Here is a 115,343-nt window from a genome sequence, read left to right on the forward strand (position 1 = left end):
GCGATTACGCTGGATACGCCCAAGAGTTTTTGGAACGCGATCATCCCGGCGTTACCGCAATGTTCATGATGGGTTGTGGAGGCGATCAGAATCCATACCCACGTCGCGAATTAAAGTACGTCGAACTTCACGGTCAATCACTGGCGACGGCCGTCGAGGCAGCCTTAGAAAGCGATCAAAAAACGCCACGGCACCAACGTCCCATTCACGGAAACTTGAGCGTAGTCAATGAGACCGTCGACCTAGAGTACACCACCGCCGGACGCGAGGACTTCGCTTATCCAATCCAGGTGATCCGCTTTGGCGATGATCTGATGTTGATTGCGTTGGGATCCGAAGTCGTTGTCGACTACGCCCTGCGATTGAAAAGCGAATTAGCCAAACCTGATGGACCGGCTATCTGGGTTGCAGGATACTCGAACGCTTACAACGGGTACATTCCCAGTAAACGAGTCTTGAAAGAAGGCGGGTATGAAGCACTCAGCCGCCCCTGGAAACTAACTTTAGAGGAACGGATCGTCGACAAAGTTCATGAATTGGTCGGACAATTGCCACCCCCCGAAACGAACGATGCAAGCCGTTAGGTCCACAGCGTTCGTTTGTCAGATGCCATCGATCCTCCTCGCTGCGGTCTATTCGCTTGGACTCTCTTGATGCAGCTTGTTAAACATTTCTAGCAACCTGGCGACGATCTTTGTGGTCGATTCCTTTTCCACATAGTTGCTGCCAAGCCAGGTTTCGTAGCCGCCCAAACGATGTTGTTCGGGGGTCGGCAGATAACCGTATGAACCGTTGGCAAGTTCAATCGTAAAAGTACTGTCAAACGGGCTTAGGTCTTTAATTTCCAAGCCCGTTTCGGTGAACACTTCAAACGGAATCGCTGCGATTCCCAAGTCACCGATACGGAACGATTGCAGTTGAATCTGAACCTGTTTAGGAGACTTCTGAATCTTTGCAATTCGGTCCGCATAGATTTCTTCGCGGCTGCGACGACGTGTCGGATCGCTGTCATCACTAACAGGTACCTTGGCGAAATGAGCGAGCATTTCCGGTGTGGGCTGCCGGGTCTTTAGCGTCAGATTGGATTGTTCGGCTGCCAATGGAACCCAATCATGAAACTCGATGGTCTGATGAGCCTCAAACACGCGACTGGCCACCTTTTCCGCCACTTCCTGCATTTTTTCATACGGCTGGTATTTTTTCGTCGTCTTTGCAGGGAAGTTGATGTTGTTCACATCTCCACTGGTCCCATTGGAGAGAATGCCGACAAACGGCGGCGATTGGTCGCTGGCGCCAAACTTTTCTCCGATGAATTTTGCGAAGTATCCAAAGTAGTCGGCTGAAACGTCTCCAGATCGAACACCACCCACGTAGTGCAACGAATAATTAGCCAACAAGGCAATCGGTCGCCCTTCCATGCTTTGCAAGGAAATGAAACTAATCTCGGGATCGGTCGGACCTGCGGGACGGTCTAGTTGGGCACTCCCGCGAGGCGGATTCATCCTGACTCGATCGATGCCGCCAAAAGGATTTTTCAGCAAACTGGCATCGTTAACAAACCAACGACGATTAAATAGTTCCGAGGGTTCTTCGATCGATCCCCAACCGATCCGTGCCGGTTCCAATTGAGCCTGGGCTCTACGGATGCCGTCAGAGATCCGATGGGCAACGAACTTTTGGTATTCGGTCAGCTCCGTTTCCGGCAGTGTTTTAAGAGGACCTCGAGCTGTGGTCGCTGAATGGGTGTGGGTGGCTGCCGTCAACACATGGGACGCGGGGATGCCCGTCGCTTCGTAGACTTGGCGTTTGGCAAGATCGTAAACTTCAACGGGGATGCCAACGTTGTCACACAACACGATGGCCAGTTGATTTTTGCCGTCGTCCAGCACCAGACAGCGTGCATGGAGCTCGTCGTGAACGTTTGTGGCTGGAATTGGGCGCCAACCACCGACGATCAACTCCCCCAGCGGTGGCGTGATATTGCTTGTCGCGGCTCCCGCTCGGAAAACCGGTTTGGACTCCTCCGCAGAAACTTGACTTGGACCGCCAAGCACGCATACCAAACTGATCATCAGCAACCTAGCGCTGATCCGTCGATAGAGTCCAGAAATTCGCATTATTAGAGGCTCGTCATTTTAGGTGTAGGTTTGTGGAAGCACTTGTTTTAACGCAACAAATTCGGCCGTCTGAAAAAATCCTTACTTCGCCTTGGCCGCCAAAGCATAACTCAGTGCATGTTGCTCGCCCTGCTGCGGATGCGAGTCGTCAAGGGTGCGAAGTTCCAACGCCAATTGTTCTGAATCCAGTTTGACTTTCACCCAACCATGGGGGTGTGCAGGATTAAAGACATACGAGCATGGCGGAAGATTCACCAAATGAAGGTGCTCCTCCGTTTCGCTGACTTTCCAGTGATGGGAATGCCCAAAAACGAAGGCCTGCACGTGCGGGCGAGCGTTAAACAGGTCGACTAGTTGCTGAGAATCCTTTAACCCGCTAATCGCTCCCTGTGCCCCCTTAGGTGGAAACTGCAGATAGTGGTGCCCGATCACAATCGCCGGTTTATCCGCGTGGGCGTCGAGCGATTTGGCAAGCCAATCCAACTGCATTTGACCGATCTCGCCGGTTACTTTGTTTACTTCCAAAAGTGAATCGATCAAAAACAGATTCGTCGTCGGCGTCGCAAGGATGCTGACATGCTTTCCGTCCACCAATGGATTATCAATCTGCTGTTCTGCAAACGCTTCATAGAATGGTTGACGATCATCATGGTTCCCCATCGTCATATGGATCGGCACGTCGGCGTCGACCAGACGTTGCAGCGCACTGCTTAAGGTCTTGTAGTCCCCCACAAGACCTCGAGAAAAGGCACAGTCGCCGTTAATAATGACACCCGCCGGAAGTGTTGGCTGAGCCAACACCTCATCAATAATCTGGTTCAGGCAATCCAACATCACGATACCGCGGGCGCCCCGTTTCGGATCCGCGTCAATATGAGGATCCGACAGAAACGCCCACCACTCGTCATTGTCTTTAGAATCCGCAGCAAGGGCGGACTGCGTCGCAAACAACGCTGCCCCCCCAACGAGTGCCGTTTGCAGGAACCGTCGACGTGTAGGAGGAATCATGTGCAGTGGCATCACAATCTCGCTAATCAGGCTTAAGGCAGGCTACGCGTTGTTACACTAGGTTATTGATAGTGTTAAAACATTCGGCAAGTGAAGTAACAGCCGATGCGTTCGACGTGGGGCAGGGGGGGCGGCCAGCAGGCAATTAGGTAGTAAACACAAAGCAGTAAACACAGCCGGCCGAGGCACACCACCTTATCAACGAAAATATGCCCCGTCAAATATTCACGATGGCTCTCCCTCACCTGCATTCCCTTGAAAACGCATGGCAACTGACGGCCCACTTGATCACTCCCTCCGCGACGCTTCTGTCCATTAAGCTGTCCCAAACGATCTTCTTGGCAGATGTTTCGGAACATTTCCCGAGACGGCACCGATAGCCAATCCCCCGCTTCCTCACCGACCGATGACTTCAAAACGCAATCGATATCGAACCATGCAGCCGAAAGCTCTCGCAACACGATGCTCCCGCTACCTTGCGTGCATTGCAGCCTGCCTTGCCACATCACTTACGAATCGACCGGACACACTGGAGGCAGCAGAGGAACGCCTCCCAGAAATCCAAATCTTACAACCGGGCGTTCGCATGACGATGGTTGCAGAGCATCCGGACATCGCGACACCAACCGGAGTCGATGTCGATCAAAAGGGTCGGGTCTGGGCGGTTGCATGCCACACCCACATGCCGCCAGAGGACTACCAGGGACCTAAGTTTGATGAAATCCTTGTCTTCGATCCAGATGGCGAACGACATGTTTTTTACAATAAAACCGAACAGACCATGGACCTGGAACTTGGAAACGACGGTTGGGTCTATCTGTCCGAACGCGATCGTATTTTGCGGGTGAAAGACACCGACGGCGACGGTGTTGGTGACACCGAACAGACCCTGGTGGAACTGGACTCCGAGGCGGTCTATCCACACAACGCATTATCGGGGCTTGCTTGGGATCCTAATGGCGACTTGGTTTTTGGCCTGGGTGAGAATTTTGCCAAACCGTGGACCATGACCGCACGGGACGGTTCGGCGATCCAAGGGATCGACCGTGGCGGCGTTTTTCGCGTCTCCGCCGACGGAGGAGGACTTCATAAAATCGCTGAAGGACTGTGGAATCCCTTTGGCGTAACGGTCCGCAGCGACGGCGAAATTTTTGTAGCGGAGAACGATCCCGGCGAGCACCCACCCTGCAAAGTCCTGCATATCGTTCAGGACGGCGATTATGGTTACCGCCGAAAATACGGCGGGGCGACGCCGCATCCGTTTGTCTGCTGGAACGGCGAAATGCGAGGCACTTTGCCGATGATCCATCCTTCCGGGGAAGCCCCCTGTGGCGTTGTGCCACTGGGACGGGGATTGTTGATGCCTTCCTGGGGCGATCACCGCATCGACTTTTTCCCTCTTCAGCAACAAGGGGCTAGCTTCACCGCTAAGCAGGTGACTCTCGTACACGGATCTCGTTACTTTCGCCCAACGTGCATCGCTCAAGATCGGCACAGGAAAGATGACGGCGTGTTGGTTTTCTACCTCACCGACTGGGTCGATGGGCGGTACCCGGTACACGGTTTTGGTCGGCTTTGGAAAATGGAGATCGATGTAGCGAAAGCCGGATGGATCGGACCACTTGATATACCGCCGCCGACCGCCGCAGCGACGTTGGCTGCGAACTTGCGGACAGGTAAGACCGACCACAAACAATCCGAGCGGTTCGAGTTAAGCCGCAGCGATGATCCGTTCGTTGCCAGTGCAGCGCTCTCTTCATTGCGTCCGCTTGCCGAAAACTGGGAACCTGCCGAATTCGCCAAATGGCCGGCGACCGACAGGGTGCAGGCGGTTCAAGCACTCCGTCTAGCAAAAGTGAATCCCAAGCCATGGATTGACGCGTTATTGCGGGACGACAACCCAGGCGTCCAATTCGAAACGCTCCGCTGGCTTGCCGACGAGGATTTACGGGATTTCCTCCCCGCAGTCGAATCGCTATTAACTGAAAGCAATCTTAGCTACGAAGTCTTCGAGGCCGCGATCGCTGCCCAAACCGCATTGAGCGGAACCCCAGAGATCGGGCTTCGCAATCCTGAATTGCTACTCGCAAAGATCAACGACGAGTCAAGTTCACCAGAGATCCAAGCCTACGCCCTGCGTCTACTGCCAGTCCGTTCGACGACTCCCGCCAAGGACAAGACTTCGCCAAACGCAAGTCTTCCCAAGGGACTGACCGTCGATCGACTGCAACAACTAATGACATTGAAGGCCCCCGACGTTTCACTGGAGGTTGTACGAATCTACGGTGTCAATCCTGCAGCATTTAGTAGCCAGCTTGCCGAAATTGCTGCGGATGATTCCGCAGCGACGGCGCTTCGATCCGAAGCCGTATTAGGCCTTGCCGCCATCGCGGAATCCCACCTACCGCTGCTACTGGCATTAGCGCAGAACAAAGAAAATAGCCTTCGCGAAGAGGCCCTGCGAGCGCTCCGTGGGGTCGACTTGACCGCATCCGAAAAATTGACGTTACAATCCGTTGGCGACAGCTTTCCTGAATCGGCGCCCCTTGCCACAGCCGTTCTCGATCCGACATCGTTGACCGAAGGCCGGCATCCGCTGGAGGATACCAAAGCGTGGTCAAAACGGTTAGCAGCGATCGAAACGCCCGTCGACATTGCTGCGGGGGAGCGGATTTTTCACCACCCTAAAATCGCGCAGTGTGCCAACTGCCATCGTGCAAACGGTAGAGGCAATGTCGGTGGCCCCAACCTCAGCCACGTCGGCGGCCGCAACGAGGCGGATTGGCTACTGGGCGCGATCCTACAACCCAATCGAGACATCGCACCGCAGTTCATGCCACGCGTGATCCTTCTCAAAGATGGCACCGTGCATGTCGGTATCCGCCTGCGTTCTTACACCTTCGAACAGATTCGTGACGCTCAGGGAAGAAACCATACTTTCAATCGTGACGACGTCGAATCGATCGAAGACCTAACGACATCGTTCATGCCCACGGGCCTGCCACTGACCATGACCGACCGCGAAATGCGAGATCTGATGGCTTTCCTTGAAAACAACAAGTGAAGGGTTAGCAGTCGTTGACGAGTCTCCCTGGGGCCGAGGGAACACGTAGCCCGGAGCGCGGCAGATACTTACCGGCAGCGTAACGGCTTCTTGATTTGATCGAAAGCGGAGAAAGATTGCAGCCTTTCGCTCGACCCAAACGAATGCAATCATTTTTTGAATCGCATCCTTCTTTCGCGTATTTTGCGTTTTTCGCGGTTGAATTATTTCCCAGTTTTGGTTCTGGCTGGGAGCCGCGCCTGCTGATTTTGACAACCGCGAAATACACGAAATACGCGAAAGAGAGTTTCCTGAAAGGAATGCAGTCTTTTTAGAAGCGCATCCTTCTTTCGCGTATTTTGCGTTTTTCGCGGTTGAATTATTTCCCAGTTTTCGTTCTGGCTGGGAGCCGCGTCTGCTTATTTTGACAACCGCGAAATACACGAAATACGCGAAAGAAAGTCTCTCTCAATGGAATGCAATCTTTTTAGAAACGCATCCTTCTTTCGCGTATTTTGCGTTTTTCGCGGTTGATAAATTTCCCAGTTTTGGTTCTGGCTAGGAGCCGCGCCTGCTGATTTTGACAACCGCGAAAGACACGAAATACGCGAAAGAGAGTTTCCTGAGGGACGGGTTTCCGTTGGCTTACGCCAACGGAAAGTATCTGCCGCCCGCTGAGCTAGAAGCACTTCACGCAGACTCGGATGGGCAGGGTTGAAATCGTCACCTATAAGTTTTACGTCCCGAGCGAAAGGCTCCAACTAGGAATCGCTTCACCGGTGGACAACGTTTCGACGCGATTCTTTACGGTTTAGGAATAACCGGCAACACGATTCGGCTGGGCCGAGTCGCATCATGATAAATGGTCTGGTCCGCGACTTTGAACATTCGCTGACGGTTTAGTGGTTCCCCTGTGTTTGGATTGACATCAAACCGTGGGAAGTTGGAACTGGAAATGTCGACTCGAATTCGATGACCTTTCTTAAACACGTTCGAGGTCGGATAGAGTTTGATCGTGAATTCATACGTTTCACCCGGAGTCATCAGAACCTCTTCTTTAAGCGATTCACGGAATCGGCCACGAACGATTCCGTCTCCGATATTCAGATCAAATCCACCCGGCCAGTCTGCGGACGGTGGATAGACGTCAATCAGCTTCGCGGTGAAGTCGGTGTCCACTGCGGAACTTGACGCGAACAATCGCACCTCGATTTCACCGGTTACTTCCAGATCCTCTTCTAACGGTTCGGACTGAAACACCAATACGTCGCTACGTGCCGAAAGCGGTATTGGCTTTAGGAAATTCCAAATATGCGGACCACCTTTCTGATTCCAGCCACCCTGAAGCAGGATATTATCCCCCGAGGAGATATTGCCCCCGATGGTTGGGACAGGGTCCGAGGGATCAAATTGGTACTGAGTGATCGATTCCTCTGCTTTCGGCTTCTCTTTCGACAGCTGACCATCGGCTCCCAGATAGAAATCGGTGTACTCGGTTCTCGCCAGCGGCCACTCGTTTTCGTTTCGCCAATATCCGCCATGTTGCAACCGCCCTTTACCATCTTTGCCTCCATCCCCGGTTCCCATCACAAAGATGCGCACAGGCGTCTTGAACGGATCCGCTTTGCCAACGGAATTGTCCGTCCCTTTTAGCCAATGGTCGTACCATTCTTTTCGCCAAGCCAATTGGTCCGCGATCGCAGCTTCTTTGCCGAAAGTAACTTGACCATGAGAGTAAGCGGCTTGCTGCCCATGGATCCATGGTCCCATGATCATATAGACCGGCCCCTTGAGCGAACGATTCAACGCCATGAAGTTTGCGGTGTTGTTCCCACCCCAAGAGTCGTACCAACCGGAGACTAAGTAGACGGGAATGTCTTTATAGTTCTCCGCGTCTTCGACGACATTGACTGCCGACCAAAACTCATCATCGGGACCATGTTCCATCGCGGAAACCAGCCAATCTTCATACTCTGGTGACAGCCGAAGAGGCGTCATTCCTCGCCGCGTCGGCAGGTGGTCCAAATACGAAAATCGCTGATCGGACATTTCCGAAAGCACCTCGGCCGTTCCCGCATCCTTCGATGCGCGACTGCCTCGTCCCGCATTAATGAAAATCCAGTTCCAAAATCGCAGCTCAAAAGCCCCTGCATTGCGAAGACTCTGGCTGCCCATGTTCGACATTGCATCCACAGGAATCACGGTCGCCAGTTCAGGTGCCCCCGCCAAGGCCATCGAATGCTGAGTGCCCCCATAATACGACGTGCCGATCATCCCAATCTTGCCATCGGACCATGGCTGTTTGCCAATCCAAGCGGCACAATCCACTCCGTCGGGACCGTCATCGCTAAGCATGTGCCAAACGCCTTCGGATTTATATCGACCGCGAGTGTCTTGGGCGACGAACACATAGCCGTGCGTGGCGTAATATTTGGCTGATTTTGCCTGTCCGTCTTTGTTGTAAGGCAAACGTGACAAAATGACCGGCAACGCTTCTTCGCTCGCCACACCATCTTTGGCCGGGCGATAGATGTCGGTCGCCAAACGGACCCCATCGCGCATCGGCACCATCACATTTTTCTCAACGACAAAATCGTCGGCGAAAGTCAAACTGCCGCTCGCCACAAACAGCATTAAAACCGTTGTGGCAAATAGCCATCGCCTGACTACGGACATTTCTCTGCCTACTTGTTGCATGATCACTCGTTGTCTTTCCTGGTCTTTACTTGATGCGATAAAGAAATCCCGCCTTGATAGAGGCAGGACATGAATACATCGCCAATGATGGCCATGATCGATCCTCAAACGTGTCTGCCCGAATTCTACGCGACAGAATCACCGGGCACACGCGTCAAGCATAACCGCTTGAATGAGGCAATTCAAAGCAAGAGACCGCGTTACTCGCTTCCACCACGCACTCTTCTTCAGCGACGACAAGCCAGCGTCCACGATGAAACGCGATATTTTGAATTTTGGCAGACTGCTAAATCGCTTTAAAAGACTTGGAACGGTACCCGAAGTTTTCGCACCTGCCAGTTTCGACAACCAGCGAAAATGAGCATGCCAATTGGTCGGACTGGACAATGCGACACATGCAGCCAAGACTTCAAGGTCGATCTCTGTTTGCCGAATCGCGTCGGCGCGCTCATCAAAACCAATCGGATCGCCGGAACCCGACCGAACCTCCCCGTCAAAAATTTCAGAGTGGAGCTCTGCATAAACAGACTCCGCAATCGCGCGCCGCCTGCCCCTCAACCTTCGCGAAGAAATCTTGGCCTGGTTGGCCATTGCGAGTCCCCTGCCTCCATCGATTTCTGCCTCCCCCCATACAAAGCGAGCGTCAATGTAACACTAGCATTTGGCGGAAGCGACAGACATCACACACACGCTGGAACTGAATGACTAAACGGCGAACTCTAAACAAGTGATCGCTCCACTACTTTCGGTACCCGGTTCGTCACCATTCCAATACATACGAGCGATTGCAGGCAGCATTCGAAATGCGAAACAGGACAATTCATAAGTTAGCCGTGGTAGAATAACGGCCCACAGCGGACGCGGGTGGAGCACAACTTTTCTACAACCAGTTCGGATCTCCTTTATCACGGAACGCGGAATTGTGATTCCTCAAACACCAGTGGCCCTCGCAGTTCTCATCGCAGCGGTGGCGGTGCCTCATCTGAAATCAACCGTTCGAGCCCAGGAGGACTGGCCCGAACATCGTGGGCCTGGCGGCGACTACCACCTGACTACGTCAACGGACTATCCAACAGCCTGGAGCGTTTCGTCCGAGCAAAATATTCGCTGGAGAGCTCCATTGCCCGAAACCGGGCAGAGTGGAATTGCGATCTCGGGGGACAAATTATTTCTGACCTGTTTCAGAAAACTGACCACAGAGGACATCAGCTCAAAAGGAACATGGGTTTCAGAGACCCGTGGCTATTGCCTTGCGGCGGATAGCGGCAAGATTCTTTGGAGCTGCGATCTGCCGGGGCAGCGGCCGAACCAAGTGAACGGTACTTTTACCGATTCGACGACGCCAACCCCCGTGACCGATGGCAAGCATGTCTGGTTCGTCAACGCAGGTGGTTTTATTGCCTGTCATACCATGGATGGGCGGCGAGTCTGGGCGAAGGAATTTCAAGTCCGCACCAAACACTCGGCCAAACAGTTTCAGCCATTCTTGCATGGTGGCAACCTTTATTACGCGATGATGCGAGACCCAGAGGATCCGCAACGCCGAACTCAAACCGCCACCGACTACGACAAGAACAGCAAGGTCGGCTGGCCATGGATGTACGTCCGCTATTTCGACTCATTAACCGGCGAAGCGACTGGACTCATGCCGGAAGGGATCAGCGTCCACAGCAAAGGGGCTATTGGATCGCTGAATGGAGACAAAGTGTTATTGCATGCCAAAGGTGGCAGCCATAGTCCTCCCGAAAAGCCATACGGCATTGGTCTGTCTCGGCTGGGCGAGGGACATGAGTGCATCTGGGAACGGCCAGGGCTATCCTTTGAAGGGACGCACTTCATTGACTCAAAACATGCCTATTGCTTTGACCGAAAGGATTTCTTTGTACTCGACCTGGCCACCGGCAAAACGATTAAGAAAATTAACGTCAAAGGAGCCGGAACGATCATCGCGTTTGACCAGGCTAAGCGTCGCTACCAACAACCAGCATCTGCAGCGAAACTTCCCTCGCGGCACCTCTTGACTCATCGCACAAATATCGGTGTGGGCAGGTACCACTTCTTCATGGGCGGGATCGCAGGAATCTTAGGCCGAATCGATTTGGAAACCGCTGAAATCAACTACCTGCAGGTACCGATTCAAGTTGTTGTAGAAAACGGCACAAAGAAACTTTTGTGGAACGAATTTGAGGCAGGCGACGATACAGGATCTGGATTTACCGTCGAAGGAGATAAGCGTCGCCTAAGCCATGGGTTCGGACATATCTCTGCAGCCACGCCAATTGTCGTCAATAACCGGATCTACTTTTCAACCGTGCTGGGCACCGTCTACGTCATCGACGCAACCGCGCAGCACTTCGACGAGCATTCGATAATCGCCGTGAACGACCTTGGCCTACCCGGAAAGACATGGTCATTAAGTCCCTTCACCGCTGCCAATGGGAATCTGTACCAACGCACAAGTCGTGAAATTATCTGCATCGGAAACGGCAATTAGGCCGCATGCCACCTGCACCCCACCAGCGGGAAGCATCGCAATGAACGAGCACACAGCCTGAAGGAAGTCGGATGTGATTCCAGCCGGTCACAGCAAATTCATGAAAATACGGACAGCAAAGGTAGGCACTTGCCTTGGTGGCAGTCCGCAAGATTACCAGTGTTTCGCTCGTTACTGCTCAGCACTTACGCGGGCTCGCCCCCAATGCCATCTACTTTGCCATCTGCGGGCGGTATTCCTAGCGGATCGTCGCAAGCCGACCGGCAAATTCATTGTGTTTTCAATACCAATGCCGGACGGTTCGCGCCGTTCCGTTAAGAAAGTAGATGTCAAAGAGCTCGACCCGCCAATCCAGCGAAGGGCAGCCCCAAATCCGCACAGCCTTCCTCCAGGGCTACGACCACAGGGAAGGGCGACTTTTGCAAAATTTAGCTAAACCTACCCCAAAAGGACTCATTGACACCTCGCGATATTCCGATATATTTAAAACAACAACCTTATGGAGTACCTTGCGATGGCCACCAAACCCAAGACCACCAAAAAACCGGACAAGCCTGCGGGCACTGTCGGGGACTTTGCGGAAGCCGCTGAGTGCCTGAAAGTGCTTGCTCACCCGGTTCGTTTGCGGGTCGTTCAACTGCTGCTGCACGGGCGGTACACGGTTGGCGAATTGGCGGCGGACTGCGGCATTCCGGACAATGTTGGCTCGGAACACCTACGACTGCTGCAACGGTGCGGCTTTTTGGTCAGCGAGAAGGAAGGACGCAAGGTTTACTACGAAGTGGCGGAACCCCACCTGGAACAATTGATGGCCTGCATTCAAGGGCGATTCCTGCTTCCCGGTCCGTAACAAGAGCAGACGCCCTGCGGTCCTTTCAATTTTTATTTAAACAAACGCATCGTCGCGTTGCGACATAACGAGTTATCGACTTTACGACGCTTACCTCAACCATAACGGAGTGATCCAATGCAAGAGATTGATGTGAAACAACTGGCCGGCAAGCAAAAAGGCGGCGATGTCGATTTGATCGACGTGCGGATGCCCACCGAATATCGCGAAGTTCATGCCGACGGGGCGAAAAATTTCCCGCTGGACGCACTTGATCCAAAAGCGATCGCGGGTTCACGAAATGGTCGTTCAGATCAACCGCTTTACCTGATTTGCAAAAGTGGGAACCGCTCCAGCAAAGCCGTTCAGAAGTTTTTGGACGCAGGTTTCGAAAACGTCGTCAACGTCCAAGGCGGAACGTCCGCCTGGGTCGAAGCCGGTCTGCCTGTCGTACGCGGCAAGAAATCGGTTTCATTGGAACGCCAAGTTCGAATCGCGGCTGGATTCTTGGCGTTGCTGGGCGCAGTCCTTGGCTTCTTTGTTCACCCCTACTTCGTCGGAATCTCGGCATTCGTCGGGGCAGGGCTGATGTTTGCCGGAATCACTGATACCTGCGCCATGGGAATGATGCTCGCCAAAATGCCTTGGAACAAGTGTTCGGACGGCGGGTCATGCTCGGTCTAGCGATCCTCTTCGGCTGCATCGTTGGCTTCGCACTGGGACTGACCGGTGGAGGTGGCGGCGTCTTCGCGGTGCCTCTACTGGTCTACGGACTGGCGATTGCCCCGCGTGAAGCGATCGGAATCTCGCTGGCATCGGTTGGCGGGACCGCACTCTTCGGGGCGATCCCACGATTGATTCGTGGCGAAGTGGAACTGCGGACCGGTCTGCTATTCGCCGTCGCCGGAATGGTGGGAGCCCCCGCGGGGGCTTACCTGTCGAAGTTAATCCCCGATCGAATCCTGTTGTCGCTGTTCGCGATGTTAATGTTGCTGGTCGCCTATCGCATGTGGTCAAAAACAAAAAACCCGGAAGTAGCGAGCGGTCTTTGTTTAACCGAAAACGCTCCGGGGGAGGATCGAAGCGCATGCCAACGAGACGCCGACGGAAAACTGCGTTTGACGTCCAAGTGTGCTCGCTTGCTGGTAGTCGTTGGGCTGATGACCGGCGTGTTATCGGGGATGTTCGGCGTTGGAGGCGGGTTTGTGATCGTTCCCGCGTTGGTGCTGTTCAGCGGAATGGCGATCCACCAAGCCGTAGGGACATCTCTGTTTGTAATCGTATTGGTCAGTATCAGTGGCGTCGCCTCTCACGTCGCCGCAGGCAATCCGCTTTCGTGGGAAATTACTGGTCAATTCATGATTGGTGGGTTTGCCGGAATGTGGCTTGGCGGTGTGGTCGCCAAGAAACTGAAAGGTCCAACTCTCCAGAGAACATTTTCCATCGCTGTCGTTTTAGTTGCGATGTTCGTTATCGCTAAATCCGTCATTCTGTAATCCAAATTTCATTTCAATTTCAAGAAGGAAACACACCATGTTGCTCAAATATTTTTACGATCAGAAACTCGCCCACGCTTCGTACATGGTCGGATGCCAGCGAGCCAAAGTCGCGGTTGTGGTCGATCCAGGCCGCGACGTCGAGCAATACTTACAGATGGCCGAACGGGAAGGTTTACAACTGGTCGCAGTCGCTGAAACGCATATCCATGCGGACTACGTTTCCGGAGCTCGAGAACTTGCCGACCGAGTCGGCGCAAAACTGTACGTCTCCGATGAAGGCCCCGCCGAGTGGAAGTACCTCTACTTGGACGACTACGACAGTCATCCAATGCACGACGGTGACCACTTCATGATCGGAAACATCCGCTTCGACGTGATGCATACGCCTGGTCATACGCCCGAAAGCATCTCCTTTGTCCTGACCGATGAAGGGGGCGGGGCTAACGAACCGATGGGAATTTTCACAGGCGACTTCGTCTTCGTCGGATCGATCGGACGCCCTGATTTGCTTGAGGAGGCTGCTGGGCTGCAGGGAACGGCGGAACCCGGAGCTCGCGATTTGTTTAAATCCGCCGAACGTTTCAAAACGTTGCCAGACTATCTGCAGGTCTGGCCAGCTCATGGGGCCGGCAGCGCTTGCGGAAAGGGATTGGGCGCAATTCCTTCATCGACCGTCGGTTACGAAAAACGCTTCAACCCCGCGCTGCAGTTCAGCGATGAAGATGCATTTGTTCGTTACATTTTGGCCGATCAACCCGAAGCCCCAAAGTACTTCGCGGTCATGAAACGAGTCAACAAAGAAGGCCCCGCGATCCTCGGAGCCGGTCATCATCACAAGATGCTAGAAGCTGGAGCAATCACCGAGGCGATAAAATCTGGCACGGTCGTCGATCTGACGCCTTCGCCCGAATTCGCCAAGGGACACGTCCCTGGCACCATCAATATTCCCCTGGGCATGCTTGCTGGATGGGCCGGATGGTTGGTTGATTACGATCGCCCAACCTACCTGATCTGCCAGCCCGAACAGTTAGAGGAAGCTGCCCGAGTCCTGCACAAGATCGGCGTTGAAGAAATCAAAGGCGGTTTTGACACAGACGAAATCCGAAAATCGGGTTTGGCAACCGAGGTATACGCAACGGGAACTCCGGCCGATCTCGCTCCGTCCATCAAAGCCGGCGATGTCAAGTTGCTCGACGTGCGGAGCAATGACGAATGGAATGAAGGTCACATTGAACAGGCCGAACACCGTTTCCTGGGACGCTTGCCTACCGTTCTTGATCAAATTCCCAGCGACGAAAAACTGGTCGTGCATTGCCGCAGTGGGGCAAGATCGGCGATCGGCGCCAGCGTCCTTCAAGCGGCCGGGTTCAAGAACGTCGTCAACCTAACGGGCGGCTACATGGCTTGGAAAGCGGAAGGACTTGAGAGCGTGAAATAAGAGGGAATCGCGTGAGCAAAGGATCACAGATTTCTCTTGCTCACGTCCCCTCACCCCGTGACGGTTGCCAAAGTCGTCACTCTTTGATTGCACGTCCCGCTGCTCGCAGCGGCTAGGCATTTTTTCCGTTTCGTCCGCATCCCCCTCACGACAAGCGAGCCTTCCCATGGAAACCACGTCCCAACGACCGCCGTTGGCTGATCGTCTAAGCGATCCGGCGACGGTCGAAGTCTTGCATCGCCTACTCGATCATGCCGAGTCGTTCGATCGCATGCTGTTGGTCGCGAAAGACCTTCCTAACTTGGTCGCGATTGCGGTCGATTTCTTCGACGCGATCAGTCGCAAGGCTTCCGAGGAAGGCATCGACATCGAGGAGCGGGCGACCGCCTTGGTACGCATCCTTGGTCAGATCACCCAGCCGGAAAACATGCGTGCGATGGAAGGCTTAGTTTCCCGTCTGCCACGAATGGAAGAGGGGAGTGCGATGCTGGACGAATTGCCGAATCTTTTCGCGACCGCGGTCGACGTGTTTGACGAATGGGCTGGCAAGCTAAAAGCGGAAGGCATTGAACTGGAACAGAGCGTGCGACAAGGTTTACACGCAGCTTTGTACTTGGGCAGCCAAGTCCGTAAAGAGGAACTCGACCGCATCGGTTTCTTGCTGAAATCCGACATCCTTGACGAGCACTCCGTGCAAACAGTCGGCATGGCCGGTTCGGCCCTCTCCAGTTGCAGGCGTGACACCTGCGAGCACGGTCCGGCGAAACGAGTTGGATTGTTTGGATTGCTAGGAGCGATTCGCGATCCAAACACACAGCGAGCGTTGTCATTTGGCCTTCAGTTCGCCAAATGTTTTGGAGGGGTGCTTGATGACAAGCAATCCCCATCTTCATCGAAACCATCTTCCTCTCAAAATGGGTGATCAAAATGGCTCATCATCAAATTGTTATTGTCGGCGGTGGGACGGCTGGTATTACCGTCGCGGCACGCCTACGGAACGCCGCTCCATCACTCGATGTGGCCATCATCGAACCATCCGAAAAACATTACTACCAGCCGCTTTGGACTTTGGTAGGAGGTGGTCTGTTTAAACCGGAAGAATCGGGCCGGGACGAAGCGGATGTCGTACCGTATGGCGTTAAATGGCTGAAGGATCGCGTGGAAACCTTCGACCCCAACAGCAACACCGTCACAACCGCCAGCGGTGAGAAGGTGACCTACGACTATCTGATCGTGGCACCCGGCATCCAAATCAACTGGGACAAAGTAAAAGGTCTGAAGGAATCCGTTGGCAAAGAAGGCGTGTGCAGCAACTACTCCATCAATACCGTCGCCAGCACATGGGAATTCATTCGCAACCTGAAGGAAGGGGTTGCGTTATTTACTCAACCTGCCGGTGCAGTGAAGTGCGGAGGAGCTCCTCAAAAGATTTGCTATTTGGCAGAGGATCACTTTCGACGCAGTGGAGTTCGAGACAAAATCGAAGTCATCTTCACCCTCGCTGGGCCACGTCTATTCGCGGTTGACAAATATCGCGAAGTGCTAGAAAAAGTCGCCCAACGGAAAGGCGTCGAACCTCGGTTTCGTCACAACTTGGTCGAAATCCGCTCAGCAAGCAAAGAAGCTATCTATCGTCACATGGATACCGACGAAGAAATCGTGATCAAATACGACATGATTCACGTCACTCCGCCGATGGGCGCCCCGGACTTTGTTTCAAGTAGTGAACTGGCGGGTGAAGGTGGTTGGGTGGATGTCGACAAACACACGTTGCAGCACACCCGATTCGCAAACGTCTACGCACTTGGCGACGCCTCCAGTTTACCCACCAGTAAAACGGGCGCCGCAATCCGCAAACAAGCTCCTGTGCTGGTCAGTAACCTATTGTCAAACATGAACCAAGAACCACAAGTCGCCAGCTACGACGGGTACACGTCATGCCCAGTGGTAACAGGTTACGACAGTCTGGTCTTGGCAGAATTCGACTACAGCGGTCAGCCAGCAGAAACATTCCCGTTCGACCAAGCCAAAGAACGGTTTAGTATGTTCCTATTGAAGAAATTCGGCCTTCCAGCAATGTACTGGCATGGAATGCTGCATGGTCGCGTCTAGACCCACTTTCTGTTAACCAACATGCCCCCCCTCCAACCAACACCTGAGAACGAAACCTAAGATCCATCATGAACTGCATTCCATTCGTAAAAGGCTGTTTCGCCGCTTTCCTGATCATCGGACCGACGCACCTGCTTGGTGATGACTGGGAACCGCTTCCCAAGAACGCGGCAATTCAAGGAGACAGCCCCGACAAGATTGAACTAGGAAAGAAACTTTTCTTCGATCCTAGACTCTCCGCTACCGGTACGGTCTCTTGCAATACGTGCCACAATTTAATGGAAGGTGGTGACGACGGTCGGCCGACGTCCATGGGTGTCGACGGATTGACCGGTCCCCGCAATGCACCGACGGTTTGGAATTCCGTATTTCAATCGTCCCAATTCTGGGATGGTCGAGCCGACACGCTGGAGGAACAAGCCAAGGGTCCGATGATCGCCGACGTAGAAATGGGAATGGGCGCCCATACTCAAGTGCTCACTCGCATCAAACAGATTCCGGCCTATGTCTTGGAATTCCAACAGGCGTTTGGAGAATCGGATTCGGTCACCATCGAAAATACCGTATCCGCAATTGCTGCGTTTGAACGAACTCTCATTACGCCCAACTCCAATTTCGACAAATTCCTGTCCGGCGATTCGAAAGCAATCAGCCCGATGGCAATCCAAGGTATGGAGCTATTCGATTCTCTTGGCTGTACGGAGTGCCATTCCGGACCAGCACTCAACGGCTGGACACCCGAAACCCGTACGGCCGAGTTCGCTGAATTCCCTCGCAACATGGAATCGCAATACCTGATTCGATACGATCTGTCGCGCGACAAGGGACGTTACGAAGCGACGGAAAAGGAAGAGGACGCGCAGCAGTTCAAGACACCGACGCTCCGAAACATTACGCTGACCGCTCCCTACATGCACAACGGCAACGTTCCTTCGCTGGAAGAAGCCTGCCGAGTAATGGCCGACACGCAGTTGGACATGGAATTGGACGATGAAGAGGTTGCGCAGTTGACTGCATTCTTCAAAGAACTGGAAGGCGAATTTCCAGAAATCGTGTTACCTCGGATTCCGTCACGTTCTGGCCGCTCAGTGATTAAACCTCACACAGACACTACAAAACAATCACTATAATTCACCTCTTCGATTTATCATTTCCCCCTTTCAAGAAAAGAGACACCGACGATGGCACATACAACGACAGTCCAGAACCTTCAGCGTGCGCTGTCGATGGAACTGACTGCTACGCACCAATATCAACTACATGCCTGCGTGCTGGACGAATGGGGTCTTGAAATCCTCGCTTCCAAGATGCGTGAGGAAATGCAAGAGGAACTGGGGCACAGCGAACGGTTCATGGTTCGCTGCCTGTTTCTAAATGCCGATCCCAAGGTAGCACTGGAAAAGCAACCGGTTCGTGCAACATCGCTCAAGCATATGTTCGAAATTGATCTGGCCGACGAAAAGGAAGCGATCGAGTTCTACACATCGGCGTCGTTCCAAGCGAATGAAGATCGAGACATCGGTTCACGGCAGCTATTTGAGCAAATCGCGTTGGATGAAGAAGAGCACATGAGCTGGTTAGAACTGCAACTGGATCTACTTGATCGGATGGGCGAGCCTGCCTTTATCGCGAAATACGTGACGGTTTCCTAAACCGCGCAGCGCGAACAGCGAAAAGCTAGACACTAAGTGTCTGGCTGTTCGCTGAGTTCAGCCGGTCATTCTGACGTTTCGTCCCATCAATATTTATTTTTTTGCTTCAACTGGTTTTCAAAATGCTGCCGCTGACGCCTCGCTTTGATGATTCAAATGGATTTACTCACAAAGGGAAACAGAGATGAAAATTGTAATCATCGGCGGCGTTGCCGGCGGCGCATCGGCAGCAGCAAGGGCAAGACGCCTAAACGAAAAAGCGGAAATCATCGTTTTCGAACGAGGCCTCCATCCGTCGTTTGCTAATTGTGGTTTACCCTATTACGTCGGCGGGAAAATCGAAGCTCGAGCAAAACTATTGGTCGCGCCGATTGAAATGCTTCGCGAACGACATCGACTGGATGTGCGTATCCGCAGTAACGTAACGTCCATCGACCGAGAAAATCAGTCGGTAACCGTTCAAAACCTAGACAGCGGGGAAAGCTACTCCGAATCCTATGACAAACTGGTCATCGCGACCGGAGCCTCCCCGTTTCGGCCGCCGATTCCAGGCATCGATGGTTCACGTCTCCTTGCGCTTCGTGATCTTCACGATGCGGATCGTTTGCATGATCTTGCCACTTCCAGCGCGACGCGGGCGGTTGTCGTCGGTGCGGGATTTGTCGGAATTGAAATAGCCGAAAACCTACAGCGTCGGGGTCTTCACGTTACCGTCGTGGAATTATGCGACCAGATCTTACCTCCCTGGGATCAAGAAATGATCCTGCCAGTCGACGCCCATCTGCGTAAACAGGGCGTCGATGTGCGTCTAGAGGAATCGGCCACCAGCTTCAGCGAAGATGAATCGGGCTTAACGGTGCAACTTCACTCAGGGAAATCGATTGAAGCGGACTTTGCGGTTGTCTGCATTGGAGTTCGACCTGAAAGCGCTCTGGCAAGCGAAGCTGGAATCGAGTGCGGGCCTCGCGGCGGGATTATCACCAACGAACACATGCAAACGAATGACTCCAACATTTACGCGGTTGGTGACGTCGCACAGGTTCGTTGTTTCATTTCCAACAATCCAACCCAAATCCCACTTGCTGGACCTGCCAACCGGCAAGGCCGCATCGCCGCAGACCATATGTCAGGTCGATCCTCGACATACCGTGGAACGCAGGGTAGCGCTATCGTTGGGATTTTTGACATGACCGCGGCGATGACCGGTCTGAGCGAAAAACAATTGCAACGAAGTGGTACCTCGTACGAAAAAATCTACATCCATCCGTCGGACCATGCTGGATACTATCCAGGCGCAGCGGGGATGACTCTGAAGTTAATCTTTGCCCCCGAATCCGGCATGATCTTGGGTGCCCAAGCGGTCGGTACCACGGGAGTTGATAAACGAATCGACGTCATTGCGATGGCCATTCAGGCAGGCATGACGGTCTACGATTTAGAAGAAGCCGAACTGTGCTATGCACCTCAATATGGGCATGCAAAAGACCCGGTTAATATGGCCGGTTTTGTGGCATCCGACGTCCTTCGTGGTGACCAACCGATTGTCCATATCGCGGACCTGCAATCGCGGCACAATGCGGGCGACCAATTAATCGATGTACGGACACCCCCTGAGTTTGCGGCCGGTCATATCCCCGGTTCGATTAGCATCCCGCTGGAATCCCTTCGAGGTCGACTGGATGAACTATCAACAAACCGTCCCATTACGACCTACTGCAAGGTTGGCCAGCGCGGTTACTTAGCCGCCAAACTGCTAAATCAATATGGATACCACGCATCGAATCTTTCGGGTGGTTACAAATTATGGTCGAACGTTTCGATCCGTCCTGACATATCTTCTTAAAAGGCAATACGATGAATCGTTCACGTTTTCCAGCGTTTGTCCTGATGCTAGTAATCTCGCTCCCAATGACGCTCAGTGCGCAGCAAGGGAATGGGCCGGGCTTCCACGGTGGTCGTGGTCCTGGTGGCGGACAAGGCCAAGGTAGAGGCCAAGGGGGCAGGGGAGCCCAACAAAATGCGCAGCATCAAGGGCAAGCGCATGGGCATGGGCATGACGATCGGCATGCCAAAGATCGCGAACTGTTTCAGTTCCTTTTGCAGAATCACGACAAGATCAAACGAAACGTCAAACAACTTCCCAACGGAGTGGAAACACTGACGGAATCGGACGTCCCCGAAATCGCTGCAAAAATCCAGGAACATGTCGAGTGGATGACACATCGCATTGAAAACGCGAATCCGATTCGGATGCGTGATCCGCTGTTCGCGGAAATATTCAAAAACACCAAAAAGATCCGAATGGTTCACGAGGACACCGAAAAAGGTGTTCGCGTCACCGAAACCTCAGACGATCCGTATGTCGCCAAACTGATTCAGGCTCACGCCAAAGTGGTCTCTGAGTTTGTCAAAAATGGATTCGCCGAAGCGATGAAGAATCACCCGGTCCCCAAGGACCAGCCAACCAAACCGCACCAGACCGCGCACCCTGTCATCCAAGGGCACGGCCCCGTCGTTCATCTTCCCGGCGCAGCACAGCAACCGAAAACGGGCACCAAAATCTTGGTCGACCTAACCCGCGGAAGCAATCCCAAACAACTGAATGCTGGTTTGGAGAAAGTTGCCAAGTATGTCAACATCTACGCCGGAGCAGGCGCGGATCCCGCCGACGTGAAGATTGCAGTCGTTTTCCATGGGGATGCGACGTTGGCGGTATTGAACCCCGACGCTTATTCCGAGGAATTCAACACAACTGAAAATCCTAATCTCGCGTTACTGCATGAACTACATGAATCGAACGTGGAACTGTACGTCTGCGGACAGTCGTTGATTTCCAAGGGCGCCGACCCAAAAGATGTCGCGGTGTTTGTTAAAACAGCAGTCTCCGCATTGACAACCGTGGTCAATCACCAAGCGGATGGGTATGCCTATGTGCCCCTTGGGAAATAGGGCACAGCAGGTTCGCTAAAGCTTGATCGAATGCTCGTCCGATTGAGCAGTCTCTTAATAATCTGCGGGGCAGAGGCGCCTTGGCAGATTGTCTCACCCAGTTGCTCTCGATCAAGAGGACATGCAACAATTGGGCACGCATGTAATCCTGCTTCAGGAGAGGGCCAAATTTGATGGACGTTGAAATACTCAGTCGGATACAGTTTGCGGGAACGATTATGTTCCACTACCTGTTTCCGCCACTCTCAATTGGACTAGGACTGCAACTATTCCTTTGCGAACTCGCGTTCTTTAGGACTCGCAATCCGGCCTGGGAGGCCGCAGCTCGATTTTGGACTCGAGTGTTTGCGGTCAACTTTGCGATGGGCGTATCCACCGGCATCGTGATGGAGTTCGAATTCGGCACGAACTGGGCGGTCTACTCGCGATTTGTTGGCGATGTATTTGGTTCAGCATTAGCGGCCGAGGGGATTTTTGCCTTCTTTTTAGAAAGCGGCTTTCTGGCGGTGCTGGTCTTCGGCTGGGATCGCGTTGGGCCCGGGATGCATCTATTTAGTACGCTGATGGTTTTTCTGGGGTCGATGTTTAGCGCGGTCTGGATTGTGGTCGCTAACAGTTGGCAGCAGACCCCCGCCGGCTACCACATTGTCTGGCACGACGTGCAAGGCGAAATGATGCCGCGAGCGGAGGTGACCGATTTCTGGGCGATGGTGTTCAACCCTTCCTCAGTCGATCGACTAACCCACACGCTGATCGGAGCCTTGGTTCTTGGTGCCTTTTTCGTGGCGTCGGTTTGCTCGTATTATCTACTCAAGAATCGGCATGAAGAGGTTGCTCGGCGATGTCTCTCGATTGCCCTGCCAACGGCCCTGCTATTCACGATCGCCGCGGCAATGACGGGGCACCACTCCGCTCAGCAGCTTGTGGATACCCAACCGGCTAAACTTGCCGCGATGGAGGCACACTTCAAGACCACCGAAGATCCAACCGGACTGTATCTGTTCGGATGGCCGGACACGAAAAACGAAAAAGTTCACTTCGGAGTCAAACTGCCCTACCTGCTTAGCTTGATGGTCTACAACGATCCGATGAAACCAGTCCCCGGGATGGACAAAATCCCCGATGACGAACGTCCTCCGATTTGGCTTCCTTTCCAAACTTTTCACCTAATGGTTGGTTTGGGAACGCTGATGATTGGCGTTTCCGGATTCGCTTGCCTTTCTTGGTACCGAAACACTTTCGGCAAACAACGTTGGCTTCTCTGGGCCATCGTATGCATGCCAGTCGCTGCGATGACGGCCAATCAAGCTGGATGGATTACCGCAGAAGTCGGCAGGCAACCCTGGATCGTTTATCCCTCGGTTCAAGACGGAGTCCAGATGATGGGATTGCGAACCGCCGACGGATTAAGCGAATCGGTGACCGCCGAACAAGTCCTTAGCAGCATCATCTTGTTCGGGATCATCTACTCGCTGTTATTCGCCGTCTGGGTGTTTGTGCTGAACAATAAGATCCAACATGGCCCGGAGAGCAGTGAAGAATTGACCGAGTACAAACGCAAGCGACATGCCCAAACGATGGCCGATAAATTCAGACAAAGCAGCGGCTCACATGGCGGCGATATGATGGAGGACGAAAACGTATGAGTTACGACCTACTTACCTTTATTTGGTTTGTGCTCCTGGGCGTGCTGCTTTGTGGTTACACGATCCTAGACGGTTTCGATCTGGGCGTCGGCATCCTTCATCCCTTCCTCGCCAAAGACGACCGCGAACGCCGCCTGGTGATGAATTCGATCGGTCCGTTGTGGGACGGAAACGAAGTATGGTTGGTTACATTTGGAGGTGCACTTTTTGCGGCTTTCCCGGTCGCCTATGCGACGGTTTTCAGCAGTTTTTACACGGCGTTTTATCTTCTGTTGACCTGTTTGATCGGTCGCGCCGTCAGTTTGGAATTCCGCTCCAAGGTGCATTCCAAACCCTGGCGAAAATTTTGGGATGTCGGTTTCTTCCTCTCCTCTTTCACCGCTGCATTCCTGCTGGGCGTCGCCGGGGGCAACACCATGGCTGGCATGGAACTGGGGCCGAAGTATCTCTACGAAGGGAATCTGCTAAGTCAAATCTATTGGTATCCATTGCTGGTCGGCTGCCTAACGGTCTCACTCTTTGCGTTGCACGGAGCCATCTACCTCTACTTGAAAACCGAAGACGAACTGCAAGCTCGCGTACGCCGAGCGATCACTCCACTTCTTTATGCGTTTGCAACGCTCTATATCATCGTAACGATTGCAACCTGGGCACATGTTCCGCACGCCACCGAGAATATCGCAGCCTATCCAATCCTCTGGATTGTCCCCGCGCTGAACGTGCTTGCGATTATGAACATTCCAAGGGCGATGCACTTGGGCAAACCAGCTTACGCGTTTTTTACATCTTCGATGGTGATCCTGGCATTGGCTTCCCTGTTCAGCGTCGCGGTTTTTCCTAATTTCATGCGGTCCACGATCGACCCCGCGTACAACGTCACACTAGAAAACGCAAGAAGTAGTGCCGGCACTTTAAAGACGATGCTGGTCATCGCCCTGATCGGAATGCCGTGTGTGATTAGTTACACCGTAATCATCTACTGGATCTTTCGCGGCAAGGTGAAACTAGATTCGAACAGTTATTGATCGAAACCAGAAACACCGTCCGGCAAATCCTGGTTGTCGCACGGATTCGCCGCCACAGAAGCAGGGTGGTGGCTACTCGCTGGCTGATCCGAAGCAGGGTGGTTTCTACTCGTCAACCAGCCTGTCGATTGATCGACAGCAGGCGACGTCGGTAAACTAAAACGATCTAGCTTCCCGAACACGAAGAGCCGCCGCATGTTTCTATGGTTACTGGTTGGGGCACAATTTGCATTGGCGGCCCTGCTTGTACTGACCACTTCCTGGATCCCTATACCTTGGGTTGCGATTCTGGTCGCCGCTCCGGGCATCTTATTGGCGGTAAGCGCTTCGTCGAAAATTGGGTTGCGGCGAGTCCGCATCCATCCGGCTGCAACCGAGTCGACGCAGCTGGTCACCAGTGGCCCCTACGGAGTCGTTCGCCACCCGATGTACACAGGGTTGTTGTGGTTCACGGCTGCTTTGTTATTAAGCGGATTCGCTTGGTGCAGACTTCTCAGCTGGCTTGGGTTGCTGTTGGTGCTTCGTATCAAAGCAGGCCACGAAGAGCATTTTCTAGAAGATTGTTTTCCCCGATACATCGATTATCGAAAAAACGTCGGCCAGCTCGTCCCCAAGCTTCACCGCCTTTTCCGCTCACAGGCCACAAAGTAGGCAACCTTTCCAGAATGCAAACATCCACTTGCTCCACGGCAACCGCTCACACGATACTAGAGACTCATAAGCATTCGGTTCGAACTCCAAACCTCAGATATCCTCCATGACTTGGCGAGACTGGTACGACGCGCTCCACAAACCAACATGGACCCCCGAACCATCGACGATCAGCCTAATCTGGCAGCTTATTTATCCGATCATTTTGGTCACGTTCGTGTTCGTTTTTTACAAAGCCGCACGCAAACAAATTCCCAGACCAATCGCGATTCCGTTCATCCTCAACTTGATCGCCAACATCGCCTTTACCCCGATCCTTTTCGGACTGCAGAATCTTCCCTTAGCCGCCCTCGACATCGCCATCGTCTGGCTAACCATTCTTTGGGCAATGAAAGCAATCTGGCCGCACTACCGCTGGGTCGCTCTAGCACAGATCCCCTACCTAATCTGGGTCACCATAGCAACCTTCCTCCAGTTCACCATCACCGCCACCAACTGGTAACACCGCATCTCCTTGTCTCCTTGTCTCCTTGTCTCCTTGTCTCCTTGTCTCCTTGTCTCCTTGTCTCCTTGTCTCCTTGTCTCCTTGTCTCCTTGTCTCCTTGTCTCCCAACTCCCAACTCCCAACTCCCAACTCCCAACTCCCAACTCCGTCTCGCCAACGCTTCAATGTATCTAACCGAAAAAGAAATCCTCGCCAGCCTCGACTATCCCAGCCTCTATGTTCGCGAAACGCTTCGCGAGTATTTCAATGGAAGGCTGACTCCGCCAATCGAATTAACCCATAAGTTAATCGCGTTGATCGACGACGAGGGCTGGAACGGAGTGTTTGGCTATCCCCAACAGATTATTTATTGCCAGCAAGACAAAACGTCTTTGGAGTGGTGTTTTGAGCAGATTGACCAGTGCATGCGTGTTCCCACGGACCCGAAAAAGGGAGTCAACGCGTTGCTATTTGCCTTGGTCGAATGGACCATCCGTGCTCCGCTCCAGCTGTTGGTTCCTTATGAAGATCGCATCGAATCCCACCACGCCTTTCAACAGATCTATTTCTCAGAAACCAATCCAACAGACACCTTAAAACGCCGCATCAAGCTTGAGTCGCTTACGGCGGAACAGGCATGGCCCCGAGTAGAGAAACTGTGCGACTTACTCGCCAATTCACCTTACTATCCTGAAAATTGCGATACGGACATAAATTTCTTGCTCGAATCACTCGCCGCCGATGGCGATAATTCTCGGGACAAACTGATAAACATCTTGCGAGACCCCAACGGCGACCACGATGGGGCTCATGGCTGGATGGTCAGTACGATGATGGCCTTAGCAGGAAGGATGCGATTCAATGATGCGGTCCCGCATATTCTGGACAGAATGCGACGTGACAAAGAATCGTATCGGCAACGGGGCGGTACCGCGATCACCAATATTGGAACACCTGATGCCCATCAAAAGGTCATCGAATTTTACTTAGGCCAACCCAGGAACGTTCGCATTTACCTGGAAAGCTCGCTTGAACACATTCACTATCCAGCAGCGGCAAAAAACTTGCTTCCTCTGTTAAAGTCCGTGAAAGACTCTGAATCAAAAGTTCAACTGGCCATTACGATGGTATCCCAGTTCGACGATATTGCGATCGAACCAGCGATCAAAGTTTACGCCGAAAATCCGCAAGATGGCGATCGACATGTAATCATCGACAAACTGAACGCGTTTGCCTATGTCGCAGAACTTGAATTTCCAGATCTGGTAACGGAACGACGCAATGCCGAATCGGTATGGATGATCCAACTAGCCAACATGCGTGACTTGAATGCAAAAAGATGTGCAGAGGGCATTCAACCTGACCAGATCGAAATTCACCACGTCGGTCCGGAAGGGGATCTACTCACGCAAGATTTTACTACCTCCGACACACCACGAATAACGAAGAGCGACCGTGTCGGCAGAAACGATCCCTGTCCATGTGGCAGCGGCCTGAAATACAAAAAATGCTGCATCAACAAGGCCATGTGATCCGAGATCCAAGCGGTCTCTTCCCCAGCAAATCGCCAGACGATTATCTAATTGTCGCCTTTCGCGCAGCAAAAGTAGGCCGGACCAAAGAGCGACAGCGATGCCGTTCCGGCAAACGCTCCCAACGTGGAGAACTCAGCAAGCACGAGTCTCGGGGGACGTGTGATTTATAAATGACGAAAGTCTGGCTCCCCTCGCCCCCAAGCGAGCTCTTTGTTGCGGAAGAAATCTCTGCTAGCTCATTGCGTGATCCCTGCCTCTTTGTTTGATTTAGCGGAGCTTGCTTGGGGGAGAAGGGGAAATTTCCAGCCGGCGATTTTTCCAGCGAAGACGCGCTTAATGCCTCGAATTGCAAGCGGTTATGCCACGCCTTTCCCAACGCTGTCGGCCCCTCTCCCCCAGCCCCTCTCCCCAAAAAGGCCTTTGAATCGTACTTAATTGAATTAGCTGACGAACCGTTGATCCAGTATCAAACCTGTTTTAAGCGAGCTTGTTTTGAGGGCGAGGGGAGCCGGAGTTTCTTCACTTATTCTTTTCACGCTCCCTCGAAAAGCGACATTTCCTTCCAACGACCGATTGTTGTGCCTGCGGAAATCACTGCCCGCGTTTTCGGCTATGATGAATACCGACATGAGTGGTGGATGCATGGACCTTGCTTGGCTTTGAGTTCGCGAAATTTTATGAATTGGGGATTCCGGTTTGACGAAAATTCGATTCAGGACAATGGGCAAACTTGATCGACTTGCCAGGCGATGCGTCGTCATTTGCCTGTTCGGTTTCAGTGTTTGTCTGTTGATTGGCTCCTTCTCGATCCCCGCGCATGCCGACGAACCTTCCGCGATCACTGATGAGAGCGAGATTCTTTTCGTACGCCGAATCGCACCTCTGTTTCGTGAAAAATGTTTGGGATGCCATGGTCAAGATCCCGAATTGATTGAAGGCAACCTTGATTTTCGCTCGATCCATCCATTGACCGCTGGCGGCGAAAGTGGCGAAGCGGGGATTGTTGTCGGCAATCCTGAGGAGAGCTCGATCTACTTGGCTTCGCTCCGCGGCGAAGAAGATTTCTCTGCGATGCCGCCCAAGGAAAGTGAAGCTCTCAGCGATCAGCAGCTCTCCTGGTTGAAACGGTGGATCGAAACGGGTGCCAAGTGGCCTACGGAGGAAACCGTAAAAGCGATCGAACAACAGTATGCTGAGGCTTGGTCCGCTGAAGATGGCGTGATCGTTGCAACGTCTGGCGGACTGGACGCGAACTGGACCAATCGCCGCTATGACCCGGCCGGCCTCTGGGCGTACCAACCGCTAAAGCATGCGGAGATTCCTCCAGGGCAGAAATCACCCATCGATCATTTTATCCTTGATACGATGCCCGACGGCCTTGCGGTCGCCCCCCGGGCCGACCGGAGGACTCTGATTCGCCGGGCCGCATTCGATTTGACCGGTTTGCCTCCAACACCTGAGCAGGTCGCAAATTTCTTAGACGATCCAGCCGACGATCAAGTGGCGTTTGCTGCTTTGGTTGACCGCTTACTCGATTCGCCTCATTACGGCGAACGTATGGCGCAGCACTGGCTTGATGTGACTCGCTACGCTGACTCTTCGGGCTTTGCCAACGACTATGAACGAGGCAACGCGTGGCGGTACCGCGATTATGTGATTCGTTCCTTCAACGATGACAAACCGTACAACGATTTCATCCGTGAACAGATTGCCGGCGATGAAATCACCCCCGATGATCCAGAAGGGATTATTGCCGCCGGATTCCTTCGCATGGGACCTTGGGAATTGACCGGGATGGAAGTCGCAAAAGTTGCACGCATGCGATTCCTGGACGACGTAACGAATAGCGTCGGTGAAACCTTTCTCGGTCAATCGCTGCAGTGCTGCCGTTGTCACGATCACAAATTCGATCCGATCCCCACACGTGACTACTACAGCGTCCAAGCAATCTTTGCGACCACTCAGTTGGCAGACCGACAAGCCAAGTTTACCAGCGACGAAAACATCGCGGGATTCGAGGAAAGAACCTACCTGGAAGCTCGCAGCAAAGGATACGAAAACGTACGCGAGCAAATGGACAAGGCGCTGCTAGAGAATGCTGAACAATGGTACGCAGCAGAGAATCGTGACATGGAACAATGGAAGGAGGCTGTCGCGAAAGCGAAACAAGGCAAAACGGCTCGTGGCGTTTTTGTTGCCGCTCGCAAATCACTGATGGCATCGGGCATCAAACAACAAGATCTACCGCCGATCAAAGTTGGATTCACTCCCCAGCAATTTGGACTGGAACGAGTCGCTAGAAAAGGGCTGGAGCGTCTGAAGTGGGAGTTCGACCGTTATCAACCGTTCGCACATTCCGTCTACAACGGTCACACCCCGTCCCTGAAGTCGGTGCCCAACCCTCTGCGACTGCCCAAAGACCGAACAAAAGGAGAACTAGAAACGCCGGTCATTCACACCGGCGGGGATCCGTTTGCTGAAGGAGAACCGGTTCAGCCAGGAGTACTAAGTGTCATCACAAACCAAGTTTCGACCGAAGTGCCCAAAACCATCTCAGGTCGTCGAACGGCGCTCGCCAACTGGATTGCCGACTCCGCCAATCCGCTTACAACGCGGGTGATCGTCAATCGAATCTGGCAATGGCACTTTGGGCAGGCGATTGCCGGCAACCCCAACAACTTTGGTTCGACCGGCAAGCGTCCGACGCATCCACTTTTGCTTGATTTCTTAGCCCAGCAGTTGATTGCTGGCGACTGGTCGATCAAATCCCTGCATCGTCAGATCATGAACTCGGACGCATACTGTCGCAGTTCACATCATCCTGACCGAAAGCAACTATCAAATCTGGATCCACAAAACGAATCCTACGCGGCTTTTATGCCTCGACGTCTAAGCGCCGAAGAACTCCGCGATGCGATGCTAAGCGTCAGTGTGCAACTGAATGACGCGATTGGTGGCATCCCTTGTCGTCCGATCATTAACGCCGAAGTCGCGTTGCAGCCACGTCAAGTCATGGGCACGTTTGCGGCTGCCTGGACACCAAACCCCAAGCCCGCCCAGCGCAACCGTCGTTCGATCTACGTATTAAAACTCCGCGGATTGGTCGATCCCAGCCTGGAAGTCTTTAACGCTCCCTCGCCTGATTTCTCCTGCGAACGCCGAGACACCTCCACGGTCACTCCGCAGGTCTTCACAATGTTTAACAGTCACAGCACGCATACGAGAGCCTTGGCGTTGGCAAAGGATGTCATGACCGACAACGCAGATCCATCCGAAGTGATTCGCCGTGTCTACTCGCGACTATTCAGTCGCGACGCGACCGACAGGGAGATCACGCGTTGCCTTGCCCACTGGAATCAAATTGAAACGATGCTGCCATCCGAAGCCCCAAATCGCGAACCGCCTCCCCGGCAGATCGTGCGTGAAGCGGTCGAAGAGAACACGGGCGAACGATTCACTTTCATCGAACGTTTACATGCTGTCGATGATTTCGAACCGGATGTCCAGCCAAGCGACGTCTCCCGTCGTACACGTGCTTTAGCGGATCTCTGTTTAGTGCTGCTTAATAGCAATGAGTTTGTTTATGTCTACTAATCGCCGAAATTTCCTGTACTCGATGGGGACATCTCTGGGCAGCGTCGCCCTGTCCGCAATGCTGGCGGACGAAGCGGCCGCGACATCGCCGTCCAACGCAGCGAAACCGACTGGTCCGATGGCACCCAAACAAGGTCATTTTCCAGCCAAGGCAAAGAACTGCATCTTTCTGATGATGGAAGGGGGGCCATCGCATATCGATACGTTCGATCCCAAACCATCGCTTGGCAAAATGCACCTGAAGGAGTTCACCCGCAAAGGCGAACAAAAATCGGCGATGGAAAGCGGCAAACGCTACTACGTGGAAAGTCCCTTCGGATTTACCAAACATGGCGAAAGTGGTGCCGACATGGCGGACAACTGGACGCACCTGGCATCGGTCGCCGATGACCTGTGCTTCTATCGCGGATGTCAAGTCGATAGCGTCAATCACCCGACAGCGATGTATCAGATGAACTGCGGTAATCGTTTTGGCGGCGATCCGGGATTGGGCGCATGGATCACCTACGGACTGGGAAGCGAGAATCAAAACCTGCCAGGATTTTTGGTGCTGCCTGAAGTGTCGTACCCGCAGGGGGGGGCCGCGAACTGGAGCAATGGTTACTTGCCAGCCTTCTACCAAGGAACGCCGCTACGCCCCAAAGGCTCCCCTATTCTGGACCTGCGGCCGCCGGCTGGTGTGACTTCAGAGAGGCAACGGGCGAACCTGGACTTTTTGAGTCAAATCAACGCCACCCACGCTGCGGAACACCCGGGACATGACGATCTGAACGCCCGGATCGAAAGTTATGAACTCGCTTTTCGTATGCAGACGGAAGTTCCCAATGCAATCGACCTGTCCGGTGAAGATTCACGCACGCTGGACATGTACGGTATCGATGGGAAGGCGACCGATTCTTTCGGTCGCAAATGTTTACTGGCTCGAAAGATGGTCGAAAAAGGCGTTCGCTTTATCCAGCTGTACAACGGGTCCTGGGACAGCCATGACTATATCGAAAGGGCACATGGCAATCTGGTTCGAGGCGTCGACCAACCGATCGCGGCGTTGATCAAAGATCTGAAACAACGAGGGCTTCTTGAAAGCACGCTCGTCGTCTGGTGCGGCGAGTTCGGTCGGACGCCAGACAACGGGGTACGAGGCGGAGTCGCCTATGGACGCGACCATAACCCCAATGCGATGACGATCTGGATGGCAGGCGGAGGTTGCAAAGCAGGCCACACGATCGGGGCAACGGATGAATTAGGCATGTCGGCTGTCGAAAACGTCCATCACGTCCGCGATTTCCATTGCACGCTGCTGCGGTTGTTAGGACTGGACGACAACAAACTGACCTATTACCACGCCGGCCGCTTTAAACAGCTCAGCCAGTTCGGCGGCAAAGTCATCGGAGAACTGATCGCCGGGTAGCACAAGTGCCTGCACTACGGGGATGGATCACATTGCAGGCTGGATAAAAATACAGGCTGGCAGCCTGCACTACGGGAGGTTTTGGCGAAGCGATCGTGGCTTGCCGTGTGCACCGGTTGCTGCGAAATTGAGGGGATGCCCCAGCCTATCCAACTACAAATCGACCAGATTTTCCGCGATGCGTCGCGGCAGGTTTTTGCCTCGTTGGCTCGTGGGTTTTGCGATCTTGACTTGGCTGAAGACGCTATGCAGGAGGCGTTCGCTACAGCGACCATTCAATGGCCCCACTCAGGCGTCCCCGATAATCCAATCGCTTGGCTGATAACCACCGGTCGTTTCAAAGCGGTAGATGTGATCCGTCGCCGCGAAAAACTAAAAGAAATCAGTGCCGAAGTTGCCAACCGGTTAAAGCAGGTCGCTCAGGTTAATGCGTCTCGCTCCGGCGCCCAGATTGAAGATGACCGATTGCGGTTGATCTTTACTTGTTGCCACCCGGCGATCGACTTAAAAATCCAAGTCCCTCTCACGCTGCGTGAAGTCTGTGGTCTGACTACCGATGAGATCGCTCGAGCGTTCCTGACAACCCCAGCGACGATGGCTCAGCGTATCGTTCGAGGCAAAGCAAAAATCCGCGATGCCGCGATTCCATTTGCCATTCCTGAGCTGGCAGACCTCCCCGATAGACTTGATTCAGTGCTATCGGTGATCTATTTGATCTTCAACGAAGGCTATTCCGCATCAAGCGGTGATTCGCTCACGCGAGCCGACCTGTCCAGCGAAGCCATCAGGCTCTGCCGGCTGTTACTCGAATTACTAGAAGACGCCGAAGTGATGGGCCTGCTCGCGCTGATGCTGCTTCATGAATCGCGCCGAGAGACTCGTCAGACCAGCGACGGCGACATCGTCCTCCTTGAAGATCAAGACCGTAGCCGCTGGGACCAAGACTTGATTACCGAAGGGCAACGTTTGATTGAACGTTCGCTCGCGTCTCGGCGATTCGGGTTTTACACGATCCAAGCGGCGATCTCCGCCGTCCATGCCGGTGCCGCGTCCCCTAACGAAACGGATTGGAATCAGATCGTCGCGTTATACAACGTGCTGCTACGGATCGAGCCATCCCCAGTAATCGAACTCAACCGAGCCGTCGCCGTCGCGATGCATGATGGACCCGAATCGGGGCTAAAGCTCATTGAAGCAATTCTCGACCGCGGTGAACTGCTTAACTATTCGCTTGCCCACGCCGCTCGTGGCGAACTGCTTCGGCGGATCGGTCGAACAACGGACGCAAGCGAAGCTCTCGAAACAGCGTTGACGATGACCCAGCAGGCATCCGAGAAACGTTTTCTCACGAAAAAGCTAGCGAAATTGCGATCTCTATAAGCCCCAAGCTCTTCGTCGCACAAGAATATTAAAAAAATCTCAAATCGCTGTCGATTTGATTCGTCGCCATTCGACTAGATAGCAGAACCTCAAAAAACACTGCAATCTCCGGAGATCAACATGAAGTTCATTTGCTTAGGCTATTCAGACCATGCCAAATTCGCAGAGATGTCCGAGGCCGAGATAGGAGCATTGATGGACGAGTGTTTTGCCTACGACGACGTGCTGCGGAGGGGCGGTCATTTCATTGGCGGAGAAGCTTTGCAGGCCGCCGAACAAGCGGTCACTCTGCGATATCGAAACGGAACCGCCGAGGCGACAGACGGCCCCTACGCGGAAACCAAAGAGCAGCTTGGGGGCCTCTTGATTCTCGAAGCCGACAACATGACACACGCCGTCGAACTGATGTCCAAGCATCCAGGCGTCAAAGCAGGTCCGTTCGAAATTCGCCCTGCAGACGAAACCATCAACGCGATGATCGAAGCACGCAATCAACAATCCAACAGTCAAAACCAACAATAGGAAAAGACGACAATGAGAGTCATGGTTATCGTGAAAGCAACGAAAGCTTCTGAAGCGGGCGAACTGCCAAGTACCGAATTGCTGGAAGCAATGGGCAAATTTAACGAAGAATTGGTCAACGCAGGAATCATGAAATCGGGCGACGGTCTAAAGCCCAGCTCGACCGGGATGCGAGTCCGTTTCCGCGGTAACGAGCGAATCGTCACCGACGGCCCGTTCATCGAAACAGCTGAATTAATCGCTGGCTATTGGCAGTGGGAAGTCGACTCGATGGACGAAGCGCTCGAGTGGGTAAAGCGGTGCCCTAACCCGATGACGGAGGAATCCGACATCGAAATCCGACAGTTCTACGAAATGGCGGATTTTGCTGAAAACGATCCTGATGGCAACATCGCTGAACAGGAATCCCAATTGCAGACCGCAACCGCAATGCAGGAAAGCACGCTCACCCCGTACCTCTTCTTCGGTGGTCGATGTGATGAGGCCCTCGCGTTTTACAAACAATCTCTCGGCGCGAACGTCGTAATGCTGATGCGATTTAGCGAAAGCCCCGATCCCGTCCCCGAAGGAATGCTACAGGATGGATTCGAAAACAAAGTCATGCACGCGACCGTCCGAATTGGCCAACAGAACATAATGTGCTCAGATGGATGCGGTGACGCAACAAGTTTCAACGGCTTTCGTTTAACTCTATCGCAGCCGTCAACCGACGAGTGCAAGCGAGCCTTCGAAGCCCTAGCAGAGGGCGGAAACATCGATATGCCGCTGTCCAAAACGTTTTGGGCTACGCTTTATGGAATGGTAACGGATAAGTTTGGGGTCGGATGGATGGTGATGGTCCCGGAACCACAAAACTAGCTCGCTGCTTTTTGCTCGCGTCTTAATCCTAATCCTAATCCTGCCAGCACCTTACTCCGGTGCGTAATACTGTTTCTGCGAGTTCTGAATTGATGGGAGAGGGACAGGAAGGAGGTAGCGTCGCATTTGATGGAGTGGGCGAAGAGGGATTAAGATTATGATTAGGATTACGATTAAGACGGGGATTGGGATTGAGAATTTTCATCCGAGTCAATTTGAAGCGGGGATGCAGGGCAACTCTCTATTTACTGCGGGGCTTTGGGGTGATGCGGGAATTTGACCATGAGAGACTGAATGTTTACCAGCGTTCGATTTGCTTTGTTGCTTGGACATCCGAACTTCTTGATTCGATCCCAAAATCACAATCGGTTCACAACCAATTAGATCGTGCCTCGACCTCCGTCCCTCTGAACATTGCGGAAGGAAATGGAAAATACAAAGAGGCGGACCGTTGCAAATACTTCAATACCGCAAGAGGTTCTGCGCTGGAATGTGCGGCCTGCTTGGACGTTATGGTCGCGAAAGGTTTACTCGACCGTGAACTTGCAAAAACGGGGAAACAGACGCTGATCCAAATTGTCTCGATGCTGGTTGGCTTAATCCGGTCGAATTCGGCGGGGCGTACTCACTGAGTTCCCGACATCGATGCAAAGTTCTCTCAATAATTCTCAAATGAAAGAAAACGGACAATGAACAAAAAAGGGCTAGAAATGAATCCGGTTTGCTGGTTCGAGATTTACGTGCAAGACATGCCGCGTGCAACGGCTTTCTACGAAACCGTTTTGGGCGTCAGCCTAGAGCACCTTCCCGCGCCCAGCGGAGAGATCGAATTGATGGCATTCCCTATGGCGATGGACCGTCCTGGAGCGGCTGGTGCCTTAACGAAAATGGACGGAGTTAAATCGGGCGGAAACAGCACGCTCGTCTACTTTTCCTGCGAAGACTGTGCTATGGAAGCGTCCCTTGTCCAGGCCGCAGGCGGCAGCATCCAAAAACCCAAGACCGCGCTCGGTCAATACGGCTTCATGGTGTTGGCCATGGATACCGAAGGAAACCTGTTCGGACTTCACTCACAGAAATGATCTAAAAAATGCGAAATGTTATTACTCCTTGCTTGTGGTTTGTCGACAACGCTGCGGAAGCGGCAGAGTTCTACACCTCAGTCTTTCCCGATTCAAAAATCGTCCATCAAATGCTCAGCCAAGATGACTGGCCGGGCGGAAAAGCAGGGGACGTTCTGCTGGTTGAATTTGAATTGCAAGGCCAAGCATACCAAGCTCTCAACGGTGGTCCAAACGACCCATTCAACGAACGCGTGTCGCTCTCCGTCCTCTGCAAAGATCAAACGGAAGTCGACCGCTACTGGGAAGAACTCATCGCCGACGGTGGTGAGCCGATCATGTGCGGGTGGCTGAAGGACAAATACGGCGTGCGATGGCAAATTGTGCCCGAAGCGTTTTTCCGGATGGTCAAAGATACCGATCTCGAAAAGTCTCGGCGCGTGATGCAGGCGATGACTCAGTTGGTCAAGCTGGATGTCGCGAAACTCACCCAAGCCTATCAAGGAAAACAATGAACGGATCAAAGAAAGCTCGGATCACCGGTTGGGTTCTAAGCATTCTCATTTCACTATTCTTAATCGTTGCAAGCGCGTCGGGAAAGTTTACCGAATGGGAAGGAAAAGCTGAAATGTTCGAGAAAATGGGATGGAGCGAAGATGTAATGTTTAAAATCGGCATCGTCGAAGTTGCGATCGCGGTCCTCTTTTTGATACCCCGCACCGCGTTCGTCGCGGCAATCCTGCTGGCCGCATACCTAGGGGGTGCAACGGCAACCCACGTCCGTGCTGAAGAAGCGTTCTTCATCCCGATCGTTTTCGGAGTCATCGCGTGGATCGCGCTTGGATTACGTCAACCGGAAGTATTTCGACTTGCCTTTGGCAAACCCAACGCACTAACAGAGAGGAACCTTTAACATGAAATACATGTTGCTAATCTACGGATCGGAGGACTGCTGGACCGAGGACGAACGCAGGGAGTGCATGATCGAATCGATGGCGATCAGCAAGGAACTGGAGTCGCAAGGCAAACTAATCGCTTCCGCTCCACTGCACTCTGTCCAGACTGCAACCAGCGTCCGAGTCCGCAGCGACCGACAGGAAATCACCGACGGCCCTTTCGCAGAAACGACCGAGCAACTGGGCGGCTACTACATCATCGATGTCGATAATTTAGACGAAGCGATCGCCATATCAGCCAGACTTCCGCCGGCAAAAAAAGGAACCGTGGAAATCCGACCGATCTTTCCGCTACCCGAATAGGGTTGAACATTGGACCGACTTTGTGCGGCTAAAATAATCAAACGACCCTCGACGATTGCCGCACGCAAAGGGTAAACAAGTCAGGCCGACGGTAACCCGGCCTCACGTGTTCTCTTCCTGTCCGCGTGTTAAACGTTTGACCAATATGGCAACCACCACGCTTAAAACAATCGCGACCAGACCGCAAACGATCGCGGTTTGGTAATGTCCGAAAATAAGATTGCCGACTCCGGGCAAGACGGCGTAGACGATCCCTGTTGCACAAATCGCTGCAAAGATCGACAGCCCCAAGTCTCGGTCGACGATCACCGTGGGATTACGATCGGCGACCGGTTTCCAAAAGGGTCCGTCCGGCCTTACCTTCTGATAAAAACGATCAAGCGTTTCGGCATCAACGGGAGGCGTCAGCCAGGTCACGATCAACCACAACACAATCGTCATCACGGCGACTGCAAACATCTTCACCTCAGGCCCCAGGACGGGTCCATCACCGTCGGGCGTGACCATCCCCGTCACCACCGCAAGCGGCTCGACCGTGAAGAAAAAGACCAGCGAACCGAACATGGACACGATTTCCGTCCAAGCATTGATCCGCCACCAGAACCAACGCAACATGAACACCGCCCCCGTCCCTGCACCAAGTGCCAACAACAATCGCCAAGCCGCATCCACCGACTGACCAAACATCAACACCGAAGCGATTCCACCAGCAACCAATACGATCACCGACGCGTAACGTGAGGCACGGTTCAATTGCCGGTCGCTGGCATCAGGGGAAATGAAACGCTGGTAGACATCGCGCACCAAATAAGATGCCCCCCAGTTCATTTGAGTACTTAGCGTCGACATAAACGCCGCGAAGAAAGTGACCGTCAACAAACCTCGCAGCCCGGGTGGACTAAGGTCACGCATCACTCTCGGGAATCCGACGCCCGAATTAAACGCGGGGTCGGCAAGTTCCCCCTGACGTAGATCGGGATACATCGCCAGCGCGGCCAGCGCCACAATCAGCCATGGCCATGGGCGGACACAATAGTGAGCGATCTGAAACCAGAGAGTTGCCAGCAGTGAATGTCGTTCATCCTTGCAAGCGGCCATCCGCTGGACAACAAATCCACCTCCGCCCGGTTCTGCGCCGGGATACCAAGTCGCCCACCACTGCACCAACATCAGAAGCAAAAAAACATGCAACGGCAGCCATGCGTTGTCCCCTGAAAAATCAGGAATTAGATCAAACGCGGCGGATCCCCCTTCGCCAAAATTCTCGATCACTTTCGCTTCTAGTTGCGAAGCTCCACCAAAGTGCGAAATTGCCAGCCATGCAAGCGCAATGCAGCCGAACATGCCTAAACAAAACTGAAACGCATCGGCGACCGCAACGCCCCACATTCCCGACATCGTGCCGTACAACCCCACCATCGCCAGCGTCCCGAAAATGATCAGCCATGGACGGACGGAGAGCGCATGTGCGCCAAACACGGTCTGCTCCAGCGCCGAAGCCGGGACCTCATAAAAAATGGTCTCGTCCAACACCATGAACATCGCCGACGTCACCCAACCGATGATGATTGGATTGACGATCAAGGCAATGTAGATCGCACGTGAACCTCGCAGCAGGGCGGCCGGTTTTCCAGAGTAACGCAGCTCCACTAGTTCGACATCGGTCATCACGCCGCTTCGCCGCCACAGTTTGGCATAGACGAAAACCGTAATCATGCCCCCCAGTGCAAACGACCACCAAACCCAGTTCCCGGCAAGACCGTGCTGTATCGTCAAACCGGTCACCGCCAACGGCGTGTCGGCAGCAAATGTCGTAGCAACCATCGACGTCCCGGCAATCCACCACGGCAACGACCGCCCCGAAATGAAATACTCCGTGATGTCCTTACTGGCTCGGTTCCGGAACCAGAGTCCGATCCCAAGGGTGATTGCGAAATAGGCCGCGATCACCAAATAGTCAACAGCGGTCAGTATCATGGTCAGCGTGGTCGTGCAGTGGAATCGAAGTCGGACAGAAGCCGTCCATCGTAGCGAAACTGGTCCGTCGTTTTTCCATCGGAGTACTTTTTTCTAGAATATCGCTGCTGCTGTTCGATTCTTTGCGAAGGCATCCGCAACGACCGTATTAGCGGAGTACAATCTTGCCTAACAGCGATCAACAAATACCGTTCTCGATCACTACCGTTCCGTCAGAGCAACCATGAAAAAAGTCACCGCAAACTCCAACACCGACCAAAGTACTTCCCTGACACGGCGGCAGCTGCTTAAAAGCACCACTGCCGCTACGGTAGGAGTCATCGCCTGCCCTGCGTTTGTACGCAGCGCGTCCCTGGGCTCCCAGTTGCAAGTCGCATGTATTGGCGTTGGCGCAATGGGCGCCCGAACGATGAATAGTGTCGCGTCCCATCCCAAGGTTCAGATCACGGCGTTATGCGACGTCGATTCGAATAACCTGGGCGCCGCTGCGAAAAAATATCCAGAAGCCACGCAACATCGCGATTGGCGGGAAATGCTTGCCAAGCGTGCCGACAAATTTGATGCGGTCACCATCGGCACCCCCGACCACATGCATGCCGCACCAGCGGTCACCGCCATCCGAGAGAAAAAGCATGTGTACCTGCAAAAACCGATGGCAACGACACTGCACGAATGCCGCGTGATCACAACCGAAGCTGCCAAGGCTGGCGTCGTCACCCAGCTCGGTAATCAAGGCCGCTCCAGCATCCAAAGTCGCCAAACGGTCGAACTGATCCGCAACGGCGCAATCGGTAAGATCAAAGAAGTGATTCTGTGGGAAAATAAGAAACTCGGCTGGTGGCCCAAGAACACCGACATCCGTGGCGCTGGTGATCCCGTACCCAAAACATTGGACTGGGATCTTTGGTTGGGCGTGCAAACGCCACGGCCCTACTTCGCCAACACTTACCATCCACAAACTTGGCGAGCTTGGTACGGATTCGGCGTCGGTGAGATGGGCGACATGGGATGCCACCATTTCGACACCAGCTTTGACGCGTTGAAGCTAACCGCGCCGCTCCGCGTAAGACAAGTCACGCCCATCACCACCGGCCCGCTGTGGGGCAAGCGGCGAAAAGTCGAACTGGTCTTTCCGGGTAGCGACATGACCGCCGATGACACGGTTAAATTGACTTGGCATGACGGCGACCTGCGTCCCGACGCAAGCCGAATCCCATTGCCGGCGGGAGTCGACACGCTACCCGAATCAGGCACCTGCTGGATTGGTGAAACCGGCACCATTTTCAAGAACTATCGTGGTGGATCGCCTGTGGTCTTATCCGATTCCCAATCCCCTCAAAACGCAGACCTTAGCCCCATCGCGAAACAGGATCACTACCACGACTGGGTCGACGCAATCATTGAAGGGCGTGAAGCCTGCGGCGGTTTCAGCCATGGCGGCCCGCTGACCGAAGCGATTTTGGTCGGAGCAATGGCCGACCGGGTAGGAACGGACTGGCTTGACTGGGACCGTGAAAACCTCACGTTCACCAACAGCCCCGAAGCCAATGCACTTGTTTCGCGAACCTATCGTGATGGCTGGCACGTCCCTGGACTAGGCTAAGCCCGAATGTCCTATGTCTAGGCGGTCGCTTCCTCTCGGTAATGGAGCGGACGCCTTACAGACTGAGCGGCAGCGAACCACTATTGATCACAACTTACGGATACGGTTCATGAATCCCAGTTTACGAACGTTTTTATTCGTCACGTCGATTTGTTGCTTTTCACCGAACCTCTGTTTCGGTGAAGACGTTGTCGCGCCGCTGCGCGTCGGAATCATCGGCCTGGATACGTCACACTGTGTTGCGTTCACGCGTGCCTTGAATGCCCCAGACGTAAAGAGTGAATTGGCAGGTTGTCCGGTTGTGGCCGCCTATCCCAAGGGGAGTCCGGATATCGAATCGAGCGTCAGTCGGGTCCCCAAATATACCGCCGAGTTGAAAGAACTTGGAGTCGAGATTGTCGATTCGATCGATGCCCTGCTTGAGCGAGTGGACGTGGTCTTGCTGGAGACCAATGACGGGCGCCCCCATTTGCAACAAGTCTTGCCGGTATTGAAAGCCGGAAAACCGGTCTTTATCGACAAACCGGTCGCTGGATCATTGCGTGATGCCGTCGCAATCTATAACCACGCGAATCGATTAGCCGTACCCGTTTTTTCATCGTCATCGTTGCGATTTAGCAAAGAAGTGAAAGAGGTTGCCAACGGTTCCATCGGCAAGATCATTGGTTGCGATGCCTACAGCCCCTGTCCGTTAGAAGAAACGCATCCCGATTTATTTTGGTACGGTATCCATGGTGTGGAAACGCTGCTAACGGTAATGGGTCCAGGCTGTCGATCCGTAACGCGAACCAAAACAGAAGGTACCGAATTAGTAGTCGGTATTTGGGATGACGGAAGGGTCGGAACCTTCCGTGGAATCCGGGACGGTAGACGTGGCAATGGAGGAACCGCCTTCGGTGAAAAACGCATTCAAACATTCGGCCGACCCGATAAGTACGAACCACTGCTAACAGAAATCGTCCACTTCTTCCGCACAGGCAAGCCACCGGTCTCGGCAGCGGAAACGCTGGAAGTCTACGCGTTCATGGAAGCGGCCGACGAGAGTCATCGACGTGGTGGCACGGCAGTGACTCTGGATGAAGTACTGTCCATCGCAACGCCGTCTCGCTAACGCCCCACCAATTGCCTAAGCTGACATCCGTTGTTGCAGCTTCAGTCATTCGACAGTTCGTCACACGTTTTGATTTTTACGTTCGCGGGACATGTGCTGAGGGACTCCGCTATCCCTGCACGGTTCGTCGACAACATTTTTCTCAACATCCAATATCCCTAGAGAGAGAGCTCATGCGTTTCCCATTTCGTTTGAAAAGGAATACTGGAACCGACACCGGCAATACAAAAATTCACCCACGATTCGGACTTCCCAAAGCGAGATCCGCAAGCCGAAAACTTGCAGCGTTGATTGTGCCTGCAATCGTTGCGATCATGACGCTTGCTTCGTCACTGACATTCGCCGAAGACGCGCCGCAAGACGATGGCAAACTACGAATCATTGTCTTTGGTGCCCACCCAGACGATGCGGAATATCGCGCTGGCGGCTGTGGCGTAAAATGGTCACGTCTAGGACACCACGTCAAATTGGTCTCCGTCACGAACGGCGACATCGGACATTGGGAGATGTCAGGAGGTGCCCTCGCAAAACGACGCACGGAGGAAGTTCGCAAAGCCGCAGAGATCTTGGGCACGACAGCCGAGGTATTGGACATTCACGATGGCGAGTTAATGCCGACGTTAGAAAACCGTCGAACGATCACGCGTCTGGTCCGTGAATGGAAAGCCGACATCGTGATCGCCCACCGTCCATGGGACTATCACCCGGATCATCGCTATGTTGGAGTCCTTGTACAGGACGCCTCGTTTATGGTCGCGGTTCCGTTTTTCTGCCCCGATGTCCCAGCCCTGGAAAAGAACCCGGTCTTCCTGTACACCAGCGACCGGTTCCAAAAACCGTATCCGTTCATGCCCGATATCGCGGTCTCGATCGATGACGCGTTTGAAACGAAAGTCAAAGCGATTGCCGAACTGGAATCTCAGGTGTTCGACGGCGGCGCACTTGGAAACGCCAAAATTGCCGCAGAGTCCCCCCCCGCTCGCATGAAAGACCTGCGTTTAGAAAAGGTTCGCAAGGTATGGAACAATCGAGCTGGCGGCGAAGCAAACAAATATCGCGATACGCTAGTCCGTTGGTACGGGGAGGAGCAGGGCAAAGACGTGAAGTACGCCGAGGCCTTTGAAATCTGCGAATACGGCCACCAACCAACCGATGAAGAAATCAAAAGACTCTTTCCGTTCTTTGACGCCCCCACTGACGCCGAAAAGAACGACTGAGCTGGCGAATCCACGAACCGCCTTTCCAACGTCGAACCCAAAATCGACCGCTAATGATTTACTCGTTAGCGGAACAACCGACATCTAACCGGTACCGGGGTCGGAAAGGGCGAACTGAAATTGCATTGTTGGCGACACGGACGTTGCCCCGATTCGCATGCGTGTCAGATCGCGTACCGGTTGAAAACCAAAGGATTCGGCTAAGCGAACAGCCTCGGAATTGCCCGGTGGAATATCCCAAAACGTTTGACCAGATCGTTGGCTGAGCAGTTCAGCAACGATCTGCTTAGCTTCCTGTTTGTTATCTGCAATGACGGGGCCGAGATAGTTTGCAAGAAAGCCGCGACGTGCCATTCCAAAACAGTTGTTGCGCGACACCACATGGGAATCTGCGGCAAGTCGGTTCAGCCATCCACGACGGTCTGTGGAAAAAGCCGATCGATCAAGCTGCAAATTCAACGGACTCAATCGATTGGCCGGCCGTTCAGGATTCCATTGCGGCAAAATATCGCCGTCACGGGACCAGCGATGAAACGAACCGTCCGGCTGAAAACCAAGCCGTTCGTAAACCGGCTGCCCCAGCGGCGTCGCATCCAGTTTGATGCACGCCACGTCGCAGTCCCGCAGATAGCTGAGGCTGGCATTCATCAAAGCGGTCGCAATGCCACGCCTGCGAAAGCGATCATCGACCAGCATCATTCCGATCCATGCCAAGTCGGTTCCGTATCGAGTCGTCGTGACGGTCCCTACAATCTGTCCGTCGATATCCGCAACGAAACAACCGTCCGGTTCATACGCAAGAAGTCGCGACCAGTCTGTTTGCAGTTGATTCCATCCCGCATTACGGCAAAGTGCCAGCGCAGAAGGAATGTCGTTATCGGTCAGCGTTCTTATCATCGACACAGCCAGAATTACTTTGACGAACCGACAGGGACAGGCGTCGCGGCACCCGGCGAAGTTGTCTCGGCCAGCGATTCACGGTACTGCTGCACCTTCTTCGGGAGCGTGAAAAATGCGGTATTGCCGGCCATTGCCAAAAGAATAACAAGCCCGAATCCCGCAAACGCTTTCGTAACCGGACCGTTTACGTGTTTCCCCATCACATCTTTACTGCTGGCCAGCCATAGCAAAACGCCCGCCACCAATGGGGCTCCCACCACCGTGACCGCTTGGGCCGCGATGATCGTGGGAGTGCGATCGAAATCCAGCACAAGGGCCGCAAGAGCCACGAACATTCCTGTCAGCAGTCCTAACGTCGTCATGATTCGCGGCCAACGGTCTCGTGTACCACAGCCCAGCCCCAGTCCATCGGAGACGATAAAGCCGCCCGTCATCGAATTGATCAGGAACGACGAATAGGCCGCACAGAATATCCCTACACAAAAAATCACTTTTCCACTTTTACCGAACGTCGGTTCCAACGCCTCGGCAACCGCAACCGGATCGGCCAACGTGACGGGCGAACCGGTGTAGAGCCCAGCAGCGGCGGTCGACATTAGCATGATCGTGATCAGCGTCATGATGACGGCTCCCACGCGTGCGTCCACGATCCCGTTCTTTACCTGCCGCTCGTCCCAACCTTTTTGCTGAACGAGATACGCTTGATAAAAGGCACCGGAAATCACAAACGTTGTTCCAATCAACCCGAGCAGTGCGATGTCAATCGTTCCCGCCGCAGGCACAAATCCTCTCGCCATCGCCACCGGATCGGGTTGCAACGTAAACAAGTTGACGGCAAAGCTGATAAGCATCATGGCAACGAAGAACATCATCAATCGTTCCATCACGCGGTACAGATTTTTGAACAAAAACAGAAACATGATGGCGATCGCGTTAAAAGCGACAACCAATGCGGCGACCAATGGCTTGGAGTCAACAAAGGCTTCAAACGCGGCAGCGACACCAATGTTGTTACCCGACTGAAAAGCCGCAGCAATGATGAACACCATGCACCCCACCAGAATCGCCAGCGGTCGCCCCGCTTTGCGGCGAATCAAGTCTCCGGGCGAGACGTTGGATACCGCTCCCAGTTTGGCCGACATCGTCATGTAAACAAGCATGAACATGACAGACACCACGACGACCCATAGCATCGCGTAACCCTTATTCGCACCGACGGTGGAACTGGTCATGATGCTGCCCGGGCCGATCACTACGCACGCCGTGATCAGTCCCGGACCGATCCTCCGGTACCAGGCGACCGATGGGACATTGGAATGATTCGAATCTGTAGGCATTCGGGTTCTTTTTATTAGACGTCGTTCAAAGGCCGCCGCCAAGATCCACGGCAGAGAACGACCGTGTGGCGTTGATAGATTACAGAAAGAAACGGGCGACCACAAACAGGTCACTGACAAAGGCTGACCCGTTCGGGACCCGGCGTCGCGAATCGCTCGTCCGTCGAACTCACTCCGCTCATGACCGCAGGATTCCCCCTCGCGGCCAGCCAAAATGGAACCGCCTGCGGTACGACGTGCCTCCCATCGGTTCAACAGCCTTTGCCACAATCACAAATGGCGACACCATGCGTTTCAGACTGCCACCGTCCAACGCAGACCGGTGCAAGTTTTACCGTCTCGGGTTGGCGAGCCGGTCACTAACGGTTGCGTTGCCGGTCCTTCCCGCCGCAGCAGGCATGGTTGCAGCGCGGTACATTAGCGGGGCAACGGTCCACATTCCCTCGACCAACCGGTCCAGGCAATTCAACCCCTTTAGCCTAGTGACTAGTCGCGACCAGCCGTTGGCTGCTAAATTGGTAGCCGACGGTAAATGAGATCCGGACGCCAACGCGCATTCGGCAGATCAGCCCTTACCGCTTCAAAGAGCCAGCGGCGCATCGCAAAGTCGACAACCGCCTCTTGACGCCCTCCTTGCCAATCCGAGGCACTTGGAGGCCGGAAGCACCGTCCCCTACCACTACCACCACTTCTAAGAGAGACAACGATGAGAACCTTTTTTGCAGCGTTTATGCTGGTCGGACTTTTGGTCCCCAGCGGGCTGACCGCAACCGCCGCGGACGTCGAGGAGGGCTACACCTCGCTCTTCAACGGCACCGACATGACCGGCTGGGTCAAACGTGGAGGCTCCGCAGAGTACAAAGTCCAAGACGGCACGATCGTCGGGAAGTGTGTACCGAACACCCCGGGAAATACGTTCCTGTGTACCGAAAAAGACTTTGGTAACTTCATCCTTAAATTGCAGTACAAATTCATTGAAGGTGGGAATTCCGGAATCCAATTCCGCTCCGCCGCACGGCCCGAAGGAGATAAGGAGAGAGTCTTCGGTTATCAGTACGAAATCCGTCCCGGTGGCGACGCGACCGGCCGCATCTACGACGAAGGACGTCGCGGCCACAAGTTCGGTACCATTTGGTTGGATGCCTACACCCCCCAGGATCGTATCGATGCGGCTCAGGCTAGCTGCCATGAGGGTGATTGGAACGAAGTCGAAATTCAGTGCGTCGGACCATCCATCAAAACTTGGCTGAACGGCAAACTAGTCGTCGACATGTTCGACAGCTTCTCGATGAAAGGTTTCATCGGATTGCAGATTCACTCCGGCAAATCGGGCTCCGTTGCCTGGAAGAATATTCGCATCAAGGATCTGGGCGAGAGCCAGTGGGAACCATTCTTCGTCAAAGGCGATGATGGCGCGTACCAACTTGCGGACGCCAAGTTCGTGCTCCCAGAAGAATGGTCGTTCACCAAGGATGGCGTTCTGCACGGCGTCCATTCCAAGAGCCAAGGCAAAGACGGACTTGTCATTTCCAACAAGAATTATGACAACTTCATCGCTCGCGTCACGTACCGGATGCACGGTGGCAACAGCGCCTTGTATTTCCGTGCCGAAGAAACAAGCGCCCCATGGGTCCTTCGCGGATTCCAAAATGAAATCGCCAACAACGGCAAAGATTCCGCTCTCTGGCACACAGCCGGCATTATCGACGGCAAAACGATTCCTGGTCGTGGCTGGGTCGCTACGAACGATGAATTCATCGAAAAGGTCCGCAATAAAGACGACCAGTGGAACACGACCTGCACCGCCGCGTTCGGCGACCGTTTGGTCCAGACGCTGAACGGATTCTGCACTTCGGATTTCATCGACGAAGCGTCTGAAAAGACGGGCAAGCTAGGCCTGCAAATGCACGGTGGTACCGACTGCGAAATGTACTTCAAAGACTTCGAAGTCATGCCCATCACCGAAGACATGAAGAAGTTGATCGAACGGAAATAATCCGTCTCGTTTCCTTCGCAAACATGTTTTTGAAGTTTAGCGATAGCGGCTTGGAGCGAGAGAACTCCCATCCCTCCAAGCCGAGTCTGAGTGCAGTGCTTTTAGCCCAGCGGGCGGCAGATACGGGCGACAGACAAGATTAGGTCTGTCGCCCGCTGGGCTTTCCTTTTCGCGATCTCTACTCCGGCGACTTGCGCCGACGGCAAGTATCTGCCCCCCTCCGGGCTTAGTGTTCACTCGGCCCCATGTAGATTCGTCAGCTGCTGCAAACCCTTCACCTATAAATTTCACGTTCCGAGCGATAGGCGACACTGCTGCCACGTGCTCCCCCCCCCGGAAGAACGTTCGCGACTTTGCTTGTGACACCTTTTCGCAAGCCGCAACGATGGCAGATCGGCGACACCTGCTTTTTCCGATTTTTCGGATTTTCCGGATTATCCGGCGGCACCATGGCGGACGAGGACGGCGGACGCTCATTGAAACCGTCATACGTGAATACGAAGGATTGTCCTCAGTCACGTCCCCCCATTTCTCTGCGTGGAACCCCCTTAATGTTTTTGAACATTCACTCACACCGTTTCCTGTCACGCTCTCTTGCCATGGCGTTCACCGTCGCCTGTGGTCTTTCCCTGTCATCGGTCGCTCAGGCACAAATGGCTGTCGGTAGCACCTGTACCAATTGCGTTGGCGGCAGTGCTCAGACGGTGACTTACAGTTCGCCCGCAACGGCCCAGTACAGTCACCCGGTAACGCAGCACAGTTATCCCGCCGGTACCACTGTCAGTCACTCCTATCCGCACAGCGTCTCCTCCGGCTGCTCGAGCAATCGACGTTGCCACTCGGCATCCCGCCGATCGGTGACTCGCTATCGCCAACCAAGCAGCACCTGCGGAACCACTTATTCCAGCACACCTGTCTATTCCGCTAGCAGCTGTAGCAACGGCTCTTGCAACACGGTTAATAGCTACCCAACCAGCGGAGTGACCCATGTTTCCACTCCCGTAATGCGAACCGGTGCTAGCTGCGCAAGTGGCAATTGCCGCTAAATAGCGATCTAGAAATGCTGCGTTAATCCATTTCGCAGCGATCCAGTTGATACATCGGGGCGTGAGCATGGCTTACGCTCCGATTTTTTTTCTTAGGATGATCGAATTCTTTGCTGCTATCTCGGAAGAGCTACATCAGTAGAGCAAGAAAAAGCAAATAGCAAAAAGCACCGGTAGTAGCAGACCTTTATGTAGTCGCTTGCGTCCAGCGACAACGCGAACCGGACGATTCCGTTTTCGCTTGACTGGAAGGCAATGGAGCCATGATGGACCGACTCAATCCGAGTAATAAATACTCGCCTGCGATTCGCGCTAGCAAATAGCAAGGCGGCACTCGATTGTGTACCGGTTCTAAATCAAACCTTCGATATCGATCAAATGCAACTGGCGTCCTTGATCTTTGTAAGGCGAATCGATGCAAACCATTTTCCCATCGTTCGATAGACGTGGGTGCGTGTCGACACGCCATTCACCGGTGTATTTTGGCGGAAGGTGAAAGTGCCCGAGATCGATGCGACGTCCCGAAGAAATTTCGTAAAGATGCGGAGTCTGCATCCGCTCTTTGCCTTTCGGATAAGTGTCATTAAGGATCCACTTATTGCCAGGCAGATAGCTGAGGTGTCCGCCGCTGTCGAGCACGCCTCGACCGATTTGGCGAACATCCCCCCCTCCATCGACATCTTCAAAGAGGAAATTCCCCCAGCCATCGTAACCATCAAACTTACGAGACTGAGACAACAGGTGGTCGTTGTCGCGCCAGATGAAATGCGATGCGTAACCGTTGTCGCAAACGATACGCACATCGTCACCGTCCGGGGTTGCGGTAACGATTCGCGTCAACCGGGATCCACTGGGGTAACGCCAGCGGTGCAGGACAACAAACCGCGAGCCATCGGGGTTGTAGAGAAGGTGATTGAAATAGTGTTTGATGCCAAATTGTTCGTTCGGAATGGCCCCAGTACGGGCCACGTCCGCAATCGAAAGAATGGTTTTCACGTCGCCGGTGGTTAGGTCGATACGGACGATTCCGGAATCGATCGGAGCCAAGTCATCGGCATTGGGGTCGGGAAGACCGACATAGCCGTAGCCAGGTCGTACGTCGTTGATACGGGCAAAATCGGCGCCAAGAGCTTCCTTTCCATTGGGGCTGACGGTGTAAATCGCGTGCGGAATGATCCGTGTTTTCCGCGTGTGAACATCCATAACCCGGGCCACATACCGGTCTTCGACCCGGTCATTCCAAATGATTTCGGAATCGGAACCGGGCAACCACTGCAACATGCAGCCTTGCTGCCAACCCCAAGCCTTACTTTCCCCTAGTTCGATCCAACGGTCATCATCTTGAAGATCGACCATCCCAATCTTGATCGTGTCGTCGGCGGTCGGCGAACGATGCTCAAAATCGACCTGCATCCCCAACACGTAGCGATTGGTCGGGTCAAATTGAAGTTTGTCGTAATAGCCAAACCAATGGTGCTTCGGTCCCCGCGTAATCGTGCGAACGGGAATCGAAGGTGCGGCGGCGTCCGCAGCCCAAGAGGAGCTTCCATAGGCCGCGAGGGCAAGGGCCGATTGGCTGGCGATGAATTGACGGCGATTGATGGAGGGTTTGTTCATATCAAGGTGGGGAGCGAAGATCGGAAGAAATCAGAAGCCTTAAACATTAAGCCAACATACCACCCCTTTCAAGCGAACATCGAGGGTCCAACAGTTGCTTGCGGGTGCTACATCTTAGCAGCTCTTACTGCACTGCGTTTTCGATTTCGGTTTCGGTTTTGTTTCCCAAAGCCCTCGTTCCAAGGAACAGTAACGATGATTCAAACTTCTGAACACGACCGGCGATGGAGACCGGTCCCACGTGCACGGTTCAGACCATCATTCCCCGGATGCTGTCACTGAAATTTCAGTCACGCAACCGCCAGTGTATTAGCGGGAACAACGCGATTGTGTCGCTACAAGCATTGGCCTGTTTTACTCAAAGCGTCCGGTATTGGACGGCTCTCTGAGTTCGCAGATGCCAGATAGCTGGCGACAGAATTAGAAACCTTCGGAAAAACAGATCACGGCTAATTTTGCCTTAGCAGCCGTAGTGCGATGTCGTTGGAGAACTTCGGCGATTTGAATTCTCTGTCACCACCTTTGTGCTGAAACGATTCCTGGTTCGCGACCTTTCCAGATTTTGTGTCCAGCCATTCTGCCTGCCATTTTCCCGCAGGCAGGTTAATCGTCGCTACGGCTTCGATGTCGTCCGCAAGAAGCGATGGGAGATCCTTGGATTTTCTGGGAAGCGGGACGTGAAAATACATAGCGTACGCTTTGCCCGTTTCCGCAAGCGTGTAGGTCGTGAGCTTCGGCTGAAGAGCGCGCACGACCGATTGATCCGGCTTCATGCGGGTGAAATCAAAGCCATCAAGAAAACGTTTGAGAATTCCCAGCTGTTGCCGCAGCTCAACGCTGCCGCCGCCGGGCGACTTGTAGTCTCGAAGAGTGCCAGCGGGATGTTTCGCGGTAAAGGAGTAATCAAGGTTGTTGTACAACGCTCCACCAGCCAGGAGAAAATCCCACGCTTCCGTGCGATACAACACGTCAGCGGAACCTCGGAAACCGGTTTCGTTTTCACCGATCACTTTGTTCAGACCATAGTTCATCGCGACCGTATCGGGTGGTACGCAGTAGTGAAAATTGAAGATCGAAACGGCCGGATGAGGCTGTTCAATTTTCTTGCGACCGTTGGCGATGTTCAGGGAAATCAAATGACGGTGCGAGAATTTTTTCTCCGCTTCAACAATTTCGTCAACGATGCGATGCTGCCATTCCATTCCGAAGCCACCGATATACGGTTCGTTGCAGACTTCGTAGTACAGATTGTCGAACTCTTTCAGTTCCTGCACAATTTTTCGGGTGGTCGCGATCTGAATGTCCAGCAGGTCACGGTGTTTCAGCGTGTAGACTTCTTCTCTTGCCACCGCTCCGATGCCGTTAACGTTGTTGGCGGCATTCATCGGGCAAATCTCCCACAGCTTATCGTTGTACATCGGGCAAAACAGAGTCAGTTCCACCACGATGCCGCGATCACTCGCCTGCTGCAACAAATCCTTCGCTCGTTCAAACCAGGCCGAATCCCATTTGGTCAAATCGAACTTAGGACCACCCCCAGCGTAACCCGGTTCACCGCTTCGCGCCCACGGACTGAGATAACGTCCCGGCTTCGGAGCGAGAGGGTTATCGGTAATCCCAAACGCATAAGCGTTCTCACGATAGGTGCCCGCGAAAACTCGCGTATGGTTCAGACCATGCGCCTTCAGTTCATCAAAGTACTTCACGTAGTCAAAGTCTTGATTCAGCAAAGCTCCATAGTGTTCCCCCGACGTCACCAGAATGGTCGGCTTTCCACGCCACTGGAAGTAATGCGGGTTGTCGGGATGCAATGAAATCGGAGCTTTGCCAGACTCCGCAGAAACCGCGCTCGACGCCAGACAAAATGTCAGACTCGACAAGAGAATAATTCGCAACATCATGTTCAGCCTTAAAACTCTGAATGAAGTTAAATCGATGACGGCATTCTACAAGAATTAGAAGTCGCTTCGCCAGCGTCGGTCCGGAGCCGTGGAGTTGGCATCTTCTGGGCGGGGGTTTGTTAGCGGATCGGCACGAGCCGACCGGCAATACTTGGGGTGTCTGTGGCCGCGACCGGACGGCTTGCGCCGTTCCGCTAAGAATGTTTAGCGCGCCCTAAATTTTGTACTGCGGTATCTTCAACGTCTCGCCATCTTTCAACGCCGACTGATGCGCTACGATTCCGGCGACCGTTAGATTCAGCGACTGAGCGATATCGACCACTGGCTTGCGGTCTTCGAGGATCGCGTTGACGAACTCGTGCGTTAATTGTCCGTGGGAACCGTCGTGGCCTCCGGGTCGAACGCCGGGTGGCAGAATAGGCCGAGTCACAGCGGGCAGATTTTTTTCATGCCCGTTGTATTCGCCGTAGTAAGTCCCCTTCGTCCCTCGAATACGGCCCTTGACACCGCTTACGCCGGGCGTGTCCCAGCTGACCGCCATCCGCGCCATGCCTCCTTCGCTGGTGCGGAACAACGCGATCTCGGTGCCGAACGGATTCTTGTATGCATTGTTGGCCGGTTGCAGCAATTCTTTCGCGCTGGGCGTCCCCAGGCAGGTGACCTCCGTGAAACTGCCACCGGTAACGCCCGTGTGATACGCGTTTGAATGCGTCCCATACCACTGCGGCGGCATCCCGATTCGCCAGCCCTTGTACGAATCGATCAGCTCGACCGAGTCGTGATAATATTCTCCCTCGGAGTAGAGCAGCTTGCCCAATCCGCCTGCCTGATAGATCGCACGCATCGCGTACAGATCTTCGTGAAAATACGAAGTTTCGAACATCATGTATTTGCGGTCCGAGGATTTTACAACTTCAAATAATTCCTCGGCGTCTTCCAGCGATCCATACACGGCCGGCACCGCGGTCGCCACGTGCTTACCATGTCGCAATACCTCCATGCAATGCCGGGCGTGACTAGGCGCGTCGGTGGCAACGAAGATCGCTTCGATGCTGTCGTCCTTCACCATTTCTTCTAACGACGGATATGTCTTCTCGCAGCGACATATCTTGGCCAACTGAGCACAGCGCGCAGGAAACAGATCGCTGACTGCCACGACTTCAACATTCGGGTGATCCTGAAAGCTGAACGACGCACCGAAGCGACAGACGCCATACCCAACGATGCCGACACGAATCTTGCGGTCCGAAACGGGCTGCCAAGCTTTCGAAGCGTTCGGGTCAATCGGCGCTTCCTCGAAGCCCTCGATCGTCTTTCCTTTTTCCTGGGCGTACGCCGCACCCTGTGCACCGACCGCAGCCGCACCAAGACTTACCGCCTGTAAAAAAGAACGTCGCGAGGTGGAATGGTTCATCAAGAAGACTCCATAGCTGAGAATTTTAGTAATAGGTGCCCTATTTCCAATTTGCTGGCGACCGCAGAAATGGATTGTAGCGAAAACATCCGGCCCCGCCTGGAAAAGATTGCATTGCAGGTTGAGCCAACGTAGGCTGAAACGCGATTCGTCGGTTGCCCGAAAGAAACAAGCGGAAAGAACCGCAGCGTGGCTCCGGCACCGGTTTCCGCAAACGGCATTCAATGGTCGGGAATATACAACCATGAAATATTTCATCGCGTTATTTGTCCTTCTGAGCGTCACCATGACGACTTCCGCCGAGGACGTCCGCCACCAGCCGTTAAAGGATCTGGATGGCTATTTCCCATTTAGTCCCCCTGCCACGATCGACCAATGGGAACCACGCAAGGAATACGTGCGGCGGCAGATCCTCGTAGCGACCGGTCTTTGGCCGATGCCGACCAAAACACCACTGAATGCGGTGCTCCACGGCAAGATCGAAGGAGACGGATACTCCGTCGAAAAGGTCTATTTCGAAAGCGCCCCCGGTTTCTTCGTCACGGGCAATTTGTACCGTCCAACCAATATCAAGGGCAGGGTGCCCGGCGTCATGCTCGCCCATGGCCATCGCAAGGATGCACGTTTGCAACAAACACCCGAGCCCAAGCTGCGAGGCCAGATCGCCGACGGTGCCGAGCGATTTGAAGACGCAGGACGCAGCACGTACCAGTCGCTATGTCGCCAACTGGCCAAGATGGGCTGCGTGGTTTGGCAGTGGGACATGCTGGGCGATTCCGATTCCATTCAACTGTCACGTGAGCTTGTCCATGGCTTTGCAAAGCAGCGACCGGAGATGAACACGACGAAGGATTGGGGGCTGTTCAGTCCGCAGGCCGAATCGCATTGCCAAAGTGTGATGGGGCTGCAAACGCTGAACGCCGTACGCGGGCTGGACTTTTTGCTCAGTCTGCCGGAGGTCGATCCGCAGCGTGTCGCCGTCACCGGTGCAAGTGGCGGCGGAACTCAAACGATGATTTTGGCGGCGATCGACGACCGCATCAAACTTTCATTTCCCGTCGTCATGGTCAGCACCGCGATGCAGGGTGGTTGCACATGCGAGAACGCAAGCCTGCTACGCGTCAATACGGGCAATGTCGAATTCGCTGCCCTGGCGGCCCCCATGCCGCAAGGGATGAACACCGCAAACGACTGGACTAAGGAGATGGCTACGAAAGGCTTCCCCGATCTACAGCAGTTGTACGCCACCTACGGAAAGCCGGATAACGTTTTTCTCGAACGAGGCGAACACTTTCCACACAATTACAATGCGGTGACTCGCTCGGCGTTCTACACGTTCCTCAACAAACATTTCAAGCTGGGTGCCAAGGCCCCCGTGATCGAGACCGATTTCGATCCCCTTCCCGCCGAACAGTTGACCGTCTGGAACGCTAAGCATCCCGCCCCCAAAGCCGCCGACCCCGATTTCGAACGCAAATTGCTGAACGGGATTACCGAAGATGCTCAGCAACAACTCACCGCTGCCGCAGCGACGCCCGAAGGGCTGCGAGACGTGATCCGTCCGGCGTTGGAAGTGCTGATCGGTCGCACGTACGCAAATGCAGGGGACGTGAAATGGGTCCTCACTGAACAGCAGGAACGCGATGACCATGTCAAACAATTCGGAACGCTGGTCAACAACACCTATGGCGAAAGAGTGAACGTCGTCTGGATTACGCCGAAGCAGTGGAACGGCCGCGTCGTCATCTGGCTGGATGAGGCGGGTAGTGGCGCCGTATGTCGAGAAGACGGCACCCTAAATGGCGCGGTACAGAAACTGGTTCAAGCGGGCGTCGCCGTGCTGGGAGCCGATCTGTTCCAACAGGGGGACCAAGTCGTCAAACAGACTCGCGTCGTGGCGAATCCTCGCGAATTTGCCGGTTACACGTTTGGCTATAACCATGCGTTGTTTGCTCAACGCACTCACGATGTGTTAAGCATCGTCCGTTTCCTGCGTCACACGGAATCAGGACCTTGCCCAAGTTCCGAACTGAAAAGTGTGGCGGTTGCCGGTTGGCATCAGACCGGCCCCATCGTTGCGGCGGCAGGCGGACTGGCGGGCGACGCGATTGACCGGAGCGCGATCGATACTCAAGGCTTTCGCTTTGGCAAAGTACTGGACTACCGCGATCCGATGTTCTTGCCGGGCGGCGCAAAATACCTGGACCTGCCCGGCATGCTCGCCCTGAACGCTCCACGCCCGCTCTGGCTTGCCGGCGAAGGTTCACATCCTGCAGCTGTATCCACCGCGTATAAGCTGGCTCCCCAAGCCGATGGTCTGGTAACTTTCACCGGCGATGCCGAAGAACAGACAGCTTCCGCTAGCGAGTGGTTACAAAAATAGCTGACGGCATCAAGCAGAAAACGGCTTTGCCGTCTTCGTAAACTTTACGGACGACCGCCCTCCAGCGAATCACACCATGCGAAACCTGCTAACCATCGAACGGATTTTTAGCGTCGCCTTTCGCTCCAGGAACAAATCTAAAAACGCAATTTTCACGGAGCGACAGGTGCCACCAACTTTCGTCTCGATGCTGCGATTCACTGTGGTCCTGTTCGTGATCGGTGCGTCGCCAATCATCGGCAGTACGGTCGACGCAGCACAGCCAATTCCAAACGTTCTGCTAATCGTTTCCGATGACCAGCGACCGGACACGATCGCGGCCCTTGGGAATGATGTAATCCAAACTCCGAATCTGGATTCCTTGGTTCGGCGGAGCAGTCTGTTCACGCGAGCCGTTTGCGCAAACCCGATCTGTACGCCTAGCCGTGGTGAAATCCTCAGCGGATGCAGTGGGTTCCGCACCGGTGTGCTGGATTTTGGCGGCAAACAACCACCCGGTTTTGTCTCTTTTGCGGAAACGATGCAACGTGGAGGCTATCAAACGTCGTACGTCGGCAAGTGGCACAACAAAGGCCGACCAAGCGATTACGGCTACCAAACGACCGTCGGTCTATTTTCGGGCGGTGGTGCGAAATGGATGAAACCGAACCAAGTCGATGCGCACGGTCGTCCGATGACGGGCTACACCGGCTGGATTTTTCAGTCCAGCGATGGCAAGGAAAAGTATCCAGATCGTGGAGTTGGTTTGACAAGCGACATCAGCAAAAAGTTTGCAGACGCTTCTATCAAACAAATCAAGACACCACACCAAAAGCCGTTTTTCATGCATGTGAACTTTACGGCGCCACATGATCCGCTGCTGCTGCCGCCCGGCTTCGAAAATACTTATGACCCATCGTCGATGCCATTGCCGACAAATTTTCGGACAAGCCACCCGTTTGATCACGGCAATCGTGACTCACGCGACGAATTGCTGCTGCCTTCGCCTCGAACCGAAAAAGACGTCCGCGAAGACCTGGCAGTTTATTACGCCGTCATTTCGCACCTCGATCAACAAATCGGTCGCATCTTGAAAGCACTAGACGACAGCGGCGAACGCGATAACACAATCGTGATTTTCACCAGCGATCACGGACTAGCGATGGGAAGCCACGGGCTGCGTGGTAAGCAGAACATGTACGAACACACGATGAACGTTCCGATGTTGATCAGCGGCCCTGGCATTCCCGCAAATCAACGCTTCAATGCCCAGATGTACTTACGCGACGTCTATCCCACGGTCTGCGACCTGGTGGGCATCCCGGTGCCGGACGCTCCTGCCAGTGCGGGAAAGCCGCTGCCGATTGACGGACGTAGCATGGTCCCCGTTATGAGAGGCGAACAGGACCAGATTCACGAATACGTCTTTGGATACTTCCGCAATTTCCAACGCATGATTCGTGGTGATCGTTGGAAGTTAATTCATTATCCGCAGATCGATAAGTGGCAGCTGTTTGACTTACAAAACGATCCATTTGAGTTAAAAAACGTAGCAGACGCCCCTTCCCACGCTGCGGTTCTGGAGGACCTACAGACCAAACTTCGCGACTGGCAAAATCAAGTTGGTGATCCACTCGTGTCCTCCTAAACAACCTCTTTTCACTGGCGAGTACAATGCTGTCTGTAGGCTCTCAACGGCGTGCCGCCCCCTTCCAATACAATCGCGTCCCCACCATTCAGAACCTTTCGGGATCTAAATCAATGCGTCATGACTTCAACCAGCTAGAACCTGTCCGTCCGCAAACGAGGATTCTCCAGGCGGTGGTGATTGCGATCGTTGGGGTGACGTTTTTGCTCCAGTCGGGCGATGCGGACGCGGAGCAACCAAACATCGTCTTCATTCTCGCCGACGACTTGGGCTATGGCGAACTTGGGTGCTACGGTCAGACGAAGATCCGAACTCCGAATCTTGACCGACTTGCTAGCCAAGGGATGCGTTGGATGCAGCATTACACGGGGGCCCCCGTATGTGCTCCGGCGCGATGCACATTGATGACGGGTCAACATTTGGGACACGCCGAAATCCGTAGCAATCGCAAAGCGGTAAATAAGCGACAGTTTCCCGGCGAGTGGCCGATTACCGATGGCATCGTCACGATCGCCGAATCGCTCAAAGATGCGGGCTATGCAACCGGAGCGTTTGGCAAATGGGGCCTCGGCAACGCGGAATCAAGCGGATCCCCCAATCGACAAGGTTTTGATCGGTTTTATGGATACCTGAGTCAACGCAATGCTCACAGCTACTATCCGCCTTACTTAAACAGTGACGCGGAAGAGGTGACGCTTAACGACCCACCGGTTCCAGGCCATTTAAGGAAGCCAGAAGGCGAAGTGAAGGCTGACGACTACCGAGGCCAGGTATACGCTCCCGATCGAATTTTAGAAGAAGCGGTCGAGTGGCTTGATAAAAACAAAGAGGGGCCCTTCTTCCTATACCTCCCATTCATTGAACCTCACGTTTCCCTACAGCCACCCCAAGAATGGATCGATCAATATCCACAGGAATGGGATGAGGAACACGGTGCCTACCGGGGCCAGAACGGCTATCTGCCTCATCCGCGTCCACGTGCCGCTTACGCAGCGATGATTTCCGACTTGGACGAGCATGTCGGCACGATCCTCGATCGACTTGACCAACATGGGCTGAGCGAAAACACGATCGTGATCTTTACGTCAGACAATGGCCCCACACACCCACGTAACGACGATCGCTGGGAAGTAGGAGGCGCCGCAACCAAATTCTTCGCTTCTAGTGGTGGCCTGAAAGGTTTCAAAGGAAGCTGTTACGAGGGTGGCCTGCGAATGCCCTGCATCGTGCGTTGGCCGGGCCAAGTGAAGCCAGGTTCCACATCCGAAATGGTATCTTATATGCCCGATTGGTTTCCCACGTTAGCGAAAATCGGTGGTGCGAAACTTCCCGTGAATCAACAACTCGATGGAATCGATCTGACGCCAGAACTGAAAGGGGAGGGGACTCCGCAACGCGACGAACCCTTGGTTTGGGAATTTGCCGGATACGGCGGCATTATCGCGATTCGCGATGGCGACTGGAAAGCCGTTCGCCGGGACGTGAAAACGAAATCCCCGAAGAAGTGGGAACTATACAACTTGGCAAACGACCGCAGCGAATCAACCAACGTGGCAACCTCCCACCCTGAAATCATTCAGCGACTGGAGACCCGTTACCGAGCAAACCGAACCGTCGAGCCTGATTTCCCGCAGCCATTGTTCGACCCACCGAGCGGCGTTTCCGAAAACAACTAACCACCCCCAAAGCAGGTCGAGATAAAAACCGATTTGCAATAAACACTTGACGGGATAGAGGTTCCAACGTGATAGCGACAGCGGCCTACCAAAAATGCATTTTAATTCTCGCGTTCGCCGTCTCCGCTTGCGGTTTCATCGCGACGGCACAGGCTCAGACAACGACCGCACAAGCGTCATCCGGGGCCTCTGAACCAAGCGGTGGGATTTTTGACAAACCGACGTATCAAGTGAAGGTGACTCACGGGTTACCTTACGCTCAGGGCATGATCTATCACCCCACCGACCCGAAACGTTTCTATCCGAGGAATCTTACGCTTGATGTCTATGAACCCGACGAAGACACAACGCAGAATCGTCCGGTTGTCTTGCTGGTTCATTCCGGCGGCTTCTGGACGGGTGATTCGTTGATGAGGTCCATGGTTCGTGCAGGAAACTATTTCGCGGAGCGCGGCTGGGTTTGTTTCTCAATCAACTATCGCCTCCACGGCGATCGAGCCATCGCACCAGACGGATGGCTGAAAAACCGTCCCACCTATGCCGCAGCAAGAGACGCAAAAGCAGCCATCCGCTGGATCCGTGCCAACGCAGCCTCGTATCGAATCGACGATGATTCGATTGTCGTTTACGGTCCCTCCGCCGGTGGTTACATCGGGGTCGCCCTGGGCGCTTCCGATGAAGCAGACTTTCGCGACGAACTCCTTTCAAACGCTGCCGAAAACAAACTGCTGCAAGCGACGCACCTCGATCAGTCGTCTCAAGTCAGTGCGGTTGTCAGTCATTGGGGATCGGGGCTGTTGCTTGAATTGCTGGAAGAATATGACGGTCAAAATCGATTCGATTCCAATGACGCGCCATTACTGATCATCCACGGAACCGAAGACACACTCGTACCCTATTCGCATGCCGAAGACTTGCTGAAGAACTATCAAAGCAAGATCGAGCATTTTCGGCTGGAAGGTTTTGGCCATTCCGCTTGGAACGCCAAGGTCAACGGCAACTCGCTCCTCGATGCGGTCTATCCATTCATGCGAAACGCCGTTAACCGCTAAGCGAACGGCCGTCCGCCAAAGTATCGATTATGAGAATTCTTTCGCAGGGGAACGTGAACAGAACAAGTGACGATTTCAGGGCAGGTTGCTCCTGTTTGTTTCCGCCGGGGTAAGCCCGCAAACGGAACTCGTTGGGCAGCATGCGGGGCCGAAGGGTCCACGCTATCAATCGTCACTTATAAAATTCACGTCCCGAGCGAAAGGCGACACTGCAGCCTCGTCTCTGAGAAACGTTGCTACACGTTTACACCGACAGGCTTTTACTTAAATGCCTGTCAGTTCACGCGCCCCGCGAAAACACAACGCCAGATCGGTTTGCGGATTCGTCCGATTCTGCGTTACGGGTCCGCTGAACTGGTAAACTGTAGTGCGCCGGCAATTTGTCGATCGCCCTTGCTACCTCCATCGTCATTCGTTTTCCGGCAAGCCAATCATGATCAACCGCAGACAATTTGCGTTGGCCAGCACTGCAGGGCTGGCAGCCGCGACCGCTCATCTGGATCGATTTGCCGTCGCCGAAGTTCCCAGCTTGTCCGAAAAACGTTTGGTCGAACAAGGACTAAATGCTCTCTCGCGAGCTCATGAACGAAGCTACTTCGCCAACGGCCATCGCGGTGCGTCGATGATCTCGGCGCATTTGATGTGCGTCGACAACCAACTAGGCGACGCGACGACCAATCGAATCATCGAACTGTTTGATTTGAACTGGGCATCGAGTCCGCTCTGCGCGGCCTACCCGGAATCGGATCCCATCGACGACGCAGTGAAACGCGTCGGTGAAACGCTCGCCAAAGGGGGAACCGTCCTACGTGAAGTCGGTCATGACGTGATCTTTGCAATGCACGCGATCAAGGCATTCCGGATGGTGCCTGCACTTGCGACCGAGGAACGGGTCACAGGAGTGTGTGATCTGATCGATCAAATCAAACCGTGGCGCGATATCGATCCCTCCGAGGATGTTTCCCCACCGCCGTTCTCTGATTCAAAGGCGGCATCCAAGTTTATCCTGAAAGAAGCAAGTCACTCGATCGACCGCTTTCAAGGATTCGGTCAAGGTTTCGCTGGCCACATGCTGACGTTCGGGCAAGCTCTCGTCGAACTGGCCGCTATGGGAGATGTTGAGTGGGCGGAAAGCTGCCGAACCGCATTTCGGAAATACGTCACTGTCACGCGGAAAGGTCCGCAGCCCGGCGATCGCAAAATCAAAGACCATTCACCAAGCCAGCTGCGGCCCGACGAATCGAAATACTGGCAACAACGTGGCGACAAAAGTCTTGGGATCGGTCACGTCTTCAAATACCCCTACGCCTACTACGACTTGCTCGCCCGAGCCGAGGATGCCGAACTAGAGAAGGAACTCGATTCAAAAGCTTGGCAAATTTTCTAAGTCAGCATCATCGCAATCAGCCCATGGGAACTCTCTTTCAAAGCCTCAGCTGGCGACAGAGAAAGCCTACAAATCGCTTCGTTGAAGGCCTATGTCGTGGCGAGCTTTTTGACGCACGCGATCTGCACAGATGACTCAGGTCGTCCGCAATAAATCTCTCTCCCGCCGTACCCTAAAATTCCTTTGCAAACGCTTCAACCGCGTCAACGATACCAAGGGTTGAAACGTCCGTTGGCATTCGAACGCAGGTGAAACGCAACCTGTACGGTTGTCCCTAAATGCCTAGCACTTCCGGTGGAGCTTCGCCGCTTCCGCGTCAAATCGATCAAAATCATTCCAGAGCGGTAATAATCGGACCTACGGAAGCAGGCCACCATCAGGTCGATTCAGAGGACGATTCCCGAGTGCGAGTGATGGAAACCAGCCTCTCGCACGGTCGCGTTAGTGCAGCAATACGGTCATTTCCCCCCTTGATCTTCCAAATTCCCTCTGAAAATTTTGTGATCCTTACAAGCCGTTCTGGGTAAATGGTAAGGCTGACCTTTCTGGGGTTCGTTCGTTGTATCCGTCCACTCTGCCAAATAGACTACTATTGAGCAGTCCTGCCAACCTGGACCGATTGAATCCCTTTTCTACCTTTCTACGACAATCATGGTTCAGAACTTACCATCTGATTCGTTGCCATCCGACGCAATTTCTGGCGGGAAACAGACGTCTCAGTTCGTTGGTTTTGAAATCGACGGCCAGCAATACGCTTTTCGAATCGAACAGATTCAAGAAATCGTGATGCCTGACCAAGTCACCGAAACACCGCAAGTCGCCGATTATGTGGAGGGCGTCCGGAATTTGCGTGGCGAGATTATTCCGATCATTAACCTCCGCAAACTTCTCGGCTTGCCATCCAAACAGGCAGACAGCGATACACGCACCATCGTCGTCAATGTGGGGCAACGGACCATGGGATGTACGGTCGATGCGGTTTCGCATGTGATTCGGATTCCAGAGCAGAGCATTCAGCCGGTCCCTGAAACCATGACGGTCGCCGGAAGCCATGACATCGCGGGGTTCGCAAAAGTGGATGCCAACCTCGTGATCATTTTGGACATCGAGGAATTGTTAAGTCCAGAACGACTGAAACGTCATCCTGTTCGAGAAGTGAATCCTTCTTAAATCCATCCAGCCGCCCGACTACCACTTGAGAACTGCTCCATGTCAAAGACAGCCCGCCCTGAAACGTCGACCGCCGAAACCAAAAAAGAGTTGCGACGGGAAATAGAAATTCTCAAGCTGGAGAATTCACGTCTTGAGCAGAACGTGGCAGGACAGCTGGCTGCGATCAACCATTCGCAGTCCGTAATCGAGTTCGAAATGGACGGCACAATTGTCAGCGCCAATGAGAACTTCTTGACGTTGATGGGTTACACGCTGGCCGAAATCCAAGGACGAAACGACAGTATCTTTATCGATCCCGAACACCTAGCGAGCCCCGAATATCGAGACCTGTGGAACCGGCTGAATAAAGGAGAACACGAAAATGGTCAATACAAACGGATCAGTAAATCAGGCAAGGAGATCTGGATCCAAGGTTCGTACAGCCCAATTTTCGACGCCGACGGGAAACCGCTCAAAGTGATCGAATATGCCACGGACATCACCGAACAGACGCTGCGCAACGCTGACTTCGAGGGGCAGATCGAGGCCATTCAAAAGTCACAAGCGGTCATCGAATTCGAGATGGACGGAACGATCGTCACCGCGAACAGCCTCTTCTTAGAGGCAATGGGTTACACCTTGGATGAAATCCGTGGCAAGCATCACCGAATTTTTGTCGACCCTGACGAGCGAATCAAGCCAGGGTATGCGGAGTTTTGGGAGAAATTGAACCGCGGTGAATACGCCCACTCGGAATACCGGCGAATTGGGAAAGGGGGCCGCGAAGTATGGATCCAAGGTTCTTATAATCCCATTCTCGGTCTGAACGGACGCCCCTGCAAAGTCGTCAAGTACGCCGACGATGTAACGCAACGCGTTCAGTTGGAACGATCCGCCAAGCAGCAGCGTGAAAAGACCAAAAACCTGATTGATGAAGTGATCGAAAGCGCTCACCAATTTGCCGAAGGGGCAAGGGTCATTGCCGAAAGTAGTGCGAACTTGAGCGATGGCGCTCAAAACCAAGCGGCGAGCGTGGAAGAGATGACCGCATCGGTCGCCGAAATGACGAACGCCATCCAGGTCATTGCAACCAGCGCCGCATCCGTGAACGATCAGGCAAGCAAAACCGCATGCCTGGCAGGCGAGGCAAGCAAGACACGGACAGAAGCCGTCGTCGCCATGCGTTTGATCGAAAAATCGAGCGAGCAAATTACGGATATTATCCAAGTCATCAGCGACATCGCCAGTCAAACCAACTTGTTGGCGTTGAACGCAGCGATCGAGGCAGCCCGCGCGGGCGAACACGGTTTGGGTTTTGCCGTGGTGGCCGATGAGGTACGGAAACTTGCCGAACGGTCCAGTGAAGCCGCCAAAGAAATTACTCAGCTGATCAAAGAATCGTCGCGTCGCGTTGCCGAAGGAGCGGAGTTATCCGAAGATGTCGGTAATTCGCTAGCTTCGATCGTTGAAGCGGTCGACATCACGGCTGCCGGGATCGTCCAAATCGCAGAGCAGACCGAATCGCAATCTGCAAGCGCCGATCAGGTACAAATTGCAATTCGATCGGTTTCCGAGACGACGGAATCGAATGCAGCCAGCGCGGAAGAACTTGCCGCCAGCGCCGAACAACTTGGCGCACAGTCGCACACACTGCAAGACTTGGTGAGTAAGTTTGAATCGTAACGTCGCAGGGATCCCGGGGCACGGTATCGATCGCAATGTTGCCAACCACCCCACGCCGCCGTGGAAACAAACAAAGGGTCAATCAACCGTGGGACTCCCGCGTCTTAATTCGCAACAATTCGATCGGTTCCATGATTTCATTTACAAGAAAAGTGGGATCCATATCGACAAGAACAAGATCACCTTGCTTAGCAATCGTATCCGCCGCCGAGTAAACGCAGGCGGATATGATGATTTTGATGACTACTACCGAGTTCTCACGTCGACTGCCGGAGCCGATGAACTTGCGGGTTTCCTGGATGCGATCACGACAAACGAAACCTACTTCTTTCGCACCCAAAAGCAATTCGATTGGCTTGCCAGTGATTGGCTGTCCGAGCAAATCGCTAGACACCGCGCCGGCGAACGGAAGCGTCAGCTGCGAATTTGGTCGGCAGGTTGTTCGAATGGCTCCGAACCCTACTCGATCGCAATCTGCCTAGCGGAGAATCTGTTTCGACTTCGTGACTGGTCATTGGAGGTCGTCGGAACCGACATCAGTGCCGAAATGTTGAACATGGCACGCAAAGGAAGTTTCAACGCGCGTGCGATCGAGGAAGTTCCAGAACAACAGCAGCGGCGGTACTTCCACCCCCCAACCGAAAACAATCAACGCCAAGTTCGAGATTCGATCAAGAAACTGGTGAAGTTTCAGCAACATAATCTGATGGTACCGTTGGCCGAGTCGAGTTTTGATTGCATCTTTATCCGGAACGTGCTGATCTACTTTGACCGCGAATCAAAACAGAAAGTGGTCGACAATCTGCTCAATGCGTTAGCGTTCGGGGGATACCTAGTCGTCGGTCCTTCCGAAGGCATCTACGAAATGCTGGGCGGTTTGGAAAGAGTTTCGCCCCTGATTTACAAGAAGGTGACAGCAACGTCACGCACCCGTCCTACGACCGAGACACGAGGTCGGAACTCATGAGCGACAACACACAGAATTCGTCCGGTCCCAATGACGACATGTCGGAATACTTGCAGACGTTTCTGGATGAGACCGAGGAGCAACTTGATGACTTGGTCGAAACCATGCTGTCGCTCGAGCGCGATTCGACGAACTCCGAAGATTTGAACGAGTCCTTTCGACTGATCCATTCCATCAAAGGATCCGCCGGAATGATGGGACTGGAACAGATTACGGTCCTTACCCATCATCTTGAAAATCGCTTTGAGCGTTTTCGATCCGGCACCGAACAGCTCGATGAGCCGACGATGAACGTCGTCCTGCGGTGCGTCGATTTCCTTCGCCAAAGCAACGATCGGCTGCGAGACGGCAACGCCCTGGGCAGCCCTACCGAGTTGCTTAGTGAGTTGAAGCGATTAGAAGATCAGGCTGCGCTGCAAAAAAACACGTCCAAAGAAACAGCGTCAGAGTCAACTGCAGAAGAAGCGATTACCGAAGCGACTTTGGAACCGACACCGGAAGACACGCCGCCGAAAGCTGAGCATCCGACGGAAATACCCCCCGCCTCGCCCGAGCTGCACGATTCGCCAATCCGCATGGTCATCCGATTCCGGCCACGGTTGCAATTGGTGGACTTGAAAGCCCAGTTGATCGTGAACCGATTAGCAGGATTGGGAACCATCAAATCAACTCGACCGACGCTGGAGAGCTTGTCGGAAGACGAGCCGTTGGAGGAATTTGAATTACAGATCGAAACCGATCGGGATCTGGACAACTTGCGCAGTGCCGCACAGGTCGACGGTGTGGATTCAATCGACTTCCCAGAGGACGTGGACAAGTCCAGCAAAACGGCAGAACGGAGAGCGTCGGTTGAATATCCCGACGTTAACTTACCCGCGGAATCCACTGATTCAGACGCTCCAGAATTCGGCACCAAACAAAATTCGATAACGGTGATCGAACCAATTCAGTCAGCCGAACCGACGGAATCAGCCGAACCGACTATTGACGCCGAACCAACGGAATCCGCCGACACGGTCGCCGCGAACAAAATCGATATCGATCCTCAACCGATGGACGTTCCAGAACCGGCTGAGTCCGCTCAATCACCGCAGCCTGTCGAAACCGTGAACGCTGCCGACGCCCCAACCGTTAGCGATGTCCCCACGTCCGACAAAGCGGCTGGCAAGGTTGCCGAAACGATGCGTGTCGAAATCGATCGATTGGACAGTCTGATGAATTTGGCGGGCGAATTGGTCGTCAACCGAGCCCGCTTTGTCCAGATTTCCAGTCAGATCAATCCGTCGCATCGAAAAGCAAGTGCGTTGAATCGAATCCGCGAATTCTGTGACAGTTTGCGTGACACGATCGAAGGCTTGGAAAATGAAACCGCTGAACCGAGCGACCGCGGCGCTTTGGTGACGCAGTTGCGATGCGGTTTGGAATTAATGGATGAACACTCGGAGATCTGGGAACATGACCGTGGCCACCTGGACAAATTTGGCGAGGCAATCGACCAACTTTCGCGAGTTTCCAAAAATCTGCAGAAAGGAGTCTTAGACACTCGAATGGTCCCGGTCGGTCCGCTATTCAATCGGTTTAAACGCGTGGTCCGCGATCTATCCAAAGAACGTGACAAGCGGGTCAACCTGCTGATCCGTGGCGAGAAAACAGAGCTGGACAAACGGATGATCGACGCTCTGGGCGATCCCTTGATGCACCTAGTACGAAACTCCATCGACCACGGTTTAGAACCGACGCAGGTTCGCCTTGACAGTCACAAACCAGAAATCGGAACGATCTCCCTGGAGGCGACTCACAGTGGCAACAACATTTATATCCACGTACGAGATGACGGCGGCGGGATCGATGTCGACAAGATCAAAACCAAACTGATCAACAATCAAGTTCTTTCGAAGGCAGCGACGAGTGAACTAAGCGACGCACAGGCCTTGGATTACATCTGGCACCCTGGATTCAGCACCGCTCAGGAAGTTACCGACGTTTCGGGGCGGGGCGTCGGGATGGACGTCGTGCAAAACCGGATCAGGAAATTAAACGGAACGATCGAAGTCGAATCGATTCCGAAACAAGGAACCCATTTCACCATTCGGTTGCCCCTAACATTGGCAATTATCAATTGCCTATTGGTCAAAATCCGCGGGGTCGTGTTTTCGATGCCGATTGATGAAGTTCGCGAAATCGTTTCGGTCAAAGAGGAGGAAATTGTCACCGTTCAGGGAAAACGAACGATCGATGTCCGGGACGAATTTATTCCCTTGGTTCGAATCGACGAAGTTTTCCACTGGAATAATTGGGGCCAAAAGGACGACGAACCGGTTCGCGGTGATTCGAATGTCGACGCGAATGCATCCCAGGTTGTCATTGTACAAACCGCTGGAAAAACCATGGGCCTGCACGTGGACGAACTTATCGGCAGTCATGACATGGTGATCAAGTCGCTTTCGGATAACTTCATTGAGATCCGCGGGTTGTCAGGGGCGAGTATCCTAGGTGACGGTAACGTCGGCCTGATGCTTGATATTGGCACGGCATATCAAATGGCGACTCAACCATCCACACGAACGGCTACCGAGGAACTTTCAAGTTGACCGACCAAGGAGAGAATCTTCTCAGTGCAACCCAATTGGCTACTCTCGAATCGACATTTCGTCGCGGGTCGGCTAGTGCATCCGAGGCGCTCGCCAAGTGGATTGGCAAACCATCCGTCGTTGATTTCGATTCATTGGAACAGTTGCCAATGGAGGAAGCGACGGAACTGCTCACTCGCGGGGACGACGCGCCAATCTGTTCCTGTTCAATGCAGATCCAAGGGATCATCACCGGTGAGATGATCCTGGCGTTCGACGACGCCAGCGGATGGGCGTTGGCCGATATTCTGCTGGACAATCCTCAAGGCACAACGACCGAGTGGACTGAATTGACGACATCGGCCGCCCTGGAAACGACCAACATCCTTTGCTGTGCCTACCTTAACGCATTACAGCAGAGCCTCTCCGTCGGCAGCGAATCGCAGGAAGTCGTTCCAACCCCTCCCAGATTCAGCCGTGAATTCGCTGAAAGTCTGATGGAGTTTGTCCTGATGGGACAGGCAATTGCCTTTGACCAAGCGATCCTGGCAAGAACGCGATTCGAAATTGATCGGCTGGCCGTAAATTGGACCTTGCTGTTTGTGCCGGACGCCGAATCGATGTCGCGTCTGCCAGAACTGCTTCTTAGCGGCGAGTCCGAGCGATGAGGAGTTTGCCAACATGGACCCACTAAGACAGGCAGCCGGTCGGTCCGTTCGCATGGGTGAAATGCATGTTGGTGGAGAAGGGGATATTCTCCGCACGCTGCTAGGTTCGTGCATCGGTCTGATGCTGTATGATCGACGCAAGAAAATTGGGGGTTTAGCCCACATCGTGCTGCCCGAATCACGCGGTAAAATCGAACGTCCCGGCAAGTATGTCGACACTGCGATTCCTGGACTGATCGCGCAGATGGAAAGGTTTGCCGCCGAGAAATTAAAGCTGACAGCTAAGATCGCCGGCGGCGCCAGCATGTTTTCGACGAGCACCGCCGGAAACATCGGCCAACAGAATTTTGACGCATGTCAGCAATTGCTCTCCGATTTCCGCATTCCGGTCCTGGCCAGTCACTGCGGCGGTGAAAAAGGGAGACGGATGTCCGTTGATATCACAAACGGCAATGTGGTGATCGAGATCGTTGGACAAGATCCGCTCGAATTGGGATGAACCTTTGGCGAGAGACAATCAGATGGGAACGAAACGCTTGTTGGTCGTCGACGACGCCCTCTTCATGCGCAAACGCATTCGCGAGATCGCGGAAACCGCCGGTTGGGAAATCGCCGGTGAAGCCGAAGACGGCGAACAGGCCTTGGCAATCTATGAACAGACAAAACCGGACCTCGTCACCTTGGACATCGTGATGCCAAAACTGGACGGTGTGTCGACGCTGAAACAATTAATGCAGTTTGATCCGCAGGCACGCGTCGTTATGGTCAGCGCCGTGAATCAAAAACCAAAGCTGGCAGAATGCATCGCGGCCGGTGCGATCGACTTCATCGTCAAACCGTTTGACAAAGCAGGGCTGCTCGCGTTCTTTGAAAAATCCCTTGCTGCCGATAACCAATCGTAGGAAGCGTATTGTGAAATCCCGACCGACGAAAATTCTGGTGGTAGACGACTCGGCGTTATATCGCCAGTCGATCCAGAATGTATTGCGCGAATACGAAGGCGCACAAACGGTCGGCAGTGCCAAGAATGGCGTCGACGCTTTGGAAAAAATCGAACGATTGGATCCGGATCTATTGACCCTTGACGTTCAAATGCCCGACATGAATGGCATTGAATTACTGCGTGAGATCAAACGCCGAAAACTTCGCCCCAAAGCAATCATGGTCAGCAGTTTTACCGCTGCAGGAACTCAAGTGACCACGGATGCGTTAATGGAGGGAGCATTCGATTTTATTCTCAAACCATCCGGTAGCGATTCCGGCGCAAACCGCCAACAGCTTCAAGACGAACTACAGGAAAAGATCTCCGCTTTTCGCGAATCATCTGACACCGTTAGGACTTCGAAACGCGTCACCCGGCAACCCGTGGGCGACAATGGGTTGGCCGAAAAAGTACCGGCACCCAAATCCCCGTGCCGAGTAGTGGTCTTGGGCACGTCGACCGGTGGCCCCGTCGCGTTGAAGGCCCTCCTGCCGAAATTGCCCGCGGAGTTGCCAATCCCCCTCCTGGTCGTTCAGCATATGCCGCCAACCTATACGCAGTCGTTAGCGGTACGTCTGAATTCGATCTGTGAATTGGAGGTCGTCGAAGCGACCAACAACATGGAGGCCATCGCCGGTCGGGTGATCCTTGCCGCTGGCGGCCAGCAAATGAAACTGATCTCACGCGCCGGCCGTTTACTGGTTCAAGTAACCGACGCCCCCCCTGAAAACAGCGTGCGGCCATCGGTTGATTACACGCTTCGATCGACAGTCGAAGCCACGGGCGGAAATGCACTTGCTGTGATCATGACCGGCATGGGCCGTGACGGGCTGGAAGGCTGTCGCGGGTTGAAGCAAGCTGGCGGGTACGTCTTCGCGCAAAATCAGTCTGATTGTGTCGTCTTTGGAATGCCCAAAGCCGTGATCGAACAAAACCTTGCCGACCGAACCTTGCCGCTTGCCAAGTTGGCACCCGCAATCGTCCGGCACATCAAACGCAGCCGCCGAGCTTAAAACAGGTCCTTAGGTTTAGTCATCATGAACGATTCCTCACCACGTGCTTCTTTACTGATCGTCGAAGACAGCCGCATCCAAGCAAAAATCTTGTCGGACAAACTGCTGGAGGCGGGGTACCAGGTTCGCACCGCAGAAAACGGCCAGATCGGTTTGGAAATGATTCGTGAGCAACCACCAACGCTGGTGATCTCGGACATCGAAATGCCCGTGATGAACGGCTACCAGTTGTGTCACGCGGTTAAGAACGATCCCGACCTGCGACGAATTCCGTTCATCTTGTTATCGACGTTGGCCGATGCCCAAGACATCATCAAGGGGCTGCACTGCGGCGCGGACAACTATGTCACCAAACCGTACGATCCCAAGTTCCTGATCTCGCGAGTCGCATCGCTGCTGGAAACGCCGCTTGCCGAAGACGAAGAAGAACAGCAGCTGGATGTAACCCTCGGCGGCACCCAGTACACGGTGAAGGCTGGACGACAACAGGTCCTGAACCTGCTGGTCTCTACCTTTGAGAACGCGGTCGAGAAAAACCAGGAACTTGTCCGGACCAACGAAGAACTGACGGTCGCCAAAGAACAACTCACGCGTTGGAACGATCAACTGGAATCGTTGAACAATCAATTAGATTCTTCCAACCAACGCATGACCCGCGACTTGGACGCCGCGGCGAAAGTTCAACGATCGCTGTTGCCATCGTCCAACCCCAAAACGTCTCTCGTCAATTTCTCTTGGAAGTTCATCCCCTGTGATGAACTGGCCGGCGATTTCCTAAACTATTTCGCGTTGGATGAAGACCATATTGCGATCTACGTGGTCGACGTCAGCGGCCATGGAGTCGCGTCTTCATTGTTGTCGGTTACCATCGGTCGGTTGATGACCCCGCTGGTCTCTTCCTCGTCGCTGCTGGTCCAGTCAGACGGCAATGGCCAAACCCGGATTGTCCCGCCTCGAGAGGTCGCGTTCGAACTAAATCGACGCTTTCCAATGGAAGAGCAGAACGAACTGTTCTTTACAATGTTATATGGCGTGCTGAAATTGAGCACGTTGGAACTTCAATACGTTTCGGCAGGCCATGACCCAATCGTTCATGTCCGCAAAGGCGAACTGCCCAAGATGTTGGAAGGGACCAACATGGCTATCGGATGGGTCGAAGATATGGAATACGACCAAGAAGCCGTGACGCTCGCTCCCGGCGACCGGCTTTATGCCTACTCCGATGGCGTTCCCGAAGCGATGGATGAAGGGCTGAATCAATTCTCGATGCAACAAATGATGGAGATGATTGAACTTGGTCAGTCGCAGTCTTTGGAACAAAGTGTGTCATTGCTTGAGAAATCGGTACAACGCTGGTGTGCAAAAAACGGCCCCAAAGACGATGTTTCAATCCTGGGACTAGAAATCGCATCGGATTCCTAAAAAAAACTCCCAACTCCCAACTCCCAACTCCCAACTCCCAACTCCCAACTCCCAACTCCCAACTCCCAACTCCCAACTCCCAACTCCCACGAATCGCACAAAACAAGGCAAAGGCCCCCCCTACGTGTTATGCTGAAACACGTCCACTCTCTATTTCCGATTTGTTCGGTGACACTCCTAATGCTATCCGGAATGGTCTATCCAGCTACGCTGTTTCTCGTCTTGGTGTCGGCTGTTGCGTTCGCTGACGAACAGCAATTCAATCGGGACGTACGGCCCATCCTTTCCAATCACTGTTTCACCTGTCACGGACCGGATGCGGCGACTCGTGAAGGTGGACTGCGGCTCGATCAGCGGGACGCGGCGACGGCAACCAGTGATTCTGGGGAACGAGCGATCGTACCGGGTGACACGGACGCCAGCGAATTGATCCGGCGCATTACCTCGACCGATCCCGATGTACGAATGCCACCGGTCGATGGTCCAAAGCCGCTCGATGCAAAACAGATCGCCACGTTAACAAAGTGGATTGACGGTGGCGCCGCATATCAGTCTCACTGGGCGTTTGGCCCCGTCGTGGAACCCGCCGTACCGAACATCGGGGACAGCCCCTGGCCGCGGAACGACATCGATCACTTCGTCCTCGCGCGGTTACGCGAAAACAGCTTGAAACCGGCCGACCAAGCCTCTCCTGAAACACTCATTCGCCGAGTCGCATTTGACCTAACCGGGTTACCGCCGACGGTTGAGGAAATCGAAAAATTCCTGACCGACCGATCGGATCAAGCCTATGAAAACATGGTTGACCGATACCTCCAGTCGCCCGCGTACGGCGAGCACATGGCTCGCCATTGGTTGGACTTGGCTAGGTACGCGGACACAAACGGCTACCAATACGATACCGAACGCGAGCAATGGGTCTGGCGCGACTGGGTGATCGACGCCTACAACCGCAACATGCCGTTTGATCAATTCACGACGGAGCAGATCGCCGGCGACCTGCTACCAAATGCCACCGCCCAACAGAGGCTTGCGACAGGGTTCAACCGGAATCATGGCATCACGATCGAAGGAGGTATCATCGATGAAGAATATCGAACCGAATACGTGATGGATCGAGTCACAACCACCGGCGCCGTCTGGTTGGGATTAACCGTCGGGTGTGCCCGTTGCCATGACCACAAATACGACCCGATCTCTCAGCGTGAATTCTATCAGCTCTATTCATTCTTCAATCAAGTGCCCGAACGCGGGATGAAAGGATTCGCTCCCACCGAAAAAATACCGTCGCCCCTTGCAGGGAATCGCCAACAACAATTGGAAGCGAAGCTTCGCAGATTGCAGGCGGAACTGGCTAAGCCCATCGATTGGGATTCTCACTTGGAACAATGGGCAGGACAGCTTGCTAATTCCCCCGGCAGCGGCTGGAACGTCCTGACGCCAAAAATCCTAAAGTCCTCTGCCGGATCAACGCTAACGCCACTGGCCGACCATTCGATTCTTGCGGGCGGTGCGAACCCACGTCAGGACATTTATGACATCGGGTCGCAGACCGAAGTCGTCGGCATCACGGCGGTGCGACTGGAAGCGTTAACGGATGACTCCCTTCCCGGCGGCGGCCCCGGACGCCATAGCAATTCAAATTTTGTCCTCAGCGAATTTGAACTGACCGCGGTATCGACCGAGGATCCATCGAAAACGAAGGCAGTGAAATTCGTACGCGCGATCACGGATTACCAGCAAACGAATTACGAAGTTGCCAAAGCGATCAACGGGACGGTCGCCAACAATGATGGCTGGGCCGTGGACGGACCGTCTCGAAAAGAACCGGCGACCGCGATCTTTGTCGCTGAAAAGCCGTTCGGGTTCCCAGGTGGTACGGAACTGCGATTTCGCCTTCGTCATGAAGCCGGTTTCGCTACACACGGTATCGGCCGGACGCGGCTCTCCGTATCAACCGATCCGCAATCGGACCTGACCTTTCAGGGAATCCCTGCGGACATTCGGCGGATCGCTGCTACCAAGCAAGCCGCTCGATCGGCTGAAGATACCGCCAAGCTAAAAGATTACGTCGCTGCCCACCACGATCCTCAAGAAGATCTGAAACAACGTATCGCTGCCATCCAACAGCAACAGGCGACCGCGTTTCCGGCGACGATGGTCATGCAGGACATGCCGAAACCGCGTAAGACCCATCTACTGAACCGTGGCCAATACGATGCCCCTACCGACGAAGTCACGGCAAATGTTCCTGCCATCTTTCCATCGATGCCCCAAAATTCCGCCGCGAACCGCCTGGGTTTTGCCGAGTGGCTGGTCGATCCTTCGCATCCTCTGACCGCCCGCGTTGCGGTTAATCGTTATTGGCAACGGCTCTTCGGAATGGGGTTGGTGAAAACGTCGGAAGACTTCGGAGTCCAAGGCTCGCTCCCCAGTCACCCGGAATTACTGGACTGGTTGGCGACCGAATTCGTTCGCAGCGGCTGGAATGTTAAACAGATCCAGCGTCTGATGATCACGTCAGCAACCTATCGGCAAACATCCCACGTCGGCGCTGCCGCTTATCAAGCCGATCCCGAAAACCGATGGCTCGCCCGAGGCCCACGCATGCGGCTTGATGGCGAGGAACTTCGCGACGCAGCACTGCTTGCCAGCGGTCTGCTGGTGAATCAGGTGGGCGGAAAAAGCGTCTACCCTTACCAGCCTGCCGGGCTGTGGATGGAACTGAACAATCGGCCGGGTTATTCCAAAGAATACCCGCAAGGCAGTGGCGACGATCTCTACCGCCGCAGCATCTATACTTTTTGGAAACGAACCGTACCGTCGCCGATGCTGAAGATTTTGGATGCTCCAGAACGTGAGCTCTGTACCATTCGCCGGTCGCGAACGAACACGCCGTCCCAAGCCCTTGTGCTACTGAACAGCCCTCAGTTCGTTGAAGCAGCCAGGCATCTAGGCGAGAGAATGATGAAACACGACGCCCAACGTCTTGAAGACAAACTGACCTTTGGGTTTCGACTTGTTACCGCTCGCGAGCCAACCGAACCCGAATTGACGGCCATCGTCGAAGCCTTTCATTTGGAACATCAGAAACTGGTTGCGTCCCCTGATTTGGCTCTAAAAATTCTGCAAGTGGGCGAATCTCCGTTCGATTCCACACTCGACACATCGCAGTTGGCCGCCTTCGCAAGTATTGCAAGCCTGTATCTGAACCTGGATGAAGCCATTACAAAAGGTTAATGCACATGATGAGTCATCCAATCCAGGAATCCCAACTCCTGCAAACCCGACGACACTTCTTCGGACGTACCAGCACCGGTATCGGCGTTGCGGCGTTAGCCTCATTGATGAACACCGGCTCCGCCCACGGGGGACCGGGACCGGACGCACTCAGCCAGCTGTCGCAGATTGCTCCCAAGGCAAAGCGGGTCATTTACCTGCTGCAATCGGGAGCTCCTTCGCAGGTCGATCTGTTCGATTATAAGCCTTCGCTGAACAAACTGGATCGAACGGAACTACCCGATAGCGTTCGCCAAGGACAGCGACTGACGGGGATGACCGCTGGCCAAAAGAACTTCACGGTCGTCAAATCTCCTTGGAAATTCCAGCAGCATGGACAATCGGGTGCATGGTTAAGTGAGCTGCTTCCGCACATGTCCAACGTTGTTGACGACATCTGCATCATCCGATCGATGCATACCGAGGCGATCAATCACGATCCAGCGATCACCTTCTTCCAGTCGGGTAACCAGCAACCGGGCAGGCCGAGTATCGGTGCGTGGCTCAGCTATGGTTTGGGCAGTGAAACGCAAGATCTGCCTTCGTTTGTGGTCCTGCTAAGCAAGAACACCTTCCATCAAGCTCAGCCGCTTTACGATCGGCTTTGGGGCAGCGGCTTTCTGCCATCGAAATATCAAGGCGTGAAATTTCGCAGCCAGGGTGATCCGGTTTTGTACCTGAACGACCCCACCGGGCGGTCGAGCGCTGACCGCCGCATGATGCTTGACCGACTGGAAAATTTAAACCGAATGCACGAAGCGGCCATCGGCGATCCAGAAATTTCTTCTCGTATCGCTCAATACGAAATGGCTTATCGGATGCAGACATCGGTCCCCGATTTGGCCGACACATCTGACGAACCCGCCAGCACGTTTGACCTATACGGTGAAGATGCCAAGCAACCCGGCTCGCATGCTTCGAATTGCCTGCTTGCCCGTCGGCTTGCCGAACGGGGCGTCCGTTTCATTCAGGTCTTTCATCGCGGCTGGGACCATCACAGCAACGTCCAGAAATACCTACCGACTCTCGCAAAAGAAACCGACCAGGGCTCCGCCGCGTTGATTCAAGATCTGAAACAACGTGGGATGCTAGATGAAACGCTTGTTATCTGGGCGGGTGAATTCGGCCGCACGGTTTACTCGCAAGGCAATCCTGACACCTTTGGTCGCGATCACCATCCTCGCTGTTTCTCCATTTGGATGGCAGGCGGAGGCATCAAGCCGGGCATCCGGTACGGCCAGACAGACGACTACTGCTACAACATCACAGAAAACCCTGTCCATGTTCACGACTTCCACGCCACGTTACTGCACTGCCTAGGAATCGACCACGAAAAACTCACCTACCGTTTCCAAGGGCGTGATTACCGTCTAACGGATGTCCACGGAAACGTGGTCCACAACATTTTGACGTAACATCCCCTATTGATTTGTGTCACCTTTCGCAAGGAACGTGAGGGATAGCGGTCGCGTTTTGTCGGCCTCCGACCTGCCACGTGCCTTCTAAATACGCTGATCCCACGGCATTGCGATTTCAGCTTGTTGGAATGCCATTTGTTATTTTCAGGTTCCGCATTTGAAACGCAGGAATTCCAAGCGTGAACTATGCCATCGAACCTGATCTTCAGACAGCAGAGTTCATTGATATTCTTCGCCGATCGACGCTGGCCGAAAGGCGACCGATGGACGATGCAGATCACCTTGCGCAGATGCTTTCAGGAGCGGACCTAATCGCCACGGCGCGCGATGAAAACGGGAAACTTGTCGGTCTGGCCCGCGCGATCACCGATTTTGCTTACTGCACCTATCTATCGGACTTGGCGGTTGATGTCGCTTCGCAAGGATTGGGAATCGGCCGCCAACTGATCCAATTGATTCATCAAAAGGCAGGCCTGAATACGAGGTTGATTCTGCTAGCGGCTCCGGCTGCCCAAAGCTATTACCCGCATATTGGCATGGAAAAGCATGAATCGTGCTGGATGATTCCACCGCAAGGTCTCTAATAAATCTGACGGTGCTTTTGCCGGTAGGAATCGGTCCTACTTTTTCCGCTTTTTCATTTGCTTCCAAAGCTGCTGACCAATTGTTTTATCGAGCCTCGCCAGTTGTTGCTGCCTTGTGTCGAAAGCGATCAAGCTTCCTTTAGGACGTTTTGCGTAGACGAATGGCAAGCAGACGGCAACGACACGGTGCGGCTCCCCCTTTTCACGAGGCAAGTACCGCGACCGGACCGGCTCGTCCACCGACAGCGAAACGCTTGAGCAGCTCCAAAGAAACGACGGGATTTCGATGATCTCGCTAAGGATCGTGACGTAATCACCTCTAGCAATGTCTTCGCCCGCGACTCGCATGGCAACGGTCAGCCCAATTTTCGAACTCTTTACGGAACTGGTTTTGGTTTTGATTTTGGTCTTCATGATTCCGCGATCGGTGCAGGAATAATTTGGTTCGGTGCGTTCAAGGATCAGCGGCGATCCGGTGACTCATGACCAGGCATCAGCGCAAATCCGAACACACAGAATTCGATTCTCTCTCGACGAAGATAAAACAACTAACGAAGCGCAGTAATCAGGAGGCCTAATAACAGAAAGCCACACGCCAATTCGTCAGCGGATCCATCAAGTGGATTGTGAAGAAAGAAGGCCAAAAGCAGAGATTGGTTCACGCTAAAGCAACGCTTTTCGTAAAATCAAGCGTCACAGGACTAAACCGGCGGCAGTAGCTGTAGCTCAGGCTGCCGGCCTGAAGAGTGAACTGCAGGCTGCCAGCCTGCATTACGTTAGCGCAGAACGAGAACAGGGCAGTGGGCGGAGCGTACGACGTGTTCGGCGACGGAACCGATCAGCAAGCGTTTGATGCCGGTTCGACCGTGTGACGGCATAACGATCAACTCGACACCGTTTTGCGATGCAAATTCAACGATCCCGATCGTCGGCGCGTCGACGACGGCCGCAAAATGAACGCCCACACAATCGGATTTCTCAAACAGATCCTGCATCGCTTGAAGTGCCTTCTTCCGATTCGCTTCGTCGATCTCATTGGCGCCCTCTATGTTTGCCAAAGAATTCCCCAGTTCCCCGGCGAGTTCATAACCACCGTTATCGTCAAACCCGTGAAGCTGAGCAGGGTCGATGACATGCAGTACCGTCACTTGCTCATTTCTACTTGCGATCTTGCAAGCGGTCTCAACGGCCCCAGCAGAGAAGTCTGAAAAATCAAAAGGGACGACGATCTTTGTTTTGGCAAAATAGTTTGTTTCAGCCATTTCTTGTTCCGTCCGAGATCTTTGGGGAATGTATCCATGCCGACTGCCTACCGAACATACATTATCGAATCTTCTCGCGAGAGAATCACGAGAATCTTTACTCCGTCCGTCCGCTTGACCAGCGGAAAGCCAGAAGCAGTGTCGATTGAATTCATGCCCCAACAGGGAGAACGGAATGAATACAACATTCACTTCCAAAGATTCAATCAACACGTATCGTGTTCCACGTTCCAAACCTGCAACGCTACTAAACGGACCGATACCCCGACGATCTTCTGATGCTAAGCACAGCTCGTACAGGTCGTTGCGTACGGGATGGCTTCCAGCCGCGCCTTAGGAATCGTTTTCCCACAGCGTGTGCATTTCCCATAAGTACCCATATCGATTTGGTGCAACGCATGTTTGATCTGATCAATTTCTTTCAACGCGAGATTCCCGATCGATTCCGCGACCTCGTCCCCTTCGGTCTCCGCGGCTCGATCTTCCCAATCCTCGTTGGCTGGATCGCTCAAGTCATCGTCGATTTCCACCGCTCGGGCGACCAAATCGGCGAGCTCTTTTTCAAGCGACGCGCGAAGCTTGGAGTAATCTGGTTTACTTGTCATGTTGATTGATCGGTTGCTGAGCTGTGGAAACGGCAAACTCGAAGCGAAGGCTCGTTTGAAAGCTGCTTAGAGTCGCGGAGAAGAACTCCCCGTGTTGGCAAGTGTTACGCAAGTCGCGTGCCGATCGCCCCCTTTCCAAAATTAGCTTGCCAACGCGTCCCATACAGCGCGCTTCAGAATGCACAGTGCGTATTCGCACGTGTGCGATGTGCAAACAAGATGCCCATTGCGAATGTTTGCCAGATCAAAGAAAGCGCCGGTTGCCATGGTCTTGCGGAAGAGCCTCCGAAGCGGCTTACTCTGATTAAGAACAAGCCTACCTTGCAATCAACATCGCATTCTTCCGATACGTTACGACCAACACATCGCATCGGGGTGCCTGGGCCAGATGACATAATGACTACGACGGATCGACGCAATTCGCGCCGGCTCTCTCTTCTTCGACTCCACTAAAAAAGCCAAAGAGACCGATCCGTTGCCTTCCCTCTCCTCACATCACGGGGACTGATATTGACAAAAACCATCAAGACGCCTATCGTATATCGACGATAAGCGATTGCAGACATCTAGATTTAGTTTGTCGCGAACCAAAATCATGACGAAAGACGTCCGACGAATATTGGTTGGGCAGCAAGTGTCCGGCGTTGCTAATTGTCACCAACCTTGAGAGCTCGCCCCGACCGACTTTGACTCCGCCCCGTGCCGAACACGTGCGTCATGGTTAACGGGGCTGCATCCAAAGGATAGCCAAATGATCAAAGAAATAACGCTAGTACAACTGGCGGTTTTTCAACATTTAAGCATGTCAAAAGAAAACCCTTTTCATGCAGAAAGATGTCGAAGGCCTGCACGTATTCGCCAACAAAGGATTGCAACGTATCAAATTGGCTGAATTACAAATGACCGCAACTTCAAAACGGACCGAAGGGGCGATGGTTCCGCCCCCCACGGACACGGATGAGCCCCACACTTTGATTCAAAAACCATCAAACCTGTAAGAGGCAAAATCATGGCGAAAGTTCAAGTTCTCGGTACCGGCTGCATTAAATGTGGCTACCTCATGAAAAACGCGGAAGTCGCTGTTGCAGAGCGACAGGCGGGCGATTTGGTCGAGAAGGTCGACGACATCGTGAAAGTGCTTGAGTTCAATCCGTCAGCGCTCCCCGCCTTAGTCATCAATGGCAAAGTCGTCAGCAACGGAACACTTCCTAGCTCGGAAGAAATCAAACAACTCATTGATCAATCAAACGAAGGGGAAGGTCTGTAATGAAAACCAAATCTATTTTCAGCCTATTGCTATTGATGTTTGTAGGCATCAGCATCGTTATGGCAGTTCGAAAAATCGGACCGCCAGCCAAACCGGATTCATCCGATACCGCCGCAGCCGCCACGATGACTTCGGCGACAACGCCGGTCGGTCTCCAGTCGAGTCTTGCGGAGTCCCCCTTCAGCGCGGTCTATTTCCACGCGCCCCATCGCTGTCCGACCTGTCGAACCATCGAAAGCTTTACTCACGAGGCACTCAACCCGGAGATCGAAGCGGGCAAGATTTCCTGGCAAATAGCGGACTACACATCCGATGAAAACGCGTCGCTGGTCAAGCAGTTCGACGTCTACACATCGACCGTCGTGTTAGTAAACGTGGAAGACGGAAAAATTGTCCGCTGGAAGAATCTAGAAGAGGTCTGGAATCATACCGGCGATCAAGATGAATTCACGAACTTCATCAACGAATCCTGGAATTCATTTGCGAACGCAAGCACGAAAGAACAGTCGTGAAAGATGCGTCGCTTTCGTTGAAAGAAGCGAAGTGCGGGAAGGATTTGAACTCCGTGCATCGCTTCGGACGCGAAGTGCAGACAGTCCTACATCGCAGTCCGTCAGTCAATTCGCGAGCGATACGAACATGTGTCACCTATGGATTCCGATCCAACAGAAGAGAGAACCGACGCGCCAAAAATGACGGCGTCGAATGATTTCGCTTTATCCCCCAAACGAACCGTCACGACAGGCAGGCAATCCGAAACCTAAAGTTCACGTAACAAGGTAGTACGCGAAATCATGAATAGTTATTGGCTAGTAGCAGGTTCAGCATTATGGCTAGGAATTCTGACATCGATCAGTCCATGCCCACTCGCCACGAACATCGCTGCGATATCGTATGTCAGCCGTAGTTTGGGACAGTCCTGGAAGACGGTTGCCTCCAGCTTGCTTTACACACTGGGGCGGGTACTGGCATACAGCGTTCTCGGAGCGTTGGTTGTCGCAAGTCTGCTTTCAGCTCCGGGTCTAGCCGTCGGACTCCAGAAGTATCTGAACCTATTCCTGGGCCCATTGCTGGTCATTGTCGGGATGATTCTGCTGGGATTAATCGAATTGCCAATGACTTCAGGGCAGGGGATCCAAAGGCTGCGTGAGAAATTTGAAAACCTTGGATTCATCGGTTCGGCCTTGCTGGGAATCTTGTTCGCCCTCAGCTTTTGCCCAGTATCAGCCGCTCTGTTCTTCGGCAGCCTAATTCCTCTGGCAGTGAAAAACGATTCAAGCGTGTTCCTACCTGCTCTCTACGGAGTCGGAACAGGCGTTCCCGTGCTTCTGTTTGCCCTTCTGTTGGTCTTCGGCAAACAGTCGTTTTCTAGCTTTTTCCAAAAAGTAACCAGTGCTGAAACTTGGCTGCGCCGCCTTACCGGAGGCAGTATTTTGGCCGTTGGCATCTACATCACCGTTCAACAAATCTATTTGAGCTGAAGCAATTGTTTTGGTGGACCAGCGATGATAGCCCCTGGGTGCCAATAGACTCTGCAGCGCGAATGTCTGCTTGGGCAAACGATAGGGCCAGGCCCTATCAGCCATGAACACGCACGCGGATCCTATTTAGATGGCCAGCGGAAGCTCAATCCCATCTACTTTCTTAGCGGAACGGCGCGAGCCGTCCGGCATTCAGATTGAAAACACAAAGAATTTGCCCATCGGCTTGCGCCGATCCGCTAGAAATACCGCCCGCAGATGCCAAAGGAGCTGGCATTGGGCGGAAATTGGCTCGGCAGCTGGATCCGCTCTACTTCTGCCGTGCTCGGTCCCAAGGACTGCCCGGCTGAATTTCAGAATCCATTTCAGCGCCTATGTCAGACTCCATTTCAGAGCCCGTTTCAGACTCCACTTCAATCTCGTCGAGATCTGGGCTGTTCTTCCCATGCCGGTCGTCGTAACTGACCGAGTACAAATAGAGCCGTTCGACCTTTTTCCGCGCCCATTCCGTTTTCCGAAGAAATTTCAAGCTGCTGTTGATGCTCGGGTTGCTGATGAAACACTGGATGTGGATGCGGTCACCCAATCGCTCCCAACCATACTCAGCGACCAAGTACTCTAGGATCGATTTCAGCGTGATGCCGTGCAGCGGATTGTTGGGCTGTGACTGGTTCATAAGCTTTTGTAGAAGGATTCCTATACGTTGACCGAAAACCGGCCGCCGGCGGATGTGAATTCCCCGATTATGGTCAAACGGGCGACAATCCGATACCGTCGATTGACCAGCCCGGCTGCCTCCCCAAGCATTCTATTCCTTCCTTTACGCGTTCTCGCTAAGAATTTTGCCGATTCGCAACAACGCGCAATCCGTTGACCTGCATAACGCGAGAAACCGGAACCGAGTGGCAAGCGACACTGCCCGCACACTAAAGCGATTCGGGCGAAGCTGCCTGCCGCAAGCCAAAGGAGGGGGGAAAGCAGGGCAATGGGCCGGGCACCTACTGCCGAAATTTGAATCCTGTTGCCGAAATCTGAATCCCGCCACGCGCTCGTCTTCAATGGCCCTATCGCTGACCGCTTCAAGCGATTCTATGAATTAGCTCTCATCGGTCGACTCGAACTTCGCGAACGATCCGGTGGTTCGATTGGCGTAGGCAACAAGGGCCAGCATCACCGGCACCTCCACAAGGACGCCCACGATCGTGGCCAAAACGACCGGCGATGACGCTCCGAAAAGAGTAATTGCCACGGCAACTGAAAGCTCGAAGAAATTCGATGCACCGATCATCCCGGCCGGTGCAGCGATCTCGTGACGACAGTGAAGTTTATAGCAGACACCATAAGCCAAAAAGAAAATCAAAACCGTTTGGATAATCAGCGGGATCGCAATCAACACGATATGAAACGGATTGTTGAGAATCACTTCCCCTTGGAATGAAAAGATCAAAATCAATGTCAGCAGCAAACCGGCGATCGTGAAGTTATTGAACTTAGGAATAAACTTGTTCTCGAAATACTCTTCGCCTTTGGAGCGGACGACCAGATGCCGGGTGAGTACTCCACCGGCCAACGGCACGACAACGAACAGAACCACCGAAACGATCAGCGTCATCCAGGGGATCGTAATCCCTCCGATACCTAGCAAGAGCGCAACGATCGGGGTGAAGGCGACCAAAATGATCAAGTCATTCGTCGCCACCTGCACCACGGTGTAAGCCGCATTGCCACGCGTCAAGTGACTCCAAACAAAAACCATCGCAGTGCAGGGTGCAGCCCCCAACAAAACAGCACCTGCCAAATAATCCTTGGCCAATTCCGGTGAAATCCAGGGCTCAAACACCACATAAAAAAAGAACGCGGCGATACCAAACATTGTAAAAGGCTTGATCAGCCAGTTCACAATCCAGGTTACAAACAACCCCTTCGGAGTTTTTCCGACATCCTTAATACTGGCGAAATCTACCTTCATCATCATCGGGTAGATCATCAACCAGATCAGTATCGCGATCGGTATCGAAACATTGGCGTACTCAAATTTGACAAGGAGTGCAGGGATTGCGGGAACAAACTTCCCAATCAACACCCCAATCACCATGCAAAGCACAACCCAGTACGTCAGATTCTTTTCGAAGAAGCCAATGGATGCCTGCGGTTCTTTGTCCATCTCTAATGTCTTTCTAGTTCTTTACTGGCAAACGTTTCAGTCTGCGTTCGTTAATCGAAATCTGTGGGCACACGGAAAATCTATGTTTTGGCCGATCGACGCTTGGGACGACAACCTTCAAACGCGACCGCCAATCCACGAAAAGCTTCAGAGAGATGCTTATACCGCACTGCATACATGACCGTGCGGCCTTCTTTCGTGGCGGTGAGGACTCCCGCTTTCTCCAACACGCTCAGGTGACGCGACACCACAGAGAAATCGACCTTGCAGCATTCCGTTAGTTCGGTAACCGAACAAGCCCGACCGCACTTCGCCAAGCAGGAAAGCAGCTTTAATCGCGTCGGTTCGCCCAATGCCTTAAACAGTTCAGCATCAAGCAAGTCGTCGATGGGGCCACAACACTGTGAGGCCTCTTGTGGCTTCATGTCCGAATCTCCGTGCATGCATGTTTGCGTCAGCATGCAAACGTACAACGTTACGCAGAATGCGTCAAGAGACGGAAAACGAGTTGCAGCCGCAGAGGATCTCGGCGAGAAAACGCTCCAGACGAAAAACGCCCGCGACAGATTTCTCTATCGCGGGCGTTCTGGTTTACAACAAGTTCACAACACGGTCGGCGAGTCCTTTCTCGCCAAGCACGATGCTCATATTGCCGGCCGAGGCAATCTTTTCGAGTATTTCCAGCTCTCGAAGTCGCATCAGCGTTGGATTGTCGGCCAGCAGCTTTGCCGTGTTGGCTTGGCTTCGCATGGCCGCCGTTTCTTCGCGGGCGCGGATCAAGTTTGCTTCGGCCGCCTTCCTGGCTTCGATCACCTTGTTCATCAAGTCCTTCATGTCGCCTGGCAGGATCACATCACGGATTCCGACCGAAACGACTTCCAAACCGAGTACTCTGGCTCGGTCACGGACGCTCTGCTCAAGTTCTTCGATCAGATCGTCTTTGCCTCCCAGAAACACGTCCAGTTCACGAGCGCCGACGGAAGCTCGCAGCGCAAACTGCACTTCTCGGTAGAACGATTGTCGCAAATCGTCCGACACACTTACCGCTCGGCGCGCATCCTTCACGACGTACGTCGCCATCGCGTTGATCCGCAGGCTTACCTTGTCGGCCGTCAGCATTTCTTGTCCGGAAACGTCGACCTGCAATTCACGCGTGTCGACGGCGACAACACGAGCGTCACCGGCATCCTTCCAGAATGCATACAAACCAGGGTCAAGCAGTTCAACGAAGCGGCCATCCAGGAATAGGACGCCGACGTGGTCCCGATCGACCTTGCACACGTCCAGCAATCGGGCCGCGTCGCCCCCCCGAACGATCGTCGAGAGCTCTTTGTGCTCCAGACGTGCGTTTTCGATGGTAACGGTTTCGACGCGAGTATTACGAACGCCGGTCCAGTATGCGTACAGGCCAGGGCCAAGGACGCAGCTGAATCGACCGTCGATCCACACCAACGCTCGCTCGTGATCGCTCAAATCAATGACCTCGGCCTTGTCGGCCAAAACGCCAGACTTGACGATCACGTCAAGCTGATCATCGACCAGCCATGGGTCACGTTTGCTGACCACACGAACCTTAGTCTTACCAAATCCCATGTAGACAAAGTGCTTTCCAGCACCGATCAGCCCAACGAATTCGTTTTCGCGGAATTTCAAACCGACTTCATAACTACGAATATGGATTTTCTTGAACATAGTGAAGTCTTCCTCCTGTAATTTCGGCAAGGTTCGATACCGACTTGCCAGCGGCTTTGTTGTTGATTTCGCTGTGAGAAGGAGGCTTTTGGGCAAACCATTGTTCACCGAATCACACAAAATGTTCGCGGAAGTTTGCTCCCAATCATTAAGCGTGACCGGCGTCTGCTGAATTGGGGCTTTGATGATGGAACGGTTCAGGTTGGCGAATAGCCAGCTTTACCGTTCCGATATTCAAAGACCGTCTTCAGGTTCGTCCGGTGCTACTGAATGATTCGTCTGCGAACTTGCAAGGCGAAACGATCGTGTTGCTAGGCAGAAACATCCGACCGAGGTCATTGGTCGCTGCCAGCCGATTCGGCGAGGCAACCGAATGCCCGCCAGCTTCATGGTGAACGCTTTCGCGCCCGGTTGAGTCAGCCTTAAGCCAACTTTGGTGCGTGACGGGATTCGAACCCGTGACAGTCAGAGTGTTAATCTGATGCTCTACCCACTGAGCTACTTCGGCCGATGTTCATGCAGAACCCGTTTACGGAACACGGCAAACCAATCGCAAACTCGCAAGGCCACCGCGCCGCCGGAACTCACACCGACCAATCGCATCCAACCTGACACACTTGAGTGCCACTGGTTCACGATCATTGATAAAGAAATCGAGTCTGCCGAAATGGACGGATACCCGATTTGAGCGTCTTCGCTCGAAGACGAATGTCTCCGGGAGACGTGCGATAAATAGGTTCCAAGTAAGGTTGCAGGCAACCGAGATCCCAACCCGCCGCGTCAGCGAGAGACCGAAAGAGCAGGCCGCTGTCCCTCGCCGCGCCAGTTTTGAAGTTGCGATTTTTGAAGTTGGCTACTTTGCTTCCGCCGGGCTTGTCCCGGTCCGGGCCAATCCCGGAAACGGAACTCTCGATACTTGGAGCTTAAAAAATGCTGGAATAGCCGAATGATTTGAGGCATCCGCAAGAGTACGGAAATCAGGACGATTGCTCCCAGCAATCACCTCAAAAGCGCAATTTCAAAACTTACGCAGCGGGTTGGAATTTTCGTCTCTTGCCACATCACTGCAATCCGCTTGGAAATCGAAACTTACAAATCGCACGTCCCGATCGCGACCCTCTCAATACCAACTTCTGTGTCAAAATTTTATGGCGGTTTCGGTCCGGTTCCGCAACCTAATCCTTAGCGGCCGAATTTCGGCGTCCAGATTTGCCTCTTAACGCTCGATTTTCCTAGGTTTCGCTTTACTAAATTTAAGTCAAACCGTGAACCATTCCCTATAAACTTCGATACTCACTCGCAGTCGATCGGCAGCGGGCGCGGATTCGCTCGACGCGGCGTGGTGCTTCGTCGGTCGTTGGAATGACGGCGATGAAGACCGAAAGCGACGGGTAATGCACCGCTGCGCAATCTCGAATGCTTAAACGAAACCGATGCTATGCCGACCTGCCGCTCATCCTACAAGGGACCGAAACCAATGCTTCGCTATCTGATTGCTGCAACTTGTCTTCTCATTGGGACGGCTGAACTTGGCGCCGCGGATTGGCCTGAGTTTCTTGGGGCGGGTGGTGCCGCAAAATCAGCGGACGTCGTGCCATTGACCTGGAGCGAAACTGAAAACCTTATGTGGAAGGCCGATTTGCCTGGGACGGGTTCGTCCAGCCCCATCATTGTGGACAATCAAGTCATCGTGACTTGTTATGTTTCCGGTGACGCGGCTAAACGCCAAGTCGTCAGCTTCGACAAGAACACCGGCAAGCAACAGTGGTCCGTCGATTTTCCGATCGACTATCGCGAAGACGGTTATCAGGGATACATCACCGAACATGGCTACGCCAGCAATACGCCGGTGACCGACGGCCAGAACGTGTATGTGTTCCTCGGCAAAGGGGGCGTTCACTGCATCTCTCTGGAGGGCATCAAAAAATGGAGCGTTGATGTCGGCAAGGGGAGCAGCAACCGGCATTGGGGATCAGCGTCCAGCCCTGTGCTTTACGAAGACAAACTATTCGTCAACGCAGCGGAAGAAGCCAAGGCGATCTTCTGTCTGGACAAGCATTCCGGCAAGGAGCTGTGGCGAACCGATGCCGACATGCTGGAACTGACCTACGGAACGCCACGCATTGTCCACGTCGATGATGCGAACGTGGAATTAGTCATCAGCGTGCCCGAAGAGATCTGGTCACTCAATCCTGATAATGGGAAATTGAAGTGGTTCGCCAGCACTCCCATGACAGGGAACGTCACGCCGTCGGTGATTGTGGATGGAACCACGATCTACAGTTTTGGCGGCTATAGAGCATCGGGCAGCATCGCGGTCAAAGCGGGCGGTGGAACGGCCAAACAGAAAGACGTGACCAACAGCGACGTTTTATGGACCAATCAATCGAGCTCCTATGTTGCGACACCGTTGCTACACGAAAATCGTTTGTACTGGATCGACGACCGTGGGATTGCCTACTGCACCTCTGCGGAAGACGGCAAGGTGATTTACCGCGAACGAGTCCGCAATCTCGAAAGTGGTCGGCCCGTCTACGCATCGCCGGTTCTGATTGGACAGCATATCTATATCGTCACCCGTCGAAGCGGCACGATTGTGTTTCCGCCCGGTGAATCATTCACGCCGAAATCGCAAAATAGGTTTGCCAGCGACGCAAGCGACTTCAACGCGTCGCCCGCGGTTAGCGACGGAAAATTGTACTTACGAAGCAACCAAGCTCTCTATTGCATTGGGGCAAAATGACCGCAAACACCGGGGAATGCATTTGAAATACGGCGGAATCAAGCGGGAAAACGACATCGCATCAATAACGACTCATCCCCAATTTGCCACATGCGTTGGAAAACCCCATGCAGACCACTCTCCACCGAACCTTGGCCGCACTGTTTGCAACCCTCCTACTCACCGGAACCTCGATGGCTCAGCAAAGTCCGACGGAGCCAACGTTAGCTGACCAGTTGGCCGAAAAAACCGCCCAATTCGCGTCCCGTGCACCGGCTGATCGCAAGGCCGCCTATCAAAAGGGGATCGACATGGTCCATGCAACGGGAATCGAAACATCTGCTAAGCAGGTGGGTGACGCTGCAATCGATGGCACGCTAAAGGACTGGAAGGGCAACACGATCACGTTAAGCGAACTGTGGCAAGAAGGCCCGGTCGTCCTGATGTGGTATCGCGGCGGATGGTGTCCCTACTGCAACATCCAGCTCCGGGCGATGCAGCAGAATCTTGACAAAATCGAGAATGCAGGTGCCAGGCTTGTCGTGATGACGCCTGAGCTACCGGCCAAAGCAAAAGAAACGGCCGAGACGAACGATCTGAACATCGTCGCCCTCCATGACGCAAACCTAGAACTGGCCAAGAAGTATGGGATCGTCTTCGATTTGCCTGCCCCAATCGCCCCGATGTATCGCAGTAATGGCAAACTGAAAGAATACAACGGAAACGAAGACCTCCAGTTGCCGCTATCGGCGACCTACGTCGTCGATTCGTCCGGAAAGATCACCTACGCATTCCTGAACGCCGACTACAAGAAACGCGCCGAACCATCCGATGTGATCACCGCGGTCCAAGCGGCCGCGGCTCAGTAGTGGATCATCCGTTGATCCCGTCTCAGTGATCCATTTTGACAATGGCGTTTTGCAACAGCTGCTTCAGCCGTACGGGATCCGTCGCGCTGACCTTTGCGACAAAGCCACGTTTGTGTGCAAAACGAACTTCGTCGTGCGATTCGATTTGCGAAAAATCCAAACGTTGGCAGTCGTTGTAGCGAGTCAATCCGTATCCGTCGCCTCGCCGATCGGGATAGACTAACGCTTGAATCTCCTCGGTTTTTCCTTCGCTCTCGATGAATGCGTAGACACCAAACGAAGGGTTCTCTGAAATCGCGTCACTTTTTTCCAGGAACAGTGCTCGAACCGGTTCGCCATCGGTTTCGATCGTCCAGTACTGGCCATGTGCTTTCAAGTAGTCCAGTCGTTCACGCAAAGTCCGTAAGTAATTGACGATATCTTCACCCACCATGCACATGACTTGGTAGATAGGATTCTCAGGACGGAGCTCTGTGCAATTCGCGAATCGGCCAAGCAAAGTAATATCGACCGGGGAATTCAACGCCCCCAATGCCGAGCGCGGGATCCCCATCAACTTGGCAGCTTCGTTTGGTCCCAACGTGTCCAGCCATTCCGCTGGTCGAAGCCAAGCACAGAACGATACCGCATCTTCGTAAAGTCCCATGTGTTGCAGGACAAGTGACAACGCACAAAGTGGCGGAGCATCGCGTGGGAACTGGTGATGGTCAAAGTTGTTTTTACTTGGATCGTGTGCACCCCCCACATCAACGACGCAAATCAAAGGATCGGCCAAGTCCTGATCCGTAGGCTCGCGCCGCTGGATCGGAACACCATGCGAATGAGCCAGCAGACAGCAGGCAAGGAAATCATCTTTGTGAGCGTCGCCCGGATGGGTCACAATCAGCTGCATGGTCATAAAGTTGCGTCATCAAATTGGCGAGCAGGTAAAAAACAACAACCACAAAACATACAGCCCAAACGGACGCTGCAAAGGCACACAAGCACGAAGCGCAAGCGAGTAAACAAACGAACCAACAAAATTCTACCCACAACCACGAACCACAAGCAAATAAACCGCCACCGATACCAACGGCGTCCCAAGGTCCCCCAAAACATTTGACGGGAAGGCTGATTCGCTTACCCTTCCCCCCCTGGACTCATTGCCAAGGATGCGGCGACGTGCAGATGGCCAACCAAATCCCCAAAACGCTGTGGTGGGTTTCGACATTGCATCATGGTTTATGCAACTGCAAGTCACATCAAAATCTTTCGGGGAACCGTGCCTTGCACCTTGTTCCCTACGAATATTACAATGATCCTCGATCGTTGGCCCCCCATTTGATCTTCCTGTGCCCCTTCTCAGCTACCGGCCTCAATTGTTCGTTATGGATATTGGAAACGATCAATACACACTGATGACCAGCACAACTGGTCTTGTCGGGCAGTATCTGATTCGCAATGCGATGGTACGCGGCCAGCGCATTGCGGTGATCGTTAGAAGTACCAAAAAGAAGACAGCCTACGAACGTGTTGACGCTATTCTGCAGAGATTCGAATCAGAACTAGGGCGCGAGCTGCCTCGCCCCGTATGTTTGGAAGGCGATATCCTCGAACCCGATCTGGGGCTAAGTCCTGGAGCGGTCGATTGGGTCCGCAACAATTGCTCCCGCATGATTCACGGTGCGGCGGTCCTTAAGTTTCAAGGCACCGATCGCACCGAAGACCCCTGGAAAACAAACTTGGGGGGTACGGAGAATGTTTTGGCGTTCTGTCGCCATACGGCCATCAGGGACTTTCACTACTTCTCGACGGCATACGTTTGCGGCAACCGAACCGACTTGGTTCATGAATCTGAATTGGATGTTGGGCAAGACTTTCGCAATGACTACGAAAGAAGCAAATTCGAAGCCGAACATGCGGTTAGGAAAGCACCGTTTTTTGATCAGCTGACCGTCTATCGTCCAGCCGTTATTTCGGGCGATTCGCAGACGGGACATACAACCAGCTACCACGGGCTACATACCTACCTGCGATTAATGTCGCTGCTCGTGCCAATGGTCGACCCCGACGAGAACGGCGTCCGACACACCCCCATTCGCCTTCCGATGACCGGCGATGAGCACCGTAACGTTGTGCCAATCGATTGGGTTGCGGACGTGGTATCGCGGCTCCTCGACACGCCTGAATCTCACGGTAAAACCTACCACCTGACGCCACGCATTCACCTCACACCGCGAAGAATCATTGACTGCTGTTGCTCGTACTTTAATTCACACGGGGTCCAGTATTGTGGGGACCTTAACGTGTCAGAGAACATGAACGGTTTTGAGCAGACCTATTTTTCCGGAGTCGCACTTTATGATCCGTACAATTCAACCGATCCAAAGTTCGACAATTCGAACCTTCTAGAATTTGCTTCGGACCTCCCCTGTCCGGAAATTGATGAAGCGGTCATTCACCGATATCTTGCGTTTGGGATGGCCGACCGGTGGGGCAAACGACGCAATCGCGACATCGAATCGCCAAGTCCATTAGTCGATTTCCTGAGAGACGCTACCGTCGCATCGATGCATCAAGAGAAAGACAAACGCTCTGAATTGCAGGCTCCTGCGGGTCTGGGCCTGGACATCCTGGGTCCTGGAGGTGGTCAATGGCGATTGGTCGGGCAACAAGGATCCGCAAGACTGGAGGTTGCCCATGGACTTCCATGTCCGAAAACTCCAACGATTCGTGCTAGTTCACGCGTTCTTGCCAAACTGTCGACAGAGCAGGATCTGTGTTCATCGGAGATCGGTCGGTACCTGAACGCTAATACGTCTCCTGCCACGCTCTCTAGCGACGCAATTGACATGTGCCGCACACTGTTTGCGAAAGTCGCATACACCTAGACCAGGCGACTCTTCAACCGCTTTTGATGCGTTTGCTTAATCGCTAATTGGGCCTCGAGTGACATTCGGCGAGCGGTTACTCGTATCGCAACGCATCGATCGGATTCAATCGAGAGGCGGTGCGGGCAGGGTAATATCCGAAAACGATCCCCACGGTTGCGGCAACGGATACCGCAACGATCGGAGCCCAGATCGACATCGCGGTCGGCCAACCAATGACATAGGCAACCAGCGAAGACCACAGATGACCAGCAAAGATACCGATAAATCCACCGACCATGCACAGCACGGTCGCCTCGATCAAAAACTGGCGCAGGATCGCACTACGGTTCGCACCGACTGCCATCCGTAAACCGATCTCTCGCGTCCTCTCGGTTACCGAGACCAGCATGATATTCATGATCCCGACGCCGCCAACCATCAGCGACACGCCGGCAATCACCAACCCGAGCGCCGATACTCCGCCGACGACTTGTCCGACAACTCGCGATACCTCCGTAATATCGTTGATTCGATAAGCACCAGCTGAATCAACGTTATGGCGACGTGACAGCAACTGCGTGATCTGCTGACGCGCCAATTCAACATGCTCAGGCGACACGGCCTCGACATAGATTTGATGGACTTCCTCGCGCTGCGTCGATCGCTTCATCGATGCCAGCTGCATCGGCGGCATCAGATCCGCAAAGGTACTGAATTGTGGGGTACTTCCAGGACTGCTGTTCACGCGAAGTTTAAATGTCGTCCAAGGTCCGATGATAATGTCATCTTGGTCGTTTCCAATCACGTCGCCTCCCTTTTCGGTTAACACCCCCAGAACGCGCAACGGAACCCCATTGACGCGTATCTCCTCACCGATCGGGTACTCGTCACCAAACAGTTCACGAGCGACGGTCATCCCGAGAATACAGACCTTAGAAGCTTCAATCACGTGCTCGTCGGTGAACGATGTTCCCAATTCAAGCTGATCCCAGTTGCGCGCCGTCAAATACTGCGGCGTGGTTCCAAGAGCTAGGTTGGGACTCCACCGTCGATTCCGACGAACCAATTGAACGTGTGAATAGACCAACGGCGCCGCGACCTTCACCGCCGAGCACTGCTCGGAAACCGCCACGACGTCTTCTGGAATAATTTGGATCGGACGTTGGCGTCCACCGCTGCTGGATGCTTTGCCGGGACTAATTGTCAGCATGCTGGCGCCCATACTAGCGACCGTTTCTTCAATCGCAGTCGCAGCACCGGCGCTCAGTTCCATCGTTGAGATCACCGAGGCGACGCCGATAATCACTCCCAGCATTGTGAGAACCGTCCGCAGCGCGTTTCGACGCAGCGCCAAAATCGCGACGATAACTGCATTCCAGCTAGCAGCCAGAGGCCAAGCGGATGCCTGTTCACGCGTCGATTCCGACTTCGTTTCTGGCGGACTTAAGGGTCCGGCGGTGCAAACCCGCTGGCGAACGTCTTCCGCAACCAAGCCGTCTTTCATTCGCACGACACGGTCCGCTTCGTGAGCGACTTCCGCATCATGGGTGACCACCACAAGCGTGATGCCGTGCTCTTGGTTGAGTTGCCGAAACAACGCCAGGATTTCCTGCTCGGTAACCGTGTCTAGGTTCCCTGTGGGTTCGTCAGCCAGCAACAGCTTAGGACGATTCATCAGTGCCCGAGCGATCGCAATTCGCTGCCGTTCGCCCCCCGACAATTGATTTGGCATATGGTCCAGTCGGCCCGCCAAGCCAACGGATTCCAGTAAACGAGTCGCATCTTCAACGCGGGTCCGTCTGGAACGACCGTCCGATGAATAGATGGTCGGCAACAGCACGTTGTCTAAAGCAGTCGCACGCGGCAGCAGATTGAAGTTTTGAAAGACAAAGCCAATATGCTGACTTCGAAACGCCGCAAGCTCCATCGGCGTAAGACTGGAAACATCGGTGCCCGCCAGACGATAGATCCCGTCCGTCGGATGATCCAAACTTCCTAGCAGGTTCATCAAGGTCGTCTTGCCAGATCCCGAGGATCCCATCAGCGCCACGTACTCGCCCGCTTCGATATTCAGCGTGATGCCCTTAAGCACCGCCAAGTCGTGGTCACCAACGCGATAGTCTTTACGAAGACCCTGCAGTTCGATCAACGTTGCAACCTATAGTTAACGAACTGAATTGACATTAGGCATGACGCCCGCAAACGCCGTAAAACCATTCGCCGCAATGCTGCCACATGAAAGGTCATGCGGCTTTCCTGACGCTGACATCCTTCTCATCTGAATCGCTCAATCGACCATCCGTAACCATCAGCACACGAGTGGCGACGGAGAAGTAACGATCGTCATGGGTGATCGCGACAACCGTTTTTCCACTGCGATTCAGCTCGGGCAGAATTTGCTGATAGAAGGTATCTTTGAATTCAGGATCTTGTTCGGCGGCCCACTCATCAAACACAAAGATGGGCCGATCGTCCAGCGCGGCAACCAACAATGCCAGACGCTTGTGCTGGCCTCGCGACAGTTCTCCCGTCAAGAGCCGTCCCGTTTGCACATCGACTTTATCTTCCATCCCCAACAGCGAAATCCAATGCTCCAACTTGCCGGGCGTCGCATCAATTCCAAGCAGGCGATCGAATAAATGCCCTTCGACAAAAACGGTTGAAAAGAGTTGCCGATAGTCCGCGCGTACTTTGTTTGTTACGTCACGACCGTTCCAGGAAAGCCGCCCCGCATCGGGAACGTACAGACCGGTCAATAGCTTCGCGAGCGTCGTTTTTCCGCTGCCATTACCTCCCGCGATGAAAAGCGTCTCACCTGGACAGAGCGTCAAATCAACCGGCCCCAAAGCGAAACAATCATCACCCATAGAATCGTATCGATAGGTGACGCCTTGCAGTTCGATCGACTGAAATTTGGTAGGAGCTGAAACCGAGCTTTGCTGCTCGGGCCGATCAATCATTAACCCCAAGGTTTCGATCTTGGCCACGGCAACCGACGCGGCATTCATTGCAGGCAACCATCCCAAGATCCCGTCCAGCGGATAAGTAAGATACAGGATCGTCAATACGTAACCGGTCAACGTTGCCGTCGATACGGTCGAGATCTGCGGCCATAGAAACAGCAACAGGCCGATGCCGATAAAGAGAAACAGGCGGCCCCAACTGTGGGCAAATCCTTGGATGTTCGATCCAACAATCAGACTGTGCCGCATCCGCGTATCCGCAGGCAGTAATACGTCATAGACAAAATCCAGACATCGCATGTTGTTCCCCTTCAGCTCCTTGATGCCGTCGATCATCGCCCGCAACTGCTTGACCACTTCGTCTTGGTCCTCGCGGGCTTTGCGAATGTGACGGTTGGCCAGCCGAAGGCCGGTCAAGAAACTAAACACGCCGATGCTGGCCATAAGAATCGTCCCGCCTGCCAGCGGAAGAGACAGCGTGGCCAAATAGACCAAACCACAAGCCAACACCATCGCATTGGCACAAGCGGCGGGAAACGCAGACAGAGCGGCCGTGATCGCATTCACATCACCGATCAACGCCGCCAGCAATCGATTGGGGCCGACAGATTCCAGAGTCGGCAACGGAGCGGCGATGATCTTTGTGCACAGCTCATACCGCAGACGGGCGGCCGTGGCCTGCGACAGTTGCACTAGCAAATACTTCGCAGTCACCTGAGTTAGCAGCACCATGACACAGGCGCCCGCAAACAAATACGGAAGCGACCCAGCCTCTGACGGATCATCGGTCAGTGCATGGTGAATCAGCATGATCAAGCCAAGATTCATCATGCCACTTAAGGCACCCAGCAATCCAGAAACCAGACCGGATATCCAGGAAGATCGGATCAGGACCAGAAACAGTTTCATTGATGTGACATGATTAGTGACTCAGGCTAAAAGCGGGAAACACGAATCTCCTTGCGCGTGGGCAATACACTTTCGCTGCATATAACAAGAATCTTTTCCTGTCACAATGGAGATCGCCCGGACGAAATTCATGCGTCCCCTTTCGCTTTCATAGCAATCAGCCGACCTGAGAGCAGAAAAGGCTGAAAGTTAGCGAATAAGGGACATCGAAATCGCCAGAAGGGTCGCCGACCTTTTCAGAGGACTGCTATGCGGCTAGGCACCGAAGGAGCCCAAGCCGCTTTGCAACGAGCTGTCGATTTAGTCGGAAGCAGAGAAGAATCATCCCCTTTCGCTCGGGACGCGAACAGAACAAGCAAAGAAAATCTGGCTCCCCTCGCGCTCAAAACAAGCTCGCTCAAAACAAGCTCGCTCAAAACAAGCTCGCTCAAAACAAGCTCGCTTAAAACAGGTTTGAGATTGAATCAGACATTCGCCAACCAGTTCAATTGACTGCGACTGAAAGGCTTGTTCTGGGGGAGAGGGGCTGGGGGGAGAGGGGGCCGACGGAGGTAGGAAAGGCGTGAGATATCCGCTTGAAATGCGGGGCATCAACCGCATCTTCGCCGCAGAATCGCCTGCCGACAAACGCCCAACACGAGACTCGTTCGGTAACACTCACTCAGTTCACTCGGCAGAACGTTCCGCTACTGGGGTTTAGACGATTCCCGAACTCGCCTTACGACAATCCCTAACAACTTGTCGGCTGCCTGCGTCGAAACCGCGCGAGGGTCATGGTGCAGAGTGATCGTCAAGCGATTGGCGTACCAACTGACTCCAAATGCAGCGTTCAGATGTCGAGCGATCGGCGGTATCGCCTCGGTTTCGTTTAACACGACATTCCCGCACCGCAACCTACCTTCGCTGCGTGGCAACGGACTTCGCAAGAACAGTCGACTAAGATTCGTAAAGACAGCAGTGATTTGACAGTTTTTCGGTCGTGCCGTTCGCTGCAGCCCACGTGGCAGGCGCCGTTGTATCCACAGGGAATAGATAAACAGATAGTTCAGTTGCAGCCGCTTGATCAGGTTCATTTCCTCGCTAAGCCTCTTTAACAATTGATCCGGTTCCTCCATGTCGACGCTGCGTCTATCCAGAAAGACCGAGCTGACAATATTGGCGGCGGGTGCCTGGTATTGCTGCTTCCGTCGCAAGCTGACGGGAATCATCACTCGCAACCACCCCTCGGGGTCACGAACGTTCTGAGATTGCCGGAACTCCTGCAAGGCAAGAAACAAGTCGCGGATCAATAGATCGTTCTGCGTCACCCCCGCCCGCTTGGCAGCCTGCCGGAGATCTGCAGAAACTTCCTTATCAAAGTGATGGGCGACCACGGTTGGAAAGGCCGGTGGTGTCGGGGCAGTGCGATCGACCACACGATGCTGCACCAAATGCTCTGGGTTCCTAGTCAAGAACTGAAACACACCGAGAAGACCGACTGCCTGGCGAACAAAAATTCGAAGAAAGCCGCCCGTCGTCAATCCAAGGGAACCGCGACTTGCAAGCAGGTCTTGAGCGACATCGGGAAGGTCGTAGTCGGCGTTTCCATCCATCTCCATCGCGTAAGCCAACAACAGCTCATGAACGACTTGAAAGATCGCAAGCCCATCGCAGCAGGCGTGGTGAAACTGAACTACCAGCTCCGAATCCCGTTCATCAACACGAACGACAAACCTCAGACCGTGCTCCACTTCGAGGTTCAGCCGCAAAAAAGATGGCTGATCGGTTTCGGCTCCGCTGAACCAAGTTACGTTGGACGTGGGCTCGCCCACATGCCATCGGTACTTTCCGCGATGCTGGTCTACCGTCGAATGCAACAGCGGATGCCGGATGACCGTCGTGAGGACCGCCGCGCGAAAAGCCCTTTCGTCCAGGCGTCCTTCGAATCGCATACGCACAAAGCAATTCGTCGGAAAAGCACTGCTGTCCTGATGCAGCATCAACTCTTCAAAATGGGTCAACGAAAAAGTTTGAGGCATCAGCGATGCTGTCATTTTACGAGTTAATGGATTTAACCAAGCAACGCCCCTGGCACATCGGCGACCTTCAGAAAAAATCGCCGAAATCAATCAAACAAGCCGCCTTATTGCGAACGATCGTCCTGAAGCAAAACAAGTAACAGAGCCTAGCCCGGTCGATCCAACAGTCGATTCTAAAATGCTTTAACTAACTTTCTTGGCGTAGGAACTTTGTCATTTTGGGTTGCCCCGGCGCCCCCCAGTACGGAGTAATATTGAGATCGATGACATAAAAATTCTCATCGTCATCCGCAACCACATCCAGAGCACCGTAGTCAAGCTGAATTCCATCCACAAAGGAAGCGACGACCGTTTTCAAACCAGGAGACAACTCGTCATCCGTGTCCGGCGATTCAAGTAGCCGCGAGCAATCCTCATAGTGAAAATTATCTCTTTTAAAGACTCCTTTGAATCGCTTCACGGGACTTTCCGTGTCGGGCTGCACAAATCGAGAGATGACAAGCCGCCCGCAGACCAAATAAGCCCGATAAAAAACGCCTCTCGCATTTTCGATTAACCGCTCAATCGCAAGCCCACGATCCTCCCATTCATCCGTCATACTTGACCGTGGCTTGATCGGGTATTCCAGGTTGCCGTCAACAAGCGTCGAAACGGGAGGCAAACCCATTTGGGCACGCGTCTCCTGATCCAGAAGCAGCTCATTCACCCCTCCGTGGTTGCAGTTCGATTTTAGGATCAACTTTTCATCGGGATTTCCCGCTCGAGTGGCACCTGTCGAGGGGAGCCCCAACCGCTTGCATTCCGCCTGAACGCGCCTTTTGGTTATGTCACTGACATTGGCGTTCCATACGCGAATGCCTTTCTGCCGCAGGGCCGCGATGAGCTCGCTCCGCTGCTGCGGGAATGCTGCTTGACGGCTCAAATTGAGATGCACCAAAAAATCACGGGTGCGCGGCTTCACGCGAGCCAGCACTTCAGAAACTTCATCTTTGGGATTCGCTTCAATTCGATAGGCGCGTGGTCGCCATACCTGAATGCCATAGTCCTTCCACGCATTCCATTCGTACACCGCAAATCGACTTCTTCTCATTCCACTACCAATAACATTTTTGACCGGGGATATCCTGCTCCCGGCGTGAATGTCAGACATTGCCGTGGAGCGGCTTTTGTAGCACAGTGTCGGTTTAGATTCCACTCAACGAATCGGTGGACCGTCCGGCGGTACCGATCCGGCGCTGAAGCCCGGCAGAAGAAACCGGGGGGCAGGGCAGAGGGGTTTTAGGAATCGGCTTTCCGGCACAGCATTCAGATTGAACAATCGGGTTCTACCGCTGTGTGTTGCCGGACGGTGCTGGTATTCTGCTTGTTTGACGGCATCGGGTTCGATTCTGAACCACGTCTCGACTATTTGCTCGCGTAAATACGATGCCAATTCACGGCCTCTTCCGCCCCGACAACCTTATCGCCCCCCGCGGCTTTCTCCAGCATGACTAACCACGGCAACGGGGACTGGAAGACAAACAACGCCGGCTCCGGTGACATCAGCGTCGTGATTCCCGTTTTTAACAATGCGGAATTTGTCGAACAGGCGTTGCAAAGCGTGTTCGACCAGAATCATTGCCGCACAGAAATCATTGTTATCGACGACGGGTCCACCGATCAGACAAGCGAAATCCTGGCAAATTATTCCGAACGCATCAAAGTCATCCGGCAGGCCAACGCCGGATCGGCCGTCGCCAGAAACGTCGGCCTGCATGAAGCGGCGCATGAATACGTCGCTTTCCTGGATGCAGACGACTGGTTTTTGCCTGGGAAACTCTGCAAGCAGGCCGAAATCCTCAATGGCAATCCCCAGATAGGTGCCGTGCATAGTGGCTGGAAGACGGCCGACGCGGAGGGGACCATTACGCAAGAGGTCCAGCCATGGATCAACGCCCCCAGGTTAAATCTAGATACATGGCTAATGCGGAAACCGGTCGCACTGGGAGCGATGCTGTTCAGACGCCACTGGCTGCAGGATGTTGGAGGATTCGACCCGGAACTGCGGATGTCTCAAGACGTCGATTTGATGCTGCGACTTTCTCTGGCGGGATGCCGCTTTGAATGGCAGCGAGAATCGACGCTTTGCTACCGACACCACACTACCAGCACCATTCACAGCGACGGCTTGGGGCAAGTTAAATATGCCACGATGGTGCTGGATAAATTCTACGCGAACCGTCTGGTACCGGCGCCGGTCAAACGGAAAGAACGGTTGGTGCGGTACTATTCGTACACATGGCTGGCCTGGCATCTATTCAATACAGGGAATGCCGATGCCGTCGCCGGACAACTACAACGAACACTCCCGTACTCGCGATATGATTTCCGCCGAACCGTTCACGACTGGCTATATCATCTGACGGAATGGACGGACCCTCAGGATGCGGATTTTGAAGACCTCCGTGAGATAATTCCTCGGCTTGTCGCCATCGGTGACGAGGCCCCGTCGGTTCCCACAAACCTTTCTCCAAACCTTTCCGATCAGCTCGACTGGTGGCTGACCGTCTGGTGGCACTACCTTCAGCGGAACGATGCAGAGGCGTCGCGGCGACTGCACGCGACTCCGGCTCCAGAATCAATTCTTGATCAAATCAACTTTTATCTGCGAACCGGTATCTCGCCCGCCCATCCCGACGCTGTCGATCGATTCTGCCAGGACGCGTTGGCCGCTGGCCTGATCACGTCGACCGATCGGCACAAAGCAACGGAACTTTACGTCACGCTGTGTGGACGCGCACTGTATGCAAGAGATTTGCGGGTCGCCTGTCAAGCGTTGATGCGTGCACTCCATTATGGCTGGCACCCAAGAGCTTGGCTTCCGGCATTCCGCTCAGTCCAGGCCCTTCTCGGAGAGCTACGAACGGCCTGACACCTCGCCACCTTTCTAACCGTTCAGCCTTTGCTGAATTTCAAAGAGAGACGTTGGACGTATCCAATGGCGACTGGATCGTCCCCTCATCAAGCATTCGCACATCGCTGGGACCACGGACCTCGTAAGTCACCCCACGCCAGACCACACGCCGAAGAAATGTAGCACGAATGATTGCGGAAATATGAATAACAACCGACAGCAACATGGCAGCGGGGATTTTCAGGAACTGCATTCCGAACATGCCGGGCACTGATTCGCCCTGAGCCCGAATGATCCTGCGAGCCGCAAAGTCCAAAAGCAACCACAACACCATCACCGTCACGCTATAAACCATCGCTCCTGCGGCAAACCAGTATGCCTCGGTGTTAAACCCCTGAAACAGACAAACCACAACCAGCACAAGCGTCACCAAATAAGTACAAAGTACCGCAAGTGTGTAGACCAGCATCGCTGGCCATCCGGCACTCATGTACGTCCTGGTCCATTTGAGTTGCCGTGTGAGAAAACTGTGGGCGAACCGCAAATCACAGTCCTCGCGATTCGCCATCATCAACGACGGAACAAAGCGAAGCTTCAACCTCCGCTTTTTCAAAGCCACCCGAATCGGGCCATCGTCAACAATCGATCGCGTCAACGTTTCGCGAAGACCGCTCTCTTTCACCACCGAAGCACGAATTGCCAAAGAGCCGCCCCAGGGGATCTGCTTCAAATGCATCGTAACAACGCCAATCGCATTGCAAACCTGGCGCACCAACGATCCCATCCAGCCAATGGTCGGAACAAACCATCGGTTGCCAAAGGTGGCGCCAATTCGAGGGTCCGCCAGCGGAGCCACCAACTCGCGCAACCACGTTGGGTGGCTCTCAAGGTCTGAATCGGCAAGCACCAACACTTCGAACGAATCGTCGATTTGATCCAAAAGCTGGACCAGCGAACTGCACTTCAGACTACATGTCTTCAGTCGATCACGTAGCGTCGAAGCGTGAACGATGCACGCACCGCTCGGACCGAGTGCATCGCTGGATCGCGAAACTGACGACACACCGCAGCTAACTTGGCTGCCGCTCTCCCCACCCAATGCGGAGGTCAAAGAGGCGGTGTGCGACGAGCCGTCGTTGGCTTGATTAACGATCTCCCAGGCGGGATCGGTATCCGAATCGATGGCGATGAAAATTTCGAAGTCGGGATAACGCTGATGCATTAATCGACGTAAGCCCCCCGCAAGGCTGGGATCGGCTCCGCGCAAACAGAGCAGCACAGCGACCCTGGGCAAATCTTCGTCAGCGGAGACCGTCGCACGATGCCGGAATAGGACAAACAGCGTAAGGGCGGTGCACACGGTGTTGCCCGCTGCGAATCCGGTGAGCGCCCAGAAAGCAAACATCGCCGTTTGAAGAAGCATCATGCGAGCATTGTCAAGCAAGGCAGAGGGTGGCGATTCGTTTTGGAGAGGACGGCCAGCAAGCTACACGAACAGCGGGCCGAGGTCAACTTTGTCCGCTTCTTGAGCAGCGTCCTGCACGCTCCTTGCGGTACCTTCCAGCTTCACAGGTCACCGGAACGCTGAATACTATTGCCGCGTCAGGCGTACTATGCTAATGCTCGATATACGGGCACGTCCAAACTGCCCTCCAGCAAACGATCAAGGGCACCTATCGACAACTATTTTCGACCCTGTTTGTGTTCGACGAATGGTTACCGCATGTAGGCAAGGAACAGCCACTTGAATCGCCCCGCCAAAAAACGCTCGCTATTTTCGCGACTGATGATCGGAATCGTTGCGGTCAGCTGCATCCTTTCTGCGGTAATCGCCATACGCCTGTTCAATCAACGCAACGATTTACCCGAACTGCGTACGGTGAATGTCCAGCGCCGCGACCTTGTCATCACCGTCGGCACCACAGGGACCATCGAACCGGACGAAGTCGTCCAAGTAGGTCCCGACGTTTCCGGAAAAATCATTCGCTTCGGTGTCGATGATCGCGATCCCGAAAAATCGATTGGTGTCGGCTCGCGAGTCAGCAAAGGGACCGTGCTGTTTCAATTGGACAGTCAGCAATACGAGATCGGTCTGCAGAAGGCAAATGCCGCCCTTCGATTGGCCGCAGCGGACTTGGTGCGATTAGAGGCTCAGTCCCATCAATCCCAGCGAAACCTCGATCGGGCAGATCGACTGCGTGCGACAAACCCGCAAAGCGTTTACGACGAAGTCGTTACCGCCAATGAAATGGCTGTGGCACTGTTAGCCGTTGGTCAGGCCAAACTTGAGCAAGCCGAAGCGGAAGTTCATCACGCAAAAGTCAGCCTGGAGAACACGTTCGTTCGCTCCCCGATCGATGGCATCGTGATCGATCGACGAGCCAATTTGGGCCAACACGTCAGCGTCGGTCATCCAGGACTTTTCTTGCTGGCCAGGAACTTGGACCAAATGCAAATCCGAGCATCGGTTAGCGAAAGCGACATCGGCAAAGTGAAACTGGGCCAGCCCGTCACGTTTACGGTCGACGCACACCGCGACCAAACGATGGGCGGGCGTGTGAAAGAGATTTTACTGAATGCCAGAATGCATGGAAACTTTGTGACCTACGACGTGATCGTGTCGATTGACCAAACCGATCTAAAGCTTTTGCCGCACATGACCACGGATGTCGAATTTGAAATCATCAAGCGCGAGCAAGCATGGTTGGTGCCAACCGGTGCCCTTCAGTGGTGGCCCGGCGCGGATCAAATGGAACAGTCGGTCGCCAGAGATTTTACCTCGGACAGCGATGAATCCAGCTCGCCAAGCAAAGGAGACACCGCCTATGTTTGGGTCCCCGCGGACAACGGCAAAGTGCGAGCCGTTCCGGTTCGCGTCGGCATTGACGATGGCGTGCAAACCGAAGTGATCGGGGGTGCGTTCGAATCGGAATCGCCGGTGGTTGTCGGCGAAATCAAACGGACGACCCTTGCGAGAATCATTCCGACCGTGAAAACGCTCCGCTAGACGTTCTGCAAATCTGGCTCTGAACGAAACGACTTATCGCAGCGTCGGGGATTGCTGAGTCGCTGAAGGACTAGCAATTCGCGTCCCCGAGACATTGTTCTCAAGATTTTCCGGTTGGGCGAACACCGAAGCCGAATTTAGCGAGAACTGGTATTCGTCGATCGTTGGCGGACCAAATCCAACTCCCATCGCTTGCAGTAATGTGCCTCTCGCGTAGTGCACTTTGATGAACGCCAAATTGTAATCGACCAAGCTGCGTTGGAATTCCGTTTCGGCTTTGGTAGCTCGGATCTGAGCCTCCAAGACGTCTTCAACTCGGACATCTCCCTCGGCATGGCGCTGCGATTGAGCGGCCAATCGGATCCGCGACGCGTCGCGACTCTGTTCCATCGAATTCATCGTCCCGAACGCGCGATCCAAATCGATGAACGTCGTGCGAAGCTGAGCCGTTATCTGGCGGCGTTGTTCGGCGGCGATCGCTTGCTCGCGTTTCAGCTGAAGCTGAGCATGCCGGACTGCAGCGTTCTCTCGGCGGTTCATGACTGGACGGCTGTAATCAACCCCCAGCTGCCAACCCTGCAAGGCACTTCCAAACAGCTCCGTATCCGACGGCGGATTATCGGCCAATCGTCGGTACTGAGCGATCAAATCCAACTGTGGAAGCCTAAGGTTTTTGGCCGCTTTGATTTCAAGGATTCGCTTATCGATGATGGCCTGTTGTTTGCGCAGTTCGATTCGGCTTCCCAGGGCCAACGAGTCGCTTTCCTGCCAATCAAACCGTAGCGGCGCTCGCAGCGGAGGACCGACGGGTTGAATCAACCGGTCATCGCAAGCGGGAAGGGCCAGCAACGTGCGCAATTTCAACTCGACGCTGTAGACGCCGGTTTGCCCCGGATTCGTCCCACAAATTGCATTCCGGACGGCAGCCTCAGCGGAGTAGTACTGCTGCCGCGCCAAAGCTTCGACGTCGGGAGGACTGACCGCTTGTTCAACACGCTGTTGCTCAAGCTGCCATGCCTGCCGCGCGTTCTCAAGTGCCGTCCGCTTCGCTGCCAAATTCTGATGCGCGAAGAAGAGCTCCCAGTACACGATCGACACATCACGGACCAATTCGGAAACAGCCTGTTCGACTTCAAGCTTTGCCTGATGGAGATCGATCTGAGCGATACGGACTCCTCGGTAGACACCCGACTTCGCCATCGGCCCGGCGATATCGTTGAACTCAGCCCCCGATCCTCGCATCAACGGATGTCGAACTTCGGCGCCGTAAGCCGCGTAGGGACCGCCAGCAAGGTTTTCATCATAGCCCCCCATACCGCCGACCGAGACGTTGGTTCCCGAATGCAAGATACGGCCAACACCTAATTTGGCAATCGTTTCGGGCTGCGAGAAAACGCCGAACTGGCCGTTCGAAAATGCCGAATTGACCGAATTACCATTGCCGTTCCAAGCAAAGCCAGACTGAATTTGAGTGTCGAATGCAGACAGGCATGCGTCGATTCCAAGATTTGGATCGCTTCGCAATAATTCGGGATCCAACGTGGTTCGCACCATGTCGGGATACGTCAATACGCGTGCGCCGTGGTCGCGCATCACTTCACTGTTGCTAAGCGCCATCTGTACCGCTTCATCAAGCGACAAAGGCCAAGCCGTCAGCTGATCGAACTCATCGGCGGTGGGCGGCGACCGCTGAACCGATTCCTGCAGATGTGCAACGGTCGCGACGTCGGATCCCTGGTCCGTTTCCGAGCCGTCTTCAATGGCACCCGATTTTCCGGTCGGATAGGCCACCAAATTCGATGGCGTATATCCCTGCTGAAACGCCTGACTTGGACTGGAATTCCGGCAGCCGTGAGAGCTTACCATCACCATCGCGATCAGCGTCAACGTGATGGCTCGGTGACTCAATTCGGCTGCTCTCGAAGTACGAAATCGCGGGTTCGCTAGGTCCTTGGATGCATGCTCTAAGATTGCCGGACCTTAACGTTTATCGGAGTTACGCGTCGGATCTGCCAGCAATACTGGCACCTCCTGACTTGGTTGCCTAATCCGCAAAGTCGCCCACCCCAATAGCTCGCCGATTGCCAAAGGAACGTTATCAAAGAGAACGAGAGTCGGTCACAGGCTCGGCATAGGGAGCATACGGGCCTCTTTTGATTTTTGTGCCACGAATGTGATAGGCGATTCCTCGCCAACTCACCTTGGTCGTGAAGAAGCACTTGCAGAACCACAACGGTGAAATGAGTTGGCTGATCACGATCCAAAACGTTAGCTTCACGATCGACGAAAGTTTCATCCAGCTTTCGGCGGACTCCTTGTGCGCCCCCATACGCCGAAAGCTGTGTTCACAAAGGATAACCAGCAACGCGTTGGAAATTTCAAACCCAACAAATGCAATCAGCGCTGTTTGCAGCGAATCAAAGTCGGATCGGAACCACCCCATGATCGCCACCGCCGCCGCGATAAACGGAATGGCGGACGATAAGATTCCGTAGCCGACCGTCGCGGGCCAACTGGGATGGTAAAGTTTTGCGGTCAGCAACTGCCGAGGAACCCAGTTCATCAGGTCGCCGAACGTGCACGTTTCGCGATTGACCACCATAACATTGGGCACGAAGACTTGACGGTAACCGTGTTGACGCACGACTCGGTCCAGCATCGTATCTTCACACAACGCATGCGACCACTTGTCCAGCAAACCGGCTTCTTCGATCACACGAGAACGAATCGCAAGGCTTCCCCCCCAAGCGATTCGAAACACGATCATGTTGATCGCAGCAGGAATGTTCCAAAGGTAACGAACCAACGGAGCGCCGGTAGGAGGCTGAGGTTGATACCAGCGGTTGCCGGTCGTTACCGCCACCTTGGGGTTCTCGAACGGGGCGACAAGGTCGGCCAACCAAGTCGGTTCAGGGATCGTGTCGGCGTCACACAACGCGATGATCTCGAACGATGCATCCAGTCCCCTAATCGCCTGAACAATGGCACTGCATTTTAGGCTGCAGGTATCGAGAGGGTCTCGCAAAATACTCACATGCATTCGAGCGTCTGATTCAAATTCGCGAAGAATCTGTCCAGCAGGATCCTCTTCACTGTCAACGACAACCCGCAACTGAAAATCGGGGTAATCTTGATCCAGTAAACATCGGATGCTTTGCTTTAAAAACGGATCCGCGCCGCGCAGACAAAGAATGATCGCGACGGGGGGTGTGAAAGACCGTTTCGTCGCTCGCCCCCTTTGCGACATCTTCACAACAAATACCAGCGAAAAAACAGCCTGAATCGCCACGATCAGAATCACAGCCCAGAAAAAAGCGATGGCGAGAGTCACTCGGGAGAATTCCTTCAAAAATCGGCGTAATGAAAAGACAGATCGAGCCCACCGGCCCTGCGAGCCAAAGTACTCAGCCGAGCATTAGACGCTGCGATACGAAGTCTTTCAAGGATCCGATAGGATCGGATCTTAGCCGAAGCGAGATTCCGTCAACGCAGATGATCTCCGTTTGCTCGTCCCAATCCTCGTTGACCGGATCGCTCAAATCGTGATCGATTGTTTCGCGCATGCGTTTCTGATGAATATTGTTCCTTCCAGTCCGCTATCGCAGGACTCATTCACCGCAGGCTGGCAGCCTGCACGACAGGACTAAACTTCATCGCTTCGAGTCCCCAACGACACGTTGCAGCTCCGTCGTTCCAAGACGGATGTTTTCATCTCGGGGGACGTGAAATTTTTTTAGTAACCGATTTAAAGCAGGGGCCTGCTGTGCGGCAAGCATTAGAAAATCCCAACCCGCTGCGTAAGCGAGGGACCGGGAACACGAACCATAATCCCTCGCTTACGCAGCGGGTTGGGATTTCGACAGCCTACGGGTCCGGAGAGTGGGCTTCACTAAATGCTGGACAGACGCAGTGCGAACGGCTTCGGAGATCGTTCATGCATCACCAATTGATTTCACGTCTCGAGAAACGAACCTATGACGGCCCCAAATAAGTTAGGATCGATACACCAAAGCTAATTTGAACAAACATCGCTTCACCGTTCGAACTTTCAATTCTCCGCATTTGGTTACGTTGCCCAAAGGTCAGAAAACAATGTCTACGAAAAACACCTTCGCAATCACCGCAGCGAGCGGTCAGCTTGGATCAGAAATTGTCCTTGCTACGGCTGAAATCGTCGGCACGGACAACGTCATCGGACTCGCCCGCACGCCCAGCAAAGCGGAATCGCTCGGCGTCGAAATACGTCCCGGTGACTACACGTCGCGTCGTGACCTTCAAGAATCGCTGTGCGGTGTCGATACTTTGCTTCTCATTTCCGGCATGGACGCTCCGGACAAGCGGATCCAACAGCATCGCAACGTCATCGACTCCGCAAAGCAGGCCGGAGTCCGTAAGATCGTTTACACCAGCATCCAGGGTGCGGAACAGAACACCGCTTTTTCACCGATCGTCCAGAGCAACCGGCAAACCGAACAAGATGTTCGCGAAAGTGGGCTCGCCTGGGTGATCGGACGCAACGGGATCTACATTGAACCGGATGTTGACTACATCGCAACGTACATCGAACGAGGCGAAATTGCGAATTGTGCGAGCGACGGGAAGTGCGGCTACACAACGCGTTCCGAACTCGCATACGCTTACGCTCGAATGATGGCGGAATCAAAACATGACGGCCAAACTTATAATTTGCATGGCGAGGCGATCACCCAACAGCAACTAACCGAATACATGAATACCGCCTTTGGCACCGATTTGAAATACCGTTCGATGTCGGTCCAGGAATATCGCGAAGATCGAATCGCCGAACTTGGCGAATTCATGGGCAACGTGATCGCGGGAATCTACGAAGGCATCCGCAACGGCGAAGTGAACAACCCAAGCCACTTTACGGAGGCTGCCGGCCGAGATCATTTGAGCTGGAAAGTGTATTTCGATGGCCTGAAAGAGAGTGTTCCACCGCGATAGACCACCCAACCCTGCGGTGGGCATGCATCATGCTGTAAAGAAAGGTAAGCGAGGTTTGTCACCAGCGGCCTAACCCGCTGCGTAAGCGAGCAACCGAAAGAGCAGGGCGCTTCGCGCTATCTCAAACCGTCCAGATCGCGACAACTTTTTCTCATGTTCACTCGGCCTGATTAACCGGCCCCCAGCTTCGCTGCTGCCTTAACGAAACGTTTAACAACTTTCACGTCGACGCAATCCGAGCTATTAAACGTCAGGTGTCGCCGGAACTTTCCGCCACCTTCTAATAAACCATCGGGGTCTTCAATCGACGTCCCCTGTGCAAACGACAACTTCACGTGTTCCTTGTAGGCGAACAGACCACAGAACTGGGCTTCTTTCTCTTCAGGCTTCAACGTGTAAAGCGTCCCGCCGTACTTCGGGACCTTTGTCGCCTTGGGAATCGCAGCCATCACAAGCGAATCGAGCCGTTCGATCAGACGTGCTTTGTCCGCATCGGTCATCTGCTTGTGCTTCTCACTTAACAAGAAATCGATTGTTTCTTCGACACGTCGTTCGCGTGTCGCGACCATCTTTGCCGAATCGACTCGGTAACAGAACCCGCGACGCTTACCCGCTGTCCAACCATCCCAGACTTCACGAGCCACATCGTTGGCCTCCAACGCAAACTGCAACTCCATCGGCACCGTGATCGCGTCTTGATCCGCGATGTCAAAAGAAACCGAAACGCGGTCGCCAAGCGATACGCCGCACAGCTTTTGCAGTTTCCTTGCAACCATCAAATACCATTTCCCCTTCGTCGGGATCAAAGCCGCTTCGATGCGGATGCCTTCGATCTCGCCGTCAATCCGCAACCGCTTTGATTTGCTAAAATCCAGCTGCGAGGTGATTTCTTTCGGTACGTAGACGACCGAAAAGACAATTTTCCCGAAACCGTATTTCACGATCTTCGCGTCAAAGTTGTAGGGATAGTCACTCATGGTGTTTCAAATACTCCGCGCGTAAAATGAACCGCACCATCCTACGGGATCGGGCGAACTTCCCGGAGCCCACTGCATCGATTGATTCCTATCCAAATCAATACAAACGAAATTTCGTTCTTTTATCAGTGAACCAGGGCGCAGACCTCGGCGTCTTTCCGCTTATCACGCCGTCCGTTAGCTTTCTCTCACAAGGCCACTATGAGTATTCCCATTTGGCAAATCGACGCCTTTGCGGATCGCCCGTTCACCGGCAATCCTGCTGCCATCTGCATTTTGGAGAACTACCCGAGCGACGGTTGGTTGCAAATGGTCGCTGCTGAAATGAACCTGTCGGAAACGTCGTTCATTGTTCCTGCGGGTGAACCGAACTCGTATCATCTTCGCTGGTTCACACCAACAACCGAAGTCGATCTTTGCGGTCACGCCACTCTGGCTGCCTCGCACATATTGATCGAACAAGGGCGAGCTGATGTCAATGAACCGATTCGGTTCCAAACGCTCAGCGGCGAATTATCATGCACGCGTTCTGGCTCTCAGATCACGTTGGACTTTCCGGCGACGCAGGAACAGCAAGACGTCGACGCGTCGATCGCCCAAAGTCTCAATGCCGCACTCGGCACCGGAGATGCTAATGTTAAAATGCTGCAAACCAAATTTGATCTGGCTGTCATCTACGAGGAAGCCGACACCGTGGAAAACCTGCGTCCTGACTTTAATGCACTCCAGCAAATCCAGACCCGCGGCGTCATGGTCACAGCCCCCAGCCAACGACCGGACATCGATTTTGTTTCACGCTTCTTCGCCCCGCGTTGTGGGATCAACGAAGATCCCGTCACCGGATCCGCCCACTGCTTCCTCGCACCATTTTGGGCGTCCCGACTTAGCAAAACTTCCCTCGTCGGCCACCAAGCGTCGCCACGAGGTGGAACCGTTCACTGCCAACTCGCCGGAGACCGCGTCAAGCTTTCAGGAAAAGCGGTGACCGTGACCGAAGGGCATCTATTGGTGGAACCCAAATGAATCAATTGGGCCGAGCCACCGAACGAGCGATGGGGATGAATGATTCCGTCTGGGAGCGGCATGCGAACCCGTGGAGTGGTTGGAGCCGTGTCGCAATCTTGCCAATGCTCGCCATCGCGATCTGGAGTCGAGTCTGGATTGGATGGTGGTCGCTCATTCCTATTACCATCCTTATCGCCTGGATTTGGATCAACCCGCGGATTTTTCCGCGGCCCAAATCCGTCGACAATTGGATGTCGCAAGGTGTGCTAGGCGAACGGATTTGGTTGGCGAATAAACCTGGCTCCATCGCCGATCATCATATCCGCGTCGCACGTGTGCTCACCATCATCGCTGGCTTAGGAACACTCATTTTCGTGGGCGGCCTAATTTGGTTAAACGTCGCCGCCACACTCTTCGGATTGGCAGTATCCATGCTAGGCAAACTCTGGTTCATCGATCGAATGGTGTGGATTTACAAAGACCAACAAAGCTCAACCAAGTGACCTGAAAACCGAGCAAAGTAGGCCGGACCAAAGAGCGACAGCGATACCGTTCCGGCACAAGCACCCAACACACCGCATGCCGGACCGCTAGCGTCGAAAGTCAATTCTTCCTTAGCAGAGTAGGCCGGACCAAAGAGCGACAGCGATACCGTTCCGGCACAAACACCCAACACCCAACACCCAACACCCAACACCCAACACCCAACACCCAACACCCAACACCCAACACCCAACACACCACACACCACACACCACACACCACACACCACACACCACACACCACACACCACACACCACACACCACACACCACACACCACACACCACACACCACATGCCACATGCCACATGCCACACACCACATGCCGGACCGCTAGCGCCGTTCCGCTAAAAAAGCAAAGTAGGCCGGACCAAAGAGCGACAGCGATACCGTTCCGGCACAAACACCCAACACACCGCATGCCGGACGGCTCGCGCCGTTCCGCTAAAAAAAACACAGTAGGCCGGACCAAAGAGCGACAGCGATACCGTTCCGGCACAAGCACCCAACACACCACATGCCGGACCGCTCGCGCCGTTCCGCTAAAAAAGCAAAGTAGGCCGGACCAAAGAGCGACAGCGATACCGTTCCGGCACAAGCACCCAACACACCACATGCCGGACGGCTCGCGCCGTTCCGCTAAGAAAGCAGAGTAGGCCGGACCAAAGAGCGACAGCGATACCGTTCCGGCACAAGCACCCAACACACCACATGCCGGACGGCTCGCGCCGTTCCGCTAAAAAAGAGAACGAACGATTCGGCGTTTACTACGGACCTTACCAATCGACATCATCCACCGAACTACAATCTGTCATAATGAGGCGACTTCCCCGAAACGTGCCCTTACTCCATGCAGTCGCGAACCATGAATCGAATTGTTGTCCTGCTTACGATGTGTCTTCTTTCATCGCCTGCGTTCGGCCAATCGGTCGGTTACCCGCCCAGCTTCGATGATGCGCGAGCGGAAACGTACAAGACGATTGACGACGTGGAAATGAAAGTGTGGATCTTTGATCCACCTGATCATCAGGCCAGTGATTCGCGTCCTGCGATTGTGTTCTTCTTTGGTGGCGGCTGGACGACAGGCAATCCAGCTCAATTCGAAAGACATTGCCGGTATCTGGCGTCACAGGGAATGGTCGCGATGACCGCCGACTACCGCGTCCGCTCACGCCACGGAACCTTGGCGGACAAATCACTCGAAGACGCTGAATCCGCGATTCGCTGGGTTCGTGACAATGCCAAACGGCTGGGGATCGATCCCAATCGCGTCGCCGCCGGCGGAGGCTCCGCTGGCGGGCACTTGGCTGCCTGCCTAGGCGTGGTAGCGCCGCTAAGCCAGCCGGCAACCGAGCCGGCATCAAAACAAACTAGCAGCGTGCCCAACGCATTGGCACTGTTCAACCCCGCCTTGCTTTTGGCACCTTTCGAGGAGATCCGTTTGGGTCAAAACGAAGATGGAGTCGACAAGTTCGCTGACATCGCCACACGTACTGGCGTCCCACCGGAGCGCATCTCACCGATTCACCACATTCGTTCCGGCCTACCGCCAACGGTGATCTTTCATGGCGAAGCCGACACGACCGTTCCCTTTGAAACGGCAAAGCGGTACACGGAACTGGCAACACAAGCGGGCAACCGCTGCGAATTGGCCAGCTACCCACACGCCACTCACGGTTTCTTTAATTACGGCCGAGGAGGCGAACCGGGTGAGTTTTATCCCCTGACCGTCTCGCGAATGCACACCTTCTTGCAGTCGTTGGGATACCTACAAAACCCGCCTGCGATCGCATTGCCCAAATCTTCAAACGTCCATTATCGAAGCCATTTTGATTTCTCTCGGCATGCCTTCGAAAACAACAAGAAAGGGACGGTGGCGTTCATTGGCGGATCGATCACCGAAATGGACGGCTACCGCGTGATGGTCCAGGCCGACCTGCAAGCTCGGTTCCCAGAAACAGAATTCACGTTCATCAACGCCGGGATCAGCTCCACATGTTCCACAACGGGTGCCTTTAGACTCGCCGAGGACGTTCTTGCTGCGAAACCGGACCTGCTGTTCATCGAATTCGCGGTGAACGACGATCAGGATGCGGCACACGCCGAGCGTGAATGCATTCGCGGAATGGAAGGGATCCTCAGACATGCCCGAACGGCCCTTCCACAATTGGACATGGTGGTCACCCACTTTGTGAATCCACCGATGCTGCAAAAATTGCAAAACGGCGAAACGCCAACCAGTAGCGGTGCCCACGAACGCGTGGCCGCTCACTACGGAGTCGCATCGATCGACCTGGCTCGAGAAGTGGCCGAGCGGATCACGGCGGGCTCGTTGACCTGGGAAGCGTACGGTGGCACGCACCCCAAAGATCCAGGCAACCGGCTTGCGGCCGATATGATCAAAGATCTGTTCGATGCAACATGGTCGAGTCCCATCGCAGATCACCCCCGCAGCAAATCGCATCGCTCGGCAAGGCAGATCGACAAGAACAGCTATGCAAAAGGAAAGATGCTGCCTCCCGCGGCGGCAAAACTTGACAACGGCTGGGTCGTCCACCAACCGGACTGGGCGAGTTTGCCAGGATCCAAGCGAGCAAGGTTTAGCGACATGCAACTGCTGTGCAGCACCGAGGTCGGTTCACAGTGCACGCTAGAGTTCAACGGAACAGGAATCGGTTTGTTCGTCCTAGCCGGTCCCGATGCCGGGGCAGTCGAATATTCCATCGACAGAGGCGAACCTCGAACGCTAGACCTATACCATCACTACAGCAAGGGCTTGCACTATCCACGCACGGTGATGCTGAATGCAGATCTAGAGCCAGGCAAACATCAGATCGAAATCCGAGTCGCCAAAACAAAGAACGAATCCAGCCAAGGAAACGCAATCCGAATCCTAAAGTTTGCCGTAAACCAGTAGGCCTAGATCTGTCCAACCGTAGCTCTGTCTTTCCAAGACAGATGTTTTCGTCTAGGACACCAGTCCCCTAAATACAAATACAAGCACGAATCGCAACCGAGTAAACAAATCGAGTGAACATCCCCTCATCTTCCACTCCACTCACAAAATCACCAACCTGATCAACGACATCATCTATCGCATCAAACCCAACACGTTAACCGATACGCACGAAACATCCCTCACATGAAAACGGCCTACAGCGGAGCACTCCCCAACGGACCTTTTTGATTTAGAATCTCCGGCGACGTCAACATGCACTGACGGAAACCAGAAAACAACAGACTCTGGTCCAGTTTTTTCCAAACGTCTGCAAGGGCACTCAGGATTCCGGGAAACGTGTCGTGATGAACTTAATCGAACTTACCGCGACCGGATTTGGATTCCTGTGCGTTTTACTGACGATCCGCCGGAGTGTTTGGTGCTGGCCGACCGGACTCATTCAGGTCTTGCTGTTCATCATCATTTTTTACAATGCAAAACTATATTCTGATTTATTGCTGCATGTGATCTACGTTTTCCTACAGTTCTATGGCTGGTATCACTGGACCCGAGTAGATGCTGGCAATCGGAACCTAGTCGTTAAGTCGCTTGCGATTCCATGGCTCGGCTGCTGGCTTGCCGTAACGACAGCTGGAACCATCGGACTCGGGTTGGCGATGGCCTTGTGGACGGATGCCTCGCTTCCTTATCCCGATGCGTTCACAACAGTGGCAAGTCTTGTTGCGCAGATCTTGCTCGCTCGACGATACGTTCAAAACTGGGGCTTCTGGATTTGCGTCGATGTCGTCGCTATTTGGGTCTATTTCACAAAAGAGCTCAATGCGACTGCGGTGCTCTACATTACGTTTATGATCCTAGCCAGTGTTGGATTAGTGATTTGGAAGAAGCAGCTGGCGAAGCAAAGAACGAACGAGGTCGCGGCATGACTTTAGGACTGACCTTAGGTAAA

General features: G+C 53.8%; 92 protein-coding genes (2 of these 92 running past the window's edge). 67 read left to right on the forward strand and 25 right to left on the reverse strand.

Translation table 11 applies throughout. The features are described 5' to 3' along the window. Window positions 1-584, forward strand: the 3' end of a protein-coding gene (locus tag FF011L_RS15555) for a neutral/alkaline non-lysosomal ceramidase N-terminal domain-containing protein (protein WP_145352561.1). Its footprint begins 751 nt before the window's first position; the window shows 584 of its 1,335 coding nt (coding positions 752-1,335); the start codon falls outside the window, past its left edge; it ends in the stop codon at window positions 582-584. 48 nt (window positions 585-632) lie between these two features. Here the strand turns inward: FF011L_RS15555 and FF011L_RS15560 are convergent, their stop codons facing one another. Together FF011L_RS15560 and FF011L_RS15565 are read right to left on the reverse strand one after the other, a co-directional pair. Further along, entirely contained in the window at window positions 633-2,072 is a 1,440-nt protein-coding gene (locus FF011L_RS15560) for a neutral/alkaline non-lysosomal ceramidase N-terminal domain-containing protein (protein WP_145355411.1), read from the reverse strand. A gap of 126 nt (window positions 2,073-2,198) precedes the next feature. Beyond that, complete coding sequence (locus FF011L_RS15565; protein ID WP_145352562.1) at window positions 2,199-3,137, reverse strand: metallophosphoesterase family protein; 939 nt, start codon at window positions 3,135-3,137, stop codon at window positions 2,199-2,201. 424 nt (window positions 3,138-3,561) lie between these two features. Here FF011L_RS15565 and FF011L_RS15570 point away from each other — a divergent pair, with 424 nt between their 5' ends. Then, a complete protein-coding gene (locus FF011L_RS15570) occupies window positions 3,562-6,189 on the forward strand; it encodes a PVC-type heme-binding CxxCH protein (protein WP_449314209.1) in 2,628 nt (875 codons plus the stop codon). A gap of 783 nt (window positions 6,190-6,972) precedes the next feature. Here the strand turns inward: FF011L_RS15570 and FF011L_RS15575 are convergent. Continuing rightward, the gene (locus tag FF011L_RS15575; RefSeq protein ID WP_145352564.1) at window positions 6,973-8,844 is read right to left on the reverse strand and encodes a CocE/NonD family hydrolase; all 1,872 of its coding nucleotides are present in this window, start codon (window positions 8,842-8,844) and stop codon (window positions 6,973-6,975) included. Window positions 8,845-8,934: 90 nt separating this feature from the next. Here FF011L_RS15575 and FF011L_RS15580 point away from each other — a divergent pair, with 90 nt between their 5' ends. The 27 genes from FF011L_RS15580 (at window position 8,935) to FF011L_RS15715 (ending at window position 37,261) form a co-directional block, all read left to right on the forward strand. Further along, window positions 8,935-9,165 (forward strand): hypothetical protein, encoded by a 231-nt coding sequence (locus tag FF011L_RS15580; protein ID WP_145352565.1) that lies wholly within the window; start codon window positions 8,935-8,937, stop codon window positions 9,163-9,165. Between the two features lie 622 nt (window positions 9,166-9,787). Continuing rightward, window positions 9,788-11,359 carry an outer membrane protein assembly factor BamB family protein gene (locus FF011L_RS15585; protein ID WP_246109437.1) on the forward strand — a complete coding sequence of 524 codons (1,572 nt, stop codon included), beginning with the start codon at window positions 9,788-9,790 and terminating at the stop codon, window positions 11,357-11,359. Between the two features lie 514 nt (window positions 11,360-11,873). Next, window positions 11,874-12,209 carry an ArsR/SmtB family transcription factor gene (locus FF011L_RS15590; protein WP_145352566.1) on the forward strand — a complete coding sequence of 112 codons (336 nt, stop codon included), beginning with the start codon at window positions 11,874-11,876 and terminating at the stop codon, window positions 12,207-12,209. Between the two features lie 117 nt (window positions 12,210-12,326). Then, window positions 12,327-12,872: a rhodanese-like domain-containing protein gene (locus FF011L_RS15595; RefSeq protein ID WP_145352567.1), complete on the forward strand. Its 546-nt coding sequence runs from the start codon at window positions 12,327-12,329 to the stop codon at window positions 12,870-12,872. Continuing rightward, window positions 12,860-13,684, forward strand: coding sequence for a sulfite exporter TauE/SafE family protein (locus FF011L_RS15600; protein ID WP_145352568.1), 825 nt, complete (start codon window positions 12,860-12,862; stop codon window positions 13,682-13,684). The genes FF011L_RS15595 and FF011L_RS15600 overlap by 13 nt, the downstream gene beginning before the upstream one ends. 37 nt (window positions 13,685-13,721) lie before the next feature. Continuing rightward, window positions 13,722-15,125: an MBL fold metallo-hydrolase gene (locus FF011L_RS15605; RefSeq protein ID WP_145352569.1), complete on the forward strand. Its 1,404-nt coding sequence runs from the start codon at window positions 13,722-13,724 to the stop codon at window positions 15,123-15,125. 166 nt (window positions 15,126-15,291) lie between these two features. Next, a complete protein-coding gene (locus FF011L_RS15610; RefSeq protein WP_145352570.1) occupies window positions 15,292-16,047 on the forward strand; it encodes a DUF1641 domain-containing protein in 756 nt (251 codons plus the stop codon). 5 nt (window positions 16,048-16,052) lie between these two features. Next, window positions 16,053-17,237, forward strand: coding sequence for an NAD(P)/FAD-dependent oxidoreductase (locus FF011L_RS15615; RefSeq protein ID WP_145352571.1), 1,185 nt, complete (start codon window positions 16,053-16,055; stop codon window positions 17,235-17,237). Window positions 17,238-17,305: 68 nt separating this feature from the next. Next, window positions 17,306-18,367 (forward strand): cytochrome-c peroxidase, encoded by a 1,062-nt coding sequence (locus tag FF011L_RS15620; protein WP_145352572.1) that lies wholly within the window; start codon window positions 17,306-17,308, stop codon window positions 18,365-18,367. Between the two features lie 51 nt (window positions 18,368-18,418). Next, entirely contained in the window at window positions 18,419-18,889 is a 471-nt protein-coding gene (locus FF011L_RS15625; RefSeq protein WP_145352573.1) for a bacterioferritin, read from the forward strand. Window positions 18,890-19,073: 184 nt separating this feature from the next. After that, entirely contained in the window at window positions 19,074-20,732 is a 1,659-nt protein-coding gene (locus tag FF011L_RS15630) for an FAD-dependent oxidoreductase (RefSeq protein ID WP_145352574.1), read from the forward strand. A gap of 11 nt (window positions 20,733-20,743) precedes the next feature. After that, window positions 20,744-21,838 carry a DsrE family protein gene (locus FF011L_RS15635; protein WP_145352575.1) on the forward strand — a complete coding sequence of 365 codons (1,095 nt, stop codon included), beginning with the start codon at window positions 20,744-20,746 and terminating at the stop codon, window positions 21,836-21,838. Between the two features lie 170 nt (window positions 21,839-22,008). Further along, a complete protein-coding gene (locus FF011L_RS15640) occupies window positions 22,009-23,484 on the forward strand; it encodes a cytochrome ubiquinol oxidase subunit I (RefSeq protein WP_145352576.1) in 1,476 nt (491 codons plus the stop codon). Further along, the gene (gene cydB, locus FF011L_RS15645) at window positions 23,481-24,509 is read left to right on the forward strand and encodes a cytochrome d ubiquinol oxidase subunit II (protein WP_145352577.1); all 1,029 of its coding nucleotides are present in this window, start codon (window positions 23,481-23,483) and stop codon (window positions 24,507-24,509) included. The genes FF011L_RS15640 and cydB overlap by 4 nt, the downstream gene beginning before the upstream one ends. A 195-nt stretch (window positions 24,510-24,704) precedes the next feature. Then, a complete protein-coding gene (locus FF011L_RS15650) occupies window positions 24,705-25,160 on the forward strand; it encodes a methyltransferase family protein (RefSeq protein ID WP_145352578.1) in 456 nt (151 codons plus the stop codon). Between the two features lie 106 nt (window positions 25,161-25,266). After that, window positions 25,267-25,662 carry a TspO/MBR family protein gene (locus tag FF011L_RS15655; RefSeq protein WP_145352579.1) on the forward strand — a complete coding sequence of 132 codons (396 nt, stop codon included), beginning with the start codon at window positions 25,267-25,269 and terminating at the stop codon, window positions 25,660-25,662. 167 nt (window positions 25,663-25,829) lie between these two features. After that, window positions 25,830-27,176, forward strand: coding sequence for an SEC-C metal-binding domain-containing protein (locus FF011L_RS26375; protein WP_218932660.1), 1,347 nt, complete (start codon window positions 25,830-25,832; stop codon window positions 27,174-27,176). 723 nt (window positions 27,177-27,899) lie between these two features. After that, a complete protein-coding gene (locus tag FF011L_RS15670) occupies window positions 27,900-30,773 on the forward strand; it encodes a PSD1 and planctomycete cytochrome C domain-containing protein (RefSeq protein ID WP_145352580.1) in 2,874 nt (957 codons plus the stop codon). Further along, entirely contained in the window at window positions 30,763-32,181 is a 1,419-nt protein-coding gene (locus FF011L_RS15675) for a DUF1501 domain-containing protein (protein ID WP_246109439.1), read from the forward strand. Before FF011L_RS15670 ends, FF011L_RS15675 begins: the two co-directional genes overlap by 11 nt. Before the next feature lie 135 nt (window positions 32,182-32,316). Beyond that, on the forward strand, window positions 32,317-33,561 hold the full coding sequence (locus FF011L_RS15680) for an RNA polymerase sigma factor (RefSeq protein ID WP_145352582.1): 1,245 nt from the start codon (window positions 32,317-32,319) through the stop codon (window positions 33,559-33,561). Window positions 33,562-33,681: 120 nt separating this feature from the next. Then, window positions 33,682-34,083 (forward strand): YciI family protein, encoded by a 402-nt coding sequence (locus tag FF011L_RS15685; protein ID WP_145352583.1) that lies wholly within the window; start codon window positions 33,682-33,684, stop codon window positions 34,081-34,083. A 12-nt stretch (window positions 34,084-34,095) separates the two neighbouring features. Continuing rightward, window positions 34,096-34,941 (forward strand): YciI family protein, encoded by an 846-nt coding sequence (locus tag FF011L_RS15690; RefSeq protein WP_145352584.1) that lies wholly within the window; start codon window positions 34,096-34,098, stop codon window positions 34,939-34,941. 191 nt (window positions 34,942-35,132) lie between these two features. Continuing rightward, window positions 35,133-35,573, forward strand: coding sequence for a four helix bundle protein (locus tag FF011L_RS15695; RefSeq protein WP_246109440.1), 441 nt, complete (start codon window positions 35,133-35,135; stop codon window positions 35,571-35,573). A gap of 57 nt (window positions 35,574-35,630) precedes the next feature. Then, entirely contained in the window at window positions 35,631-36,023 is a 393-nt protein-coding gene (locus tag FF011L_RS15700; RefSeq protein WP_145352585.1) for a VOC family protein, read from the forward strand. Between the two features lie 8 nt (window positions 36,024-36,031). Then, on the forward strand, window positions 36,032-36,517 hold the full coding sequence (locus FF011L_RS15705) for a VOC family protein (RefSeq protein WP_145352586.1): 486 nt from the start codon (window positions 36,032-36,034) through the stop codon (window positions 36,515-36,517). Further along, complete coding sequence (locus FF011L_RS15710; protein ID WP_145352587.1) at window positions 36,514-36,915, forward strand: DoxX family protein; 402 nt, start codon at window positions 36,514-36,516, stop codon at window positions 36,913-36,915. Before FF011L_RS15705 ends, FF011L_RS15710 begins: the two co-directional genes overlap by 4 nt. Window position 36,916: 1 nt before the next feature. Then, window positions 36,917-37,261: a YciI family protein gene (locus FF011L_RS15715; protein ID WP_145352588.1), complete on the forward strand. Its 345-nt coding sequence runs from the start codon at window positions 36,917-36,919 to the stop codon at window positions 37,259-37,261. Window positions 37,262-37,363: 102 nt separating this feature from the next. Here FF011L_RS15715 and FF011L_RS15720 read toward each other — a convergent pair whose 3' ends face one another. Further along, window positions 37,364-39,238, reverse strand: a complete 1,875-nt coding sequence (locus FF011L_RS15720) for a sodium:solute symporter family protein (RefSeq protein WP_145352589.1) — start codon at window positions 39,236-39,238, stop codon at window positions 37,364-37,366. Between the two features lie 223 nt (window positions 39,239-39,461). On the opposite strand from FF011L_RS15720, the gene FF011L_RS15725 reads away from it, so the two are divergent. From FF011L_RS15725 to FF011L_RS15735, 3 genes are all read left to right on the forward strand, one after another. Continuing rightward, entirely contained in the window at window positions 39,462-40,841 is a 1,380-nt protein-coding gene (locus FF011L_RS15725; protein WP_145352590.1) for a Gfo/Idh/MocA family protein, read from the forward strand. 109 nt (window positions 40,842-40,950) lie between these two features. After that, window positions 40,951-41,952, forward strand: a complete 1,002-nt coding sequence (locus FF011L_RS15730; RefSeq protein ID WP_145352591.1) for a Gfo/Idh/MocA family protein — start codon at window positions 40,951-40,953, stop codon at window positions 41,950-41,952. A gap of 173 nt (window positions 41,953-42,125) precedes the next feature. Beyond that, window positions 42,126-43,169, forward strand: a complete 1,044-nt coding sequence (locus tag FF011L_RS15735; protein WP_145352592.1) for a PIG-L deacetylase family protein — start codon at window positions 42,126-42,128, stop codon at window positions 43,167-43,169. Between the two features lie 84 nt (window positions 43,170-43,253). Here the strand turns inward: FF011L_RS15735 and FF011L_RS15740 are convergent, their stop codons facing one another. Both FF011L_RS15740 and FF011L_RS15745 read right to left on the reverse strand, forming a co-directional pair. Then, a complete protein-coding gene (locus FF011L_RS15740) occupies window positions 43,254-44,066 on the reverse strand; it encodes a GNAT family N-acetyltransferase (RefSeq protein ID WP_145352593.1) in 813 nt (270 codons plus the stop codon). Window positions 44,067-44,080: 14 nt separating this feature from the next. Continuing rightward, window positions 44,081-45,406 (reverse strand): Nramp family divalent metal transporter, encoded by a 1,326-nt coding sequence (locus FF011L_RS15745; protein ID WP_145352594.1) that lies wholly within the window; start codon window positions 45,404-45,406, stop codon window positions 44,081-44,083. A 706-nt stretch (window positions 45,407-46,112) separates the two neighbouring features. On the opposite strand from FF011L_RS15745, the gene FF011L_RS15750 reads away from it, so the two are divergent. Beyond that, a complete protein-coding gene (locus FF011L_RS15750; protein ID WP_145352595.1) occupies window positions 46,113-47,402 on the forward strand; it encodes a 3-keto-disaccharide hydrolase in 1,290 nt (429 codons plus the stop codon). Between the two features lie 551 nt (window positions 47,403-47,953). Continuing rightward, on the forward strand, window positions 47,954-48,448 hold the full coding sequence (locus FF011L_RS15755; protein ID WP_145352596.1) for a hypothetical protein: 495 nt from the start codon (window positions 47,954-47,956) through the stop codon (window positions 48,446-48,448). A gap of 351 nt (window positions 48,449-48,799) precedes the next feature. Here FF011L_RS15755 and FF011L_RS15760 read toward each other — a convergent pair whose 3' ends face one another. From FF011L_RS15760 to FF011L_RS15770, 3 genes are all read right to left on the reverse strand, one after another. Then, entirely contained in the window at window positions 48,800-50,065 is a 1,266-nt protein-coding gene (locus FF011L_RS15760) for a hypothetical protein (protein WP_145352597.1), read from the reverse strand. A 449-nt stretch (window positions 50,066-50,514) separates the two neighbouring features. After that, complete coding sequence (locus FF011L_RS15765; protein ID WP_145352598.1) at window positions 50,515-51,963, reverse strand: cellulase family glycosylhydrolase; 1,449 nt, start codon at window positions 51,961-51,963, stop codon at window positions 50,515-50,517. A gap of 217 nt (window positions 51,964-52,180) precedes the next feature. Next, on the reverse strand, window positions 52,181-53,380 hold the full coding sequence (locus FF011L_RS15770) for a Gfo/Idh/MocA family protein (RefSeq protein ID WP_145352599.1): 1,200 nt from the start codon (window positions 53,378-53,380) through the stop codon (window positions 52,181-52,183). Window positions 53,381-53,624: 244 nt separating this feature from the next. Here FF011L_RS15770 and FF011L_RS15775 point away from each other — a divergent pair, with 244 nt between their 5' ends. The 17 genes from FF011L_RS15775 to FF011L_RS15860 all read left to right on the forward strand — a co-directional run bounded on the left by FF011L_RS15775 (window position 53,625) and on the right by FF011L_RS15860 (window position 77,243). Continuing rightward, window positions 53,625-55,763 carry an alpha/beta hydrolase family protein gene (locus FF011L_RS15775; protein ID WP_145352600.1) on the forward strand — a complete coding sequence of 713 codons (2,139 nt, stop codon included), beginning with the start codon at window positions 53,625-53,627 and terminating at the stop codon, window positions 55,761-55,763. Window positions 55,764-55,929: 166 nt separating this feature from the next. Then, window positions 55,930-57,390, forward strand: a complete 1,461-nt coding sequence (locus tag FF011L_RS15780; protein ID WP_218932661.1) for a sulfatase-like hydrolase/transferase — start codon at window positions 55,930-55,932, stop codon at window positions 57,388-57,390. A gap of 113 nt (window positions 57,391-57,503) precedes the next feature. Further along, on the forward strand, window positions 57,504-59,066 hold the full coding sequence (locus FF011L_RS15785; protein ID WP_145352602.1) for an arylsulfatase: 1,563 nt from the start codon (window positions 57,504-57,506) through the stop codon (window positions 59,064-59,066). A 68-nt stretch (window positions 59,067-59,134) separates the two neighbouring features. Beyond that, entirely contained in the window at window positions 59,135-60,118 is a 984-nt protein-coding gene (locus FF011L_RS15790; RefSeq protein WP_145352603.1) for an alpha/beta hydrolase, read from the forward strand. A 433-nt stretch (window positions 60,119-60,551) separates the two neighbouring features. Further along, the gene (locus tag FF011L_RS15795; RefSeq protein WP_246109441.1) at window positions 60,552-61,505 is read left to right on the forward strand and encodes a hypothetical protein; all 954 of its coding nucleotides are present in this window, start codon (window positions 60,552-60,554) and stop codon (window positions 61,503-61,505) included. A gap of 651 nt (window positions 61,506-62,156) precedes the next feature. Continuing rightward, a complete protein-coding gene (locus tag FF011L_RS15800) occupies window positions 62,157-62,675 on the forward strand; it encodes a chemotaxis protein CheW (protein WP_145352604.1) in 519 nt (172 codons plus the stop codon). Window positions 62,676-62,714: 39 nt separating this feature from the next. After that, a complete protein-coding gene (locus FF011L_RS15805; RefSeq protein ID WP_145352605.1) occupies window positions 62,715-64,340 on the forward strand; it encodes a methyl-accepting chemotaxis protein in 1,626 nt (541 codons plus the stop codon). Next, window positions 64,330-65,307 carry a CheR family methyltransferase gene (locus FF011L_RS15810; RefSeq protein WP_145352606.1) on the forward strand — a complete coding sequence of 326 codons (978 nt, stop codon included), beginning with the start codon at window positions 64,330-64,332 and terminating at the stop codon, window positions 65,305-65,307. The genes FF011L_RS15805 and FF011L_RS15810 overlap by 11 nt, the downstream gene beginning before the upstream one ends. Then, on the forward strand, window positions 65,304-67,898 hold the full coding sequence (locus FF011L_RS15815) for a chemotaxis protein CheA (protein WP_145352607.1): 2,595 nt from the start codon (window positions 65,304-65,306) through the stop codon (window positions 67,896-67,898). The genes FF011L_RS15810 and FF011L_RS15815 overlap by 4 nt, the downstream gene beginning before the upstream one ends. Further along, window positions 67,895-68,545: a chemotaxis protein CheC gene (locus FF011L_RS15820; RefSeq protein ID WP_145352608.1), complete on the forward strand. Its 651-nt coding sequence runs from the start codon at window positions 67,895-67,897 to the stop codon at window positions 68,543-68,545. The genes FF011L_RS15815 and FF011L_RS15820 overlap by 4 nt, the downstream gene beginning before the upstream one ends. A gap of 13 nt (window positions 68,546-68,558) precedes the next feature. Beyond that, on the forward strand, window positions 68,559-69,044 hold the full coding sequence (locus FF011L_RS15825) for a chemotaxis protein CheD (RefSeq protein WP_218932662.1): 486 nt from the start codon (window positions 68,559-68,561) through the stop codon (window positions 69,042-69,044). A gap of 22 nt (window positions 69,045-69,066) precedes the next feature. Then, window positions 69,067-69,447, forward strand: a complete 381-nt coding sequence (locus tag FF011L_RS15830; protein WP_145352609.1) for a response regulator — start codon at window positions 69,067-69,069, stop codon at window positions 69,445-69,447. 10 nt (window positions 69,448-69,457) lie between these two features. Beyond that, window positions 69,458-70,540 carry a protein-glutamate methylesterase/protein-glutamine glutaminase gene (locus FF011L_RS15835; RefSeq protein ID WP_218932663.1) on the forward strand — a complete coding sequence of 361 codons (1,083 nt, stop codon included), beginning with the start codon at window positions 69,458-69,460 and terminating at the stop codon, window positions 70,538-70,540. Between the two features lie 24 nt (window positions 70,541-70,564). Continuing rightward, the gene (locus FF011L_RS15840; protein WP_145352611.1) at window positions 70,565-71,962 is read left to right on the forward strand and encodes a SpoIIE family protein phosphatase; all 1,398 of its coding nucleotides are present in this window, start codon (window positions 70,565-70,567) and stop codon (window positions 71,960-71,962) included. A gap of 168 nt (window positions 71,963-72,130) precedes the next feature. Beyond that, the gene (locus FF011L_RS15850) at window positions 72,131-75,202 is read left to right on the forward strand and encodes a PSD1 and planctomycete cytochrome C domain-containing protein (protein ID WP_218932664.1); all 3,072 of its coding nucleotides are present in this window, start codon (window positions 72,131-72,133) and stop codon (window positions 75,200-75,202) included. Next, window positions 75,202-76,656, forward strand: coding sequence for a DUF1501 domain-containing protein (locus FF011L_RS15855; protein WP_391560876.1), 1,455 nt, complete (start codon window positions 75,202-75,204; stop codon window positions 76,654-76,656). The genes FF011L_RS15850 and FF011L_RS15855 overlap by 1 nt, the downstream gene beginning before the upstream one ends. Before the next feature lie 182 nt (window positions 76,657-76,838). Continuing rightward, window positions 76,839-77,243, forward strand: a complete 405-nt coding sequence (locus FF011L_RS15860) for a GNAT family N-acetyltransferase (protein WP_246109442.1) — start codon at window positions 76,839-76,841, stop codon at window positions 77,241-77,243. Between the two features lie 36 nt (window positions 77,244-77,279). On the opposite strand, the gene FF011L_RS15865 is transcribed toward FF011L_RS15860, so the two are convergent. The 3 genes from FF011L_RS15865 to FF011L_RS15875 form a co-directional block, all read right to left on the reverse strand. Next, on the reverse strand, window positions 77,280-77,657 hold the full coding sequence (locus tag FF011L_RS15865) for a hypothetical protein (protein WP_145352613.1): 378 nt from the start codon (window positions 77,655-77,657) through the stop codon (window positions 77,280-77,282). 362 nt (window positions 77,658-78,019) lie between these two features. Beyond that, complete coding sequence (locus tag FF011L_RS15870; protein ID WP_145352614.1) at window positions 78,020-78,505, reverse strand: universal stress protein; 486 nt, start codon at window positions 78,503-78,505, stop codon at window positions 78,020-78,022. 281 nt (window positions 78,506-78,786) lie between these two features. Next, on the reverse strand, window positions 78,787-79,110 hold the full coding sequence (locus FF011L_RS15875) for a TraR/DksA family transcriptional regulator (RefSeq protein WP_145352615.1): 324 nt from the start codon (window positions 79,108-79,110) through the stop codon (window positions 78,787-78,789). A gap of 824 nt (window positions 79,111-79,934) precedes the next feature. On the opposite strand from FF011L_RS15875, the gene FF011L_RS26380 reads away from it, so the two are divergent. From FF011L_RS26380 to FF011L_RS15890, 4 genes are all read left to right on the forward strand, one after another. Further along, window positions 79,935-80,108, forward strand: a complete 174-nt coding sequence (locus FF011L_RS26380) for a hypothetical protein (protein ID WP_218932666.1) — start codon at window positions 79,935-79,937, stop codon at window positions 80,106-80,108. Window positions 80,109-80,119: 11 nt separating this feature from the next. Then, window positions 80,120-80,377 carry a thioredoxin family protein gene (locus FF011L_RS15880; RefSeq protein ID WP_145352616.1) on the forward strand — a complete coding sequence of 86 codons (258 nt, stop codon included), beginning with the start codon at window positions 80,120-80,122 and terminating at the stop codon, window positions 80,375-80,377. After that, window positions 80,377-80,889, forward strand: coding sequence for a nitrophenyl compound nitroreductase subunit ArsF family protein (locus FF011L_RS15885; protein WP_145352617.1), 513 nt, complete (start codon window positions 80,377-80,379; stop codon window positions 80,887-80,889). Before FF011L_RS15880 ends, FF011L_RS15885 begins: the two co-directional genes overlap by 1 nt. Before the next feature lie 282 nt (window positions 80,890-81,171). Beyond that, window positions 81,172-81,858, forward strand: coding sequence for an aromatic aminobenezylarsenical efflux permease ArsG family transporter (locus FF011L_RS15890; protein ID WP_145352618.1), 687 nt, complete (start codon window positions 81,172-81,174; stop codon window positions 81,856-81,858). Window positions 81,859-82,168: 310 nt separating this feature from the next. On the opposite strand, the gene FF011L_RS15895 is transcribed toward FF011L_RS15890, so the two are convergent. The 4 genes from FF011L_RS15895 to FF011L_RS15910 form a co-directional block, all read right to left on the reverse strand. Next, on the reverse strand, window positions 82,169-82,534 hold the full coding sequence (locus FF011L_RS15895) for a VF530 family protein (RefSeq protein ID WP_145352619.1): 366 nt from the start codon (window positions 82,532-82,534) through the stop codon (window positions 82,169-82,171). 420 nt (window positions 82,535-82,954) lie between these two features. Then, window positions 82,955-84,022, reverse strand: a complete 1,068-nt coding sequence (gene arsB / locus FF011L_RS15900; RefSeq protein ID WP_145352620.1) for an ACR3 family arsenite efflux transporter — start codon at window positions 84,020-84,022, stop codon at window positions 82,955-82,957. Between the two features lie 80 nt (window positions 84,023-84,102). Continuing rightward, window positions 84,103-84,447, reverse strand: coding sequence for an ArsR/SmtB family transcription factor (locus FF011L_RS15905; protein WP_218932667.1), 345 nt, complete (start codon window positions 84,445-84,447; stop codon window positions 84,103-84,105). A gap of 166 nt (window positions 84,448-84,613) precedes the next feature. After that, the gene (locus FF011L_RS15910; RefSeq protein WP_145352622.1) at window positions 84,614-85,714 is read right to left on the reverse strand and encodes a slipin family protein; all 1,101 of its coding nucleotides are present in this window, start codon (window positions 85,712-85,714) and stop codon (window positions 84,614-84,616) included. 1,477 nt (window positions 85,715-87,191) lie between these two features. Between FF011L_RS15910 and FF011L_RS15920 the strand changes: the two genes are divergently transcribed. Further along, entirely contained in the window at window positions 87,192-88,457 is a 1,266-nt protein-coding gene (locus FF011L_RS15920; RefSeq protein WP_145352623.1) for an outer membrane protein assembly factor BamB family protein, read from the forward strand. A 107-nt stretch (window positions 88,458-88,564) separates the two neighbouring features. Further along, complete coding sequence (locus FF011L_RS15925) at window positions 88,565-89,305, forward strand: peroxiredoxin-like family protein (RefSeq protein ID WP_246109443.1); 741 nt, start codon at window positions 88,565-88,567, stop codon at window positions 89,303-89,305. Window positions 89,306-89,327: 22 nt separating this feature from the next. On the opposite strand, the gene FF011L_RS15930 is transcribed toward FF011L_RS15925, so the two are convergent. After that, the gene (locus tag FF011L_RS15930) at window positions 89,328-90,203 is read right to left on the reverse strand and encodes an MYG1 family protein (protein WP_246109444.1); all 876 of its coding nucleotides are present in this window, start codon (window positions 90,201-90,203) and stop codon (window positions 89,328-89,330) included. Between the two features lie 469 nt (window positions 90,204-90,672). On the opposite strand from FF011L_RS15930, the gene FF011L_RS15935 reads away from it, so the two are divergent. Next, window positions 90,673-92,175 carry an SDR family oxidoreductase gene (locus tag FF011L_RS15935; protein ID WP_145352624.1) on the forward strand — a complete coding sequence of 501 codons (1,503 nt, stop codon included), beginning with the start codon at window positions 90,673-90,675 and terminating at the stop codon, window positions 92,173-92,175. Window positions 92,176-92,251: 76 nt separating this feature from the next. On the opposite strand, the gene FF011L_RS15940 is transcribed toward FF011L_RS15935, so the two are convergent. The 3 genes from FF011L_RS15940 to FF011L_RS15950 all read right to left on the reverse strand — a co-directional run bounded on the left by FF011L_RS15940 (window position 92,252) and on the right by FF011L_RS15950 (window position 98,047). Further along, window positions 92,252-94,306 carry an ABC transporter permease gene (locus tag FF011L_RS15940; RefSeq protein ID WP_145352625.1) on the reverse strand — a complete coding sequence of 685 codons (2,055 nt, stop codon included), beginning with the start codon at window positions 94,304-94,306 and terminating at the stop codon, window positions 92,252-92,254. Window positions 94,307-94,400: 94 nt separating this feature from the next. Continuing rightward, the gene (locus FF011L_RS15945; protein WP_145352626.1) at window positions 94,401-96,029 is read right to left on the reverse strand and encodes a cyclic peptide export ABC transporter; all 1,629 of its coding nucleotides are present in this window, start codon (window positions 96,027-96,029) and stop codon (window positions 94,401-94,403) included. A gap of 686 nt (window positions 96,030-96,715) precedes the next feature. Then, entirely contained in the window at window positions 96,716-98,047 is a 1,332-nt protein-coding gene (locus tag FF011L_RS15950; RefSeq protein ID WP_145352627.1) for a chromosome condensation protein, read from the reverse strand. Between the two features lie 5 nt (window positions 98,048-98,052). Between FF011L_RS15950 and FF011L_RS27050 the strand changes: the two genes are divergently transcribed. Then, window positions 98,053-98,187, forward strand: coding sequence for a hypothetical protein (locus FF011L_RS27050; protein ID WP_261342536.1), 135 nt, complete (start codon window positions 98,053-98,055; stop codon window positions 98,185-98,187). Between the two features lie 47 nt (window positions 98,188-98,234). Here FF011L_RS27050 and FF011L_RS15955 read toward each other — a convergent pair whose 3' ends face one another. Beyond that, window positions 98,235-99,137 carry a hypothetical protein gene (locus FF011L_RS15955; protein ID WP_145352628.1) on the reverse strand — a complete coding sequence of 301 codons (903 nt, stop codon included), beginning with the start codon at window positions 99,135-99,137 and terminating at the stop codon, window positions 98,235-98,237. 396 nt (window positions 99,138-99,533) lie between these two features. Between FF011L_RS15955 and FF011L_RS15960 the strand changes: the two genes are divergently transcribed. Beyond that, entirely contained in the window at window positions 99,534-100,958 is a 1,425-nt protein-coding gene (locus FF011L_RS15960) for a glycosyltransferase family 2 protein (RefSeq protein ID WP_145352629.1), read from the forward strand. 40 nt (window positions 100,959-100,998) lie between these two features. Here the strand turns inward: FF011L_RS15960 and FF011L_RS15965 are convergent, their stop codons facing one another. Then, window positions 100,999-102,366: a glycosyltransferase gene (locus FF011L_RS15965; protein ID WP_145352630.1), complete on the reverse strand. Its 1,368-nt coding sequence runs from the start codon at window positions 102,364-102,366 to the stop codon at window positions 100,999-101,001. 318 nt (window positions 102,367-102,684) lie between these two features. Here FF011L_RS15965 and FF011L_RS15970 point away from each other — a divergent pair, with 318 nt between their 5' ends. Beyond that, window positions 102,685-103,947 carry an efflux RND transporter periplasmic adaptor subunit gene (locus FF011L_RS15970; protein WP_246109445.1) on the forward strand — a complete coding sequence of 421 codons (1,263 nt, stop codon included), beginning with the start codon at window positions 102,685-102,687 and terminating at the stop codon, window positions 103,945-103,947. A 33-nt stretch (window positions 103,948-103,980) separates the two neighbouring features. Here the strand turns inward: FF011L_RS15970 and FF011L_RS15975 are convergent, their stop codons facing one another. Then, entirely contained in the window at window positions 103,981-105,855 is a 1,875-nt protein-coding gene (locus tag FF011L_RS15975) for a TolC family protein (protein ID WP_246109446.1), read from the reverse strand. Window positions 105,856-106,045: 190 nt separating this feature from the next. Continuing rightward, window positions 106,046-107,278 (reverse strand): glycosyltransferase, encoded by a 1,233-nt coding sequence (locus tag FF011L_RS15980; RefSeq protein WP_145352631.1) that lies wholly within the window; start codon window positions 107,276-107,278, stop codon window positions 106,046-106,048. A 761-nt stretch (window positions 107,279-108,039) separates the two neighbouring features. On the opposite strand from FF011L_RS15980, the gene FF011L_RS15985 reads away from it, so the two are divergent. After that, complete coding sequence (locus tag FF011L_RS15985; protein ID WP_145352632.1) at window positions 108,040-108,912, forward strand: SDR family oxidoreductase; 873 nt, start codon at window positions 108,040-108,042, stop codon at window positions 108,910-108,912. A 170-nt stretch (window positions 108,913-109,082) separates the two neighbouring features. Here FF011L_RS15985 and FF011L_RS15990 read toward each other — a convergent pair whose 3' ends face one another. Beyond that, complete coding sequence (locus FF011L_RS15990) at window positions 109,083-109,889, reverse strand: YdeI/OmpD-associated family protein (protein ID WP_145352633.1); 807 nt, start codon at window positions 109,887-109,889, stop codon at window positions 109,083-109,085. A 201-nt stretch (window positions 109,890-110,090) separates the two neighbouring features. On the opposite strand from FF011L_RS15990, the gene FF011L_RS15995 reads away from it, so the two are divergent. The 5 genes from FF011L_RS15995 to FF011L_RS16020 form a co-directional block, all read left to right on the forward strand. After that, window positions 110,091-110,912 (forward strand): PhzF family phenazine biosynthesis protein, encoded by an 822-nt coding sequence (locus FF011L_RS15995; RefSeq protein ID WP_145352634.1) that lies wholly within the window; start codon window positions 110,091-110,093, stop codon window positions 110,910-110,912. Then, window positions 110,909-111,397, forward strand: coding sequence for a DUF6653 family protein (locus FF011L_RS16000; protein WP_145352635.1), 489 nt, complete (start codon window positions 110,909-110,911; stop codon window positions 111,395-111,397). The genes FF011L_RS15995 and FF011L_RS16000 overlap by 4 nt, the downstream gene beginning before the upstream one ends. A gap of 903 nt (window positions 111,398-112,300) precedes the next feature. Continuing rightward, complete coding sequence (locus tag FF011L_RS16010) at window positions 112,301-114,352, forward strand: alpha/beta hydrolase fold domain-containing protein (protein WP_218932668.1); 2,052 nt, start codon at window positions 112,301-112,303, stop codon at window positions 114,350-114,352. Between the two features lie 386 nt (window positions 114,353-114,738). Then, on the forward strand, window positions 114,739-115,320 hold the full coding sequence (pnuC, locus tag FF011L_RS16015) for a nicotinamide riboside transporter PnuC (RefSeq protein WP_145352637.1): 582 nt from the start codon (window positions 114,739-114,741) through the stop codon (window positions 115,318-115,320). Further along, window positions 115,317-115,343, forward strand: the beginning of a protein-coding gene (locus tag FF011L_RS16020; protein WP_145352638.1) for an AAA family ATPase. The gene runs 954 nt beyond the window's last position; the window shows 27 of its 981 coding nt (coding positions 1-27); it begins with the start codon at window positions 115,317-115,319; its stop codon lies off the right edge, out of view. Before pnuC ends, FF011L_RS16020 begins: the two co-directional genes overlap by 4 nt.

This window comes from Roseimaritima multifibrata, assembly GCF_007741495.1.
GTDB classification, from domain to species: domain Bacteria; phylum Planctomycetota; class Planctomycetia; order Pirellulales; family Pirellulaceae; genus Roseimaritima; species Roseimaritima multifibrata.

Bases quoted from the DNA above. Each gene is read 5' to 3' on its own strand.
- FF011L_RS15960 (WP_145352629.1), top strand. From the start codon at position 99,534: ATGACTAACCACGGCAACGGGGACTGGAAGACAAACAACGCCGGCTCC.
- FF011L_RS15990 (WP_145352633.1), bottom strand. From the start codon at position 109,889: ATGAGTGACTATCCCTACAACTTTGACGCGAAGATCGTGAAATACGGT.
- FF011L_RS15680 (WP_145352582.1), top strand. From the start codon at position 32,317: ATGCCCCAGCCTATCCAACTACAAATCGACCAGATTTTCCGCGATGCG.
- FF011L_RS15840 (WP_145352611.1), top strand. From the start codon at position 70,565: ATGAACGATTCCTCACCACGTGCTTCTTTACTGATCGTCGAAGACAGC.
- FF011L_RS15785 (WP_145352602.1), top strand. From the start codon at position 57,504: ATGCGTCATGACTTCAACCAGCTAGAACCTGTCCGTCCGCAAACGAGG.
- FF011L_RS15590 (WP_145352566.1), top strand. From the start codon at position 11,874: ATGGCCACCAAACCCAAGACCACCAAAAAACCGGACAAGCCTGCGGGC.
- FF011L_RS15685 (WP_145352583.1), top strand. From the start codon at position 33,682: ATGAAGTTCATTTGCTTAGGCTATTCAGACCATGCCAAATTCGCAGAG.
- FF011L_RS15560 (WP_145355411.1), bottom strand. From the start codon at position 2,072: ATGATCAGTTTGGTATGCGTGCTTGGCGGTCCAAGTCAAGTTTCTGCG.
- FF011L_RS15985 (WP_145352632.1), top strand. From the start codon at position 108,040: ATGTCTACGAAAAACACCTTCGCAATCACCGCAGCGAGCGGTCAGCTT.
- FF011L_RS15830 (WP_145352609.1), top strand. From the start codon at position 69,067: ATGGGAACGAAACGCTTGTTGGTCGTCGACGACGCCCTCTTCATGCGC.
- FF011L_RS16000 (WP_145352635.1), top strand. From the start codon at position 110,909: ATGAATCAATTGGGCCGAGCCACCGAACGAGCGATGGGGATGAATGAT.
- FF011L_RS15615 (WP_145352571.1), top strand. From the start codon at position 16,053: ATGGCTCATCATCAAATTGTTATTGTCGGCGGTGGGACGGCTGGTATT.
- FF011L_RS15750 (WP_145352595.1), top strand. From the start codon at position 46,113: ATGAGAACCTTTTTTGCAGCGTTTATGCTGGTCGGACTTTTGGTCCCC.
- FF011L_RS15870 (WP_145352614.1), bottom strand. From the start codon at position 78,505: ATGGCTGAAACAAACTATTTTGCCAAAACAAAGATCGTCGTCCCTTTT.
- FF011L_RS26380 (WP_218932666.1), top strand. From the start codon at position 79,935: ATGCAGAAAGATGTCGAAGGCCTGCACGTATTCGCCAACAAAGGATTG.
- FF011L_RS15995 (WP_145352634.1), top strand. From the start codon at position 110,091: ATGAGTATTCCCATTTGGCAAATCGACGCCTTTGCGGATCGCCCGTTC.
- FF011L_RS15730 (WP_145352591.1), top strand. From the start codon at position 40,951: ATGAATCCCAGTTTACGAACGTTTTTATTCGTCACGTCGATTTGTTGC.
- FF011L_RS15575 (WP_145352564.1), bottom strand. From the start codon at position 8,844: ATGTCCGTAGTCAGGCGATGGCTATTTGCCACAACGGTTTTAATGCTG.
- FF011L_RS15705 (WP_145352586.1), top strand. From the start codon at position 36,032: ATGCGAAATGTTATTACTCCTTGCTTGTGGTTTGTCGACAACGCTGCG.
- FF011L_RS15570 (WP_449314209.1), top strand. From the start codon at position 3,562: ATGCAGCCGAAAGCTCTCGCAACACGATGCTCCCGCTACCTTGCGTGC.
- FF011L_RS15855 (WP_391560876.1), top strand. From the start codon at position 75,202: ATGCACATGATGAGTCATCCAATCCAGGAATCCCAACTCCTGCAAACC.
- FF011L_RS15880 (WP_145352616.1), top strand. From the start codon at position 80,120: ATGGCGAAAGTTCAAGTTCTCGGTACCGGCTGCATTAAATGTGGCTAC.
- FF011L_RS15755 (WP_145352596.1), top strand. From the start codon at position 47,954: ATGTTTTTGAACATTCACTCACACCGTTTCCTGTCACGCTCTCTTGCC.
- FF011L_RS15720 (WP_145352589.1), bottom strand. From the start codon at position 39,238: ATGATACTGACCGCTGTTGACTATTTGGTGATCGCGGCCTATTTCGCA.
- FF011L_RS15825 (WP_218932662.1), top strand. From the start codon at position 68,559: ATGGACCCACTAAGACAGGCAGCCGGTCGGTCCGTTCGCATGGGTGAA.
- FF011L_RS15895 (WP_145352619.1), bottom strand. From the start codon at position 82,534: ATGAACCAGTCACAGCCCAACAATCCGCTGCACGGCATCACGCTGAAA.
- FF011L_RS15655 (WP_145352579.1), top strand. From the start codon at position 25,267: ATGACTTGGCGAGACTGGTACGACGCGCTCCACAAACCAACATGGACC.
- FF011L_RS15600 (WP_145352568.1), top strand. From the start codon at position 12,860: ATGCTCGGTCTAGCGATCCTCTTCGGCTGCATCGTTGGCTTCGCACTG.
- FF011L_RS15805 (WP_145352605.1), top strand. From the start codon at position 62,715: ATGTCAAAGACAGCCCGCCCTGAAACGTCGACCGCCGAAACCAAAAAA.
- FF011L_RS15885 (WP_145352617.1), top strand. From the start codon at position 80,377: ATGAAAACCAAATCTATTTTCAGCCTATTGCTATTGATGTTTGTAGGC.
- FF011L_RS15620 (WP_145352572.1), top strand. From the start codon at position 17,306: ATGAACTGCATTCCATTCGTAAAAGGCTGTTTCGCCGCTTTCCTGATC.
- FF011L_RS15745 (WP_145352594.1), bottom strand. From the start codon at position 45,406: ATGCCTACAGATTCGAATCATTCCAATGTCCCATCGGTCGCCTGGTAC.
- FF011L_RS15735 (WP_145352592.1), top strand. From the start codon at position 42,126: ATGCGTTTCCCATTTCGTTTGAAAAGGAATACTGGAACCGACACCGGC.
- FF011L_RS15935 (WP_145352624.1), top strand. From the start codon at position 90,673: ATGGATATTGGAAACGATCAATACACACTGATGACCAGCACAACTGGT.
- FF011L_RS15675 (WP_246109439.1), top strand. From the start codon at position 30,763: ATGTCTACTAATCGCCGAAATTTCCTGTACTCGATGGGGACATCTCTG.
- FF011L_RS15770 (WP_145352599.1), bottom strand. From the start codon at position 53,380: ATGAACCATTCCACCTCGCGACGTTCTTTTTTACAGGCGGTAAGTCTT.
- FF011L_RS15865 (WP_145352613.1), bottom strand. From the start codon at position 77,657: ATGAAGACCAAAATCAAAACCAAAACCAGTTCCGTAAAGAGTTCGAAA.
- FF011L_RS15800 (WP_145352604.1), top strand. From the start codon at position 62,157: ATGGTTCAGAACTTACCATCTGATTCGTTGCCATCCGACGCAATTTCT.
- FF011L_RS27050 (WP_261342536.1), top strand. From the start codon at position 98,053: ATGCTGTCATTTTACGAGTTAATGGATTTAACCAAGCAACGCCCCTGG.
- FF011L_RS15670 (WP_145352580.1), top strand. From the start codon at position 27,900: ATGGGCAAACTTGATCGACTTGCCAGGCGATGCGTCGTCATTTGCCTG.
- FF011L_RS15765 (WP_145352598.1), bottom strand. From the start codon at position 51,963: ATGTTGCGAATTATTCTCTTGTCGAGTCTGACATTTTGTCTGGCGTCG.
- FF011L_RS15955 (WP_145352628.1), bottom strand. From the start codon at position 99,137: ATGAGAAGAAGTCGATTTGCGGTGTACGAATGGAATGCGTGGAAGGAC.
- FF011L_RS15965 (WP_145352630.1), bottom strand. From the start codon at position 102,366: ATGATGCTTCTTCAAACGGCGATGTTTGCTTTCTGGGCGCTCACCGGA.
- FF011L_RS15595 (WP_145352567.1), top strand. From the start codon at position 12,327: ATGCAAGAGATTGATGTGAAACAACTGGCCGGCAAGCAAAAAGGCGGC.
- FF011L_RS15945 (WP_145352626.1), bottom strand. From the start codon at position 96,029: ATGAAACTGTTTCTGGTCCTGATCCGATCTTCCTGGATATCCGGTCTG.
- FF011L_RS26375 (WP_218932660.1), top strand. From the start codon at position 25,830: ATGTATCTAACCGAAAAAGAAATCCTCGCCAGCCTCGACTATCCCAGC.
- FF011L_RS15815 (WP_145352607.1), top strand. From the start codon at position 65,304: ATGAGCGACAACACACAGAATTCGTCCGGTCCCAATGACGACATGTCG.
- FF011L_RS15920 (WP_145352623.1), top strand. From the start codon at position 87,192: ATGCTTCGCTATCTGATTGCTGCAACTTGTCTTCTCATTGGGACGGCT.
- FF011L_RS15775 (WP_145352600.1), top strand. From the start codon at position 53,625: ATGAAATATTTCATCGCGTTATTTGTCCTTCTGAGCGTCACCATGACG.
- FF011L_RS15690 (WP_145352584.1), top strand. From the start codon at position 34,096: ATGAGAGTCATGGTTATCGTGAAAGCAACGAAAGCTTCTGAAGCGGGC.
- FF011L_RS15890 (WP_145352618.1), top strand. From the start codon at position 81,172: ATGAATAGTTATTGGCTAGTAGCAGGTTCAGCATTATGGCTAGGAATT.
- FF011L_RS15910 (WP_145352622.1), bottom strand. From the start codon at position 85,714: ATGTTCAAGAAAATCCATATTCGTAGTTATGAAGTCGGTTTGAAATTC.
- FF011L_RS15905 (WP_218932667.1), bottom strand. From the start codon at position 84,447: ATGAAGCCACAAGAGGCCTCACAGTGTTGTGGCCCCATCGACGACTTG.
- FF011L_RS15925 (WP_246109443.1), top strand. From the start codon at position 88,565: ATGCAGACCACTCTCCACCGAACCTTGGCCGCACTGTTTGCAACCCTC.
- cydB (WP_145352577.1), top strand. From the start codon at position 23,481: ATGAGTTACGACCTACTTACCTTTATTTGGTTTGTGCTCCTGGGCGTG.
- FF011L_RS15950 (WP_145352627.1), bottom strand. From the start codon at position 98,047: ATGCCTCAAACTTTTTCGTTGACCCATTTTGAAGAGTTGATGCTGCAT.
- pnuC (WP_145352637.1), top strand. From the start codon at position 114,739: ATGAACTTAATCGAACTTACCGCGACCGGATTTGGATTCCTGTGCGTT.
- FF011L_RS15875 (WP_145352615.1), bottom strand. From the start codon at position 79,110: ATGACAAGTAAACCAGATTACTCCAAGCTTCGCGCGTCGCTTGAAAAA.
- FF011L_RS15605 (WP_145352569.1), top strand. From the start codon at position 13,722: ATGTTGCTCAAATATTTTTACGATCAGAAACTCGCCCACGCTTCGTAC.
- FF011L_RS15725 (WP_145352590.1), top strand. From the start codon at position 39,462: ATGAAAAAAGTCACCGCAAACTCCAACACCGACCAAAGTACTTCCCTG.
- FF011L_RS15650 (WP_145352578.1), top strand. From the start codon at position 24,705: ATGTTTCTATGGTTACTGGTTGGGGCACAATTTGCATTGGCGGCCCTG.
- FF011L_RS15795 (WP_246109441.1), top strand. From the start codon at position 60,552: ATGATCAACCGCAGACAATTTGCGTTGGCCAGCACTGCAGGGCTGGCA.
- FF011L_RS15760 (WP_145352597.1), bottom strand. From the start codon at position 50,065: ATGAACAAACCCTCCATCAATCGCCGTCAATTCATCGCCAGCCAATCG.
- FF011L_RS15715 (WP_145352588.1), top strand. From the start codon at position 36,917: ATGAAATACATGTTGCTAATCTACGGATCGGAGGACTGCTGGACCGAG.
- FF011L_RS15630 (WP_145352574.1), top strand. From the start codon at position 19,074: ATGAAAATTGTAATCATCGGCGGCGTTGCCGGCGGCGCATCGGCAGCA.
- FF011L_RS15580 (WP_145352565.1), top strand. From the start codon at position 8,935: ATGAATACATCGCCAATGATGGCCATGATCGATCCTCAAACGTGTCTG.
- FF011L_RS15740 (WP_145352593.1), bottom strand. From the start codon at position 44,066: ATGATAAGAACGCTGACCGATAACGACATTCCTTCTGCGCTGGCACTT.
- FF011L_RS15930 (WP_246109444.1), bottom strand. From the start codon at position 90,203: ATGACCATGCAGCTGATTGTGACCCATCCGGGCGACGCTCACAAAGAT.
- arsB (WP_145352620.1), bottom strand. From the start codon at position 84,022: ATGGACAAAGAACCGCAGGCATCCATTGGCTTCTTCGAAAAGAATCTG.
- FF011L_RS16010 (WP_218932668.1), top strand. From the start codon at position 112,301: ATGAATCGAATTGTTGTCCTGCTTACGATGTGTCTTCTTTCATCGCCT.
- FF011L_RS15635 (WP_145352575.1), top strand. From the start codon at position 20,744: ATGAATCGTTCACGTTTTCCAGCGTTTGTCCTGATGCTAGTAATCTCG.
- FF011L_RS15710 (WP_145352587.1), top strand. From the start codon at position 36,514: ATGAACGGATCAAAGAAAGCTCGGATCACCGGTTGGGTTCTAAGCATT.
- FF011L_RS15610 (WP_145352570.1), top strand. From the start codon at position 15,292: ATGGAAACCACGTCCCAACGACCGCCGTTGGCTGATCGTCTAAGCGAT.
- FF011L_RS15700 (WP_145352585.1), top strand. From the start codon at position 35,631: ATGAACAAAAAAGGGCTAGAAATGAATCCGGTTTGCTGGTTCGAGATT.
- FF011L_RS15565 (WP_145352562.1), bottom strand. From the start codon at position 3,137: ATGCCACTGCACATGATTCCTCCTACACGTCGACGGTTCCTGCAAACG.
- FF011L_RS15625 (WP_145352573.1), top strand. From the start codon at position 18,419: ATGGCACATACAACGACAGTCCAGAACCTTCAGCGTGCGCTGTCGATG.